This window comes from Bacillus sp. LNXM12-1, assembly GCF_003004375.1.
Taxonomy (GTDB): Bacteria; Bacillota; Bacilli; order Bacillales; family Bacillaceae; genus Bacillus.
In genome coordinates this window covers 749,729-865,071 of the sequence record NZ_PVWX01000002.1, presented here as the reverse complement: position 1 = coordinate 865,071, position 115,343 = coordinate 749,729, and the positions used below count along the sequence as shown (strand labels likewise).

Annotated in this window: 118 protein-coding genes and 2 pseudogenes (2 of these 120 running past the window's edge); 41 read left to right on the top strand and 79 right to left on the bottom strand. The window is 41.7% G+C overall.

The window, feature by feature from the left end; all coding sequences use genetic code 11:
- Together C6Y07_RS11875 and C6Y07_RS11870 are read right to left on the bottom strand one after the other, a co-directional pair.
- A protein-coding gene (locus C6Y07_RS11875) for a zinc metallopeptidase (protein ID WP_060597215.1) crosses the window boundary here: on the bottom strand, positions 1-22 show its start. The gene continues 653 nt to the left of window position 1, outside the view; only the first 22 of its 675 coding nucleotides appear in the window; its start codon is at positions 20-22; the stop codon falls past the left edge of the window.
- 81 nt (positions 23-103) lie between these two features.
- Positions 104-328: a YuzI family membrane protein gene (locus tag C6Y07_RS11870; protein WP_060597199.1), complete on the bottom strand. Its 225-nt coding sequence runs from the start codon at positions 326-328 to the stop codon at positions 104-106.
- A 125-nt stretch (positions 329-453) separates the two neighbouring features.
- On the opposite strand from C6Y07_RS11870, the gene C6Y07_RS11865 reads away from it, so the two are divergent.
- Complete coding sequence (locus C6Y07_RS11865) at positions 454-1,440, top strand: potassium channel family protein (protein ID WP_060597200.1); 987 nt, start codon at positions 454-456, stop codon at positions 1,438-1,440.
- On the opposite strand, the gene C6Y07_RS11860 is transcribed toward C6Y07_RS11865, so the two are convergent.
- From C6Y07_RS11860 to C6Y07_RS11840, 5 genes are all read right to left on the bottom strand, one after another.
- Positions 1,437-1,838 carry a YugN-like family protein gene (locus tag C6Y07_RS11860; protein ID WP_012011078.1) on the bottom strand — a complete coding sequence of 134 codons (402 nt, stop codon included), beginning with the start codon at positions 1,836-1,838 and terminating at the stop codon, positions 1,437-1,439. The two genes, C6Y07_RS11865 and C6Y07_RS11860, sit on opposite strands and share 4 nt — an antisense overlap.
- A gap of 32 nt (positions 1,839-1,870) precedes the next feature.
- Complete coding sequence (locus C6Y07_RS11855) at positions 1,871-2,089, bottom strand: spore germination protein (protein ID WP_106048254.1); 219 nt, start codon at positions 2,087-2,089, stop codon at positions 1,871-1,873.
- A 110-nt stretch (positions 2,090-2,199) separates the two neighbouring features.
- The gene (locus tag C6Y07_RS11850; protein WP_106156723.1) at positions 2,200-3,555 is read right to left on the bottom strand and encodes a glucose-6-phosphate isomerase; all 1,356 of its coding nucleotides are present in this window, start codon (positions 3,553-3,555) and stop codon (positions 2,200-2,202) included.
- 126 nt (positions 3,556-3,681) lie between these two features.
- Positions 3,682-4,854 carry an iron-containing alcohol dehydrogenase gene (locus tag C6Y07_RS11845; protein ID WP_034659782.1) on the bottom strand — a complete coding sequence of 391 codons (1,173 nt, stop codon included), beginning with the start codon at positions 4,852-4,854 and terminating at the stop codon, positions 3,682-3,684.
- Between the two features lie 121 nt (positions 4,855-4,975).
- Entirely contained in the window at positions 4,976-6,139 is a 1,164-nt protein-coding gene (locus tag C6Y07_RS11840) for an iron-containing alcohol dehydrogenase (protein ID WP_034659783.1), read from the bottom strand.
- Between the two features lie 144 nt (positions 6,140-6,283).
- Here C6Y07_RS11840 and C6Y07_RS11835 point away from each other — a divergent pair, with 144 nt between their 5' ends.
- Entirely contained in the window at positions 6,284-6,520 is a 237-nt protein-coding gene (locus C6Y07_RS11835) for a DUF378 domain-containing protein (RefSeq protein ID WP_003212952.1), read from the top strand.
- A gap of 67 nt (positions 6,521-6,587) precedes the next feature.
- Here C6Y07_RS11835 and yugI read toward each other — a convergent pair whose 3' ends face one another.
- The 3 genes from yugI to C6Y07_RS11820 form a co-directional block, all read right to left on the bottom strand.
- Entirely contained in the window at positions 6,588-6,980 is a 393-nt protein-coding gene (gene yugI / locus C6Y07_RS11830) for a S1 domain-containing post-transcriptional regulator GSP13 (protein ID WP_034659784.1), read from the bottom strand.
- 198 nt (positions 6,981-7,178) lie between these two features.
- Entirely contained in the window at positions 7,179-8,372 is a 1,194-nt protein-coding gene (locus C6Y07_RS11825) for an aminotransferase (RefSeq protein ID WP_066030476.1), read from the bottom strand.
- Positions 8,373-8,873 (bottom strand): Lrp/AsnC family transcriptional regulator, encoded by a 501-nt coding sequence (locus C6Y07_RS11820; RefSeq protein ID WP_003213765.1) that lies wholly within the window; start codon positions 8,871-8,873, stop codon positions 8,373-8,375.
- A 175-nt stretch (positions 8,874-9,048) separates the two neighbouring features.
- Here C6Y07_RS11820 and C6Y07_RS11815 point away from each other — a divergent pair, with 175 nt between their 5' ends.
- Entirely contained in the window at positions 9,049-9,873 is an 825-nt protein-coding gene (locus C6Y07_RS11815; protein ID WP_034659788.1) for an alpha/beta fold hydrolase, read from the top strand.
- Here the strand turns inward: C6Y07_RS11815 and C6Y07_RS11810 are convergent.
- Entirely contained in the window at positions 9,870-10,130 is a 261-nt protein-coding gene (locus C6Y07_RS11810) for a YugE family protein (RefSeq protein WP_003213422.1), read from the bottom strand. The genes C6Y07_RS11815 and C6Y07_RS11810 overlap by 4 nt on opposite strands.
- A gap of 83 nt (positions 10,131-10,213) precedes the next feature.
- Here C6Y07_RS11810 and C6Y07_RS11805 point away from each other — a divergent pair, with 83 nt between their 5' ends.
- Both C6Y07_RS11805 and C6Y07_RS11800 read left to right on the top strand, forming a co-directional pair.
- Positions 10,214-11,389: a MalY/PatB family protein gene (locus C6Y07_RS11805; protein WP_034659792.1), complete on the top strand. Its 1,176-nt coding sequence runs from the start codon at positions 10,214-10,216 to the stop codon at positions 11,387-11,389.
- 133 nt (positions 11,390-11,522) lie between these two features.
- The gene (locus tag C6Y07_RS11800; protein WP_034659793.1) at positions 11,523-12,815 is read left to right on the top strand and encodes an ATP-binding protein; all 1,293 of its coding nucleotides are present in this window, start codon (positions 11,523-11,525) and stop codon (positions 12,813-12,815) included.
- Here the strand turns inward: C6Y07_RS11800 and C6Y07_RS11795 are convergent, their stop codons facing one another.
- Positions 12,816-12,995: a hypothetical protein gene (locus C6Y07_RS11795; protein ID WP_106156721.1), complete on the bottom strand. Its 180-nt coding sequence runs from the start codon at positions 12,993-12,995 to the stop codon at positions 12,816-12,818.
- A gap of 90 nt (positions 12,996-13,085) precedes the next feature.
- Between C6Y07_RS11795 and kapB the strand changes: the two genes are divergently transcribed.
- Entirely contained in the window at positions 13,086-13,478 is a 393-nt protein-coding gene (gene kapB / locus C6Y07_RS11790) for a kinase-associated lipoprotein KapB (RefSeq protein WP_034659797.1), read from the top strand.
- Here kapB and kapD read toward each other — a convergent pair.
- Positions 13,475-14,092, bottom strand: a complete 618-nt coding sequence (kapD, locus tag C6Y07_RS11785; RefSeq protein ID WP_034659799.1) for a 3'-5' exonuclease KapD — start codon at positions 14,090-14,092, stop codon at positions 13,475-13,477. The two genes, kapB and kapD, sit on opposite strands and share 4 nt — an antisense overlap.
- Positions 14,093-14,309: 217 nt before the next feature.
- Here kapD and C6Y07_RS11780 point away from each other — a divergent pair, with 217 nt between their 5' ends.
- From C6Y07_RS11780 to C6Y07_RS11770, 3 genes are all read left to right on the top strand, one after another.
- Positions 14,310-15,488, top strand: a complete 1,179-nt coding sequence (locus tag C6Y07_RS11780; protein ID WP_249117089.1) for an MFS transporter — start codon at positions 14,310-14,312, stop codon at positions 15,486-15,488.
- 108 nt (positions 15,489-15,596) lie between these two features.
- The gene (locus tag C6Y07_RS11775) at positions 15,597-17,498 is read left to right on the top strand and encodes a transglycosylase domain-containing protein (RefSeq protein ID WP_066030475.1); all 1,902 of its coding nucleotides are present in this window, start codon (positions 15,597-15,599) and stop codon (positions 17,496-17,498) included.
- Between the two features lie 18 nt (positions 17,499-17,516).
- Complete coding sequence (locus C6Y07_RS11770) at positions 17,517-17,927, top strand: thiol-disulfide oxidoreductase DCC family protein (protein ID WP_106156719.1); 411 nt, start codon at positions 17,517-17,519, stop codon at positions 17,925-17,927.
- A gap of 275 nt (positions 17,928-18,202) precedes the next feature.
- Here C6Y07_RS11770 and C6Y07_RS11760 read toward each other — a convergent pair whose 3' ends face one another.
- Positions 18,203-18,760 carry a YufK family protein gene (locus C6Y07_RS11760; RefSeq protein WP_034659805.1) on the bottom strand — a complete coding sequence of 186 codons (558 nt, stop codon included), beginning with the start codon at positions 18,758-18,760 and terminating at the stop codon, positions 18,203-18,205.
- 185 nt (positions 18,761-18,945) lie between these two features.
- On the opposite strand from C6Y07_RS11760, the gene malK reads away from it, so the two are divergent.
- The 7 genes from malK (at position 18,946) to C6Y07_RS11725 (ending at position 27,931) form a co-directional block, all read left to right on the top strand.
- The gene (malK, locus tag C6Y07_RS11755) at positions 18,946-20,547 is read left to right on the top strand and encodes a malate sensor histidine kinase MalK (RefSeq protein ID WP_106156717.1); all 1,602 of its coding nucleotides are present in this window, start codon (positions 18,946-18,948) and stop codon (positions 20,545-20,547) included.
- Complete coding sequence (locus tag C6Y07_RS11750; protein WP_034659808.1) at positions 20,540-21,247, top strand: response regulator; 708 nt, start codon at positions 20,540-20,542, stop codon at positions 21,245-21,247. Before malK ends, C6Y07_RS11750 begins: the two co-directional genes overlap by 8 nt.
- Positions 21,248-21,641: 394 nt before the next feature.
- Entirely contained in the window at positions 21,642-22,724 is a 1,083-nt protein-coding gene (locus C6Y07_RS11745) for a BMP family lipoprotein (protein WP_034659810.1), read from the top strand.
- A gap of 159 nt (positions 22,725-22,883) precedes the next feature.
- Positions 22,884-24,419 carry an ABC transporter ATP-binding protein gene (locus C6Y07_RS11740; RefSeq protein ID WP_060597206.1) on the top strand — a complete coding sequence of 512 codons (1,536 nt, stop codon included), beginning with the start codon at positions 22,884-22,886 and terminating at the stop codon, positions 24,417-24,419.
- On the top strand, positions 24,412-25,458 hold the full coding sequence (locus C6Y07_RS11735) for an ABC transporter permease (protein ID WP_106156715.1): 1,047 nt from the start codon (positions 24,412-24,414) through the stop codon (positions 25,456-25,458). Before C6Y07_RS11740 ends, C6Y07_RS11735 begins: the two co-directional genes overlap by 8 nt.
- Positions 25,459-26,418, top strand: coding sequence for an ABC transporter permease (locus tag C6Y07_RS11730; protein ID WP_060597207.1), 960 nt, complete (start codon positions 25,459-25,461; stop codon positions 26,416-26,418). It abuts the gene before it with no gap.
- Between the two features lie 175 nt (positions 26,419-26,593).
- On the top strand, positions 26,594-27,931 hold the full coding sequence (locus C6Y07_RS11725) for a 2-hydroxycarboxylate transporter family protein (protein ID WP_003213451.1): 1,338 nt from the start codon (positions 26,594-26,596) through the stop codon (positions 27,929-27,931).
- Positions 27,932-28,003: 72 nt separating this feature from the next.
- On the opposite strand, the gene C6Y07_RS11720 is transcribed toward C6Y07_RS11725, so the two are convergent.
- Complete coding sequence (locus C6Y07_RS11720; protein ID WP_012011099.1) at positions 28,004-28,213, bottom strand: hypothetical protein; 210 nt, start codon at positions 28,211-28,213, stop codon at positions 28,004-28,006.
- A gap of 219 nt (positions 28,214-28,432) precedes the next feature.
- Between C6Y07_RS11720 and C6Y07_RS11715 the strand changes: the two genes are divergently transcribed.
- From C6Y07_RS11715 to mnhG, 7 genes are read left to right on the top strand one after another with little or no spacing between them, the layout of a single operon-like run.
- Positions 28,433-30,838: a Na+/H+ antiporter subunit A gene (locus tag C6Y07_RS11715; protein WP_106156713.1), complete on the top strand. Its 2,406-nt coding sequence runs from the start codon at positions 28,433-28,435 to the stop codon at positions 30,836-30,838.
- On the top strand, positions 30,835-31,266 hold the full coding sequence (locus C6Y07_RS11710; RefSeq protein WP_106043633.1) for a Na(+)/H(+) antiporter subunit B: 432 nt from the start codon (positions 30,835-30,837) through the stop codon (positions 31,264-31,266). Before C6Y07_RS11715 ends, C6Y07_RS11710 begins: the two co-directional genes overlap by 4 nt.
- Positions 31,266-31,607 carry a Na(+)/H(+) antiporter subunit C gene (locus tag C6Y07_RS11705; RefSeq protein ID WP_106156711.1) on the top strand — a complete coding sequence of 114 codons (342 nt, stop codon included), beginning with the start codon at positions 31,266-31,268 and terminating at the stop codon, positions 31,605-31,607. The genes C6Y07_RS11710 and C6Y07_RS11705 overlap by 1 nt, the downstream gene beginning before the upstream one ends.
- Positions 31,600-33,078 carry a Na+/H+ antiporter subunit D gene (locus C6Y07_RS11700; RefSeq protein WP_106156709.1) on the top strand — a complete coding sequence of 493 codons (1,479 nt, stop codon included), beginning with the start codon at positions 31,600-31,602 and terminating at the stop codon, positions 33,076-33,078. Before C6Y07_RS11705 ends, C6Y07_RS11700 begins: the two co-directional genes overlap by 8 nt.
- Before the next feature lie 6 nt (positions 33,079-33,084).
- The gene (locus C6Y07_RS11695; RefSeq protein ID WP_066030467.1) at positions 33,085-33,564 is read left to right on the top strand and encodes a Na+/H+ antiporter subunit E; all 480 of its coding nucleotides are present in this window, start codon (positions 33,085-33,087) and stop codon (positions 33,562-33,564) included.
- The gene (locus C6Y07_RS11690; RefSeq protein WP_012011105.1) at positions 33,564-33,845 is read left to right on the top strand and encodes a Na(+)/H(+) antiporter subunit F1; all 282 of its coding nucleotides are present in this window, start codon (positions 33,564-33,566) and stop codon (positions 33,843-33,845) included. Before C6Y07_RS11695 ends, C6Y07_RS11690 begins: the two co-directional genes overlap by 1 nt.
- Entirely contained in the window at positions 33,829-34,203 is a 375-nt protein-coding gene (gene mnhG / locus C6Y07_RS11685) for a monovalent cation/H(+) antiporter subunit G (RefSeq protein WP_003213369.1), read from the top strand. Before C6Y07_RS11690 ends, mnhG begins: the two co-directional genes overlap by 17 nt.
- 107 nt (positions 34,204-34,310) lie before the next feature.
- Here mnhG and C6Y07_RS11680 read toward each other — a convergent pair whose 3' ends face one another.
- The 6 genes from C6Y07_RS11680 to degQ form a co-directional block, all read right to left on the bottom strand.
- Positions 34,311-34,700, bottom strand: a complete 390-nt coding sequence (locus C6Y07_RS11680; RefSeq protein ID WP_003213775.1) for a hotdog fold thioesterase — start codon at positions 34,698-34,700, stop codon at positions 34,311-34,313.
- Between the two features lie 23 nt (positions 34,701-34,723).
- The gene (gene comA / locus C6Y07_RS11675) at positions 34,724-35,365 is read right to left on the bottom strand and encodes a two-component system response regulator ComA (RefSeq protein WP_058013793.1); all 642 of its coding nucleotides are present in this window, start codon (positions 35,363-35,365) and stop codon (positions 34,724-34,726) included.
- 80 nt (positions 35,366-35,445) lie between these two features.
- The gene (locus C6Y07_RS11670; RefSeq protein WP_066030466.1) at positions 35,446-37,758 is read right to left on the bottom strand and encodes an ATP-binding protein; all 2,313 of its coding nucleotides are present in this window, start codon (positions 37,756-37,758) and stop codon (positions 35,446-35,448) included.
- A 56-nt stretch (positions 37,759-37,814) separates the two neighbouring features.
- Positions 37,815-37,982 (bottom strand): competence pheromone ComX, encoded by a 168-nt coding sequence (gene comX / locus C6Y07_RS11665; protein ID WP_081311380.1) that lies wholly within the window; start codon positions 37,980-37,982, stop codon positions 37,815-37,817.
- Positions 37,979-38,893, bottom strand: a complete 915-nt coding sequence (locus tag C6Y07_RS11660; protein ID WP_081311379.1) for a polyprenyl synthetase family protein — start codon at positions 38,891-38,893, stop codon at positions 37,979-37,981. The genes comX and C6Y07_RS11660 overlap by 4 nt, the downstream gene beginning before the upstream one ends.
- A 151-nt stretch (positions 38,894-39,044) precedes the next feature.
- Positions 39,045-39,185 carry a degradation enzyme regulation protein DegQ gene (gene degQ / locus C6Y07_RS11655; protein WP_003213123.1) on the bottom strand — a complete coding sequence of 47 codons (141 nt, stop codon included), beginning with the start codon at positions 39,183-39,185 and terminating at the stop codon, positions 39,045-39,047.
- Between the two features lie 505 nt (positions 39,186-39,690).
- On the opposite strand from degQ, the gene C6Y07_RS11650 reads away from it, so the two are divergent.
- The gene (locus C6Y07_RS11650) at positions 39,691-40,044 is read left to right on the top strand and encodes a YuzC family spore coat inner layer protein (protein WP_060597216.1); all 354 of its coding nucleotides are present in this window, start codon (positions 39,691-39,693) and stop codon (positions 40,042-40,044) included.
- Positions 40,045-40,077: 33 nt separating this feature from the next.
- On the opposite strand, the gene C6Y07_RS11645 is transcribed toward C6Y07_RS11650, so the two are convergent.
- From C6Y07_RS11645 to C6Y07_RS11605, 9 genes are all read right to left on the bottom strand, one after another.
- Complete coding sequence (locus tag C6Y07_RS11645) at positions 40,078-41,304, bottom strand: EAL and HDOD domain-containing protein (protein WP_060597217.1); 1,227 nt, start codon at positions 41,302-41,304, stop codon at positions 40,078-40,080.
- A 138-nt stretch (positions 41,305-41,442) separates the two neighbouring features.
- Positions 41,443-42,912: a nicotinate phosphoribosyltransferase gene (locus C6Y07_RS11640; protein ID WP_034659831.1), complete on the bottom strand. Its 1,470-nt coding sequence runs from the start codon at positions 42,910-42,912 to the stop codon at positions 41,443-41,445.
- A gap of 17 nt (positions 42,913-42,929) precedes the next feature.
- Complete coding sequence (locus C6Y07_RS11635; RefSeq protein ID WP_060597218.1) at positions 42,930-43,481, bottom strand: cysteine hydrolase family protein; 552 nt, start codon at positions 43,479-43,481, stop codon at positions 42,930-42,932.
- A 60-nt stretch (positions 43,482-43,541) separates the two neighbouring features.
- Positions 43,542-43,949: a YueI family protein gene (locus C6Y07_RS11630; RefSeq protein WP_060597219.1), complete on the bottom strand. Its 408-nt coding sequence runs from the start codon at positions 43,947-43,949 to the stop codon at positions 43,542-43,544.
- Positions 43,950-43,976: 27 nt separating this feature from the next.
- A complete protein-coding gene (locus tag C6Y07_RS11625) occupies positions 43,977-44,225 on the bottom strand; it encodes a YueH family protein (RefSeq protein WP_034660684.1) in 249 nt (82 codons plus the stop codon).
- A gap of 96 nt (positions 44,226-44,321) precedes the next feature.
- Complete coding sequence (locus C6Y07_RS11620; protein WP_106072926.1) at positions 44,322-44,543, bottom strand: spore germination protein; 222 nt, start codon at positions 44,541-44,543, stop codon at positions 44,322-44,324.
- 99 nt (positions 44,544-44,642) lie between these two features.
- Positions 44,643-44,864 carry a spore germination protein gene (locus C6Y07_RS11615; RefSeq protein ID WP_034659837.1) on the bottom strand — a complete coding sequence of 74 codons (222 nt, stop codon included), beginning with the start codon at positions 44,862-44,864 and terminating at the stop codon, positions 44,643-44,645.
- Between the two features lie 66 nt (positions 44,865-44,930).
- Positions 44,931-46,034 carry an AI-2E family transporter gene (locus tag C6Y07_RS11610; RefSeq protein WP_034659839.1) on the bottom strand — a complete coding sequence of 368 codons (1,104 nt, stop codon included), beginning with the start codon at positions 46,032-46,034 and terminating at the stop codon, positions 44,931-44,933.
- Positions 46,035-46,219: 185 nt separating this feature from the next.
- Positions 46,220-46,456 (bottom strand): YuzF family protein, encoded by a 237-nt coding sequence (locus tag C6Y07_RS11605; RefSeq protein ID WP_003213721.1) that lies wholly within the window; start codon positions 46,454-46,456, stop codon positions 46,220-46,222.
- A gap of 182 nt (positions 46,457-46,638) precedes the next feature.
- Here C6Y07_RS11605 and C6Y07_RS11600 point away from each other — a divergent pair, with 182 nt between their 5' ends.
- Entirely contained in the window at positions 46,639-48,123 is a 1,485-nt protein-coding gene (locus C6Y07_RS11600; RefSeq protein WP_060597221.1) for an esterase/lipase family protein, read from the top strand.
- Here C6Y07_RS11600 and C6Y07_RS11595 read toward each other — a convergent pair.
- The 8 genes from C6Y07_RS11595 to C6Y07_RS11560 form a co-directional block, all read right to left on the bottom strand.
- On the bottom strand, positions 48,120-48,653 hold the full coding sequence (locus C6Y07_RS11595) for an HD domain-containing protein (RefSeq protein ID WP_106156707.1): 534 nt from the start codon (positions 48,651-48,653) through the stop codon (positions 48,120-48,122). The genes C6Y07_RS11600 and C6Y07_RS11595 overlap by 4 nt on opposite strands.
- A gap of 105 nt (positions 48,654-48,758) precedes the next feature.
- Positions 48,759-49,541, bottom strand: coding sequence for a (S)-benzoin forming benzil reductase (locus C6Y07_RS11590; RefSeq protein WP_223254148.1), 783 nt, complete (start codon positions 49,539-49,541; stop codon positions 48,759-48,761).
- 101 nt (positions 49,542-49,642) lie between these two features.
- Positions 49,643-50,128 carry a type VII secretion protein EssA gene (gene essA / locus C6Y07_RS11585; protein WP_034659843.1) on the bottom strand — a complete coding sequence of 162 codons (486 nt, stop codon included), beginning with the start codon at positions 50,126-50,128 and terminating at the stop codon, positions 49,643-49,645.
- Positions 50,118-53,015 carry a type VII secretion protein EsaA gene (esaA, locus tag C6Y07_RS11580; RefSeq protein ID WP_106156704.1) on the bottom strand — a complete coding sequence of 966 codons (2,898 nt, stop codon included), beginning with the start codon at positions 53,013-53,015 and terminating at the stop codon, positions 50,118-50,120. Before esaA ends, essA begins: the two co-directional genes overlap by 11 nt.
- Positions 53,012-57,487 carry a type VII secretion protein EssC gene (essC, locus tag C6Y07_RS11575; RefSeq protein ID WP_106156702.1) on the bottom strand — a complete coding sequence of 1,492 codons (4,476 nt, stop codon included), beginning with the start codon at positions 57,485-57,487 and terminating at the stop codon, positions 53,012-53,014. Before essC ends, esaA begins: the two co-directional genes overlap by 4 nt.
- Positions 57,488-57,538: 51 nt before the next feature.
- Positions 57,539-58,852, bottom strand: coding sequence for a type VII secretion protein EssB (essB, locus tag C6Y07_RS11570; RefSeq protein WP_106156701.1), 1,314 nt, complete (start codon positions 58,850-58,852; stop codon positions 57,539-57,541).
- A 14-nt stretch (positions 58,853-58,866) separates the two neighbouring features.
- Positions 58,867-59,106, bottom strand: a complete 240-nt coding sequence (gene yukD / locus C6Y07_RS11565; protein WP_003213579.1) for an ESX secretion system protein YukD — start codon at positions 59,104-59,106, stop codon at positions 58,867-58,869.
- A gap of 95 nt (positions 59,107-59,201) precedes the next feature.
- Positions 59,202-59,495, bottom strand: coding sequence for a WXG100 family type VII secretion target (locus C6Y07_RS11560; protein ID WP_003213769.1), 294 nt, complete (start codon positions 59,493-59,495; stop codon positions 59,202-59,204).
- Between the two features lie 405 nt (positions 59,496-59,900).
- Here C6Y07_RS11560 and adeR point away from each other — a divergent pair, with 405 nt between their 5' ends.
- The 3 genes from adeR (at position 59,901) to C6Y07_RS11545 (ending at position 63,089) form a co-directional block, all read left to right on the top strand.
- On the top strand, positions 59,901-61,130 hold the full coding sequence (adeR, locus tag C6Y07_RS11555) for a sporulation transcriptional activator AdeR (protein WP_034659848.1): 1,230 nt from the start codon (positions 59,901-59,903) through the stop codon (positions 61,128-61,130).
- 110 nt (positions 61,131-61,240) lie between these two features.
- The gene (gene ald, locus C6Y07_RS11550; protein ID WP_060597226.1) at positions 61,241-62,377 is read left to right on the top strand and encodes an alanine dehydrogenase; all 1,137 of its coding nucleotides are present in this window, start codon (positions 61,241-61,243) and stop codon (positions 62,375-62,377) included.
- 115 nt (positions 62,378-62,492) lie between these two features.
- On the top strand, positions 62,493-63,089 hold the full coding sequence (locus C6Y07_RS11545; RefSeq protein WP_106156699.1) for a biotin transporter BioY: 597 nt from the start codon (positions 62,493-62,495) through the stop codon (positions 63,087-63,089).
- Positions 63,090-63,155: 66 nt separating this feature from the next.
- On the opposite strand, the gene C6Y07_RS11540 is transcribed toward C6Y07_RS11545, so the two are convergent.
- The 3 genes from C6Y07_RS11540 to C6Y07_RS11530 all read right to left on the bottom strand — a co-directional run bounded on the left by C6Y07_RS11540 (position 63,156) and on the right by C6Y07_RS11530 (position 67,070).
- Positions 63,156-63,932 carry a sporulation protein gene (locus C6Y07_RS11540; protein ID WP_066030458.1) on the bottom strand — a complete coding sequence of 259 codons (777 nt, stop codon included), beginning with the start codon at positions 63,930-63,932 and terminating at the stop codon, positions 63,156-63,158.
- Positions 63,933-64,109: 177 nt separating this feature from the next.
- Positions 64,110-65,438: a Na+/H+ antiporter family protein gene (locus C6Y07_RS11535; RefSeq protein ID WP_066030457.1), complete on the bottom strand. Its 1,329-nt coding sequence runs from the start codon at positions 65,436-65,438 to the stop codon at positions 64,110-64,112.
- A gap of 141 nt (positions 65,439-65,579) precedes the next feature.
- Positions 65,580-67,070 carry a leucyl aminopeptidase gene (locus C6Y07_RS11530; protein WP_066030456.1) on the bottom strand — a complete coding sequence of 497 codons (1,491 nt, stop codon included), beginning with the start codon at positions 67,068-67,070 and terminating at the stop codon, positions 65,580-65,582.
- Between the two features lie 327 nt (positions 67,071-67,397).
- Here C6Y07_RS11530 and C6Y07_RS11525 point away from each other — a divergent pair, with 327 nt between their 5' ends.
- The gene (locus C6Y07_RS11525) at positions 67,398-67,874 is read left to right on the top strand and encodes a divergent PAP2 family protein (RefSeq protein ID WP_034659857.1); all 477 of its coding nucleotides are present in this window, start codon (positions 67,398-67,400) and stop codon (positions 67,872-67,874) included.
- Positions 67,875-67,916: 42 nt separating this feature from the next.
- Here the strand turns inward: C6Y07_RS11525 and C6Y07_RS11520 are convergent, their stop codons facing one another.
- The 4 genes from C6Y07_RS11520 to C6Y07_RS11510 form a co-directional block, all read right to left on the bottom strand.
- Positions 67,917-68,561, bottom strand: coding sequence for a 3D domain-containing protein (locus C6Y07_RS11520; RefSeq protein ID WP_106036546.1), 645 nt, complete (start codon positions 68,559-68,561; stop codon positions 67,917-67,919).
- A 99-nt stretch (positions 68,562-68,660) separates the two neighbouring features.
- On the bottom strand, positions 68,661-68,981 hold the full coding sequence (locus C6Y07_RS11515) for a YuiB family protein (RefSeq protein ID WP_034659859.1): 321 nt from the start codon (positions 68,979-68,981) through the stop codon (positions 68,661-68,663).
- An 81-nt stretch (positions 68,982-69,062) separates the two neighbouring features.
- A complete protein-coding gene (locus C6Y07_RS18950) occupies positions 69,063-69,188 on the bottom strand; it encodes a YuiA family protein (RefSeq protein ID WP_181185437.1) in 126 nt (41 codons plus the stop codon).
- Positions 69,189-69,317: 129 nt separating this feature from the next.
- Positions 69,318-70,535, bottom strand: a complete 1,218-nt coding sequence (locus tag C6Y07_RS11510) for an NAD(P)/FAD-dependent oxidoreductase (RefSeq protein ID WP_161937191.1) — start codon at positions 70,533-70,535, stop codon at positions 69,318-69,320.
- A gap of 391 nt (positions 70,536-70,926) precedes the next feature.
- On the opposite strand from C6Y07_RS11510, the gene yumC reads away from it, so the two are divergent.
- Positions 70,927-71,925 carry a ferredoxin--NADP reductase 2 gene (gene yumC, locus C6Y07_RS11505; RefSeq protein WP_106156697.1) on the top strand — a complete coding sequence of 333 codons (999 nt, stop codon included), beginning with the start codon at positions 70,927-70,929 and terminating at the stop codon, positions 71,923-71,925.
- A 46-nt stretch (positions 71,926-71,971) separates the two neighbouring features.
- Here yumC and C6Y07_RS11500 read toward each other — a convergent pair whose 3' ends face one another.
- Positions 71,972-72,178 (bottom strand): hypothetical protein, encoded by a 207-nt coding sequence (locus C6Y07_RS11500; RefSeq protein WP_012011136.1) that lies wholly within the window; start codon positions 72,176-72,178, stop codon positions 71,972-71,974.
- A gap of 188 nt (positions 72,179-72,366) precedes the next feature.
- Here C6Y07_RS11500 and C6Y07_RS11495 point away from each other — a divergent pair, with 188 nt between their 5' ends.
- Positions 72,367-72,783 carry a hypothetical protein gene (locus C6Y07_RS11495; RefSeq protein ID WP_106156696.1) on the top strand — a complete coding sequence of 139 codons (417 nt, stop codon included), beginning with the start codon at positions 72,367-72,369 and terminating at the stop codon, positions 72,781-72,783.
- 123 nt (positions 72,784-72,906) lie between these two features.
- Here C6Y07_RS11495 and erpA read toward each other — a convergent pair whose 3' ends face one another.
- The 3 genes from erpA to C6Y07_RS11480 all read right to left on the bottom strand — a co-directional run bounded on the left by erpA (position 72,907) and on the right by C6Y07_RS11480 (position 74,704).
- Positions 72,907-73,269, bottom strand: a complete 363-nt coding sequence (erpA, locus tag C6Y07_RS11490) for an iron-sulfur cluster insertion protein ErpA (RefSeq protein WP_012011138.1) — start codon at positions 73,267-73,269, stop codon at positions 72,907-72,909.
- Positions 73,270-73,342: 73 nt separating this feature from the next.
- Complete coding sequence (gene dapF / locus C6Y07_RS11485) at positions 73,343-74,197, bottom strand: diaminopimelate epimerase (RefSeq protein ID WP_060597233.1); 855 nt, start codon at positions 74,195-74,197, stop codon at positions 73,343-73,345.
- Positions 74,198-74,467: 270 nt separating this feature from the next.
- A complete protein-coding gene (locus tag C6Y07_RS11480; protein WP_003213414.1) occupies positions 74,468-74,704 on the bottom strand; it encodes a YuzB family protein in 237 nt (78 codons plus the stop codon).
- Positions 74,705-74,959: 255 nt separating this feature from the next.
- Here C6Y07_RS11480 and C6Y07_RS11475 point away from each other — a divergent pair, with 255 nt between their 5' ends.
- Positions 74,960-76,027 (top strand): NAD(P)/FAD-dependent oxidoreductase, encoded by a 1,068-nt coding sequence (locus C6Y07_RS11475; RefSeq protein ID WP_060597234.1) that lies wholly within the window; start codon positions 74,960-74,962, stop codon positions 76,025-76,027.
- Between the two features lie 51 nt (positions 76,028-76,078).
- Here the strand turns inward: C6Y07_RS11475 and C6Y07_RS11470 are convergent, their stop codons facing one another.
- The gene (locus tag C6Y07_RS11470) at positions 76,079-76,309 is read right to left on the bottom strand and encodes a hypothetical protein (protein ID WP_058013767.1); all 231 of its coding nucleotides are present in this window, start codon (positions 76,307-76,309) and stop codon (positions 76,079-76,081) included.
- Between the two features lie 99 nt (positions 76,310-76,408).
- Complete coding sequence (locus tag C6Y07_RS11465; RefSeq protein WP_003212989.1) at positions 76,409-76,738, bottom strand: YuzD family protein; 330 nt, start codon at positions 76,736-76,738, stop codon at positions 76,409-76,411.
- 121 nt (positions 76,739-76,859) lie between these two features.
- Between C6Y07_RS11465 and C6Y07_RS11460 the strand changes: the two are divergent.
- Positions 76,860-77,159 (top strand): annotated as a pseudogene (locus C6Y07_RS11460) (NifU family protein).
- Between the two features lie 49 nt (positions 77,160-77,208).
- Here the strand turns inward: C6Y07_RS11460 and C6Y07_RS11455 are convergent.
- The 6 genes from C6Y07_RS11455 to yutH form a co-directional block, all read right to left on the bottom strand.
- Positions 77,209-79,179: an alpha/beta hydrolase family protein gene (locus C6Y07_RS11455; RefSeq protein ID WP_066030451.1), complete on the bottom strand. Its 1,971-nt coding sequence runs from the start codon at positions 79,177-79,179 to the stop codon at positions 77,209-77,211.
- 304 nt (positions 79,180-79,483) lie between these two features.
- On the bottom strand, positions 79,484-80,416 hold the full coding sequence (gene thrB, locus C6Y07_RS11450) for a homoserine kinase (RefSeq protein ID WP_066030450.1): 933 nt from the start codon (positions 80,414-80,416) through the stop codon (positions 79,484-79,486).
- A complete protein-coding gene (gene thrC, locus C6Y07_RS11445; RefSeq protein WP_066030449.1) occupies positions 80,413-81,474 on the bottom strand; it encodes a threonine synthase in 1,062 nt (353 codons plus the stop codon). Before thrC ends, thrB begins: the two co-directional genes overlap by 4 nt.
- Positions 81,474-82,775: a homoserine dehydrogenase gene (locus C6Y07_RS11440; protein ID WP_034659873.1), complete on the bottom strand. Its 1,302-nt coding sequence runs from the start codon at positions 82,773-82,775 to the stop codon at positions 81,474-81,476. The genes thrC and C6Y07_RS11440 overlap by 1 nt, the downstream gene beginning before the upstream one ends.
- Positions 82,776-82,983: 208 nt before the next feature.
- Complete coding sequence (locus tag C6Y07_RS11430) at positions 82,984-83,967, bottom strand: 2-hydroxyacid dehydrogenase (RefSeq protein ID WP_106048239.1); 984 nt, start codon at positions 83,965-83,967, stop codon at positions 82,984-82,986.
- Between the two features lie 85 nt (positions 83,968-84,052).
- Entirely contained in the window at positions 84,053-85,081 is a 1,029-nt protein-coding gene (gene yutH, locus C6Y07_RS11425) for a spore coat putative kinase YutH (RefSeq protein ID WP_106072113.1), read from the bottom strand.
- A 115-nt stretch (positions 85,082-85,196) separates the two neighbouring features.
- On the opposite strand from yutH, the gene C6Y07_RS11420 reads away from it, so the two are divergent.
- Positions 85,197-85,697, top strand: a complete 501-nt coding sequence (locus tag C6Y07_RS11420; protein ID WP_060597240.1) for a phosphatidylglycerophosphatase A family protein — start codon at positions 85,197-85,199, stop codon at positions 85,695-85,697.
- A gap of 42 nt (positions 85,698-85,739) precedes the next feature.
- Here C6Y07_RS11420 and C6Y07_RS11415 read toward each other — a convergent pair whose 3' ends face one another.
- From C6Y07_RS11415 to C6Y07_RS11405, 3 genes are read right to left on the bottom strand one after another with little or no spacing between them, the layout of a single operon-like run.
- Positions 85,740-86,513, bottom strand: coding sequence for a TIGR01457 family HAD-type hydrolase (locus tag C6Y07_RS11415; RefSeq protein ID WP_106036583.1), 774 nt, complete (start codon positions 86,511-86,513; stop codon positions 85,740-85,742).
- Positions 86,514-86,531: 18 nt separating this feature from the next.
- Positions 86,532-86,966 (bottom strand): DUF86 domain-containing protein, encoded by a 435-nt coding sequence (locus tag C6Y07_RS11410; protein ID WP_034659878.1) that lies wholly within the window; start codon positions 86,964-86,966, stop codon positions 86,532-86,534.
- Positions 86,967-86,985: 19 nt separating this feature from the next.
- Entirely contained in the window at positions 86,986-87,261 is a 276-nt protein-coding gene (locus C6Y07_RS11405) for a YutD family protein (protein ID WP_003213192.1), read from the bottom strand.
- A gap of 120 nt (positions 87,262-87,381) precedes the next feature.
- On the opposite strand from C6Y07_RS11405, the gene C6Y07_RS11400 reads away from it, so the two are divergent.
- Positions 87,382-88,017 (top strand): YhcN/YlaJ family sporulation lipoprotein, encoded by a 636-nt coding sequence (locus C6Y07_RS11400; protein ID WP_106156694.1) that lies wholly within the window; start codon positions 87,382-87,384, stop codon positions 88,015-88,017.
- 39 nt (positions 88,018-88,056) lie between these two features.
- On the opposite strand, the gene lipA is transcribed toward C6Y07_RS11400, so the two are convergent.
- Positions 88,057-88,953, bottom strand: a complete 897-nt coding sequence (gene lipA / locus C6Y07_RS11395) for a lipoyl synthase (RefSeq protein ID WP_034660686.1) — start codon at positions 88,951-88,953, stop codon at positions 88,057-88,059.
- A 327-nt stretch (positions 88,954-89,280) separates the two neighbouring features.
- Here lipA and C6Y07_RS11390 point away from each other — a divergent pair, with 327 nt between their 5' ends.
- Positions 89,281-90,225 carry a M23 family metallopeptidase gene (locus C6Y07_RS11390; RefSeq protein WP_223250433.1) on the top strand — a complete coding sequence of 315 codons (945 nt, stop codon included), beginning with the start codon at positions 89,281-89,283 and terminating at the stop codon, positions 90,223-90,225.
- A 35-nt stretch (positions 90,226-90,260) separates the two neighbouring features.
- Here C6Y07_RS11390 and yunB read toward each other — a convergent pair whose 3' ends face one another.
- The 4 genes from yunB to C6Y07_RS11370 form a co-directional block, all read right to left on the bottom strand.
- A complete protein-coding gene (gene yunB, locus C6Y07_RS11385) occupies positions 90,261-91,025 on the bottom strand; it encodes a sporulation protein YunB (RefSeq protein WP_034282711.1) in 765 nt (254 codons plus the stop codon).
- A 76-nt stretch (positions 91,026-91,101) separates the two neighbouring features.
- The gene (locus C6Y07_RS11380; RefSeq protein WP_066030445.1) at positions 91,102-91,407 is read right to left on the bottom strand and encodes a YunC family protein; all 306 of its coding nucleotides are present in this window, start codon (positions 91,405-91,407) and stop codon (positions 91,102-91,104) included.
- Positions 91,408-91,474: 67 nt separating this feature from the next.
- Positions 91,475-92,848, bottom strand: coding sequence for a bifunctional metallophosphatase/5'-nucleotidase (locus C6Y07_RS11375; RefSeq protein ID WP_106036540.1), 1,374 nt, complete (start codon positions 92,846-92,848; stop codon positions 91,475-91,477).
- Positions 92,849-92,909: 61 nt separating this feature from the next.
- Positions 92,910-93,761 (bottom strand): DUF72 domain-containing protein, encoded by an 852-nt coding sequence (locus C6Y07_RS11370; protein ID WP_034659883.1) that lies wholly within the window; start codon positions 93,759-93,761, stop codon positions 92,910-92,912.
- 321 nt (positions 93,762-94,082) lie between these two features.
- Here C6Y07_RS11370 and C6Y07_RS11365 point away from each other — a divergent pair, with 321 nt between their 5' ends.
- Positions 94,083-95,243, top strand: coding sequence for a PucR family transcriptional regulator (locus C6Y07_RS11365; protein ID WP_060597245.1), 1,161 nt, complete (start codon positions 94,083-94,085; stop codon positions 95,241-95,243).
- A 60-nt stretch (positions 95,244-95,303) separates the two neighbouring features.
- Positions 95,304-95,444 (top strand): annotated as a pseudogene (locus tag C6Y07_RS19095) (oxalate decarboxylase); the annotation flags it as partial.
- Between the two features lie 57 nt (positions 95,445-95,501).
- On the opposite strand, the gene C6Y07_RS11355 reads toward C6Y07_RS19095, so the two are convergent.
- Complete coding sequence (locus C6Y07_RS11355; protein ID WP_060597247.1) at positions 95,502-96,692, bottom strand: MFS transporter; 1,191 nt, start codon at positions 96,690-96,692, stop codon at positions 95,502-95,504.
- 157 nt (positions 96,693-96,849) lie between these two features.
- Entirely contained in the window at positions 96,850-98,085 is a 1,236-nt protein-coding gene (locus C6Y07_RS11350; protein ID WP_066031736.1) for a pyridoxal-phosphate-dependent aminotransferase family protein, read from the bottom strand.
- Positions 98,086-98,254: 169 nt separating this feature from the next.
- Here C6Y07_RS11350 and C6Y07_RS11345 point away from each other — a divergent pair, with 169 nt between their 5' ends.
- Positions 98,255-99,133 (top strand): endonuclease I family protein, encoded by an 879-nt coding sequence (locus tag C6Y07_RS11345; protein WP_106071448.1) that lies wholly within the window; start codon positions 98,255-98,257, stop codon positions 99,131-99,133.
- 15 nt (positions 99,134-99,148) lie between these two features.
- Here the strand turns inward: C6Y07_RS11345 and C6Y07_RS11340 are convergent, their stop codons facing one another.
- From C6Y07_RS11340 to C6Y07_RS11305, 8 genes are all read right to left on the bottom strand, one after another.
- Positions 99,149-99,892 (bottom strand): IucA/IucC family C-terminal-domain containing protein, encoded by a 744-nt coding sequence (locus C6Y07_RS11340; protein WP_066030439.1) that lies wholly within the window; start codon positions 99,890-99,892, stop codon positions 99,149-99,151.
- Positions 99,893-99,913: 21 nt separating this feature from the next.
- The gene (locus C6Y07_RS11335; RefSeq protein WP_066030438.1) at positions 99,914-100,951 is read right to left on the bottom strand and encodes a FecCD family ABC transporter permease; all 1,038 of its coding nucleotides are present in this window, start codon (positions 100,949-100,951) and stop codon (positions 99,914-99,916) included.
- Positions 100,944-101,960 carry a FecCD family ABC transporter permease gene (locus C6Y07_RS11330; RefSeq protein WP_034659893.1) on the bottom strand — a complete coding sequence of 339 codons (1,017 nt, stop codon included), beginning with the start codon at positions 101,958-101,960 and terminating at the stop codon, positions 100,944-100,946. The genes C6Y07_RS11335 and C6Y07_RS11330 overlap by 8 nt, the downstream gene beginning before the upstream one ends.
- A gap of 70 nt (positions 101,961-102,030) precedes the next feature.
- Positions 102,031-102,984, bottom strand: coding sequence for an ABC transporter substrate-binding protein (locus tag C6Y07_RS11325; RefSeq protein WP_106030461.1), 954 nt, complete (start codon positions 102,982-102,984; stop codon positions 102,031-102,033).
- Positions 102,985-103,123: 139 nt separating this feature from the next.
- On the bottom strand, positions 103,124-104,032 hold the full coding sequence (locus C6Y07_RS11320; protein WP_223250423.1) for an alpha/beta fold hydrolase: 909 nt from the start codon (positions 104,030-104,032) through the stop codon (positions 103,124-103,126).
- A 443-nt stretch (positions 104,033-104,475) separates the two neighbouring features.
- A complete protein-coding gene (psiE, locus tag C6Y07_RS11315; protein ID WP_034659895.1) occupies positions 104,476-104,904 on the bottom strand; it encodes a phosphate-starvation-inducible protein PsiE in 429 nt (142 codons plus the stop codon).
- 37 nt (positions 104,905-104,941) lie between these two features.
- On the bottom strand, positions 104,942-106,249 hold the full coding sequence (locus C6Y07_RS11310; RefSeq protein WP_106156692.1) for a HAMP domain-containing sensor histidine kinase: 1,308 nt from the start codon (positions 106,247-106,249) through the stop codon (positions 104,942-104,944).
- Positions 106,236-106,931: a response regulator transcription factor gene (locus tag C6Y07_RS11305; protein ID WP_060597255.1), complete on the bottom strand. Its 696-nt coding sequence runs from the start codon at positions 106,929-106,931 to the stop codon at positions 106,236-106,238. Before C6Y07_RS11305 ends, C6Y07_RS11310 begins: the two co-directional genes overlap by 14 nt.
- A 252-nt stretch (positions 106,932-107,183) precedes the next feature.
- Between C6Y07_RS11305 and C6Y07_RS11300 the strand changes: the two genes are divergently transcribed.
- Positions 107,184-108,383, top strand: a complete 1,200-nt coding sequence (locus tag C6Y07_RS11300) for a DUF418 domain-containing protein (protein WP_060597256.1) — start codon at positions 107,184-107,186, stop codon at positions 108,381-108,383.
- 71 nt (positions 108,384-108,454) lie between these two features.
- Here the strand turns inward: C6Y07_RS11300 and C6Y07_RS11295 are convergent, their stop codons facing one another.
- Positions 108,455-109,387, bottom strand: coding sequence for a helix-turn-helix transcriptional regulator (locus C6Y07_RS11295; RefSeq protein WP_060597257.1), 933 nt, complete (start codon positions 109,385-109,387; stop codon positions 108,455-108,457).
- A gap of 83 nt (positions 109,388-109,470) precedes the next feature.
- Between C6Y07_RS11295 and C6Y07_RS11290 the strand changes: the two genes are divergently transcribed.
- Complete coding sequence (locus C6Y07_RS11290; RefSeq protein ID WP_106156691.1) at positions 109,471-110,121, top strand: FMN-dependent NADH-azoreductase; 651 nt, start codon at positions 109,471-109,473, stop codon at positions 110,119-110,121.
- A 168-nt stretch (positions 110,122-110,289) separates the two neighbouring features.
- Here the strand turns inward: C6Y07_RS11290 and C6Y07_RS11285 are convergent, their stop codons facing one another.
- The 3 genes in view from C6Y07_RS11285 to C6Y07_RS11275 are tightly spaced (at most 42 nt apart) and all read right to left on the bottom strand, a layout consistent with a single transcriptional unit that may run on beyond the window.
- A complete protein-coding gene (locus C6Y07_RS11285) occupies positions 110,290-111,906 on the bottom strand; it encodes a type I restriction-modification system subunit M (RefSeq protein ID WP_106156689.1) in 1,617 nt (538 codons plus the stop codon).
- Between the two features lie 18 nt (positions 111,907-111,924).
- Complete coding sequence (locus C6Y07_RS18945) at positions 111,925-113,142, bottom strand: restriction endonuclease subunit S (protein WP_106359368.1); 1,218 nt, start codon at positions 113,140-113,142, stop codon at positions 111,925-111,927.
- A 42-nt stretch (positions 113,143-113,184) separates the two neighbouring features.
- A protein-coding gene (locus C6Y07_RS11275; RefSeq protein WP_106156687.1) for a type I restriction endonuclease subunit R crosses the window boundary here: on the bottom strand, positions 113,185-115,343 show its 3' portion. It continues 898 nt past the right edge of the window; only the last 2,159 of its 3,057 coding nucleotides appear in the window; its start codon lies off the right edge, out of view; its stop codon occupies positions 113,185-113,187.

The following is a 115,343-nucleotide window of genomic DNA, read 5'->3' as shown; positions in this document are numbered from 1 at the left end:
ATGTTAAAAAATAAAAAAACAGCATGCTCATCAGCTTCCTTTTTATTTTATATATTTATTTACAATTTTAATGACTTTTATGTAACGTGTACAGAAAAAAGCACTAGGTCTTTTTAAGGGGAATAACCGCACCAATGAAAAAGAAGAACACACCTAAGCATGCTGTATAAAAGGTCACTGTTCCGTATAGGTCTTGAAAAAAGTGCAGCCATGAAAAATCACTCATAAAATGATTCACAGCATTTAAGTCAAACACGAGCAAGATCACAGCTGATGATAAAAAGTGCGCACCGATAAAAAGAAGTACGGTCTTTTGAACGAACGACATTCGCATTCCCTCCTTCTTCTCTCTTATTTTAAGATATGGGATCTGTTTCAATACATGACGAAGATGAAAAAATGTTCCTCAATCGGGCATACTGACATTAGCAGTCTCCTGAAAGGAAGAGTCCGATGAAATCAAATCGTATCTTTATCGCTTGGCTAAGGTGGCCACTCTATCTTCGAATTGCCATCATCATCTGTTTCTTGCTTCTTTTTTTTGGACAATTAATCGTTTTGCTTGAACCGAAGCAGTATCATACGATCTTTGATGGGATCTGGTGGGCGCTCATTACAGTCTCTACGGTAGGCTATGGTGATTTTGTGCCGCAAACCATGCCTGGACAAGTAGCGGGTATGGCTCTGATTTTGATCGGCGCAAGCTTTGTCACAGCTTATTTCGCCACGCTTGCCGCCGCTGTGTTCAGCAAGCAGCACCATTATGTAGAAGGAAAGGTCGCCTTTAAAGGGAAAGGACATCTCATTATCGTCGGCTGGAATGAGAAAACGAACAAACTGCTTCAGTCGTTTCAAACGATTGATCCAGCTATGCCGATTGTGCTGATTGATGACTCCTTGAAGGAAGGGCCACTTTTAGAGAATGTTCATTTTATTAAAGGGCATGGCACCGAAGATGTCACACTTCGCAAAGCCAATATTACCAGTGCAGATGCACTGATGATTACCGCAGATCAGCACGAAAATGAAGTGACAGCTGATATGCAGAGTGTTTTAACATTACTTGCAGCAAAAGGATTAAATCCTTCGCTATACTGTTTAATTGAAATCTTAACAGATCGTTACGTGAAAAATGCCGAGCGTGCTGGTGCCAATCAAGTCATTCATACCTCTGATGCAGTCAATCATTTAATGGTCGAACATTTTCTTCTAAAGGAACAGTTCAAAGCGTTAAAGAAAAAAAGACATATGACCTTGCATAAACACGTCACCATCATACCGGTTCCAGCTTCGTTAGCCGGAGAAACATTCTTAACAGTGCTCCATCACTTTTTAGAGCATCATGTGATCATTGTCGGTGTACAAAAAAAAGAAGGACCCATGATGAATCCTCCCTTTGGATATGAGCTTCATCCAGAGGATGAACTGATCAGCCTTTAAAGCAGTGCGTCTTCTAATTCCTTGACGAGTGAAAAGCCAATCTCAGTATAAGCTTTTGATACATCTCCATCTTTCTCTTTTGGTTCTTGGAATTGGTTAAAGGATGCTCCCACATTTCCAACCATCGCATGATCATCTAACTTATCTTGATATACATGCTTTAAGAGAAATGGATCTCCCAGTTTCACCACAACGCCTGGCTGATCCAGCTGGCCTTTTTCGGCTGTAAAAGGAACTCTGAGAAAAGTATAGCCATCACGGTTATCAATTTTATAATCAAAGTACCCGTGATCATAATCCCAGTTGCCATTAATGACATAACCGAGCGGCTTCATGGTCTCTTCTAAATGGTAAAGTGAAAAGCTTTCACCAGGCAGCCTGGATGGTACATGAATCATACGAAACCCTCCTTTTTGTATAATAGGGTTCGTTAAAGAGAGGAATTCATACATCTACCTCTCGTGATTTGTACATTGTTTGTAAAAGCAGCATCAAATAAGCTTTGATTGGATAATTGATTCGTCTCGATCACACTGCCAGCACCTTCAGTATCCTTGACAGCACTCATAGGACAAATACGTCCGACATTGCCAAAGTTGACGATTGCCTGGTCAGAAATATCGTGAATATAAATATGATTCGTTCTCATGTTTCACCCTCCTCTACTCATTATTCTATGTACAGAGCATGAGGAAGCTTGCACAGAAACCGTGAGAAAACAAAAAAGGCACACCTTTCAAAGGTGTGCCTTTTTTACTCTTACGATTGTTTCAAGCGGCTTTCAAGCTCGGCTTTTTTCTCTTCGAAGCCTGGTTTTCCTAATAAAGCAAACATATTCACTTTATAAGCTTCTACTCCAGGCTGGTCGAATGGATTGACGCCTAGTAGATATCCAGACATCGCACATGCTTTCTCAAAGAAGTAAACGAGGTATCCGAATGTATAAGCATCCATCTCAGGAATTGTGACGATAAGATTCGGTACTTTTCCATCTGTATGAGCAAGCATCGTTCCTTCAAATGCTTTTTTATTAACGAAATCAACCGTTTTTCCTGCTAGATAGTTCAAGCCATCAAGGTCTTGTTCTTCTGCTTCAATGACAAGCTCATGGCGAGGTTTGTCTATATTGACGATTGTTTCAAACAAGTCTCTTCTTCCTTCTTGAACATATTGACCAAGTGAATGAAGATCTGTTGAGAAGTTCGCAGATGAAGGATAAATTCCTTTTTCATCTTTTCCTTCACTTTCACCGAATAATTGCTTCCACCATTCTGCAAAGTATTGCAGGCCTGGCTCATAGTTAATCAGCATTTCAATCGTTCTGCCTTTATTGTAAAGGACATTACGGACGACAGCATATTGGTATGCCGCATTCTCAGAAAGCTCAGATGAAGCGAAGTCTTCGCTTGCTTTTGCCGCGCCTTCCATCATCTGATCAATGTCTGCACCGCTCACAGCGATTGGCAATAGACCAACTGCTGTTAATACAGAATAGCGTCCACCTACATCATCAGGGATGATAAATGATTCGTAGCCTTCTTCCGTTGCTAATGTTTTCAGTGCACCGCGTGCCTTGTCAGTTGTCGCATAAATACGTTTTTTCGCTTCTTCAGCACCGTATTTTTCAATGAGGAGCTTTTTAAAGATGCGGAACGCAATCGCTGGCTCTGTTGTTGTTCCAGATTTTGAAATGACGTTAATAGAGAAATCTGCATCTTCCAATAGATCCATCACATCTGTTAAATAAGAAGAACTGATGTTGTTTCCAATAAAGATGATTTGCGGCGTCTTGCGTTTGCCTTTTGGCAGCGTGTTATAGAAAGAGTGGTTCAAAAATTCAATCGCCGCACGTGCGCCGAGATAAGAGCCGCCGATTCCGACAACAAGCAAGACATCAGAGTCAGACTTAATTTTATCTGCACTTTTTTTAATGCGGGCAAATTCTTCGCGATCATATTGCTTCGGTAAGTCAACCCAGCCTAAATAATCACTGCCTGCACCCGTTTGTTCATGAATATTATGATGGGCCACCTTCACAAAATCTTTTAAATATGTAAGCTCATGTTCTTGAAAGAAAGGTAACGCTTTCGAGTAGTCAAATTGAATATGTGTCATCGCTTGTAAGCCCTCCATTACGTTAGTTCTGTCCCTTTCACTTTAGCGGAACTAGCTATTGAAATCAAGTGATCGTCACTGGCATAGCAAAAAGCCGTTTCTCTCTATGAGAAACGGCAAGCAGGATTATAAAGAAGCTTTCAAAATAGAAAGAATGTCATCACGACCAAGTTTCATAAAGTTACCAAAACCACCGTATTCCATTTCTTTCGCCGCAATGTCGGCAATTTTGTCCAGCTGATCTTCACCAATGTCGTAATCCGCTAAACGACTTGGTGCACCGAGGCTTGTCCAGAAGGCTGACAGCTTGTCGATTCCTTCTAATGCGATATCACGATCTGATTTTCCTTCTGTCTCGATGTCAAACATGTTCAGCATGAGGTTTTTAAAGCGTTCCACATTGTGATCGAGTGTATGACGCATCCAATTTGGGAAGAGGATGGCAAGTCCGCCTGCATGCGGAATGTCATAGACAGCCGATACCGCATGCTCAATTGTATGGGACGCCCAGTCTCCAAAGTAGCCCATTTGCAGCGTGCCATTTAAAGCGATCGTTCCTGCATAAAGGATCGTTTCACGGTGCTCATAGTTTTGTAAGTCTTCAAGCAGTTTTGGTGCTGTCTCGATGACTGTTTGAAGAACAGCAAAACACATTCGATCCTGTAGCGGCGTGTTTTTTACATTATGGAAGTATTGCTCGAAGACGTGGCTCATCATATCGACCATGCCGTACACCGTCTGGTTTTCTGGCACAGAATATGTATGCTCAGGGTCTAGAATGGAAAAAGCAGGATGAGTGACTGAACTGCCCCACACATATTTTTCATTCGTTTCCCAGTTTGTGATGACAGAGTCTGGATTCATTTCTGAACCAGTTGCCGCAAGTGTCAGCACTGTGCCAAATGGCAATGCTTTTTGAGCGGTTGTTTTCTTTGAGATAATGTCCCACACATCTCCGTCATACTCTGCTCCGGCTGCAATCGCTTTTGTACAGTCAATCACACTGCCGCCGCCAACAGCTAATAAGAAATCAATTTTTTCATTTTGGCAGATGTCGATTCCCTTTTCCACTGTGGTAAGGCGCGGGTTTGGTTCAACACCTGACAGCTCAAATACTTCAGCTTCTGCTTCATTTAACGCGCTGATCACATTGTCATAAAGACCATTTTTCTTAATGCTGCCTCCGCCATATACAAGTAACACTCGTTTTCCATAACGAGCGAGTTCGCTTTTTAGTCCTTCTAGTTGTCCTTTTCCAAACATTAATTTCGTTGGATTATAGTAAATAAAATTTTCCATCTGTTGATACATCTCCTTACAGCGTATATATCCAAAAACATGAAAGACTACTTTAACATATGTACACGTCGAACTCAAAAAAAGATAACTGCTCGAAAGCAGCTATCTTTTGGTTGGTCGATTATAAAGAAGCATTCAAAATGGCTAGAACATCTTCTTTGTTTAGCTTTTTAAATTGACCAAATTCACCGCGTGCCATTGCACGGTCTGCAATTAAATCAATTTTCTCATCGTTGATATCATAGTCCGCTAAACGGCTTGGTGCACCAAGACTTGTCCAGAAAGCTGACAATTTGTCGATTCCTTCTAAGCCCACTTCTTCGTCTGTTTTGCCCGCAGGGTCCACATCGAATACACGTACCGCTAATTGTTTAAAGCGGCCTGGGTTTTCCTGAATGACATGCTTCATCCAGTTCGGGAACAAGATCGCAAGTCCGCCGGCATGAGGGATATCATAAACAGCAGATACCGCATGCTCAATGTTATGAGAAGCCCAATCACCGCGTGCCCCCATTGACAGCATTCCATTAAGGGCAATGGTGCCAGTGAATAAGATGGTTTCACGCAGCTCATAGTTCTCTAGATCGTTGATCAGCTTCGGTGCTGTTTCAATGACCGTACGAAGAAGCCCTTCACACATACGGTCTTGATAAGGTGTATTTTCCGTGTGATGGAAATATTGCTCGAACACATGTGACATCATGTCAACCATGCCATAAATCGTATGGTTTTTTGGCACAGTGAATGTGTTCACTGGATCAAGAATAGAGAATTTAGGGAAGACTGCTGGACTTCCCCAGCCATATTTCTCATTTGTTTCCCAGTTTGTGATCACTGATCCAGAGTTCATTTCAGAACCTGTTGCAGCAAGTGTTAACACAGTACCGAACGGAATAGCTTCCATTGGGACATGCTTACGCGTCACGATATCCCAAGCATCTCCATCGTACTTCGCTCCAGCTGCGATCGCTTTCGTTGCATCAATGACACTGCCGCCGCCGACTGCCAAAATAAAATCAACGTTGTTCTCTTTGCAAAGCTCAACCCCTTTTCTTACTGTTGTTAAGCGCGGGTTTGGCTCAACACCAGCAAGTTCAGTGATTGCAGCTCCTGATTCTTTTAGGATGCTGACAACTTGGTCATAAAGGCCGTTTCGTTTAATACTGCCTCCACCATATACAAGTAATACGTTTTTTCCGTAGTGTTTGAGTTCATCTGAAAGGGCTGATACTTCTCCCTTTCCAAACATTAATTTCGTTGGGTTCCAATAAGTAAATCGATCCATTTGATCTCCTCCTCGCGCTACATTATGCGCCTCAATCATTCCAAAAGTAAAGTAATTTGCTTTAATCCATTTTCTTACGCATAGTTTGGCTAAAAATCTGCAAAATATAAATGTATTGATGCTGTAGCGAAAGGAGGAATCACGATGAGTGCTATTCAGCGTATTGCCCTCGTGCTCACGATTATCGGTGCTATTAACTGGGGACTAATCGGCTTTTTTCAATTTGACTTAGTAGCAGCGATCTTTGGCGGACAAGGCTCTGCATTATCACGTATTATTTATGGTCTTGTTGGAATTGCAGGTCTTGTTAACCTTGGTCTATTGTTCAAGCCAAGCGAAGAAGCTGTTCGCCGTGACGAGCCGAATCCAGAGGTTCGCTAAACAAAAAGACATAAAAAAGGCCGCCTATACGAGGCAGCCTAAGGCACCGTTTGAAGCGGTGCTTTTTTTATTTCTTGATAAGATCTTTACGGTTAGATTGCTCAATCCACTCTTCAAGTTTATCTTTAAGTGTATTGAAACCTTGTGGTGCAGCAGCTTCTTCTTTCACTTGCTGTGGTCTTTGTTTCTTTGGTTTGCTTTCTTTTCTTTCAGGTGCATCTTGTGTAGCACGGATAGAAAGGCTGATTTTACCTGCTTTTTCATCAACAGAAAGAACTTTTACTTGTACTTCGTCACCAATTGAAAGGTGCTCGTTGATGTCTTTTACAAAGCCATGTGTTACTTCAGAAATATGCACAAGTCCTTGAGTTTCTTCATCTAATGCAACAAACGCACCATACGCTTGTAATCCTGTTACTTTACCAGTGTAAACACTGCCTACTTCAAACTTTGTCGCCATGATAACAACTCCTAAATAAATGTTTTAATATTCGTTTATACGCAATTAAAAACTATATCATAGAACGGTCAGTTACGCAAAATATTTTTTAATTGGGTTTAGATCAGTTCAAAAGGGGGAATACCTGAAAACAAGAATGCTTTCTAGTATTCCCCCCTAATTTGAGAGGCATGAGTCCTAATGGATTGATGCCTTTTTTTATTTTATGATGACAGGTGCTTCTTCTTTCACTTGTCGTTCCTGCAAAAAGCGCTGGATTCTTGAAAGTGATTCCTGAAGATGGTCAAGAGACGAAGCATATGAACAGCGAATATGACCTTCACCACTCGGCCCGAAGACATTACCAGGGACAACAGCTACTTTTTCACTCAGGAGCAGCTCCTCGGCAAATTGTTCTGACGTCATGCCCGTCGTTTTAATGGACGGGAAAGCGTAAAATGCGCCGTTTGGCTGGTGGCATGTCAGCCCCAGTTCATTCAAAGAGCCGACAAACAAATTACGGCGCCTTCTGTAGCTTTTCTTCATTTTCTCTACATCTTCAAGCCCATTTTTCAAAGCTTCTTCTGCTGCATATTGTGCCATAGCGGGCGCACACATCATAGAATATTGGTGTATTTTCAGCATAGCATCGCGCAGTACAGGTGGTGCTGCCACATATCCTAAGCGCCAGCCTGTCATGGCAAACCCTTTTGAAAAGCCTGAAATCAGGATCGTTCTTTCCTTCATATCTTGAATTGCCGCTACGCTTGTAAAAGCTTCATCATACGTCAGCTCTGCGTAAATCTCATCCGTGATAATGAGAAGGTCATGCTCTTTTGCAAAATGAGCAATATCTTCAAGCTCTTCCTTTGAATAGACAGAGCCAGTTGGATTTGATGGTGAGCAAAGCAGGATCGCTTTTGTCTTAGGCGTCAGCTTCGTGCGTAGATCCGCCGAGTCTGCTTTGAAATCTTTTTCAGCCGAGGTACTTAAATAAACAGGTACTCCGCCTGCAAGTGTCGTAAGGGCCCCATATGCTACGAAACAAGGCTCTGGAATGATCACTTCATCCCCGCTGTTTAAAATCGCACGAAAGGCCAAATCAAGTGCCTGGCTTCCGCCAACTGTGATAATAAGTTCTTCTTCAGGACTGTAGTCAATGTGAAACCGCTTATATAAATAGTGGCTCAGTTCTTTTCGCAAAGATAACAACCCTGCGTTCGCCGTATAAGAGGTAAGCCCTTGTTCTAATGACATAATACTTGCTTCTCTGACATTCCAAGCTGTCACGAAATCTGGCTCGCCGACACCGAGGGAAATGACCCCTTCCATTGTGGCTGCCAAATCAAAGAATTTCCGAATACCTGACGGCTGAATGCTTTGTACCGTTTCAGATAAATAAGACTTTTTCATTTAAGGAGACACCACGATTCTTTTGTCATCGTCTCCTGTTTCAAACACTTTCCCATCATGTTTATATCTCTTCAAAATAAAGTGGGTAGTTGTTGAAACCACGGAATCAAGTGTCGATAATTTTTCAGATACGAAGCGGGCAATATCAGACATAGATCTTCCGCGGATCACAACAGATAGATCATAAACACCTGACATGAGATAGACAGACTCCACTTCCTGAAAGCGATAAATACGTTCAGCAATTTCATCAAATCCGACGCCTCTTTTTGGTGTCACTTTTACATCAATCATTGCTGTGACGCCTTCATGACCATCCACTTTACGCCAGTCAATCATGGTTGAATAATCAATAATGACTTTTTGATCTTCTAGTTTTTGAATAATGGCTTCTGCTTCTTCTGTTGTCACGCCTGCCATTTTTGCAATTGTATTTAAATCGGCGCGGCTGTTTTCATCTAAAATCTCTAATATTTCAGTTTCTTTTTCTGTTAGTTTCATTTGATTTCACACCTCAGATTGTAAAAGCTAGTTTTAAAAAATCTTCTGAACATTATAGCACGTTTTTCCCATTATGCTAAGCAGGGAAAAGATGCTAACCATAGCTTAAAATCCACTTTTTAGGGTACAATACAGTCACCTAACAGAGAGAGTATCAAGTATCGGAGTGATGAGTGTGGACTTTGTTCAGCCAGCTTATATGAAAAGTAAATTCGGTTTAGATATCTATTATGAGCACTATCCAAATAAGGGGAAGAAAACATTGATCTTAATTCACGGACTCTTCTCTTCTACCTTCAGCTATCGAAAGCTCATCCCGCTTCTGAAACAAGACTTCAATTTAATTGCAATCGATCTGCCGCCGTTTGGACAGTCCGAGAAGTCGAATACGTTTATTTACAGCTATCGCAACATGGGAAAGATCATTATTGAGCTAGCTGGTTACTTGCAGATTCAGCATGCGATCCTAGTGGGTCATTCGATGGGCGGCCAAATTGCTTTATACGCTGCATCTGAACGGCCAGACCTATTTGAAAAGGCGGTACTTTTGTGCAGCTCAGGGTATTTAAATAAATCAAAGAGATCGCTTGTTTACAGCACATATATTCCTTATTTTTATCTCTATCTTAAAAGAAAGCTCTTGAAGCAAGGCATAATGAAAAATTTAACCGCTGTTGTACATGATCATTCCATCATTGATCAAGAGATGGTGGACGGATATTTAAAGCCTTTTTCTGATGATCAAATTTTCCGAGGAATTTTCCGCTTGATTCGGCACCGGGAAGGCGATTTGACCTCGGATGTCCTAAAGAAAATGGAGACACCAGTGCTGCTCATTTGGGGTGAGGAAGATCGGATCGTTCCCATTCAAATAGGAGAAAGACTGCACAAGGATCTGCCAAACTCGACCTTGCATGCATTAAAAAAAACCGGGCACCTCGTTCCTGAGGAAAATCCGGTCTTTGTGTCTGATCAAATCGGACATTTCAGCCTGTCTTAGCGTGTGCAGGAGCTGCTGTCTCGTATGACGAAAAGCTGATTCGCTATATGTTGACAGCTTTCGAAAGGCAGGAGCTGCTCAAATGAGTGATGATAAATGGCTTGAATGTCTTTTGCTAAAGATAAAGAGTCTTCTGCGTCGTATAATGCACTGATGACGTCAGCAGGCTCCGTTTCATAAAAGTCCTCTCCATATTGAAAAGGGTCCCATGCCTTAATAAGTTGAATCATCTCTTCTACAGCTTGACTATCTTTCATCGGTATCACCGCTTATAATAAATTTTGTGATGTTTATTTTAGCACAACCAACAATGGTTGAAAAACGGCTAGAGGTGGGTTTCATGAATTTCGACGAACAGATCATACGTAAAGGTTCAAAATCAGTGAAATGGGACCAAGCAGAGTCTTTGTTCCTGACAACAGATGCGCTGCCGATGTGGGTGGCAGATATGGATTTTAAAGCGCCGCAGGTCGTCCTTGATGCATTGAAAGAGCGATTGGATCATGGCGTATTTGGCTATGCCTTTCAAGACCAGGATACGCAGCAGGCAGTAGCCGAATGGCTCAAAAGAAGACACGGGTGGTCGATTCAGACAGAAGCCGTCACCTTCACACCAGGGATCGTCACGGCACTTAGTTTTGCTGTCCAAGCCTTTACAGCACCGAATGACGAAGTGGTCATACAGTCACCAGTGTATACGCCTTTTTATCAAATGATTGAGCGAAATGGACGTACAGTCTCAACCAACCCTTTAAAAATAGAAAACAACCGCTATCTTATGGATTTTGATGATTTAGAGAAAAAACTGAGCAGACCAGAAGCGAAGCTCATGTTCCTATGTCATCCGCATAATCCGTCCGGAAGAGCGTGGACAAAAGAAGAATTAAAGCGAGTAGGAGACTTATGTGTCAAGCATGGTGTCACAGTCGTTTCAGATGAGATTCATTCTGATTTGATGCTATACGGAAAGCCGCATGTGCCATTTGCTAGTCTTTCTGACGACATAGCACATATCACAGTGACGTGTATTGCACCAAGTAAAACATTTAATTTAGCTGGCCTCCAAGCATCTGCCATTATCATTTCCGATGAAGAAAAAAGAACCCTTTTCACCAATGAATTGCAAAGAAACGGACTAGCCAAACTGAATGCATTTGCGATTCCTGCGATGGAAGCAGCATACCGCCACGGGGATGAGTGGCTCGATGCACTTGTTCTTTATCTCGAAAGCAATATGAAAATGGCGATGGACTATATTGACGAACACCTTCCAAATATGCGTTATATGAAACCAGATGCTTCTTATTTATTGTGGCTGGACATTCGGGATTATCAATTCAGTCAAGCGGAATTGAAACGGAATCTGCTGAAAAAGGGCAAAGTGATCCTAGAGCTTGGTCACGTGTATGGACACGAAGGAGACGGCTTTATTCGGATGAATCTCGGCTGTCCTGCTTCAACAGTCAAAGAAGGATTGAAACGCCTTCATCAAGCGTTCACGCGATCATCTGAATAAGCCCTATACGATCGAAAGAACATCCTAACGGGTGTTCTTTTTAAAGAAAAAAACCCTCCTTTTATCATATCTACTTTGTACATGAGATGATATAATGAGAGGAATTACAATTATTTACGAGGAGAGCATTTAAATGGAAATGTTCAAGGATTTTCTGCTCCATGTATCTTTTATTCTATTTCCAATCTTTTTATATCATGCGCTATGGCTAAGCCGGACCCCTGCTCATTTCCCAAAAACGAATAAACTGCTCATCACAGTATTCGCATCCATCTCTTCAGCACTATGTATTATATATCCAGTTGGTTCGATTTTAGATTTGCAGACTGGGCTTCAATCCATCCCTCTTGTACTTGCCATTTTATACGGAGGGTACACTGCTGGGATCGTCGCCATCTTGATAAGTTCCATGGTCAAATTCGTGATGTATGGCTCCTTCTTATGGGTTGGAATCATTGTTGTTCCGATTTACTTTTTCATCCCATTTCTGTTCTACCGGAAATGGCGTCAATATTCGAAGCTGAAAAAGCTGATGTATGGAGTGCTTATCGGTTTATCCAAAGGATTCTTTATTTACATTGGACTGTTTGCGGTCAGCTTAATGGAATACAGCCCAGCCTTTATTATGCAGCAAAAGTTACTTGAGTTATTTTTCTCAACCCTTTACTACATATTCTTTCTTGTGCTAAGTATCTATTCCATTGAATTCGTCAAAGAAAATGCGCAAATGAGAACACAGCTCGTCCAGTCAGAAAAGCTGACCATTGTAAGTGAACTCGCTGCAAGCGTTGCCCATGAAGTACGCAATCCGCTGACAGTGGTGAGAGGCTTTATCCAATTGCTCTTTTCTAGTGACAATACAAAAGAGCCGTCAACCAATAAAGATTATAAAAATCTCGTTCTGTCAGAGTTAGACCGGGCGCAGGATATTATCACGAGTTATCTTGACATTGCGAAACAAAATTATTATCAAATTGAATCTCTCAATCTATCTAAATTACTAGAGGAATGTGCATCACTGATGACATCCTATGCGAATTTCAAATCGGTCACGATTCATCAATCCATTGAACCAGACTTATACATTCAAGGGGATGAAACGAAGATCAAGCAAGTCATGATTAATTTAATCAAAAATGCGATTGAAGCAGCCCCAGAACACGAAGGGGAAATTGAACTTTTTGCTTCAAAAGAAAATCATAAAATATGCCTTTATTTCGTGGATAACGGTGTAGGAATGACAGAAAGCCAAATGAAAAAGCTTGGCGAACCATATTACACCCTGAAAAATAAAGGGACTGGACTTGGGCTGACAGTGACATTTTCTATCATTGAAAATCACCATGGAACCATTCGTTTCAAAAGCTCGCTGCAGTCTGGTACAACCGTCACCGTGAAGTTTCCTGAAGATACAAGAAGAAAATGATCAATCCATTTTTTTTGTCCTTTTTTCATCTATCCGCTCCTGCTTCTTAGACGCACGAACGATCAGACGAAAGCAAATAAATGCAGCAATAAAGAAAATCACCGTGGTGATTGCCGCTGGGATGTACTCCCTTTTTTCTTCAGGAAAATACAGTAGAAAGAGTGCGATGAACGACAGCATTCGCCATTCCCCCTTTTGCTCGTTTACTTCACTATATTGGCTAAAAGAAATGAAATACCTTCCTGCGAGAAGGAAATGGAGGAATTTCACATGACAGACATTCAAATTGGACAAGTTGTGAAAGGATTTTACAAAACAGGTGTTTACGTTGGGGAAGTGACAGCAGTGAAACCATCGACCTATCTCGTTCAAGTAAAAGCCGTTCTGACACATCCCACTCAAGGCGACCTGCATCACCCAAAAGAAGCAGACGTGCCTTTTTTCCAAGAGAGACGGGCTTTGGCCTATCGTGAACAGACGAATATCCCTCATCATATGGTGAAGCCTTATGATGGCGGTATACCAGATTATCAAGTATCACTAAAAGAAGCTGTAGATAAATTAAAACAAACGCTCCATGCGGATGATTCCAAATGGGCTGAAAAATCAAGAGCATGCCTATCTTCTCTCGAAAAAGATTATTTTCCAGAAGACGCCCGCTAATCAGCCGAATCAAAAAAGTGTGAGAAATCGATCAGCTCACCAATTTTGGTTGTTTGCGGATTTTCCACATAGGCTCTGTCTTTTTCAAAAAGGGTTAACAGCTGATAAGTCGTCATGGCATCATCAAGTGCTTTATGATGCTTACCAGCTTCTTCACTGCCGTATTCCTTTGCCGCTTTGCGAAGCCCTGTCAGTGTACGATCACCAAAAAAGGTTTTATACTCAAAGGCGAGGTCCCTCAGCTTTCCCTTAAAAGGAAAGGCGATGTGATTGAGCATACAGTTTTGCTTCAGCACCTTCATGTCCATATTGCCCCATGTAATAATCTCACAATCCTCTCCCTCATCAAGCGACACGAGCTTCTCGATAAACGCCTCAAAGGAAATTCCGCTCTCTACATCCTGCTGCGTAATGCCGAGGAACGATTTACAGCGTTTCGTCAGCTTCGGAAACTTTTTCGGTTTGACGTAGCTAGAGAAAGTGTCTATAATCGTTTCACTTGCCGCTTTCACTACCCCAGCTTCAATAATTTCAGGAAAAAAATTTTGTGGATGATACTTTCCATCAGGCATCGTAAATTCAAAATCGACCACAAGCACCGCCTTCTGTTCCACCAGTCTCACCTCACTTTCTCGTCAGTTTTTCATCCTGATATCATTATATTAAGACGGACCTTGAAATCACTTCATTTTCTTGAAAATAATGCAGATTCACTATGCCCAACCTATCATCAGATGAAAGATCGTTTATTTTCCTTTATAATTATTAAGGAACACGAAATAAATAAAGAAGGTGGTCTCTATCACAAACAGGAAGAAAAACTTGTACATCATGTGGTTTGTGAACTTTTTTGTATCTGCCAGCATTACAATGATCGTCCCTTTTTTATCACTTTACATAGAATCTCTTGATAGCAGCTATTCAAATGAATTTGTCCAAAGGTGGAGCGGCTATGTCTTTGGGGTCACGTTTTTAACGGCCTTTCTGATTTCTCCGATTTGGGGACGGATTGGTGACCGTCATGGCTATAAAAAGATTTTGCTCATTAACGGAATTGGGATTGCAACAAGTATTCTATTAATGGGGCTTGTGCAAACCGTTTATCAGCTATTCGCACTGCGGCTCTTCATGGGGCTTGTCACAGGCTTTATCTCGACTTCAATGGCACTGATCTCTGCACAGACGGAAAAGGCAACTGCAGGTAAAACCCTTGGAACGATGCAGATGAGTAATGTTGCCGGGGGGTTGTTTGGTCCATTAATGGGCGGCTTCATGGCAGACAGCGTCGGATTTATTTATACGTTTTTCCTCACAGCGACTGTCATTTATGTGTCAGCTATTGTGATTATTTTCGGAGTGAAAGAACAGCCCATCCGTTCAAAAGAAGCAAAGCGCGTTTCTTACTCACGGAAGGATGTACTCGTTCATATTTTCAAACAGCCTTTGCTTGTGGTCACGATGCTTTTAACGTTTATTACACAAGTAGGGAACTTTAGCATTCAGCCACTTTTGGCTTTATACATTCATGATTTACACGGTCCTGTTAATCTCGCATTTTATGCGGGTCTTGCGTTCTCTGCAACTGGACTTGGCAATCTGCTCTTTACACGAAAATGGGGAGATCTCGGAGATCGAATTGGTCACGACAAGGTGCTGCTTGCCCTTCTCATCCTCTCCTCTATTTTATTCATCCCGCAAGCGATGGCGGATTCCTATGTGATGTTAGTACTTTTCCGTTTTCTATACGGAATGGCACTTGGCGGGATTATTCCGTGTACGACAGCGTATATTCGGATCAAAGCACCTGCCTCTATGCAAGGGGAAGTGCTTGGATACAATGTCAGCTTCCGATTTCTTGGGAATGTCGTCGGTCCGGTGATTGGAGGCATTGTGGCGAGTCATTACGGGATTCCAGCTGTCTTTTATGTCACCGCCGGAATTTTTCTGTTTGGCGCGTTATTTTTATGGGCGGTCCGCTCGCATGGGAAGACAAAAGAAAGGAGTGTCTGATCCAGCATCAGGTACTCTTTTTTCATGTGTAGAAGCCTTATTCACTAGTCTTCAAGCCCATTCTTTTCTAAAAATAACCTTCTCGTATTCGCAAAAGAATGGTACGATATGGCTAGAAAATTGAAGAAAGTGAGTGACCTCATGTTTCGTGCAATCATTGGTTGGTTATTACTTGCTGCCCTCATTCCATTATTTGTTCTGACTTTTTATCTATCAAAGGAAGAAGCTGCAAGTGTCAAGCCTGTTAACGAAGTGCTTGATCAAAAAATCAAGCTGGAAAAGATAGATTTTTCCCAAAACAGTTATATGTATGATCGGGATGGTTCTCTCATCTCTGAGATCGTATCAAACGATGAAAACCGAGTGTTCGTGACGTATGATAAAATTCCTGATTCTGTGAAGGAGCTGTTCCTCCGCTCAGAGGACCGGAACTTTTATGACCATAAAGGCATTGACTTTATGGGGGTTGTTCGTGCCCTTGCCTCAAATGTCAAAAACCATGGCATCAGCCAAGGAGCGAGTACGATCACACAGCAGTTATCCCGCAACTTATATTTAAGCCATGAACGTTCGTTCACCCGAAAGTTTACAGAGCTTCTCTATTCCTATGAATTAGAGCGGAAATTCTCGAAAGATGAAATTCTCGAAAGCTATTTAAATACGATTTATTTCAGTAATGGTGTTTACGGTGTCGGTTCTGCGGCTAATTACTATTTTGATAAGCCGCTTAGTTCTTTAACGCTTGCACAGATGGCATTTATCTCTGCGATTCCAAACAACCCAACACTGTATGACCCATTGAAACAATTCAAGCACACGAAGAAACGCCAAGAACGACTGCTTGGTATTTTAAAGAAAGACGGCGTCATCACCAAAAAGCAATACAAAAAAGCCGTCAAAGAAAAAATCAGCCTGTCCTTAAGTGAAAAGAAAAACCTTTATCCTGACTATGTGACATATACCAATGAGGAATTTACCGATCTTGTGTCAGATCAGGAAGGCTTTACAAAACGATTGAAGAAAGCCAAAACAGATGGAGCAAAAAAAGCCATTCAAAAAGAATTATCTGAAAAAGTTAGTGCCCTGCTTCAGGATGGTGTCAAAATTTATACGGCACTTGATCCTTCCTTACAGCAACGAGCCGTCTATCAGCTCAATGCGCAACTCCCTTACCAAGGTGTAGAAGGCGGATCAGCGGTCATTAATCATGAAACGCATCAAGTTGTCGCACTTGCTGGCGGAAAAAACTACAAGAAGTTTGATTTCAACTACGCCTATCAAGCGCAAAGACAGCCTGGTTCTGCAATTAAGCCGCTTTTAGACTATGGTCCTTACATCGACCAAACCGGTGCAACAGCTTCAAGCAAAATCAGTGCCGGCAAGTTTTGCAGCAGCGGATACTGTCCGCAGAACTATAATCATAAAACGTATGGAACTGTCACACTTGAAACAGCCTTTAAGAACTCTTACAATACACCTGCGATCCGAATGCTGGATACAGTCGGTGTCAAAAAAGGCTTCAGCTATTTAGAGAAATTCTCATTCGAGCATATCGTAGCGGATGATTATCGCCTTCCTTCTGCACTTGGCGGATTTACGAAGGGCTTCTCACCGCTAGAAATAACAGATGCGTATACCGTCTTTGGTAATCAAGGAGCTTACACGCAAAGTCATTCGATCACAAAGGTAACAGACTTAAACGGTAAGACCCTTTACAAGTGGAAAGAGTCACCGAAGCAAGTGTATTCTCAGCGGACAAATGACACCATGCGTAAACTGCTTGCCTCCGTTGTAAAAAGCGGAACAGGGAAAAAAGCGAATTTCAGTTCCCCTTACATTGGTGGTAAAACAGGGACATCCAATGACTACAAAGACATTTGGTTTGTTGGACTGACAGATCAATATACAATGGGTGTATGGGTTGGAAGAGATAGAGGAACGGTTGAATCAATTTACAGCTCCAGCCCGCACTTACGTATTTGGAAAAATACGATGCAATACGCCAGATAAACAGGAGGTTTGATTGCAATGCATTCAACACATCCACCCCATTTAATTTTATTTGACGGTGTCTGCAACGTGTGCAGCGGCGCTGTTCAGTTTGTGATTAAGCGTGATCCAGATGAGCGAATGATGTTTGCTTCATTACAATCAGATACAGGGCAGCGCATTTTAAAAGAAAATGGTTTGCCTTTAGATGAGTTCAATTCATTCATTTATATTGAAAAAGGCACCCTTTATACGAAGTCGACAGGCATCTTAAAAACCACGCGGCATTTAAAAGGGATCTACAAATGGAGTTATTTACTCATTGCCATTCCCCGCCCTATCCGTGATTGGTTTTATGAGCGGATGGCGAAAAATCGCTACAAATGGTTCGGTCAAAAAACATCTTGTATGATGCCTACACCCGATATTCAAAAACGGTTTCTTTCATAAAAAAGCATCCTCCGATGGTGGAGGATGCTCACATTGTTGACAAAGGGCTAAAATGATTTTTATTTTAGCCCTTTGTCTTCTTTTCAGCGTGACCTGAAAACCTTTGCAGTCTAGGAAGGACGAGTACCGGAGCGGAGCGAATTGAACATTCGTGAGCACCGGAACGCAGCGAATTGAACATTCGTGAGCACCGGAACGCAGCCCTGACACCGAATGCGAGGGTTTGTCTACACGCTGAGCATCCTCCGATGGTGGAGGATGCTTTCTTTGTCTGTTTAAGAAGGCAGACTCGCCATAACACTGTTATAAAGCTTAATAAATAAGTACAAAATGCCGATTAAAAACGTTGCCCAAAACAGAAGAATAAACATCATAAATCCAATTAAATTCAGCATGGAAAGCGATTGATAAATGCGAACCACAACCCAGATAAAATAGACAAGACTTGCTAAAACAAACAGTCCGACAAGCAGAATCAGCTGCTGCGTCAACAGAAATGCAAGCAAGCTGGCAAATAAATAAACAACGGATGCAATCCGAATTTTCTTTAAGTTCTCCCCTTCAGGATCTTTCGCGAAAAAGAGTAGTGCCAGCTCTAACACCGTATCTGCAATCAGTTTCAAGGCAGATAAAATCATAAAATAAACAAGTGCAAAAGCAGCAAAAAGAGCAAGTCTGATGCCCTGTTCCGAGAAAAATTCCAGCATTCCTTTTAAAATACCTGCTTGAGTCAAGAAATCAGTCGTGATCCCTACTGTGAAAATCGAAAAAGCAGAGCTGAATAGTAAAATCGAAATCAGCGGAAAATATCCAGTCAAATATGTATTTTTCATAAATAGATCCTTTCTCATAAGCTCACATTTATTATGGCTCACTTAAAACGGATTGACAAGATGCTTTCAAAGTAAACTGGCAGCAAAATCAAATTTGTGATTTTGCACGTACATTCCTTCACAAACTTACATTTTCCCGTTAAAGTATTACTATTACGAAAAAATCGTGCGTTAGGGGTATACTCGTGAAAAAAACATTAAGACTGCAAACACGGCTGACGATTTTTGTTTGTATCGTTGTCCTGATCTCCCTTTGTATCACATTCTTTACGATCTGGTCGGAAACAGCTAAGAACATTCATCAGCAGGAACGTGACATCGCCCTCTCCACTGCCAAAATGGTCGCAGAGGCTCCGATCACAGCGAAATCATTAGAAGAAAATCGATCATATTCAGTACTTCGTCAATATACAACAAGTGTTCAGCGAATCACCAAAACTGAATTCGTTGTCGTGATGGATATGAACGGTATTCGCAAAACCCATCCAAATCCGCAGAAGATCGGGAAGCGGTTTGCTGGCGGTGATGAAAAACCAGCATTACAGGGTAAAGAACATATTAGTACGGCTTCTGGAACACTTGGCAGATCCATGCGTGCTTTTGTTCCTGTTTATGCTCAAGATGGAAAGCAGCTCGGGGCTGTGGCAGTAGGGATTACGTTAAAGGAAATTGACTTGATTATTCATCAAAGCTTACTTCCGCTCTACTTCGTCATATCGCTCAGCCTTCTTTCTGGTATCATCGGAGCACTCATTGTGGCACGAAAAGTGAAGAAAATTATGTTTGGACTAGAGCCAGATGAGATCGCTACATTATTAAAAGAACGAAGCGCCATGCTAGAATCAACAAAAGAAGGGATTCTTGCGGTCGATCAGCACGGTAAAATCAAGCTGGCCAACGCTGAAGCCAAACGGCTCTTTCATAATATGGGCATTATGGTTGATCCTAGAGAACAAGATGTTCAGGTGCTCCTCCCTTCAAGCGGCTTAAAGCAAGTCATTGAAACACGCAAGCCGCTGCTTGACCGCGACGTGAGAATGAACGGACTGGAGCTCGTCTTTAACGAGGTCCCGATTACGGTTAAAGGCGAGATTGTTGGGGCAATCGCCACCTTCCGTGACAAAACAGAAGTCAAACACTTGGCTGAGCAGCTGAGCGGAGTCAAAATGTATGCAAATGCCCTCCGTGCCCAGTCACATGAATTTATGAACAAGCTTCATGTTATTTTAGGACTGGTTCAGCTCAAAAACTACGATGACCTTGGCACCTATATCAAAGATATTGCGATATATCAGCAAACGGAAACAAATGAAATCATCAACCATGTGAAAAACTCTGTTTTAGCAGGATTTTTACTAGGAAAACAAAGCTACATCAGGGAACAAGGCGCGACCTTAGAAGTCATATGCAGCACACAAGTCCCAAATTCAGAGGACCCAGCAGTGACGCATGATCTTATTACCGTGATTGGCAACCTGTTAAATAACGCACTCGATGCTGTTTCTCATACTGAGACGAAAAACATCTCAATCTCATTCCGATACGTCCAGGAGCAGCTTCATATTGAGATTACGGACACAGGTGTTGGTCTCACAAAAGACGAACAAGACATCATGTTTGATCAAGGCTTTTCAACTAAAGGAGAAGACAGAGGATTTGGTCTCTACTTTGTTGACCAAAGCATCAAAAAATTGAACGGACACCTGATTGTCACGAGTGAAAAAGGAGAAGGAACGACCTTTAGTCTCCGCATTCCGTATAAACAAAAGGAGGATCCACATGATTAATGTGTTAATAGTAGAAGACGACCCAATGGTTGGGGAGCTGAACAAACGCTACCTGACCCAAATCGACGGTTTTGAATTAAAAGGGATTGCCACCTCTTTTCAGCAGGCACTGGACATCTTAAAAACAGAAGCCATTCACCTTGTACTGCTCGATATTTATATGCCTGGACAAAATGGACTGGTCCTATTATCAGAAATACGCAAACAAAATCATTCTGTTGATGTCATTGTCATTTCAGCTGCCAATGAAGTCGACGTGATCCAGCAAACGATGCGAAACGGGGCCGTTGATTATTTAATCAAGCCATTTGAGTTTGAACGTTTCCAATCAGCGCTCTCAGAGTATAAACGTAAACACGCCTTGTACCAAACGATGAACAGCATCTCGCAAAATGATTTAGATGCGAAGCTCTTTCATAAAAAAGCAGAGACAGAAAAAGTCCTTCTGCCAAAAGGCCTGACCAAAAGCACACTCAAACTCATCTGGACAAGTATTCAATCATTCGGTCATCAAGCTTTCACGACCGAAGACCTAGCAAATCATACAGAAATCTCTCAAGTCTCCATTAGAAAATACTTGAAATTCCTTGAGGACATCGAAGTAGTTGATGTCGAAATGGCATACGGGACAATTGGACGTCCTGTTTTCCAATATAAACTCAGTACAACAAATATGAATTTGATTCAGCAATATCTATAATTTGACACATCTGACCTTTTACAGAGGCCAGATGTTTTTTTATGGCACACGATGTCACAAACCCCTTGATATCAGCGGTTCCACTGTAGTAGAGCACATCACAAAAGCGGCATTATATCATATTTCAGCAGATAAAAAGACATCGAATTTAGCCTTTTAACATTTTTTTTAAAATAAAACAAATTTCTATTTATTTATTCGATTGGAAATGATAAATTATGATTGATTAGTTCAACGAGATATAAGTCTGATGTCTTACATCTTCTCTCCTGCCCTCCACAAGTTTCAGGAGAAAGCAGGATAAAATACCCTATTCAGAAGGGTAAGAAGAGGTAGAACGGTCTTTTTTCGCGAGACTTTTCTGAAACTTTTAAATTTTATAGGGGGTTATGTTTTGAAGAAGCGCAAAATTGGACTAGCATTGTCCTTAGTCGTAGCAGCAGGAACCATCCTTGGAGCATGCGGCAACTCTGGCTCAAACAGCGGTGAAAGCAAAAAAGATAAAGATCAATTCACTGTTGCAATGGTAACTGATGTCGGTGGTGTCGATGACAAATCATTTAACCAATCAGCTTGGGAAGGTTTACAAGCTTTTGGGAAAGACAACAATTTAAAAAAAGGTAAAAACGGCTTTGATTACTTACAATCTAAATCAGACGCTGACTATACAACGAACTTAAACACACTTGCTCGTGAGAAATTCGACCTGATTTATGGAATTGGTTTCTTAATGCAAGATTCTATTAGTGAAATCGCAGATCAACGTAAAAATAATCACTTTGGTATTGTTGATGCAGTTGTGAAAAAAGACAACGTAGCCAGCATTATGTTTAACGAAAATGAAGGATCATTCCTTGTAGGTGTTGCGGCTGCTCTTTCTACAAAATCGAACAAAATCGGTTTTGTTGGCGGCGTTGACTCTGAATTAATCAGAAAATTCGAAGTTGGATTCCGTGCAGGCGTTGAAGCAGCTAACCCGAAAGCAAAAGTGGAAGTGAAATATGCTGGTGCATTCGATAAAGCAGACATCGGTAAAGCAACAGCTGAAAGCATGTACAAATCTGGCGTCGACATCATTTATCACGCAGCTGGCGGTACTGGAACTGGTGTCTTCACAGAAGCGAAAAACCTGAAAAAAGCTGATCCTAACCGTAAAGTTTGGGTTATTGGTGTAGATAAAGACCAGTATGACGAAGGAAAAGTACCTGGAACAAAACAAAGTGTCACTCTTACTTCTATGATTAAGAAAGTAGACACAGCGGTACAAGACTTAACGACGAAAGCAAAAGAAGGTAAATTCCCTGGCGGCGAAGTGATCACTTACGGTCTGAAAGAAGGCGCTGTTGACATTTCTCCATCTCAGGACAACCTTGATAAAGATGTATTGAAGAAAGTAGAAGAATGGAAACAAAAAATCATCAAGGGTGAAGTCAAAATCCCTGCAACACGTGATGAACTAAAAGATTTTAAAGCTTAATTTGAGCATCGGGATAAGCGCGCCTTATCCCCTTGCCTCTCCTTTACCTCCTCTTTATTCGTAAAAGGTGGTAAAAGAAAAGCTGCAGCCTCGCTTTGCAGCTTTTCTTTTGCTAGTTTTTATCTTTATCAGCACCCTAAAAAAGGAGCGGTTAAACCTGTGGATTATGTCATTGAAATGTTGAATATACGCAAAGAGTTCCCTGGCATTGTAGCAAACGACAACATTACGCTGCAGCTAAAAAAGGGCGAAATTCATGCGCTGCTTGGTGAAAACGGCGCTGGAAAATCAACGCTTATGAACGTGCTTTTCGGACTGTATCAGCCTGAAAAAGGTGAAATCAAGGTACACGGAAAACCTGTGACCATCTCTAGTCCAAATGATGCTAGTGATTTAGGCATCGGTATGGTGCATCAACACTTTATGCTTGTCGATACATTCACCGTCGCTGAAAACATCATCTTAGGAAAAGAGCCTAAGAAGTTTGGAAAGATCGACAAAGAACAAGCCATACAGCAAGTACAAGAGCTTTCTGACCGCTATGGTTTAAAAATAGACCCTGCCGCAAAAGTATCTGACATCTCTGTCGGCATGCAGCAGCGTGCAGAAATCTTAAAAACACTTTACCGCGGCGCTGACATTTTGATCTTCGACGAACCAACAGCCGTCTTAACACCTCAAGAAATCAAAGAACTCATACAAATTATGAAAAACTTAATCAATGAAGGCAAATCCATTATTTTAATTACCCATAAGCTGAAAGAAATTATGGATGCCTGTCACCGTGTGACCATTATCCGAAAAGGCCAAGGCATTCGTACACTTGATGTGGAAAGCACAAATAAAGATGAACTTGCGAGCCTCATGGTCGGTCGTGAAGTTTCATTTAAAACAGACAAAAAAGACGCCTCCCCTGCTGAGGAAGTGCTTCAAATTCAAGACCTTACGGTAAAAGACGCGCGAGGAATTGAGGCAGTCAAACATCTCAACCTCTCAGTGAAGGCTGGCGAAATTGTCGGAATTGCTGGAGTAGATGGCAATGGTCAATCTGAATTAATTGAAGCCATTACTGGTCTAAAAAAATCAGAGTCTGGCACGATCAAGCTAAACGGGAAAGCCATTCAAAACCTTCCGCCTCGGAAGGTGACCGAATCTGGAATTGGACATATTCCTCAAGACCGTCATAAACACGGACTTGTGCTTGATTTTTCAATTGGAGAAAATATTTCCTTACAAACGTATTATCAGCGCCCATACTCAAAATTTGGCTTGATGAATATGAAAAATATTTACCAAAAAGCAAAACGAATCATTGCGGAGTATGACGTAAGAACACCGAGTGAATATACAGAGGCACGCGCCCTGTCAGGCGGGAACCAGCAAAAAGCCATTATTGGCCGAGAAGTTGACCGCAATCCTGATTTATTAATTGCCGCTCAGCCGACACGAGGACTTGATGTTGGTGCAATTGAATTTGTTCATAAGCGTCTGATTGAGCAAAGGGACTCAGGGAAAGCCGTCCTGCTCATCTCCTTTGAGCTTGATGAAATTATCAATGTCAGTGATAAGATCGCTGTTATTTTCGAAGGCAGCATTATTGCCATCGTTGATCCAAAAGAAACAACAGAGCAAGAGCTTGGTCTATTAATGGCTGGAAGTACGCAACAGGAAGTGGGGAACGAAGCAAATGTCTAATCGCTTAACAAATCTGCTAATTCCGCTTATAGCCATTGTACTTGGTCTTTTTGTTGGGGCCATTATTATGCTGGCAAGCGGTTATAGTGTCATCGAAGGCTATGGCGCCCTTTGGAATGGCGTCTTCGGTGAAACCTATTATATGGGAGAAACCATCAGACAAGTCACACCTTACATTTTATCAGGACTTGCTGTTGCTTTTGCATTTCGAACAGGTCTCTTTAATATCGGTGTAGAAGGTCAAATGCTGATTGGCTGGGTAGCTGCTGTATGGATCGGTACAACTGTCCATGCACCTATGTATATCCATCTGCCGCTTGCACTCATCACCGCAGCTGCTGCTGGTGCATTATGGGGCTTTATTCCTGGGTTTTTAAAGGCTCGTTTTTATGTTCATGAAGTGATTGTCACGATCATGATGAACTACATTGCCCTTCATGTTACAAACTATTTGATCTCAAATGTCTTAACAAATAATAAAGATAAAACAGAAAAAATCGATGCCTCTGCCTCGCTTCGCTCTGGATTTTTTGAACAAATTACCGATTTCTCCCGGATGCACAATGGTATTTTTGTTGCCATTATAGCTGCGGTCGTGATGTGGGTCATTATTCAAAAAACCTCTAAAGGCTTTGAATTGCGGGCTGTTGGAATGAACCAGCAGGCATCCCATTATGCTGGTATGAACGTTCGTCGCAATATCATTTATGCGATGCTGATTTCAGGTGCTTTTGCAGGTCTTGCAGGCGCAATGGAAGGTCTTGGCACATTTGAATATGCCTCAATTAAAGGCTCGTTTACCGGTGTAGGTTTTGATGGAATCGCCGTCGCTTTATTAGGTGGAAATACTGCTGTTGGTGTTGTTCTTGCTGCGCTGCTGCTTGGTGGATTGAAGGTCGGTGCTTTAAATATGCCGCTTGAATCTGGCGTACCGACTGAGGTCGTTGATATTGTTATTGCGATCATTATTCTTTTCGTCGCCTCAAGCTATATTATCCGTCTTGTGATGAACCAAATGAAGAAAAAGGGGGGAAAATAAGTGGGATTTCTGCAAATTCTTGAAATCATCGTCCCAGCTACACTTGTCTATGCTGCACCACTTATTTTAACCGCTCTTGGAGGCGTCTTTTCAGAAAGATCAGGTGTTGTGAATATCGGTCTTGAAGGTTTGATGGTCGTCGGAGCATTTTCTAGTATTATCTTTAACTTATTTTATGCTGATACGTTTGGGGCGTTGACCCCGTGGCTTGGGCTCCTCGTCGGAATGGCAATCGGCGGATTGTTCTCTTTGATTCATGCAGTTGCAACCATTACATTCCGGGCAGATCAAACGGTCAGTGGTGTTGCCATTAACATGCTGGCACTTGGCGCTACGCTTTTTGTCGTGAAACTCATTTACGGGAAAGCACAAACAGATAAAATTACAGAGCCTTTCTATAAAGGTGATATTCCCCTTTTAAGTGACATTCCGATAATTGGCGATATATTCTTTAAAGATGTTTATTATACATCCATACTCGCATTAGCGCTTGCGGTTGTTGCTTGGTTTGTTTTATTTAAAATGCCGTTTGGTCTTCGTCTTCGTGCAGTCGGAGAACATCCAATGGCTGCTGATACAATGGGAATCAAAGTGTACCGGATGCGCTATATCGGCGTCTTTATTAGTGGACTGTTTGGTGGTCTTGGCGGAGCTGTTTATGCGTCGACCATCGCACTTGATTTCTCACATGCTACCATTACTGGACAAGGCTTCATCGCACTAGCTGCGCTTGTCTTCGGTAAATGGCACCCATTCGGCGCAATGGGCGCTGCTTTATTCTTTGGATTTGCTCAAAGTTTAAGCATCATTGGCTCTCTCCTGCCGCTATTCCAAGATATACCGAACGTGTATATGCTCATTGCACCATATGTGCTTACCATCCTAGCACTCACTGGCTTCATCGGCCGGGCAGATGCACCGAAAGCACTTGGGACCCCTTATTTAAAAGGAAAACGATAAATACGATGTATGATCAATCCCCTGAAGGATAAACTACCTTCAGGGGATTTTTGTATGATAAAAACATAAAAACTCCTGTTTATTTTACTTTTATTACACTTAATTTAGTTTAATAAATAGATGAGTGTCACAGAATCTTCTACAATTGAGACAAATAGCATTTGGGGGTGTTTATGTGGCTAATACACAACAATTGAAATCGATTACAGACGATTCTGACAATAATAAAAGCGTTTTCCGTAAGATCATGTCTTGGAAAATTGGTGTTATTGACTTACCTGTGTATTTAGTACTTGCAGCGATTATTTTAACTGCCGCTTATTTTAATAAAATTCCAGCAAATATGCTTGGTGGTTTCGCTGTTATTATGATTTTGGGGATTTTCCTTGGAGATATAGGACAACGTATTCCGATCTTAAAAGATATTGGTGGACCGGCGATTCTTTCTTTATTCGTACCATCGTTCCTGGTCTTTTTTCATGTTCTGAATCCGAACTCGTTGGAAGCGGTTACGTCTCTTATGAAAACGTCGAACTTCCTTTACTTCTATATTTCTGCTCTTGTAGTAGGTAGTATTCTTGGGATGCAGCGAACTGTTTTAGTACAAGGCCTTATTCGTATGTTTGTTCCTCTTGTTGCAGGTACAATTGCAGCTGTGACTGCTGGAATTCTTGTTGGTCTTTTAGTTGGTTACACACCGCATCATTCGTTCTTCTTTATTATTGTTCCGATTATTGCCGGTGGTGTTGGTGAAGGAATTTTGCCATTATCTATTGCTTATTCACAAATTCTTGGTGTATCAGCAGAGTCATTAATTTCTCAATTAATTCCTGCTGCCGTCATTGGGAACGTCATTGCCATTATCTGTGCTGGCGCAATGAAGAAGCTTGGTGAAAAACGTCCTGAACTAAACGGGAATGGCCGTCTTGTAAAATCAAAAGAGGCAAATGAAATTTTTGAACAGCCTGATATGGATCCAAAAGTTGATTTCGGGTTAATGGGTGCTGGTGTACTCGTTGCTTGTACAACGTTCATTTTTGGTGGTTTGTTAGAAAGCTTTGTTCATATTCCAGGTCCAATCTTAATGATTGTACTTGCCGCTTTAATCAAATACTTAAACGTGATGCCTCAGCATCTGCAAGATGGCTCACAGCAGTTCTACAAGTTTGTATCAAGAAGCTTTACATGGCCGCTTATGGTCGGTCTCGGAATTCTATACATTCCACTTGATGATGTAGCAACAGTGATTTCTATTCCATTTGTTTGTGTATGTATCGCTGTCGTTCTTGGAATGGTTGGTTCAGGTTACTTCGTTGGGAAATTGATGAACATGTACCCAGTAGAATCTGCGATTGTGACAGGCTGTCACAGCGGACTTGGCGGTACTGGTGACGTTGCGATCCTTTCAGCTTCTGGAAGAATGGGTCTGATGCCTTTCGCACAAGTATCTACACGTCTTGGCGGAGCAGCAACTGTGATCTGCGCAACAATCTTACTTAGAATGTTTACTTAATCAAACAATAAAAAGCATGGGCTCTATTACGGGCACATGCTTTTTTTATATTTCTTTTCTCCTATAAGGGTTTTATTCTTCGGCAGAGACCACGCGTATATATTCTCTTGGCTGGAATGGATATTGTCTTGCCTCTTGATAGGTCATATAGAGAAGATGTTCTGAAAACAACGGCCATTCACTTTCCGCCTGCCACCTTTTTTGATCATTTCGTTCTATGAAGAATGCTCCTCCTAAAATCGTGCAGAATATGCTTAAGCTGATGCCCGCTTTTAGTTTCATGTAATCAGCTCCTTTAAGAAAAGCATGTACGAAATACAAAACAATATACAATGAGTTTCATTTTTGATAAAATATTTTTTGTGGTCAAAAGAACTCAAAACAAATACAGTTTTCTGTAAATCAGTTCAAACCAATGCACTATGTCTGTATTTACGCTATAATTTTATTTACCAGTTCTTTAGAACGTGAATTTATATTGATTGAAGGAGGTTTATTTTCTTGCAGCTTATTCACTTCGCCATCCTATCGCCTTTTTTGCTTGCGTTTGTTGTGCCTTTTCTTTTTAAATACGTAAAGCGTATACATACAGGGTGGTTTGTTCTTATCTTGCCTATTCTATTATTTAGCTATTTTGTCCAGATGATTACGATGACATCAAATGGACGAACGTTATTTTCACAGGTCGAATGGATTCCTTCTCTAGGAATGAATTTCACTGTGTATGTAGACGGTCTTAGTTTGTTATTTGCGCTATTGATTACAGGTATTGGCGCACTTGTCGTCTTGTACAGTATTTTCTACTTATCGAAGGAAAAAGAACAACTCGGCTCTTTTTATACGTATTTGTTAATGTTTATGACCGCTATGCTCGGTGTCGTTCTATCTGACAACATGGTGGTTCTTTACTTGTTTTGGGAGCTAACGAGTATTTCTTCCTTCCTCTTAATTGGGTATTGGTATAAGCGGGAACGCTCTAGATATGGAGCAACCAAATCACTGCTTATTACTGTTTTTGGCGGATTAGCTATGCTTGGTGGCTTCATCCTCATCTACCTGATAACTGATTCATTCAGTATTCGTGAAGCAGTCAATCAGCTTCAGCTCATTATGGCATCACCTTACTTTATCCCTGCCATGATTCTGATCTTACTTGGTGCCTTTACGAAATCAGCGCAGTTCCCATTTTATATCTGGCTGCCTGATGCAATGGAAGCACCTACCCCTGTGAGCAGTTATCTGCATTCTGCTACGATGGTGAAAGCTGGTATTTATCTTGTTGCCCGCTTCAGTCCAATCTTTGCTATTTCAGAGGTGTGGTTTTGGACCATATCCATCGTTGGACTTGTGACATTATTTTGGGGATCATTCCACGCCGTTCGTCAAAACGATTTAAAAGCCATTCTTGCCTTTTCTACCGTTAGTCAGCTCGGGATGATTATGCTTATGCTGGGTGTAGGAGCAGCTGCGATTCATGAAAACAATCCTGCCTTTTTTGGCGCAGCCGTTCTTGCTGCTATTTTTCACCTCATTAACCATGCTACGTTTAAAGGCAGTCTCTTTATGGCAGCAGGTATTATCGATCACGAAACAGGCACTCGTGACATTCGGAAATTAGGCGGTTTAATGACCATCATGCCGATTACCTTTACGATTACGTTAATCGGTACATTCTCAATGGCTGGTCTTCCGCCATTTAACGGTTTCTTAAGTAAAGAGCTGTTTTTCACAAGTATGCTGCGTATTTCTGAGATTAACTTTACAGATATTTCGACATGGGGCGCTATTTTCCCAGCGATTGCTTGGCTCGCTAGTGTCTTTACGTTCATTTACAGTATGATGCTTCTCTTTAAAACATTTAGAGGCAATCTTCAGTTAGATCAATTAGAAAAAGAGCCGCATGAAGCACCGATTGGTATGCTCATCCCGCCAATTATCCTTGCTGCACTTGTGGTCACCTTTTTCTTCTTCCCAAATATTCTAGCTTATTCTGTCATTGAACCTGCGATTGCAGCCATTATTCCCGATGCGATTGATCCAGGAAAACGGTTTGTTGTCAAAATTGAAGCATGGCACGGCTTTCAGCCAGAGCTTTATATGACAATAGGTGTTGCAGCTTTAGGGATTATCGGATATTTGACGTTGTCGAAATGGCGTCCAATGTACAACATATTTAAGGAGAAATGGTCATTTAACACTTTATACGATCGTTCTCTAATCGGTTTAGAAAAAGGTTCATATCGCCTGACAAACAGTTATATGACCGGTTTCCTTCGTGATTACCTTGTCTATGTGTTTGGGTTCATGATTATCGTGCTTGGGAGTGTCATGTTTTATCAGAATGCCTTCTCATTTAATATGGAGCATGCTGCTCCAATCGGCACGTACGAGGTCATTCTGTCATTAGTGATGATAGCAGCAACCCTCACGACTGTGTTTGCTCGTTCTCGCTTAACAGCCATTATCGGGCTAGGTGTCATGGGGTATACGCTGTCACTATTTTTTGTTATTTTCAGGGCACCTGACCTTGCCCTCACCCAGTTAATTATTGAAACAATTTCTGTGGCACTGTTTTTACTTTGCTTCTATCACTTGCCAAAGCTGAGCATGAAGCAAAAAACAAGGAAATTTAAAATGACCAATCTCATTATTTCAGTAGGTGTTGGTGTCATTGTGACATGCCTTGCTTTCGCTTCAACAAGCAATCAGTCACTTGATACGATTGCGTCTTACTTTATTGAAAACAGCTACAAGCTTGCAGGCGGAGACAACATTGTCAATGTCATCCTTGTTGATTTCAGGGGCTTTGATACACTGTTTGAAATTACCGTGCTGGCGATTGCGGCACTTGGTATCTATGGATTATTAAAGACACAAGGAAAACGGAAGAGAGGAGTGCGCCGATGAGAAAAATTGATACGAATGATATGCTTTTACAAGTCACAACCAAAATCACTGCATTTATCATCCTGCTCTTCTCCCTTCACCTATTTCTTGCGGGACATAACAATCCAGGCGGAGGATTTATTGGCGGATTAATGAGTGCCAGCGCTGTCGTCCTTCTGCTCTTAGCCTACGATCTGAAGACAGTAAGACGCATTCTGCCGTTCAACTTTATCTATGTTGCAGGTGTGGGGCTGCTCATTGCGCTATTGACTGGTATGGGATCTTTCCTGTTCGGCGCACCTTTCCTATCCCATACCTTTGGTTATTTTCAATTACCGATTTTAGGGAAAACAGAGCTGGCAACAGCCGTCCTGTTTGATATCGGTGTGTATTTGGTTGTTGTCGGTGTCACCATGACCATTATTCAAACGATTGGAGAGAAGGAATAATGGAATTTCTAATGTCTATTCTCGTCGGAATTATCTTTATGACGGCGACCTATTTACTGCTTTCAAAAAGCCTTTTGCGGGTCATCGTCGGTACTGCTGTTTTGAGCCACGGCGTCCATTTACTTCTATTAACAATGGGCGGCTTAAAAAAAGGAGCTCCTCCCATTTTAACTGGGGGGATTACATCCTATGTAGATCCATTGCCACAAGCATTAATTTTAACGGCTATTGTCATTTCGTTTGGTGTGACATCATTTCTACTCGTCATGGCCTTCCGAGCCTTCCAAGAGCTGCGAACAGATGACATGGATCAAATGAGAGGAAATGATCAGCATGAATAATCTCGTTATATTACCTATTTTGATACCAGTTCTATCCGCTACATTGCTGATTTTTATGAATAAAAATATCATGCTGTCTAGAGGTTTTAGCGTTTTTGCGTCTCTTACAGCGATCGCGTGCAATCTATTTTTGGTCCAAACGATTTTCACAAATGGGATTCAAACACTTTATATGGGCGGCTGGAAAGCACCATTTGGCATTGCGCTTGTGGCCGATCAGTTTGCTGCACTGCTCGTACTGACCGCTTCCATTGTTGGGCTTGTCACAGTGCTTTTTTCCTTTCAAACAATTGGAAAGGAAAGAGAGCGGCTGTTCTATTATTCTGGCGTACAGTTCTTGTTAGCTGGCGTGAGCGGTGCCTTTTTAACAGGAGATATCTTCAACCTGTTTGTATTCTTTGAATTGCTGCTGATGGCGTCATACATGCTCATTGTGCTGGGTGGATCAAAACCGCAGCTTCGTGAATCACTCAAATACATTGTGTTTAACATCATCTCATCAGCTTTATTTATCGTCGGTGTCGCTTGTTTATATGCCGTCACTGGTACATTGAATATGGCTGATTTAAGTGTGAAGATCGCTGAATCAGGGCAAACAGGATTAATCACTGTCATTTCCATTCTGTTCATGATTGTATTTGGCTTAAAAGCTGGGATCTTCCCGCTTTATTTCTGGCTTCCAGGGTCGTATCATGCACCGCCTGCAGCGATTTCCGCTCTATTTGGCGCTTTGCTGACAAAGGTTGGCTTGTATGCGATTGCCAGAGTCTTTACGTTAATTTTTATACACGATACAGGGTTCACTCATACATTTATGGCGTGGCTGGCCGCACTGACGGTGATATTTGGTGTGATTGGCTCAATTGCCTATTCCGATGTGCAAAAGATCGTGATTTATAACATTGTGACAGCGGTCGGGGTCATTTTATTTGGAATTGCAGCCAATACTCCTGCATCACTCCAAGGGGCCATTTATTATCTCATTCACGATATGGTCATCAAAGGGGCTTTATTTATGCTGGCAGGTGCACTCTTTGTGTACGCTGGCACAAACAATCTGAAAAAGATGGGCGGGCTGATTCAATCACAGCCACTTCTTGGCTGGATGTTTTTCATATCAGCATTATCCCTTGCAGGAATTCCGCCGCTTAGCGGGTTTGTAGGAAAACTGAAAATTGTGGAAGGCGGCTTTTCAGCTGGGCTTATGACTTTTTCTATCCTTGTCTTACTATCCAGCCTTCTTGTCCTTTATAGTGTCATGAGGATTTTTATGCTCGCATTTTGGGGCGAGGAACAGGATCTGCCAAGAAGAAAACCGTCAATTAAAGGAATGGTGTACCCTGGCGTACTGCTTGTCGTCTTATCGCTTGCGATTGGATTAGGAACAGAGTTCATTGCTCCTTACATCAATCAAGCAGCGGAAATGCTCTCAACACCAGAAAAATATATTCAAGCTGTGCTGAAGGAGTAGATGAACATGGCCTTTCAAATATTATTAAACGCTCTCCTCGCCTTTACATGGATGTTTATGAATGATACATACACGGCCTCAGGCTTTGTATCAGGGTTTATACTTGGGATGGTCGCCATTTTTATGCTGCGCCGTTTCTTCCCGCAACGTTTTTATGGCTTTGCACTTTATGCCATTTTCAAGCTCGTTTTGATTTTTATTCGGGAGCTGCTTCTTGCCAATTTAAGTGTACTAAAGACCGTATTATCTCCAAAGCTCACAATTAAGCCCGGTATTTTCGCCTTTCGTACGGACTTGAAAATGGATTGGGAAATTACCATACTTTCTAACATGATTACTTTGACACCAGGTACACTAGTCATTGATATTTCTGATGATCGTTCGATTTTATACATTCATGCGATGGATATTGAAGATGCGGAAAAAGCCATTCACGATATCCGGGTTTCATTTGAAAAAGCGATTCAGGAGGTGAGTGGTAAGTAATGGAGATCATATTACAAATTTCACTTGGCATTCTTGCACTGTCCACCCTTCTTTTTGTTATACGAGTTATCAAAGGTCCCTCTATTCCTGATCGTGTAAGTGCGCTTGATGCGATAGGAATCAATTTAATTGGGATGACAGCCATCGTTTCCATTTTGCTGAAAACGACAACGTTCTTTGAAATTATTTTACTGCTCGGTATCCTTGCTTTTATCGGCACTGTCGCTTTTTCCAAATTCCTTGAGAAAGGGGAAGTGATTGAAAATGATCGTCATCGCTAAAGCTATTGTCATTTTCTTCATCCTGCTTGGCGCCATCCTTTGTCTTATTTCAGCCATTGGCGTCCTTCGCCTGCCGGATGTTTATACACGTATGCATGCTGCATCAAAAGCATCGACACTTGGTGTTGTCCTCATATTAGTTGGGGTATTCTTTCACGAATGGTTTCTTGCAGGCATTATTTCTGCGAAGATTCTACTTGGGATTGTCTTTATCTTTTTAACAGCTCCGGTCGGCGCACACTTGATCGGAAGAGCTGCCTACAATACCGGAGTCAAGATGGACAAACGAAGTGTACAAGATGATTATGGTGGTTTTCGTAACTTCGTGATTAAACGAAAAGAAGACTCGTACTTATAAACCGAAAGAAGGGCCTCACATGTGAGGTCCTTCTTTTATTTCTATAAAAAAACCATTTTATGGATCAATCCAACCTAAAAAAAGCTTCCGCTGCACCGGGAGCTTTTTTATATGCGATCAATGACAGCAAGTGTGCATCTTGACGTACAGATGTGCCGGTCCCGATCATCTTTAATATCAATTTGAAATACCATTGTACGGCGCCCTACATGTACAGGAACAGCCGTCGCTGTCACTACTCCATCACGTACAGATTTTAAATGATTGGCATTGATTTCAATCCCTGAGCAAACTTGCTGAGTTAAGTCTAAATGAGCCGCAGCCCCCATGCTTGCCACTGTTTCTGCTAGAGCAGCAGATGCTCCTCCGTGCAGCAGTCCAAATGGCTGTTTTGTTCTGTGATCGACTGGCATTGTCGCTACGCATCGTGACTCATTACACTCTACAATCTCAATCCCCAGTGCCTCAAGCAGTGTATTTGATCCACTCACTTCCATCAGGGTTCTCTCCCTTCACACGTTTACAGCACACTTTCAGATTTTGCAATTAACACCGCTTCGGTTCGAGAGCCAACATTCAGCTTATTAAAGATGGACGTCAAGCTGTATTCAATCGAGCGTTTGCTCAAATGAAGCACATCGGCAATCTCTTGGTTCGTGTATCCTTTTTCCACTTCTCTGAGGATCAAACACTCTCGCTCTGTTAACAGCTCGTGATCGGTCTGCTGCGCCTGTTCTGGCTTTTCTTGCTGCTGTGAAATTAATTTCTTTAAATAGGATAGCTGAATGACAACTTCTCCTTGCAATGTGCGGTGTATGTATTCAATAATTTTGTCTTTTGTCTCTGTTTTACTAATTGCACCGTGCAATCCAGCCCGAATGGCCTCTTCAAAATAATCATCTACTTCATACCCTGTATAAATGATAATTTTCACTTGTTGGTTGGTTTCTAGAATTTGTTTCGCAATGTCCATTCCATTGATATCCCCGAGATTTAAATCCATCAAAATCACATCATAGATGGAAAAGTCATGCGTCTTTAAAAAGGCGGCTTCTGCATCAGGACTTAAACAATCGACTGATAGCTGCTGATCTGATTCTAATATGCTTTTTGTCCCTTCCATGACAGCCGGATGATCATCAATGACCAATATCTTCTTCATGTCTTCCTCCCTTTAAATCACTCACTTCCATTTTATATAAAAGACTTGGCAGATGCCAAGTCTTATTCCTTAATAAATCGTTACAATTCCATTTCAATTTTCACCTTCAGCCCTTTTTCTGGGGCTGTGTGAATGTGAAGCTTCCCATTTAACGCCTTGACTCGTTCTCTGATTCCCGAGAGGCCCATGCTCATGGTGTGCTGATCAAGATGGCTTGCATCAAAACCGACTCCATCATCCTCGTAGTGAAGAACAACCTGATCTTTAATACAAATCAGCATCACAAGCACTTGGCTGGCTTGAGAATGTTTCAAGGCATTGGATAACAGCTCCTGAACAATCCGGTAAATATTGAGCTGGGAGTCAATATCAATGTCCAGCTCCTTATCAAAGCGAGTCGTATTCAGCCGGATATGAAACGGTGCTTCCTCCTGGATTTGAGAAGTCAGCTTCGACATCGCCTTGACTAAACCTAAATCGTACAGCAGCTGCGGCCGAAGTTCATGACATGTTTCTCTCGTGGTTTGAATCACCTTAGACATTTGTTCATTCCATGAGATAAGCGATTGTTCAATAGACGTTGGGCATTGATCGTTTTGGAAATTCGTTAAAAACATCTCTGACTGTCTTTTCAGCGATATCAAATCCTGCAGCACGGAATCATGAAGATCCCTCGCTAAATCGGAGCGCTGCTTTTCTTCCATCGCAAACATGACTTTTTTCAGCCAAGCAGGGTTCGCTTCACGCTGCTTCAAATCTTCAAGATGCTCCATCAATTCTTCGATCTTGACGACATTTTCTAAACTGACACTTGTGTAAAAAGCCAATGTTTTCAGCCAAGAAATCTCATCACGCGTCAATTTCGGTGTCTGTAAATTGGATAAACAGCAAATCATAAACGAGTGACCGCCCCGCTCGCCAATTTTCATCATAAACCCTTTATCAAGCTCAATGATTTTCCCGACTTCCCCTAAAATATCCTGAAATTGATCCACATACTCTTTCCATAGATTGCTATCACCTGAAGATTCATCAATCTCTTCAATCTGCCCATCTGGCTTCACTTCAAGCACAAAGGCTTTATTAACAACAAGCACTTCTAAAATGGTGTATTTCAAATGATACAGCACTTGATGAAGTGATGACGCCTCACGAATGAGCTGCGTAAATTTAAACACGCTGTCCTGGTAATTATGCTTCTCTGAAAAACGCTTCAGACGAAAACGGAAATCTAGAATTTCTTTGAAATAGAAAACAGCCAGCATGAGCGCGTAGGTGATTAATGCGAGCTTCAGTGTGTACTTCAAATCTTCTGGTTTTTGCAGAATATAAAACGTGACAACAACAAAAATGGTCGGTGTGATGGCTAGAAAGCCATAGTACCTCAGTCTGCTAATCAAAAAATCCATATTGTAAAGTTTGTTCGTCATGAATTGGTAGACGAGAGAAAAAGGAATTAACAAAACGATTGATGTCAGAATAAAAGGATCAATCAAATACTTATCAAAAAACACATAGGGAATAACAAAAAAGAGAATGAATGGACTGAACGACAAAACATTCATAATGGCAAAAAACTTTAAAACTGAACCATGTGCTGTTTTTTTATATTTCTTCATTCCTCTGACTATTAAATAAAGAGCTACTAAAACTGTTCCGAAAAAAAACAGCAAACTGATACTAGGAACATATTTTCTCAATTCAGATGACACCGAAACCCCGCTATGTACGGCAAGGTTAAAAATAGGGATCAAATATAAGTACCTGATGAGCTTTGGATTCGTTAAATGCACATCAAATTCCTTGAAATATTGATAGATAAAATGAATATATAAGATAGACACACTTGATAAACACAATAAGAGAACATAATGGCTAAATCTATCACCAATTCCTGACGTACCTGCACTCAGATACCCAATACAAATTGACAATAAGAATAAAATTAATAAAAATGCAGATTTTCGTTGCGGTTCTTTGTTAATTTTAATAATAAAAAAGATACAGAATAAGCATATTGAATATAGAAGAAGAGGGATTAAATAGACAAATAAGCTTTCGCGACCAATCAACGTCTTATTTTTAAGTGATATGATTTGGTTGCCTCTTTGTATATCAATTCTTTGTACATTTCTAAGCTTACCATTGATCATGTGGTCTTGAATTAAATTAGATTGTCCGTTTATCTTTAGTATAATATCTCCTTCTTTTAACCCCGACGAATAAGCTAAAGAAAGATATTCAACGTCAACAACTTCCGTTTGACCGTTTTCATTCTTTTCTACACGTGCACCATTAAAAATATCAAATACATAGATATATGAAATATAGATCACAAATAAAAAAGATAAAAATACAAGAAACCTGGACAATTTTGTATAGGTAAGCTTCATTTTTAAAACATCCTTAAGAAAGATCATTAAATCATCATACAGGTTTGAACTTTAAATTAATACTCCCAGATGTATTTTGCATTCATGTATTCTTTTTTTACCCCCTGTATAATGGCTGCAGTTGTTTGTGCGTCAGCATGAATTAAGCTTGCATTTCCAGATATCAATTCATCGACCACACCTGGGTTTTTTATTAGATATGCAATGATATTTTGAATGTTCAATCATTGCCCTCCTTTGTCATAAATGCATACAATTGTTCCTTATTTGTTTTAGGTAAATCAAGTTGTTCAATCCCTTGCCTCATTTTTAACAGCATAATCTCTCTCATTGATACCATGTACTGAGTCAAACCAGCTTCAAGTAATTTCTGCTTCAGCTGAAATGACTTTTGTTCTGACTCATCTAAACGACCGGAAAAGAACGTAAGAAGCTCTTGACTGGCATCGTTAAAACCTCTTTGTAAATAGCTAAATGCCAGCGTTTGTTTTTTTAGAAAATCTCCGTTTGTTTTCGAAAATAACGCAAAAAAATCGTTACTGATCTGTTCAGCAACACCATAACATATTGAATATGATTCCACAGTTGAGTTGATTTTTCTCGTCGCTAAATAAACACCCAGTACACTAGAAAGAGCTGTTAATGATCCTGATTTTTTCCTTAACACCTCTACACACTCTTCTTCTGTTCCATGCATATGACGCAAATCCTCATGTTGTCCTTCCATTGACATTTTGATGAAATGGAACAGTTTCTCTATTAGTTGAGAATCATTTTCACCTATTGATGTAATGAATTGGATACTCAGCGTATACAAATACGTAGAAGCATTGATGGCCACTCCTTGGTCGACGTTCATCCAAGGATACGAATCATTGTCCTGATCTTCAATATCATCTAATATATCGGCTGATAAGATGAGAAGTTCAATCCCTGCTGACAATTGTGTAATCGCTTGCTTGTCTTGTCCGCCAAATGCCTCATAATGCTTGTAAGCCAATTGCCCAAAGGGAAATTCATTCTTTCTATCTGTAAATTCTAGAAGCAGTTGTTGTAAATCCTTCTGCCTGACTGCATGTTGAATAAAATCAGACATATTCTGCTTGATTTTTGTATTCTCTAGATAGTTTAGCATACTCGCTCTTGTACCTCACCCTTCCGCCTTTTATTTTACTAAAAAGACATGAGCAAATGTCCACTGACATCACTATTTAACAATTATATAATAATATATCCTTTTTTTGTATGTATTTGGATAAAAAAAAGACTTGATGATTATCAAGTCTTTAAGAAATTTTCACATATTCATATTTGTCGTATTGATCAATGCTTTTGTTAATGTTATGAAGAGAAGCCGTTGTTTCTCTAATTTCGTTTTCAAGTTTCCATAATAATTGTTTAAGTTCTTCGATTTCATACTTTTCCATCGATTCCACTCTCCTTTTTTGGAAGATCAATGTATTTGTGTATGGTGATTGGGTCATAAGTATTTGATCTGTTACTAACAGTGTAAATGTAATTGAGTATTTTTTCACCGAAAAGTATGCACAAAATGTGTGCGTGATACCGCAAAATTCAATAGGTCTTTTTTCATCATTTTCTGACTTTTCAAATCGTACTTTTATCTCAATTTCAAAGGAACTGCGTCATTTTTGCGACAAGAATAGGCATCATTCGTCACACTTTTCTCACATCAGAACGTATGATCCCTTCCATATCCTCGGTTTTGCGTGTTATAGGTCAGACGACAGACCCTATTGTGGACACCGCAATTTTTTGGCGACATTCACCGAAATTGACCGCAAAAGTACCTATTTTTATGTTGGATTTATAAAGATAGAAAGATCATTTTGATTCTTTATTCTGATTTTCTACATACATTTAGAACAGATATCCGTCCAATTTCACGTCAATGAGAGAAGAGGTGACCATATGTTTTACTATGTTCCTTATCCTGCTTTGCAGGTCCCCGCAATGAGCCATGCATACCCGCGCACACCTATGACTTTTCCTCCAGTAGATGCCCACTCGTTTCAACGAGCCGCAAAAGAATCAGCCCGACTTGTTGCTGATGCTTCACTCATTACACAGCAGATTTCCAGCTCGCTTTCATTTGCACAGCGCATCATGGAGGCTGCTGAGCGCTCTGATTCGACAAGTGTCATCCGGATGCTGAAGCAAATCGGTGTGAAAAGTGGCATTGACATCCGCTTTAGTCCAGAAGGCATTCGTATCTACTTGTCTCTCGCCTCTAGCAGACTTTTTCTTCTTTTACAGTGGGCATAACAAAAAAAGCCGCTCTGACGTGAGCGGCTTTTCTTAAGATTCAAACATTTTATGACACCATTCAATGGCTTCTATATAACAGCCGTAGGCTTCTTGCTTCGGGAGTTCCCCATTTAACATCTCATCATCCCATTCATTTCGTTCAATCCGTTTGGCTACATCTAGCACAAATGAATAATCATTTTCATAGCCAAGCAGTGCCTCACCAACTTCATCAGAAAGCGGCAGCTCTTTCACAAGTTCTGTAATATCTGCCCTGACAAGCGTATCAATGAGAGAAAACATACCTGTCAGCATATAAGAGGCTGGGTGCTCTCGTTCAGTACGACTCGCAATCAGTTCACACGTTTTCGCCCGAATGAATGACATTTTGATAATTTCTTTTTGGCTTGAGTTGGCTTGGACATTCAGTTCTTTAAATGAAAGAATAAAGATCCAGCGCCGAATTTCATTAAACCCAAGCAGGATAATCGCCTGCCGGATACTTTTGATTTGATAAAGACGTCTCATGCCGCCTGAATTCAGCATTTTTAATAATTGATATGACAGCGAAAGGTCACTTTCAATAAAATGGGTCACGACCTGGATATTCGGCTGTTCCTTGCTCAGCTCATTTAAGAGCTGGTGGTACGCATGGAAGCTGGTCGATAATGCTCGTCCTGATATGACACGAGGCTCGCTAAAGAAATACCCTTGAAACAAATGGAAGCCGGCTTCTAGCGCTTCTTCATACTCTCTTCGCGTTTCCACCTTTTCTGCAAGGAAGCGAAGTCGATATTTTTTATACGTATGTAGAATATTTCTTCGTTCTTCCGAATTGGTCTTCAGAAAGTCAATTTTTAAAATATCAATGCAATAGAGGAGTTCGTCAAGCAACTTGTCACTAAAATGTGTTCCGTTTAGAAAAAAATCATCAAGTGCAATCGTATATCCCCATTTTTTTAACTGCTTACATCTCATAATAAGTGCCGGGGTAATCGGTACATTTTCTAATATCTCGATCACAAGCTGATGCGGATCAAAATAGGTGAGCAGATCAGACGAAAGTAAGCTTTCGGTGAAATTAATGTAGCATCGTTTGCCTTCTGTCAATGTTTCGATACCTATATTTAAAAAGCTATTTATAATGAGGTCCGTTGTCGCTTGGTCACCGTCTTCAGCGCTATATGTATTGGTTTCACTATCTCTATAAAGCAGCTCATATGATACGACTTGTTCTTTTCTGTTAAAAATAGGCTGTCTCGCAACAAACACCCTCAACTGCTCCAATCCTCCTTTATGCAATGACAAACAAGATGTGCTTTCAGTATACCAAATGATTGTGCTTATGGTTCACTTTGAATCGGTCAAAAAATAAAAAAAGAGATCACCCGGCTTGATGATCTCCTTTTCTTCCAATTAGCTTTCATAAAGCTCTTTTTTAATTTTATTTTTCACGTCATGGATAAACTGCATCTTGTTATCCCAGCATTTTTGACTCAAATCGACTGGGTATTCTTCTGGTTTGCTGATTCGTTTATATTCCTCCCAGAAAAGTCCGAGGCTATCCTGCACATAGGCTTGAATCGTTTGAATATCCGGATTGTCATATACAAGTTTTCCTTGTTCGAAAATAGGGACATGAAGATCCTTAGCCACAAAGTTTGTGACAAATTTGCTGATAAATGTATGCACAGGGTGGAACATTTTCAGTTTATCCTCACTATGAACATCTTCCTCTTCAAGGGCAATGTAGTCACCCTCAGAATGATGATTCAATTGATTGATGATGCGGTACACACGTTTACGTCCTGGTGTTGTCACTTTTTCTGGGTTGGATGAAATTTTGATGGTATCATTCATTTTGCCGTTTTCTTCAATGGACACAAGCTTATACACTGCACCGAGGGCTGGCTGATCAAATGCTGTGATCAGCTTTGTCCCAACACCCCACACATCAATTTTGGCACCCTGTGCTTTTAAATTCATGATGGTATGTTCATCAAGATCGCTCGATGCAATGACTTTTGCATCATGGAATCCTGCATCATCCAGCATCGTTCTAGCTTTTTTAGACAAGTATGCAAGGTCACCGCTATCAAGTCTGACACCAATAAAGTTGATTTTGTCTCCGAATTCTTTCGCTACCTTAATGGCATTCGGAATACCGGATCTCACGGTATCATACGTATCGACTAAAAAGACACAGTCTGTATGGGTTTCAGCGTATTTTTTAAATGCCGTATATTCATCGCGGTATGCTTGTACAAGCGCATGGGCATGAGTTCCTGACACTGGAATGTTGAAGCGCTTCCCAGCACGAACATTACTTGTCGCCTGGAAGCCGCCGATGAGTGCCGCTCTTGCTCCCCACATCGCTGCATCCATTTCATGCGCACGTCTTGTTCCGAATTCTAGTGCTGTCTCATCTTCAATGATTCCTTTAATCCGAGCCGCCTTTGTTGCGATCAGTGTTTGGAAATTCACGATATTCAGCAAGGCTGTTTCGATTAGCTGCGCTTCTACAAGCGTTGCCTCGATGCGCATGATCGGTTCATTTGCAAAGACAATTTCGCCTTCACGCATTGAATGAAGTGTTCCTGTAAAGGACAACCCGCTTAAATAATCAATGAAATCGCTTTTATAACCGAGTTCATCTTTTAAATACGCTAGATCACTTTCGGTGAAGGAGAAGTCCGATAAATATTCAATCGCTTTCTCTAAACCAGCAAATACAGCGAAGCCATTGTCAAATGGAAGCTTTCTGAAGAAGAGTTCAAAAACTGCCTTCTTCTCATGAATGCCGTCTCTCCAATACGTTTCTGCCATGTTAATTTGATAAAGATCTGTATGTAGTGATAAACTGTCGTCAATAAACCGATGCTCCAACTTCCATTCTCCTTCCCTTACTTAACCACTTTCGCACCAAGCGACTGCTCAAAGTGAGAAAGTGCCCACTCGTGCCCCGCTTCATTAAAACTCGCTACAGCATTCTGGTGAATCACAAGTTCGAAGCCTTTATTGTACGCATCAACAGCTGTATGAAGTACACAAATATCGGTACATACGCCGGCTAAATGAAGTTCAGTGATGCCGCGTTCGCGCAGTTTCATTTCTAATTGAGTGCCTGCAAAAGCAGAGTATCTTGTTTTTTCCATATAGTAGACATGCTTTAAATGTTTTGACGTGTGAAATAGTGAACTTAGTTTGCCATAAAGTTCAATTCCCTTTGTCCCGCGAATATTATGGGGCGGAAATAACTTTGTCTCTGGATGAAAAGGGTCTTGCTCTTCATGATGATCGACTGCAAAGACGACAAAGTGTCCTTCATCAATAAACGAAGAAGTGATCTCTGTGATCTTAGGCTCAATCGCCTGTCCAGGCTTTCCGCATGTCAATTTTCCATCGTCTGCAACAAAATCAACGGTATAATCAATACAAATCAATGCTTTGCCCATCGGCATCTCTCCCATATGCTCTTTTGACTCATTATAGCCTATTCATTTCACTAGGGAAACCTATTCAACAGATTCGTGAGAAAAAGCCTTTTGAAGCAGCTCATCTTCTATATAGATGTGCTCTTGATTAACCGCATTCGGCAGCTCTATCACAAGACCAAAAGGAGAATGCGCCTCATAATGATTCACCACTTTAAAGGAACAACCAGCGGCATTAGCCATTTTCACATATTGAGAATATGAAGCATAGGACAACTCACCATTTAAAAGAACAGTGGCCTGACGGTTGGACTTTAATACTTGTTCGACCTCTTGATACGGTTTATTTCGTAATACCTGTCCCTTTGTCAGGGCGAGAAGCGCTCGTTCCCTTAATGAACCGAGAAACATTCTTCGTTCATCGGGCTTTGTTTCAGCATGTCCAAATATTCCTTGCTGCAAATAAAAGTCTACGGATTCTTCTTTCATCGCTGTTTTCACTCCTGGTTTTAAAATTTACATTTCTGTGACCCAGTGCACAATCTTTAGTGCAAGCTCACGGGCTTCGTCTGTTTCTGCTCTTTCCATTAAGGATTGCTCGAGCGTATGGATCAGCTGCTCTTTTTCGTCCTCGTACGCAATGGATATACTCCATTCAATGTCAGGTACGGCAACAAGCGTTTTATATTCTTTTTTATTTTCATGTAAATATACATTGTAGGTCTTTGGTTGCCGGCTTGTGATGTGTGCTTTTCTAATTTTCATTTGACTCTGTTCACACCTCTTTTTTCTTCTTACATCCATATCCATTGTACCATAAAAAAAGACAGCTTCTGAAAAGGAAATCCCTTTCAAAGCTGGCTACGCATTGAAGCTCTTTTGCTGACTAATAAGATTTAAATCCCAAACAAATGTGACGTTTGGACTGTTAAAAAATTGGACGAGGTCCCCTGCATTATAGATACCTGAACCACCGGCGGAGTAATCAACACTTTTTGGCGAAATGGGAAAAACACCGCCGAAATGTGCCGCCCCATTTCCGTACACACGATCTATATGAATAGGTCCAACAATCGCTGGCATTGCGCCACCACCTTTTCTATCCACATCATTTGCCCAGCTCAACAATACGTGTATCACAAATAAAAAAAGACAGCTGATATTTGATCACCAGCTGTCTTTCTATGCATTAAATGATTGAGGCTGGTCAAACAATGTGAAGTCCCAAAGCATCGTCGCATTAGGATCACTTGTAAGAGACATATAATCACCTGAATTAAAGGCTCCCGCCCCGCCAGTGGAGTGGTTTACAGCCAAAGGGGCAATGGCCAGTACATCACCGAAAGTAGCTGCACCGTTTCCTCCTAATGACTCGATATGAATAGGTCCAACGATTGCAGGCATCAGAATCTCCCCCTATCTGCTTATGTCAACCATCTTATGCAAAAAGGGAAAAGTTGTGCATCTGCCCTATACGTTTAAATGCTGTTCTTTACGAGACCGCTGACGCAGCTGAACCAATCTGACAATATTCAAGGTGATCGCTTTGAGCAGTGCATAGACAGGGACTGCAAAGATCATGCCAAGGATGCCCCCAAAGCTTCCTGCCCCAATTAACAGCAGGATAATGGTCAAAGGGTGTGTGTTAAGGCGTTTCCCAATGATCAATGGAGAAATGACATTTCCGTCAATTTGCTGAACGACAAGAATCACAATCACTGTCACCACTGCTTTTCCAGGCGAATCAAGAAAGGCAATCAGCACAGCTGGTGCCGCGCCAAGATATGGTCCAAGGTACGGGATCACATTTGTGACCGCAATGATAATACCGAGAATAAGCGCATATTTCACACCAATTAATAAGTATCCGATAAAACAAGCCACTCCAACAAATAAACAGACAACAATCTGCCCCTGTATGTAAGCCGCAAGTGTGTCGTTTAATTCTTTAAAAATTTTCAACCCTTCCTTACGGTAAGGCATTGGCAAAAATTGAACGAGCTTGTCGGGAAACTTATGTCCGTCTTTCAGCATATAAAACAAAATGAACGGAACTGTGATGACGGCTAAAGCAATATTGGCAATCACGCCAAACACCGCAGACATACTTGAAGCGATATTTTCCGGCAAATCTTTTAATGTCGAAACGATCGTCTGTTCAAATTTTGAGACAGACACATAATCTTGGTTCATCATCCAAGTAAATGTTTTAGAATGCGAAAAGTCATTGATAAACTTCTGCATGTCCGTCACATAACCAGGGAAGCTTTTGACAAGTCCACCGACCTGCGAGACAATCACCGGTCCAGCAGCATTGACGATGAACGTGATGAGTCCAATGAACAAGAGATAAATGATCAGGATAGCGAGTGTCCTAGGAATTTTCTTGGACAAAAATCGAACAATTGGATTAAAGATGAAAAAGAGAATACCCGCCAGTAAGATGGGGACAAACAGTGTTGATGCAAATAAAATAATCGGCTGAAATAAAAACGAAACCTTAGTTGATACATAGACAATGAGTAAAACAAGTAATATTTGGAATGTCCAAAAATGAACTTTAGATTTTAACAAAGATGCTCCTCCTGTTACGTATTGATCTTATTAAAAAACTACTATTCAACCCACCTTCTGTCAACTGCTTCTTGTTTTAGAACCTCATTTTTTGAAAAAAAAAGAACAATTGGTATATCATGCACTTTTTCCAGATATACATTCTATAAGCATGAAAAAAAAGCAGACATCTATGCGTCTGCTTGTTACACTCTTTCACTGTGATCAGGCATCACCGACACGATTTGCTGGATCCGCACATAAAAAACTGATTTCGCCCCCGCTTCAATCACAATATGATCCGGCATAACTTCCTTCAATTTCCCACGCACCGTATCTTTCACTGTTTGCACAATTAATCTCATACCGACCACTTTCTGCAATGTTTGATAAACATATGGATCAACTAATGAAACAAGCTGTGGACTTCCTTGTTGTGCCATCCTACCTGCCCCTTTACTTGTGTATTTACCCACAGCGTATGCATGAACCCATGTGAATGTCACTCAGGGCAAACCCACAACATTAATACCATATTTTTACAAATAGTACGTTTTTACATTTTTAAGAAGTATAATAGATTGGTGCTGCCAACAATTTAAATCATTCGAAGAGGTGAATTGTCTTGAAAAAACTCATCTGTATTGTTGCTGTCATGCTCTTTCTATCCTCTGCAAGTTATACGTATGCAGGCACAATTGGAGATCCACCTGGGACGCCGGGGAAGTGGTTTAAAGGAGAAGAGCCCGTTCAAAAAGACGAGTCAAAACCACCACTTGTTTTTGTTCATGGCATTAACAGCTCCTCCTCCACTTGGTCCGATCGAAACGATATGGCAAAGCAGGCTGTTCTGAACGGATACGAAAGCGCATTCATAGATTTGCATCCAGATCAGGACATGAAAAAGAACGGCAAACTATTAGCAGAAAAGCTCAAAGAAATCTATGATGCGTTTGGTAGAAAACTCATCGTGATTGGTCATAGTAAAGGCGGGGTCGATACACAGTCCGCACTGGTGTATTTCAAAGCACATCCCTATGTGGAAAAGGTCATTACTCTCGGCTCTCCTCATAACGGGACACCGCTTGCGGATCTAGCGTATAGCAAGGGCGGAAGCTGGCTCGCGCAAATTCTTGGACAAAAAAGCGACGCGCTTTATTCTTTGCAAACCGGTCTGATGGCGGCTTTTCGAAGTGAAACCGACCAGCTGGAGGCGTTTCCCAATAAATATGTCACCTACTCTGGCTCGGAATGGGGAACATTTGGCGGTGTGCTGTATTTAGGCGGCATGTATTTAAAGAGCTTTGGTGCAAATGATGGCGCCGTCACAGTAAACAGCACAAGACTATCGTATGCAAACAATATTTTAACAGGAAAATGGGATCATCATTCAATCAAAAACGGCACAAGTATGTTTCCTGTGTTCCAGCATCAGCTTCTGGCAAATGTCGCAAGCGCTGAAAATGAAAATAAAGAGGAACAAGAGCCCGTTTCTGCTGAGCTGAATACAGATGTTTATGTGAAAGGTGGAGAAAGTGAAAAGGATAAAACAGAAGCGTTCTATGTAGAGGAAGGAACGAATGGCTTATCGATTCAGTGGTTAAATGAAAGGCAGGAGACGCGGCCAGAAATCATCGCCCCAAATGGAGACGTCTTAACAAACCTTAAGACATCGGAAGCATCTTTCCCATATGAAGGCGCATATTCACACCATGTGCAAATCAATAAGCCCGTTCCTGGAAAATGGACGATTCGATCGAATTCAGGCAAAAAGGCTCCTTATCTGCTGCTTGTATCCTTTGATTCACCATTAAATGAAGAAATTAAAGCAGCTGCATCGAAGTCAGGGGATGCATCGACCCATTCAAGCGGTCTGATTAAACGGTTAAGCAAATCAGTGGAAACCAATTACTTTAAAGATGCACAAAAGGACCATCCACTGAAAACAAGTACCTCATCAGCCATTCAATTGAAAAAAGAAGGTGCTTATTCCGTCACGGTGCATTACACCGGACTCACTACGTCAGGAACATCTGCGTTTAACCGTACCGTTATTCGCACGTTGTATGTCGATCAGCACGGAACGATTCATGGAGACATTCCATACTAAACAGAGCGTTTCATGGGCTGGAGTGCCTGCTGCACTTTCTGATCCAAATCAGCAATCTTTTTCATTGCCAATGATTCGTCTATTTGTCTGTAATGGTGGTGTCCGCCAGGCTCTTCATCCATTTCATCTGCTTTCTTCACAATTTGCTGGAGTGTGTCCTTATGGAGGTCGCCCTCTGGCAAATATGAATCCGTATGAAGCAGAATCGCAAGTGCAATATCTTTGGCTGCTTTTGGTTCCTCCCCGAGCCGTATGAGCAGTTTGTGTGCCCGCTCTGCACCTTTAATGGCATGAATATCATTTCTTCTATATGTCTCGTAATCCCATTCTCCGCCGGCTGTATACCATTCATAGTGGCCGATATCATGCAAGAGTGCTGCTTTCACAACCAGATCTGGGTTAATTCCCGCCTGCATCGCCAGCTTGAATGCGTGATAAGCACAAGCAATCGCATGGGCTTTTCCTGAACGATTTAAATACTTTTGAGCAACTGGATGGGTGTAAACATCCATTAATGTAACCTTTCTCATGGAAACCCCTCCTTATCTATATTTTTAGCATCCTAACATATTCTGAAAAGAAACTCAAATGTTCTGTTATATTTTCTATGAGTCTCAAGATTAGCTTATGTCAAATCAGCTGGTTTTGCTTGTACAAGACGAAAAAAGCAGTCGTGATGACTGCTTTTTCACATACTCACGTGCATCGTATACGCATCCGCCAGCTGGATCATCCGCTAAAAGATCGATCAAAATACCTGCGACTTCATCTGGACTCTTCAGCGTGCCTGTTTCATATAATTGCTGAAAACGGTCAATTTGTTCGAAGTCCTGTTTTGATGACTTCCGAATCTCCCCCTGCATATCTGTATCAATGGTGCCGGGGGAAAATGAAAACGTGTTGATTGGATACGCCTCGTCCTGCTGTTCCTCATGCAAAGTCCTCATAAACATATCAAGTCCTGCCTTTGAGCTGCAATACGCACTCCAGCCTTTATAAGGGTTTTTCGCCGCTCCAGAAGAAAGGTGAACGATCGTTTTCTTTCCGCTATATGATTGAGTCTGCTTGGTAAAAACATGGCTCAGCAAAACAGGGATGACAAGATTCAACGTATAATGCTGATGAAGCGTATCCTGTCCGACTTGCCCCACACGTTTGATAGGTGTCACCATGCCTGCATTATTGACGAATAAGATGTCATCAGCAGCTGCCAGTGTTTGCGGCGTGAGACTATCTTGAAGCCATTTGGCTGCTGCTTTCTCATCTGTCAGGTCGACCTGTGTATGTGTGAGCTCCGGATGGTAAATCGGCGATGCACTTCTTGCTGCCGTATACACATGGTCCCCGCGTGAAAGCAGCCGGTTCACAAGTGCTAGACCAAATCCTTTTGATCCGCCTGTAACGATTGAAATTCGAATGACAATCTCCTCCCTTGATAACACTATTTTACGTAGTGGTGGAACGGTATGACATCAAGCAATCTGCATAAGAAAAGCCTGCCTCTTTTCAAAGAGACAGGCTATTTCTTTTCAGCCTTCACATTCACCTTAGGAATCAGAATGAACATCACGACAATGCCAAAGACGATTAAGAAACCAAAGATGATGGGAAGCAGTGCTGATGTCTGCTTCTTGTGATCATCGCCAGAAGGTGCTGATACAGCGGCATCACGAAAAGAGATATTCATCTCTTCCATCATGTGAGCTGATGTTTTGGGCGGGTTCTCTTTTAGATCACTGAAAAGCTGCGGAGAAAGAGACCCTCCCGGAGTTTTAGGCGGTTCAGCAAAATGAATGTCTGTTTTGACTGTTGATGTCTTTTTGCTTTGTTCGTATTTCGTTTGATCCCTCAATATACTTGAGTTAATATTGAGTTCTTTTTCCTGATATTCATTCGGCTTGACATTTGTATCCGTATCTTCACCAGCAGCGAAAGCAGCAGGAATGAGGAGAAAAAGGGACATGACACCAAGTGCCACCCCTTTCACGAACAGATTAAGCCTCATGAGTCACATCACGTTCCTCCGTTTTATCTTTCCATAGCTTTGTCACAAGCGGGATGGCCATGAAGAGGACAGTTAAAATCACTAATCCTATAACACCCATTCCAAAGTGATCTCCATTTCCATATTGGATGGATAGGTACACGTCTGTCACTGGATTTGTGAAATAGAAATTCGGCATCACCAAATCAATTAATGGTGCGACAAAGAAGAAAATAAGCGCCGTTGCTGCCATCCATCCGGCAATAGAGCCGAAAAGGAACGCCGTGCGAATAAAGGCGGAACAAGCCACTAATAGTAAAATCGTGAAAATGGACCACTGAATCGCTTGATCATCTGCAAGCTTGTAAATGTTCAGTCCAAACAAGCTGATCATGAGTCCGACTAATAGATTTAAGATGCCAAACAGTGCACCTTTAACCAGCATCGGAGCTGCCGCATAATACGAGCTGAAAAAGCCAATTAACAAACTACTGATCATCACAATGACCAAAATGACCACTGGCGGTACCGTCTGCGTTTTTTCTTCTGGCACATCACCGCTGATTTTCAGCGGATTGGCTAAGTGGTTATACACATAGTTGCTGTTGCCTTGATCACTCAATGTGTTTCCTAAAATACCTTTCAAATCTTGCTGAACAAGCTTCGTAGAGTTGACATTCTTGCTCCAGTTTTCATTCAGCGTATCCGCTTTTTCTTGAACTGTTGTCACACTCTCTTCAATGTTATTCGTATAATCCGCCACCCCTTTTTGGCGGTCGGTTAACGAACTCATATTTTCAGAAAGACGAAGCACTTCCTGACCAATTGAATCCTGTGCACTGACAACAATTGAACTGCCTGCAAGGTCTGCCGTATACACTGCATCTCCTTGATCAGCCATTTGCTCCGCAACATTGTCCGCACTTTCAGAGATTGTATTTAATTCCTGTTCCATGCTTGCCTGCTGAGTCGAAATGTATTCTGCATAGCCATCTGAAAACTTCTGCATCTCATCAATAAAAGTAGACACATCATCGTTTGACGTCAGCATCTGGTTTTTGAGCGTATCCCAGTTTTCTGTTTCCTCTTTTTTGATGGAGAGGATGGACTGGATTTTCTCTTCTTTTGTGTCTAGTAGAGAAGAGTTATTAGATGGTTGATAGACATTTGCAATCATCAGCTCTAGCTGGGAGAGTTGATTGGAATAGTCCATTAATTTTTTAGTGTCTGTTGATTTTGTATCAAACTTTTCCTCAAAAAGATCATCAGCAAAGGCTCCACCAATTGGTGAGTTTCTGCGCTTCAGCTCTTTTACTTTACTTACAATGGATGATTCTTGATTTTGGATTTCATTCGGAATGACGTTATATCGATCTTGTAACCATAGAAACTTTTTTTCAAGTTTACCTATTTTATCAGAAAGATCCTTAAGCTCCTTACTCATCTGACTCACTTTGTCTTTCAATTCGTCATTATGAGCGGCAGCTTTTTCTTGAATCTTCTTTTTCACTTCTTCTAAACGAGTAGAGAGTGCTTTAAGGTCATCCTGAGATGAATTCGTGCTGCCGGTATCTGGCTGAGCAGGATTTTCATCGCCTTCACCTTCTTTGCCATCTTCAGTAGAAGGCGGCGTCTCCTGTTCTCCTAATTCATCTGCAAGGTTGTTCATTTCTGTTGAAATTTGCGAGAGCTCATTTGTTTCTTCATCTAGGTTAATCCCAATCTCTTCTGGTTTTTCATTATCTTGATCTGATGGCCCGTCATCATCAGAGTCAACTGGACGCTCAGGCTCATCCATCAACTCTTGCCGTTTAGCCAATAGCTTCGTTTGCAAGGCTGATATCTTATTTCGATAGTCTTTTAAGTAACGATCTTCATACTTTTTAATCAGTTCTTCTTGAGACGCCATCACAAGATCCGTTAATCCCGTTGCTTGCTTAGGAATGGCGTCCTCTCTTGACTTTTGAACAGATTGAATGGCGCTGTCAGTTGTGTTCAGCTGACTTTGTACCCCGTTGATGTCTGTTTTTAGTCCGCCCATTTGATCACTAAAGCTGCGGGCATTTTGGTTTTGAATATCAGCAAGCTGTTTGAGCCCTTGCTGGATTTGTTTTTGACTTGTCGATTGCGCTTTGATCAAGAGGTCCTTTTGTTTGTCTTGATACTGCTGGTATTGATCGACTGCTTTCACAAAGTCCTTTAACTGGTTCTTTGCTTCTTCTGTTGTACTCAAACCGTCTTTATACTGTTTCTGTGAATCGGTCATCGCATTTTTTAATTCTTCTATTTGTTTCTTCTGCTGCTGAACGGCATCTGATAATTTGTTTGAGTTCGGCTTATAGAAGTTATACATCGTGTTTTGGAATTCGACTTCTTTGCCGACAATATGCTCAAACTCTTCTCTGACATTGCCGATTTCCTGTGATACAAAACTCCAGTATAACGTCGACATCTGTTCATTCATTTTCTTTTGCGCATTTTCCAGCTCTCTTTGCACTTTCTCTTTATTGACTGAATTGAGCTGGTCTTGAATAGAAAATTGAATGGATGCCTTTTCAGGGTGGTCTTTATCATAGCTGAGCACATTTTTAGAGAAATCAGACGGAATATAGAGGACAGCGTCATACTTTCTGTTTTTCAGTCCATTTTCCGCCGCACTGCGATTCACTACGGTCCATGTATAATCTGGACGCTCTGATAATGCTGCCACGACATCCTGTCCGAAACGAGCGGTGTTTTCACTTTCGCTCGCTCCCATATCTTCATTGACCACAGCAATATTACGTGTGGCATTCTTTTTCTGTTTTGCCGGGTCATCTCCAATGAGGTGGAAAAATAAAACCGGCAGAACAAGAATCAATATCATGGTCGATACGATTTTGATGGAGCTTTTTTGCTGCTCTGTCATTGAACACTCTTCCTTTCTACCGCACATAAAGGAACCTGGATTTTCTTCTCTTTCCCGTTTTCAACCAAATACCCGAACCCTGGCTGAATATCTGGTTCTTGTCTTGCATATGGAAGCGGTATGATGTTTTGCTCTGATTTTTTCATGAGTAACATGGCATGACGAACTTGTTTGATTTCGTTTGTGAGTGCATCATAGCCTTTACTGAATTCGGTATGATTCCCTGATGCGATCAGGCTAAAGCCTAGGTGTGCATATGACTTCATGAAATCAGCCAATTGATCTTGAAGACGCGGATCGATCGTCTGCTGAAAACGCGTAATGCCATCAATCACAAGCACAATTTGAGGGAACGACAACTGATCGGTCTCTCCCCTGCGTACAGCTTCGACGTACATCTCTTCCCGCACCTTGAATAAACGGTCTATTTCCTCTGCCCATTCGGTAATATCATCCTTTGTTTCAAGGTAATCGATATTCTCTTCCTTTGCATAATGGGAAAGACCCCGATCAATCGAATCAAACACGGCCAGTTTCTCAGGTTTTGCTGCTAAAAGCTGATCAAGCATCAGTTTTGTCACATTTGTTTTCCCTCGCTGCGTTTGACCGATGATGAGGCAGTGTTTATTCTTTTTCAAGTCAAAGTAAACAGGTGCAACAGATTCCTCATCTAGTCCGACTGGAATGTCATACGGCTGTTTTTGTTCTTCTAAACGACTCTCTAGCTCCCAAATGGTCAGTTTATCAGGAAGCATTGGCACAGGCTTTGGTTTTTCAGCTGTTTCAAAGCGATCATGAAGAAGCTGTATCTCTTCTTTCAAATGCTCAAACAGTTCGAGATCGTTCTCTCCTTCAACTGGCAGGAACATTTGCGCAAAGTAAAGCTCTTCTTTGTTGATAATGACTCGTCCTGGAATCGGTTCTAAGCTGAATTTCGGTCTGCCAATAATCGAATACGCCTCTCCTTGATCCATTAAGTAATGGACGACCTTTGTTTTCAAGTTGTTCATAAGAGATTGGCGGACTGCGTTTACCCGAGTCGCTGTAATCAAGAAGTAAATTCCTAATGATTGTCCATCACGGCTCAGCTGGATAAATTCAGATTCAAGTTCATGCATTTCGTCTTTGACAATGTCAAAGTTGTCGATCACGATGAAAATGAACGGGAGCTTTTTCTCATTTAAGGCGTTGTACATTTTGATATGACTCATTTCTTGCTGCCTGAACAACCGTTTGCGGTATTCAACCTCTTCCCGCAAACGCGTCATCGACTTTTGAATCTTTCTCATTTGATCCATTAAGAAATAATCCGCCGTGTGCGGCAGCTTGGCTAACGGAAGCAATGTCCCGTTTCCGAAGTCATAAATATACGCATGCCATTCTTCAGGTGAATATCTCTCCGCAAAACTCATGAGCAGTGTTGTCGCAGCAAGTGATTTGCCGTAGCCGGAGGAACCGAAGATTCCAATGTTCCCATCTTCCATCATTTGATAAGAAAGTGGATGCTGGCTTTGCTGATCTGGCTCATCGACAAGCGCAAAATGGAAGACATGCTCTTCACTCGACGCATAACGTGATTTTGGAATCCGTTCTTCAAGCGGTGGAAGCCATGGACTTGGGAGCTTCTCAATCCCAAGCTCCTGCTGCATACGTTCAATTTCATCCACAACAGCAGAAATCTCCGATACTGTCTCTTTCTTCACTGCCGGCTCTGTGCTTACCCCTGATAACGGAATGAGTCCAGTATCTGTCACAATGGCAATGTCATCTTCTGATCCGTAGCCATCTTCCATATAAGGCGCACCGCTCCAAGCTGATTGGAACAATTCATAAATTTCATTGTTCCCCACTTGTAAGTAGCCGCGGCCTGTAACGGTAATGGACGCCGCATCACTATTTTTCAAAATTTCCTTACTGTCTGACGCATCTTGTACTTTTAGTGCCACCTTAAAGCGGGAGTTACTCCAAATTTGATCATCGATGACTCCGCCTGGCTTTTGTGTAGCCAAAATGAGATGGACCCCGAGGCTTCGGCCGATACGTGCAGCACTGACAAGCTCCCTGATAAAGTCCGGCTCTTCACTTTTTAATTCAGCAAACTCATCAGAGATTAAGAATAAATGAGGCATTGCCTGTTCAGCCTTTTTCTCCTTATAGAGCTTCGTATAATCATTGATGTGATTCACATGATATTGATCAAACAACCGTTGTCTTTTCTTCAATTCACTTTTAATTGAGGCAAGCGCTCTTTCACTAAAGTTTTTGCTGCCTTCAATATTGGTGATGGTGCCAAGTAAATGAGGAATATTTCGGAACGGCTGCGCCATTCCGCCTCCTTTATAGTCAATCAATAGGAAAGCGACTTCATGTGGATGAAAGTGTACAGCGAGCGATAAAATGTACGTCTGTAAAAATTCACTTTTCCCTGATCCTGTTGTTCCCGCCAACAGGCCGTGCGGACCGTGTGCTTTTTCATGCAGATTCAGATCCACAATGTCATTTTTCCCTTTATAACCGATTGGCACAGATAGTGATTTGGCCGTTTCCGATGTGAGCCATTTTTCACGAATGCCAATGTCGTCTACCTGTTTGGCATGAAAAAGATCAAGGAAGGAGACCGTTTCAGGAATCGAGTTGGTCATTCCAACTTGATGATCTAATGTTCTCAGTGTTCTGGCAAACAGCTCATTGTCCCCGCGCTCATGTGTATCAAGCTGAAATGGAATTCGGACGGCTTTCTTGTGCTGAATGAGAATATCTCCTTCTTCTTCGTTAATATAACGGACAAGCGTCGAGATATTTTCAGCTAAGCTTTCCTTTGTTTCAGCAGCAAAGATAATTGAGATGCCAAGGTCAGTCCGGCTGCCTTCTAAATATTCTAAAATCACATGTTCAGCAATAAGCTCGTGATTTGTCACGATAAACACAAAGTGAGGCGTAAAGATTTTTTTCTCTTTTTCTTCTTCTAAATCACGCTCACGTAAAATTTCATAAATCGAGGACAACAGCTGATCGCGTGTTTGTTCGTTGTAAATAAACCCTTTGCCGTATGTATGAGGCAGCTGGAAATGCGGAAGCCATTTCATCCATTCCCAATTCTCATACTCCTGCTCATGAAAAATAAAGACAAATCTCAAATCGTGATAGCTGTGCGAGAAAGCAAGCTGTCCGACAAGTTGATGAAGCTCCTTTTTCACAATGGCTGGCTTTCCAATCAAGCCTGTTGGGCCATCTGCAAGACCAAATGTAATGGGTACATCCTTCACTTCACGATAGACCTGTTGCATGTGCTGCGTTTGTTCCATTAAGTCATCCATGTCACGATTGGCCATATCGCCACCGCTCATCGATAATTCATAGCTTGATGGGACTGCACCCGTCCCAAGACGCAGCTGCAAGAAATCGTCACTCACAAGTGTTTTTTCCCAAATCCGGCCGCTAATTTCTGACGTTAAGTACTTCATTTGTTCAAATGACGGATAATGATACGTCAAAATATATTGCTGGCGGTCGTAGAGCTCTTGCAGCTCTTTTCGTTTATTTTCTAAGTATAGAGAATAGACTCGCTGCCGTTTCTCTTCCCGTCTTTTGCGTTGTGATTTCTCTTTAAAGTATTGAACGGACGATGTGATTAAGGTCATGATAAACATCGCCATCGACACGACAATAAAGATCCCGCGCGGCTGGACAAGAGCGACAATTCCCATCACAAGGAGCATCACAAGCGGCGGAAGGACAACAAGCCAAAGCCCTCTGCTGTTATTTTCACTCTCCTGCGAAGGAAAGCTAAAGGATACCCGGTCATCTGGCAGGTCATAAATTAAACGAGGTGTTCGTCTATATAAAGGATATTTTTGTTTTGTTTCTGTGCTTGGTGCTTTTGTTTTTTCCAAACGTGTTTGAAATGGTTCATATGCAGTCACCTGCAATAAATCATCATCTTTCAATGTCACCGTTAGAAAGTTCCAGAACAGTTCATCTCCAGTATAAACCTTCTCTGGACCATGGATTTTTTTCCCGTTCACATAAATCGTCTCGTCCTGAGGCATGACATACCAAGTTCCTTCGATTTTCTCCAAAGTAAACTGGCTCGCATCTTGAAACATGGAATGCGCTTGTTCTTTCCACACATCAATACCATCTTTTTCCTCACGTGAAAAAGACAGCTCGACTCTATTTCCTAGGTAATAAATGTGTTGGTCATGATGTGCTTCCATTAACATAAGTGTAAGTGATCCAAGTTTATATGGTTCATGTAGAAGTAATGTGCCTTTCTTCCCTTCACCCTGATAAATGGAAAAGCCATCATTCGGTTCATCGGGAGATAAACGGATGACCCCTTCATCAAACGAAAGTGTAGGGATTGTCACCGTATGCTCTATTTCAGGTCCAATCACAGCTTCTCGATTGAACTGCTCGTCTAAACGGACGGTTTGATAATCCTCCTCATAAAAAACCCAAAGAAGACTCAAACGCTCCACCTCCTCATGGGACAGCAGCAACTGTCAGTTGTATCGAAAGAATTATTTTTTCTCATCTTTTTTCGTCTGAGAGGTTTTCTTTTTCGCTTCAGATTCTTTCTCTTTTTTCTCTTGATCGGCTTTTGACTGCTCTTTTTGTTCAGCTGTTTCATCTGTTTGGCTTGCGCCCGAGGAGTCGTTGGTGCTTGTCTCCGTTGTTTCTTTTTCTTCATATTTCGCCATTTCCTTAATAATCGGGTCTAGCTGTTTTTGTTTTTCTTCTGCAGTAAGACTGTCATCGTTTTGAATGTCATTGCGGTAGGCGACGAGTGCCGTGAATATGTACCGGTCATCTCCAAGTACACGTGCAATATCAAGTGCTTCCTTGCTATTGCCTTGTCCAATATGAATCCAGAAAAGGAAATATTGCGGATCAGTCTGTAATGTGTATGTATCTGTGATTTCTTTTTTATGCTGATCGAGTAACAGGTTGCCTTGATTCGTTTGTACATACGAAATGGCCAGTTCATATTGAAGAGAGACCGGCATTTGATTGGCTGAATATTTTTCTAACGTATCCACCACTTGGCTGTACTGTTTGTTGAGATAATATTTGTTTGCCTCGACATACGCTTCTTGTTTCGGCATCGCAAAAAAGAAGGTGTAAATGGTGTACACCAATGCCGGGATTAATAGGACAAGCAGACCTAGTCCGATATATCGTTCGATCTTCCATTTCTTTTTCGGAATGGTTAATAGCGTTTTCTCTTTCGTTTCAATCGCTTCGATTTTTTGCTGAGTGAGGGCAGACAATTCTTCCAGCGACTGCGTTTCAACGATTTCTTTTGCCAGTTCAGATAGTTTCAGCGTCTCACTGTATGCCACATATTCCTGAAACTGATATTCATGGTCCACCACTCGAAGAATGACGGCTTTGACTTCTTTTAATAAACGATGTTCATCCGTTTCATATGGCGGGATGCTTTCTTTGACGCCGTAATGCAAAAATGCAGGAGCTAAGCCTTGATGAAAAACAATGTTTTCAGGAGAAACAATAGGATGCAGCCGCTTCACGTCGTGTTTGCACACTGCATCGACAAGCTGGTATGAAAAAATCCATTTGCTTTTTTCATCCTTTGCATGGATGAAACGAAATTCCTGATAGGCAGGAGGCGGTTGAATAGAAATGATGACCTCATCTTCAGTTAATTGAATCTCTTTTTTGAATGAAGGATTGATGTCTTTGGTCGGTGCCGCTTCTAAACCGTCTAAGAGTTTAATTGTCTCTCTTTGAAAAATGAAGCTGTAGGTGCCACCCTCTTTTTTCATCACTGCTTCTAATTGTTCTTCTAAATAGGAACTCTTTTTATCTGCCATTTACAAAAGTCCTTTCATAGTATTTCCAGCCTGTCTCCTGTGGTGATTCCACAGTCTGACAGCTTATATTCGCCTGAAAACACAGCTTTCTTATTGACTACTCGCACCCAGCCGCCTTCTCGCTTAGGAAGTGAGATTTGTTTTGCCTGCCAGGCGATATGGATGACTTGTTTAATATGTAAATAATTTGATAGTCTCAAATCAAACACACTGCCATCATAATTTTTTAAGTCGATGGTAATATCGATATACACAAATTTCCACCTCACAAAATAGAAAGAGCGCCGGCATCCATTGACACACTCGGCGCTTTTTCTGCTTTTCACACTTAGAAAGGAAATCCCTTTGATTAGCCGCGGATTTGGCTTGCGATGTCTTGGTCAGTGCTTTCAAGTGTATTTGCCGTTTGATCAAGCTGATTGCTGACATCTGTTAATAGATCAGACATTTTGATGAATGAAGGCTTTAACTGCTCGTATTGATCAGCAAATGCTTCACTAGAAGCACCTTCCCACATTCCTTTTAAATCAGAGATCATTCTATTTAGACGATCAACTTGGTTTAACACTTCTTGACTTTCAACACCATATTGCTTAGCGGTCGCTCTTAGTTCTTCTGGGGTTACGCGAATAATTCCTGACATATTCCTCATTACCTCCCGTGCATAGCCGCCATATAATGGGCTAATCCACTTATTTTTTGACGTTATTATTATAAAAACAGAAATGATACACAGTCAAACAAATCTGTTTTTATTTTACAAAATGAGTCTATGGAATTACTGTTTTTTCGCTTTTTATCTAGTATTTAACATTTTTTTGGTCATATATTCTTAATAAGTGTAGACACACTTCACTGAATCTTTCCGCCTATTGATTTATTACTACGTTATTATTGTACTATTTCTTTTTCGCCTACTTTTAGCATCGATGCGCTCGCTTCTCAGAGCGATCTCTTTTTTAAATTTATGGCATTTTGTTATTGATTTACGTACCTCTTTCTCTTCATAATGTAAGTACGTGAAATATTCGAAAAAGCAGGGATTTTTATGACAAAAAAGACAGATCCATTTAAGTACAGCCTTGATCGTTTAGAGGATGTGGCAGACCAAATTAGTGATGTGCTCAATTGCCCTATTACTATAGAAGATACGCATCATCGATTGTTGGCTTATAGCACACATAATGATTTTACTGATCCCGCCAGAACTTCAACCATTATCTCCCGCCGGGTACCGGAAAAAGTCATTAATCGGCTTTGGAAGGACGGCATCATTCCTACACTCCTTAAAACAGACGAACCGCTTCGTGTCCCTCAAATTGCAGAGGTGGGTTTATCTAGCAGGGTTGCCATTTCAATCTGGAAGGACAAAGAAGTACTCGGTTTTATCTGGGCGATTGAGTCCACACAGCCTTTTTCAGAAGAAGAAATGGACCTTCTGAAGATGGCAGCACATGCTGTTAAAAACAAATTACTTAACTTACAAATTCGCAAAACGAAAACAGAAGAACGCAATCAGGAGCTTTTCTGGAAGATGCTCACAGGTCATATTCATGAAAAGGATGAGATGCTAGACCTATTTTTAAGACTTGGCATCAGATGTCCAGACACGTATGCCATCATCATTTTCCGCCTTCGTGACGAACTCACAGAAGACACAGAAAAAAAGCTATCTTACCTGCTTGAAACAACGCAGCAAGTCCAAGTGCTATTAACAACTGTTGATTTTCACGAATTCATTATTCTTGTCTCACCCAAAACGGAACACCCGCTGCACGATATTAAACAATTCACAAGCGGCATGCTGCAGCAGCTGTCTGACCGTTATCATATCCATCACGTTCAAGCAGCGATTGGTGGAATTTACGATAACATCTCTTATATTCAGCCTTCCTATAAAGAAGCACTGGCTGTATTAAAAACAAAAGAGCGCTTTCCTGTTGAAACCGAACGTTTACACAGTTTTTCTGAACTTGGTATTTATCAATATTTAGATGTCCTCGCTGAAAAACGAAGGGGCTCATCTTACTCCAGTTACTCTTTATCAAAGCTGGAAGATTACGACCTGAGGCATCATTCCAACCTAGTCGAAACCCTTGAACGATTTATTGACTGTGACAGCAATGCCAATATTGCCGCAAAGCAATTAAACATCCACATCAATACCTTGAATTACAGATTAAAACGTATTACAGACATTGCAGAAATAGATTTAAAAAACATGAATGAGAAAATGACCATATACCTTGATATGAAGCTTAAAAACGTCCATTTGTGAAATTTCACAAAGAGGCGTTTTTTTATTTTTTATTTCAACCGAAGCATTTTTTAAACATTCAGGATACACTAGACATACAATATGAATAGATAAGCATGGGAGGAATAAACATGATCATCGGCATTCCGAAAGAGATTAAGAACAATGAAAACCGAGTGGCATTAACACCAGGAGCAGCTTCTCAATTACTTTCAGCTGGACATCAGATTTTGATTGAAACAAACGCTGGTTTTGGAAGCGGATTCACTGATGACGATTATGTATCTGTTGGTGCAGAAATTCTTGATCAAGCGAAAGATGTGTGGGCATCTTCTGATATGATCATGAAGGTAAAAGAACCATTACCTGAGGAATATTCATATTTCAGAGAAGGACTCATCTTATTTACGTACCTGCATCTTGCCGCAGAGCCCTCCTTGGCTGAAGCTTTAAAACAAAAAGGCGTCACAGCTATTGCTTATGAAACAGTAACGGACGGAACATCACTCCCTCTCTTAACACCTATGTCTGAAGTGGCAGGCAGAATGGCCGCCCAAATCGGTGCACAATTTTTAGAAAAGCCAAAAGGCGGTAAAGGCATCTTGCTTGCAGGCGTACCGGGGGTATCAAGAGGAAAGGTCACGATTATAGGCGGCGGTGTTGTTGGAACAAACGCAGCGAAAATGGCGATTGGGCTTGGCGCAGATGTCACTCTTATTGACGTAAACGCAGAACGCTTACGTCAGCTGGACGATCAATTTGGTCATCAAATGAAAACGTTAATGTCTAACCCTGTCAACATCGCCGATTCAGTCAGTGAGGCAGACCTTCTCATTTGTGCGGTGCTGATCCCAGGTGCCAAAGCACCAACGCTTGTGACGGAAGAAATGGTGAAGCAAATGAAGCCCGGTTCCGTCATCGTAGACGTAGCCATTGACCAAGGCGGAATTGTTGAAACAATCGATCATATCACAACACATGATCAGCCTACTTATGAAAAACACGGTATTTTACATTATGCTGTCGCCAATATGCCTGGAGCCGTTCCACGGACATCGACTGTTGCTTTAACGAATGTCACCGTTCCATATGCGCTGCAAATTGCTAATAAAGGCGCTGCAAAAGCCATTCAAGAAAACAAAGCCATCGCAGAAGGTGTCAATGTCATGAACGGACATATCACATATGAAGCCGTCGCTCGTGATCTCGGCTATGATTATGTGCCAGTTCATCAAGCGATCGATGCGTCTTCTATGACAGAAGCTTAATACAGACCCGCCCATTTGATGGGCGGGTTTTATTGTTAACCCATAACAAAAACAGGTTGACAAATAACACTCATCCCCTTAATCTATTTGTACAGATAAGACAGGGGGAAACATCATGCAACAGAAAACAAGAACCGCTGATTTTGTGTTAGTCGGAATGTTTGCTGCACTCATGGCGATTGGTGCGAATATCACATCCATTGTACCGTTTTTACAGGTCGGCGGAATTCCAATTACGATGCAGCCGTTTTTTTGTGTACTTGCTGGTCTTTTGCTTGGCAGACGGCTTGGCGCATTAGCGATGATTGTGTATGCCTTGGTTGGAATTGCTGGCGCACCTGTATTCGCACAGTTTTCAGCAGGCTTTGGGGTGATTTTAGGCAAAAGCGGTGGTTTTATCTTATCGTATATTCCTGCTGCCTGGCTAGCTGGATTCATTTTAGAAAAAAGAAAAAACCCTGGCTTTGGCCGCTTTTTGCTTGCAGCTATTGCAGGTACGACCGTCATGTATCTGATCGGAACGACTTATACGTACCTCGCATTAAATGTGTGGCTAAATGCCCCAATTTCTTATCAAACCACGTGGTTTTTTATGATCTGGTTTATGGTGAAAGATTACACATTGACGATATTACTTGCGATGCTGGCACCTAAAATTTATCGCTCTGTTTCAAAAGCTACGTCCTTTCGAAAACAACAAGCCGCATCATAAGGGCAGACATCATCTACAAGTCGCATAGAAAAGAGCCTGTCTCCATTCAGGCTCTTTTTCCATCATTTATTCAGCGTATTGATCGATGATTCCTTCTAGCATTCCCTCAAGCACTTCTACATCTTCAAGATCTGCTGGACTGAAGCGGTAGCGTACCAGCTGTTCTCCATCGTTATACATCTCCTCAAGCCACCCTCTGAGGCCTCTTGCTCTGCGGTCGACTTCAAACACAATGTCTAAGCCGCCTTCATCTATCAGAAAAATCAACTCTAGCTCATCAAGCATATAGCGATAGTCGTCTGATGTCGGAATAAACTCAAATTCTTGAACAAATGGCAGACGGCGCTGGAAGTAAGGCGCTTGTTCACAGTCTGCTTCGTTCAGGTGGAAGCCAAGATTTCTAGTGGCCTCCAGTACATTTCTCACCCAAGGATGTGCTTCAACGAAAATGCGGTCATAGTCAGATTTATCGATTCCTCCTTGGATATCAAGGTCTGTCATTACTGCAATTTCTACTTTTCCGATCGTCATCGGGGTATCGATAGGAAGAATAAATGAAAACGGAAATTCATGCTTTTCTCCAGGCTGGATGGTAAAAGAATCCGTCACCCGTAAAGTAAAGATATTCACATATTTTCTATGCTCTTCATCATCTTTCACAATCACATACTGTGTTTGAATCTTGACATTGATATAGCGGATGTCCTGAGAGATTTTCCCGCCCTTTACATGGACGGTTCCCCTTACCTCTTGTCCTGGATAATAGGCGTTTTTCTCCAAAATAGTATCTACTTTCGCTGCACCAATCCCAGCACTTGCCGCTAGCTTTTTAAAAAATGACATCTCTCATCTTCCCCTTTTCATTTTTATCAGCATATATACGTAAGAAAGAGAAAGAAAGATTCATTTAATTCATACTTTAGACCTAATTATTTTTCACCTTCAGAAAGTGAACAAATGGATAAAACATCACAAAAAAAGCTTATAGAAAAAACAACGTTTTCTCTACAAGCTTTCATGTTAAAGAATAATTGCCGCAAGCCAGCCGAACAGGACAAGCGGAACATTATAAAATACGAAGGTTGGAACACAAGTACCCCAAATGTGGTGATGCTGTCCATCCATATTCAACCCAGATGTCGGTCCAAGCGTACTGTCACTTGCAGGTGAACCTGCATCCCCAACAGCCGCAGCTGAACCAATAATGGCAATGGTGGCTAGTGGGCTAAATCCTAAGTGCATACATAACGGAACAAAAATGGTTGTAATGATTGGAATCGTCGCAAAGGATGAACCGATCCCCATTGTCACAAGTAAACCAACTAATAGCATTAAAATGGCCGCTACGCTTTGATTGTTTCCAATGAACTGAGAAGATGCTTTCACTAGTTGTTCAATATCTCCTGTTTTCGTTAATACGTTGGCAAATCCAGCCGCTACAAGCATGACAAAGCCGATAAATGCCATCATATTCATACCGGAAGTAATCAGCGCATCCGCTTCATCTCGTTTCATCATGCCTGTGGCAAACAGAACAAGAAGGCCTGCCAGTGCACCGAAGATCATTCCTTCCACGCCAAGGCTTTGAGATAAATAAAGCTGGACAATGAGTGATACTAAAATAGCCAGCACTGCGAACAATAAGCTCTTTTTTGTATAAGCTGATTTTTCTACGTCCGTGATATCTCGATCCTCATATACTCTTGGCTTCCGATACACAAAAAGGGAAACAAGCAGCCCGAGCATCATGCCCCCTACAGGGATAAGCATGGCCAATGGAACATCTGTTAATTGAACAGTCAATCCTGCTTCTTTCATGTTATCACGGAGCATTCCGTGGAAAATCTGTCCAAAACCGACTGGAAGTAAAATATATGGTGCAGTGAGTCCGAAGGTCATGACACACGCTAGCAGTCTGCGGTCAATTTGAAGCTCGTTAAACACTTTTAATAATGGCGGAATTAAGACCGGAATAAAGGCAATGTGAACAGGAACGACGTTTTGTGAAAAACAAGATACGATCAAAATCACAAGAATGATCAGTACTTTTGATAATGTTTTTCTTCTTGAGTCTCCTTCTTTTCCTAGAAGCTTCACTGCTCCTTCAACCATGGCATCTGGAAGACCCGTTTTTGTCAGCGCCGCAGCAAATGCCCCTAAAAGTGCATAGCTAATGGCAACTGTCGCATTTCCTCCGAGCCCGTCAGTAAAGGCTTTCACTGTTCCTCCCAAGCCTAATCCACCTGCAAGTCCGCCAGCTAAAGCACCGAGTGCCAGCGCAATCACGACATTGACCCGCAGCAAGCTTAATATCAACATTAAAACAACCGCTAAAACAACTGCATTCATGGTGAAACCCCCGAAATCCTTTAGTTTACTAATGTAGTAGATAATTAAAGTACCAACGTATGTTACCATAGAAAATTTTCTTCGTCAAATGGCGTATGTCCTACATAAAAAAAGCTCCGCCATTTGGCAGAGCCTGATCCTTTATTTCTTTCCTTCAAATCGTTCCACAAATGTGGCCAATGACCGTACCATCACACCTGTCGCCCCTGTTGGCCCAAAGCATGAAGGCTTTTCTGTTGTTGCTGTTCCTGCAATATCTAAGTGAACCCAAGGCGTATCCTCAGCGAATTCACCAATGAATGCTCCTGCCATGATCGCATGACCATCGCGGCCTGGTGAGTTATTGAGATCCGCCATTTTGCTGTTTCGTACGCGCTTTTTATCTTTTTCAGTGATTGGCAGCTGCCAAATCATTTCACCGCATTCTTCTGATGCCTCTTTAAACTGAGCATATAGTTCATCGTTATTCGTCATGACGCCTGTTGTCTCATTTCCAAGTGCCACAATGACTCCGCCTGTTAATGTCGCCACGTCTATAAGAACCGAGGCACCGTGCTGCTTCGCATATGTCACCCCATCTGCTAAAACAAGACGACCCTCTGCATCCGTATTCAGTACTTCGATTGTTTTACCGCTAAGCGACACAATGACGTCATCTGGTTTCATGGCATCAGCCGAGATCATATTATCGGTTGAGGCAATGACAGCAATGACATTTTGCTCTGGGCGCAGTTCACCGATGATTTCCATGGCACCTAAAACAGAGGCTGAGCCGCCCATATCCGTTTTCATTCCAACCATACTGGCTCTTGGCTTTAAAGAATAGCCACCAGTATCATACGTGATACCTTTACCGACAAGCCCGATGACGTCTGTCCATTCTTCCTTGCCTTGATATTTCAGAACGATCAGCTTTGGTGGTTCTGTTGAGCCTCTATTGACAGCTAGAATTCCGCCCATCCCGAGCTCTTCCATCTGTTCTTTATCTAAAATTTCAATCTCAAATTCGTATTTATACGCAAGCTCTGCCGCGTACGAAGCCAGATCAGAGGATGTGAGCATGTTCGGCGGCATATTCACAAGGGTACGGGCCGAATTGACGGACTGTCCGTAGACCTCGCCCACTTTCAGACTTGCCTGAATTTCAGCTGTATCATGATCCGTCGTTGCATAAACAAACTCGATGAAGCGATCCGGTTCATTTGTTTTATGTTTAAAATCTTGTAATTCATATGTAGCTAAAAGGCAGCTTTCAGAAAGGGCATGGGCTGCATCTTGGGCAGGCAGATCCTTTCCAATAAACGTATCCAGCAAGACCGAAACCGCTTGCTTTTTATCTTGATGGAGCTTTTTAAATAAATGGGCAAACCCTTCTTTTGCCTCTTCAAACGTGTAATCTGATTCCTTCCCAAGTCCGACAAAATAAATGCGTTTGATGCCTGTCTCAGGGGATGGGAAAAACTTCGAAAGCTGATTTCGTTTAGATGAAATATCGCCTTCTTTTAATAATTCAGTGATTCTTCCTTCAAGTAATTCATCCATTTCTTTTGCTTTTCCTGATAATTGGCTCTTTTGAAAAAGTCCGATCACCAGTGTATCTTTATGTTGCAATTCATTTGTCGAGAAAAACATATTTATCACACGCTCCTTCAATGAACTCCATTTTTCACATTGGAACTTCTATTATATCAAAATTTACGTGCCTATACGATCATTGCCAGTCTGTCTTTACTTGATGAACATTTATATTTTCACACGCGGAAGGGCATCATGAAAAAAGCGATGAAAACTTGAGCAGCCCGCCTGCATTCTCCTCGTTCCACATCTACTTTCTTTAATGTTATAATTGAACATGGACTTGGCAGCATTTGATACTGCTATCATTTTTTCATCTTACTAGGGTATACAGTCCATCATTTCGCACCATATTTTTTCTTACAGAGAGGATGTTTCTTGTTCATGAGCGTACTGATGAATTTTCCGCTGCTTGCCAGCCTTGCAGCCATCTTTTTTGCTCAATTTGTAAAAGTACCGATTCAATTTATCATTTCTAGACGACTAGATTGGTCGCTCATTACAAGCACAGGCGGAATGCCAAGTTCACACTCCGCAGCCGTAACAGCACTCTCAACAGCAGTGGCTTTAGAGCACGGGCTAGATACATCTATCTTTGCCATTTCCGCCATCTTTGCCATTATTACCATGTTCGATGCGACAGGTGTGCGCAGACAGGCAGGAGAACAGGCGACTGTACTTAACAAGCTGGTAACAGATTTTAACCGATTTGTTTCTGAAGCAAAGAATTTCCCGAGTGCAGAAGAAAAAGAAAAGCAAAAGAAATTAAAAGAGCTTCTTGGTCATAAGCCGATTGAAGTCTTCTTTGGCGGCTTAACAGGGATCTTACTGACACTCATCTTAGATTATTACTTCATGTAGAAGCGAAAAAAGCTTTGGACCTAAAACTTGTCCAAAGCTTTTTTATTCTTTATTGGCTTGAAACTGCTGACGGAACACTTGCATTGATTCTGCTTCATTGAGCTGGTTTAAGTCTTTTTCCGTTAACGTCCCTTCGCCCTTTTTGATGATATACACATCAAGCACTTTTTTACCCCATTCTCTATACACATCATCTACGGTTTCATAGTATAAATCAAGCTTATGACCTTTAATGGCTTTTCCCGTATCTGCGACCACTCCGTAGCCATAGTTTGGGATAAACAGCACGGTTCCAATCGGAAAGACTGATGGGTCTGCTGCCACAGTTGAATATAAGTCACGTTTCACTTTGACGCCTGAATATGTAATGCCATATGCATGGTGTTCCTTCGTTTTACCTGTTGATTCCACACCTGCTGTATAACCTGTGGCGACAACCTTTTGCTTCGGGTAATCGTTCCAATTAAACGCTTCTTCGAGAGAAACAGCCCGCAAGTCATCACTTTTGAGTGCCATCGTTTCCCTTTTTTGCTGTTGGAAAAAAGAAGATACTTGCTTGCCAGGGTCAGTCTCTTTCACCCAGACAGCTAAATCACTTGGTTCAACTCCAGATATGCCCGTAAAGCTTGTCAAGAGAGCAAGCATGAAAAGGGCTGTCATGAACAATCGTTTCATCCATGTTTTCATCTTTATTTGTCACTCCTCTACCCATCTATTTGTTTCCAAACAAAATGGAAACTATGCAAAGGAGAAACAAAAAAACCCACTTGCATGTCTACAAGTGAGTTAAAACATTTGATACCCTCTTTTTCGAAGTGCATTGATGACAAAACCTGATGCAATTGCACCAATCAGACCGCTTAACAAGATAATGATATCTGCCGCAGCGAGAGAGACAATGCGTTCTCCTATCCCTGAAAAAGCAATGCCCGGTTCTCTGACATAAGCGATCATCTTTTGATTATTGATAATGAAAAGGCATACAATTGGATATAAAATAGCCATAATCCATGACATTCTCAGCAGCATATTGAGCAAAAAGCCAATACCGAAGAATAACACGAAAAATAAAATAACTGAAATGATAACGACTGGTAAACTGATCACTTCATCTCCACCCCCAAATATCCCATCATTAGTTTAACTTGGAAATAGAGATGAAGTCAATCAATGGAAAAAGCAGTTGGATTAAAGCTTCTTTCCTGTCCCTTTACATTCCTCACATGTTTCAGATCCGCCGAGCAATAGCTGAAAATATCCTTTCCCCGAACAATATAGACAGGTGGTCTTCTTCTCTTTTGTATGTGCATTCATATTGCTCACTCCCTTAATCTAAATTTTCTGATAATTTATCATACCATACTTTGCTTCCGATGACCAAGTAAGAAAATATGCCATAAAAAAACGTGTATCACGAGGATACACGTTTTTGTCTATATCGGTTTAGAAGAACTTGAATTTTCCTTTTTTCAGAACAAGTCCTGGGCCGCCAACCATGAATAAAGAACGGTTGTCGATGATTTTCTTCATTGCAGAAGCTTTTGTTCCTTGAAGTTTTTTACCAAACGCAACACCTACAGCGTCGTGTTCACCAAGAGAAGCAACTGTTCCTTTGATGTCTGGCTTAAAGCTTTCAAGAGAACCACCTTTAACTAGTGCTGCAAGGTTTTTCGCTACTGTTTCACCTTGCTGCATCGCGATTTGTGCAGTTGGTGGGTATGGACGGTTGATTTCTTCATTGATGATCAATGAACAGTCACCGATGATGAATACATCATCATTTTCTGGTACACGAAGATCTGGAGACACTTTTACGCGGCCGCGCATGTTTTCAAATCCAGCTTCTTCAACGATTGGGTTACCGCGTACACCAGCAGCCCAAACAACAGTTTCAGCTTTGATTTCTTCTGTATCATCGTCTTTTCCAACAATGATGCCTTCAGGCGTACATTCTTTGATCGCTGTACCAATTTTGAACTCAACACCTTTACCTTGAAGGTAGTTCATTGCATAGTCGATCAATTCAGGATCGAATCCTGGAAGAGCTGTTGGTGCAGCTTCTACACAGATGATACGTACGTCTTTTTGATCAATATCATACTCTTTGCAAAGCTCAGGCACACGGTTTCCAAGCTCACCAAGGAACTCAATACCTGTGAAGCCTGCACCGCCGACAACGATTGTCAAGCGCTCTGGACGTTTTTCAGCTTCCGTATTATACGTCGCAAATTGAAGCTCAATGTGCTCACGAAGCTGACGAGCAGAGTTGATATTAGAGATTGAGAATGCATATTCTTTCAGTCCTGCAATACCAAATGTTTCAGGAACAGCACCAAGTGCAACAACAAGGTAGTCGTAAGAAAGTTCGCCATCTGATGTCACAACTTTCTTTGCTTCCTTATTAATGCTTTCAACTGTTGCTTGTACAAAGTTGACACGGGAACTGTTAATCACATCTTTGATTTGATAACGACAGCGGTCATGATGAAGTGTACCTGCACTTGCTTCATGTAACCATGTTGTTTCGTAATGATAATTATGCTTGTTCACAAGAGTAATGTCCGCATCATTTGTGCCAAGCTGTTTTGTTAATCTTGTTACAGTCATTAATCCGCCATAACCTGCACCTAATACAACGATTTTCGGTTTATTCACTGGAATCACATCCACCTTTTTTAAATTTGCTGTAAAACGGATAAAGAATTACATATTGCTATTCTCAACCGCTTTCCGGCATTTTATGAAATTTAAACAAAAAAATAAGTATGTGAAAATCTGAACTTTCACCTACATAAAACGAAAGCATTTGACCGTATCCGACAAAAATTCATAAAAAATTAATATTTAGTTCCCTTAACAATAATAGCGAGTTCTGCTCCTTTTTTCAAGGCTTTAAACTGAAAATCCTTATGATAAACGGTCTTTCTCGCTTTTTCCTCTTTTTCAAAGCTTCGGCATCAAAAAACGACAAGTTTTTCAAAACAAGTCAAACGACGATATGTGGTATGATATGATATAGTGATAACAATTTTCATTTGGGAGGATTAAAGGAATGCAAGAAGATTCTAAGGTATATGACATTACCGTTATCGGGGGCGGCCCAGTAGGAATGTTTACTGCGTTTTACGGTGGCATGAGACAGGCAAGTGTGAAAATCATTGAAAGCCTTCCTCAGCTCGGCGGTCAATTATCCGCTCTTTACCCTGAAAAATACATTTATGATGTGGCTGGTTTTCCAAAAATCCGCGCACAAGAATTAGTTGATAACTTAAAGGAACAAATGGATAAATTTGATCAAACCATTTGCTTAGAGCAAGCAGTTGAAACGGTTGAAAAGCAGGCAGATGGCATTTTTAAACTTGTGACAAATCAAGAGATTCATTATTCTAAAACGATCATCATCACAGCTGGTAACGGTGCATTCCAACCGAGAAAGCTTGAGCTAGGTGCAGCAGAATCATTTGAAGGAAGCAACCTGCATTACTTCATTAATGATTTGAACCAATTTGCCGGCAGACGTGTGGCCGTTCTTGGCGGCGGAGACTCTGCAGTGGACTGGGCTCTGATGCTTGAACCTATCGCAAAAGAAGTATCCATTATTCACCGCCGTGATAAATTCCGCGCCCATGAGCACAGTGTAGAAAACCTGCACAATTCGAAAGTCAATGTAGTGACGCCATTTGTCCCAACTGAGCTCATTGGTGAAGACCGCATTGAACAGATTGTGCTCGAAGAAGTCAAAGGCGACAAAAAACAAGTGCTTGATGTGGACGACGTGATCGTCAACTTTGGTTTTGTTTCCTCCCTTGGTCCAATTAAGCAATGGGGTCTTGAAATCGAAAAGAACTCGATCGTCGTGAAATCCACAATGGAAACAAACATTGAAGGCTTCTATGCGGCAGGAGACATCTGCACGTATGAAGGAAAGGTCAAATTGATTGCCAGCGGATTTGGTGAAGCACCAACGGCTGTCAACAATGCGAAAGCCTACATGGACCCGAAAGCCCGTGTACAGCCTCTTCATTCCACAAGCTTATTTGAAAACAAATAAAAGCGGATCAAAAAAGGAGTTCCCACTAGCGGAACTCCTTTTTCGTTTATTTAAAAACCCCAATATAGGCATTCGCCATTCCAAGTACCATTGCAGCAAGCAGCACCACAACAATCCCTGCCACAACCAAAATCACCCGATCCTTCACACGTTCCTTTTTCGGAAGCGGCTTCTCAATCCCGCAAGCTGGACACGTTTTGGAACGATACGGAATCAGTTCATGACAGTTCCTGCAATTGATTTGTTCACTCAAACCTCAGCAACCTCTTTTCTCTACCTACAGTTTATGTTTGGTTATCATGATACTCTTTTTGGGTGGAAATAGCCAGTTGTGAGGGCAAGCTGTAACAAAATTGAGCGATTTATAAATTGTTGAAGAGATTTGATCTGTTCAACCGATATAGGAAATGAAGAAGTTCATAATGAAGGATAGGTGGAAAGATGTTAAAGCGTTTCATAATCAGTTTGAGCTTATTACTGATGATTGGTGGCTCAGTTGAACTGTTTACAAAAGACTATAACAAACATTATGCGCAGTTCGCAGCAGGATTGAATATTAATGTTGATCAACTAGGACCTTTTTTAAAGCGTGTGTCCACTTCAATTTTAGATTCTGGTTTGAGTGATCAAGAAATCAAACAGATACTCTCCAAAGTTCAAAAAATGAATAAAAACAATGAAACGAAAAAAATGGGCACTTATGAAGTGATGTACCATGAAAAACTCGCAAATATTAAAATTGTGATTGAAGTCCATGTGGAAGATGGCAATAAAGAAGTGGTGATCTATATGTTTAGCACCCAAGAGTTGGTGGATGTCCTGGATAAAGAACTGTTGAAAATAGAAGAAGCAATATGAGAAAGAGACACTGAATGAGTGTCTTTTTTTATGGTTCATTTTCCTCATCAAAAAAGCCTCCTCGATCGTGTTGTTTATAAAAACAAACGAACAAGAAGGCTTATCTTAATCCATGATCAGTTGTTAACACTCTTCCGGCGTACCGGTATTCGTCGCTGTTCGGAAAGAAGAACCGCATCCGCATGAAGCAATCGCATTCGGATTGTCGATGGTGAAACCGCCGCCCATTAGTGATTGTTTGAAATCAATGATGGTGCCGTTCATGATATCAAGGCTTTCGGAGTCGACAAGGACCTGGATGCCTTGCTGTTCGAACTGCGTGTCTTTCTCTGAAACTTCATGGTCAAAGCCCATGCCGTATGAAAGACCACTGCATCCGCCGCCTTTTACGCCCACTCGTAGGAACGCATTTTCTTCTTCATGTTCTTTCATCATATCTTTAATCTGCAGTGCAGCAGCTTCTGTAATGGTTACTGGTGTACTCATGATCATCCCTCCTTTTGACTGGATGTTTCTTTTCAATTATAAACGTGATGGTGCCTTTTCTCAAATAAATGGTTTACAGATAAAATGTGCCGTCACAAATCGTTTCAGCAGGCCCTGTCATGAGCACATGGTCGTTGTCTTTCCAGCGAATGATGAGATCTCCGCCTGCTAAGTGAACCGTCATGTCCGTTTCTTTTTTCGCCTGTCCATTCACAATCGTGGATACAGCCGCAGCGCAAGCTCCCGTTCCGCAGGCTTGAGTAATGCCAGACCCTCTTTCCCACACACGAAAATGCAGTTCTGTTTCACTGACCACTTCTACAAATTCTACATTGACGCCTTCTGGGAACATGTCGTGTTTTTCGATGATTGGCCCAATTGTATCAAGCGGTGCCTTTTCAATGTCCTCTAAATAAAAAACGATGTGCGGATTTCCCATTGAAACAGCCGTTCCATTTAAAGTCACAGTGCCAAAATCAAGTGCTTCATGAATCGTTGTGCTGGCCGGTTCACCAAGCATCGGCATCGCTTTTTTTTCAAAACGAGGTTTCCCCATATCTACTGTCACTAAATGAACGTGACCATCCTGCACGTGAACGGTAGCTTCAACGAGTCCTGACAATGTCTCAATCTGGAACGTTGTGTCTGTTACGATTTGATGCTCATACACATATTTTGCGACGCAGCGCAGACCGTTGCCGCAGTTTTTACCCTCTGATCCATCATTGTTGAAAATGCGCATTTTCACAGGAGCAACATCTGATGGGCAAATAAGGATCATTCCGTCTGAACCGATTCCTGTATAAACAGAAGAAACGCGGATCGCTATCTCTGATAGCTGCTCTTCTGGAAGCTGTTCCTTCATCTGATTGACGTATATATAATTATTTCCTAATCCGTGCATTTTCGTGAATTGAAATGATGTCATGAGCTTCCTCCAAAAATGTTGTTTCTTTATAGTATAAAAGGAGTCGATTCAGGAGACAATCTTATCATCCCCCGTTTTTCATACATAGAAGCTCTTTGCTGCCATGGCAAAGGGCTTTTATTATGCATATGCCTCTTTTTTTCTCGTGTGATGCTTCATTTTGATGATATTTTATTAGCATAACATATTGGATGCGCTTTCTATGCATTCTCCTTAAAAATGGAAGATTGAAGTAAGAAAAAAATGCACCTCATGACCCATGTGGTGCATTTAAAACATCTCATTTTCCTCTATAAAAGCATAAATACGCTCGACTAGCTGCTCTGCATTTTCTCCTGAAACAAATTCTCCATTCACAAGTGCAAATGGGGAGTCCATACATTTGCCGCAATAGCTTAAACAGCCGTATTCCATAACGTCTAGGTTTGGGTCTTTATCAAGCTTCTCTTTTGCTTCTTGAGACCCTTGTGCAAGATTACTTACACAAAATTCGATCAGTGGGAACACTTTGCTTCACCTCACATTGCTTTACCATCCTACCGAAATTCCTTCTATTAGTCAAAACATGAGCTTCATCTGTATCGTTACGCCTATTCCTCGTAAAATGTTTTACTATTTAGGACTAACTAATGAATATGTAGGTTATTTTGAAACAATTATTGTGGTTTCACAGTAAATTCGATATAATTTTATTTGGTATTTTAACTTAAAGTTTTTTAGTATAAGTGTTTTTCAATGTCTACGGGGAAAAGGAGAATCGTCATGAAAAATTTAGTCTTGATCGGCGGAGGTTACGGGAATATGCGGGTTCTCCACCGCTTATTGCCAAATCAATTACCTGATGATGTTACTATCACATTAGTTGATCGAAATCCTTACCACTGTTTAAAAACAGAATATTATGCACTCGCTGCTGGAACAATCTCTGATCATCACATCCGAGTATCTTTTCCAGAGCATCCGAAGCTGGATATTCAATATGGGGAAGTAGAAAAAATTGATATTGAAAACAAACAGATCTTATTCAGCGACCGTGAACCCATTCCTTATGACGACACGGTGATTGGACTCGGCTGTGAGGACAAGTATCATAATGTCCCTGGTGCGAAAGAACATACATACAGTATTCAAACCATTGATCAGTCAAGACATACGTATAACAAATTAAACAATTTGGGTGCAGGTGCAACGGTTGGTATCGTCGGTGCTGGACTTAGCGGGGTAGAGCTAGCCAGTGAATTAAGAGAAAGCCGTGCTGATTTAAACATTATTCTTTTTGACCGCGGAGAGCTGATTCTATCAAGCTTCCCAAAAAGATTAAGTTTATATGTGCAAAAGTGGTTTGAAGAAAATGACGTAAAGATCATTAACTGTGCCAATATTACGAAGGTTGAAGAAGGTGTTGTTTACAACCATGATGACGCCATTGAAGCAGAGGTCATCGTATGGACAGCAGGCATTCAGCCAAGCAAAGTGGTACGGGAGATGGATGTTGAAAAAGACGCACAAGGCCGCGTCGTATTAACACCTCATCACAATCTCCCTGGAAATGAGCATGTCTATGTCGTGGGTGATTGCGCAAGCTTGCCGCATGCCCCAAGTGCACAGCTTGCCGAGGCGCAGGCAGAACAAATTGTCCAATCTCTGCAAAAACGCTGGAAAAACGAGCCGCTTCCTGAGGCTTATCCTCAGTTTAAGCTAAAAGGTGTCTTAGGATCTTTAGGGAAAAAAGCCGGCTTTGGCTTAGTAGCAGATCGTCCACTTATTGGCCGTGTACCAAGACTTCTAAAATCCGGACTCCTTTGGATGTACAAGCATCACAATGGCTAACATCATGTGAATTTTTTCTCAAAGCTCCTTCATGACGAGGGAGCTTTTTTTCTATGAAACGGCATGTGCCGATGAACGGGTCAATTTAATCGGAGCAAGGGCAAGGATGCAGTCTTTACGAAAGGTTCTCATCGTTTTCTTCGATAAACAATACGCTTGGATGAGCTGGTCTGTTTGACGGTGGACAATGATTTTACGCTTCGTGCACTCTCCGTTTTTCTTCATATAAATCATCTCAATTGGTATTTGCTGATGAAGAGATTGTTTCAGTAAATAATTCATGATGCTCACGCTCCTTTCATTTGATTATAATCGAACAAACGTTCTTTTTCAACCCAAAAGGAACGTTTGTTCTGTTTGTTTTCTCAAAAAAAGAACAGTTTATTCACTGCTCTCCGTGTAACCGTATTTCTCCATTTCTTGATAAATGTCTTTTAATTTTGGATTGCCCTCTCCAACAATTTGATCCTCCACTAAGACAAGCGGATAAAAGAATTCATCATCAAGAATTCGTTCAGACAATTCTTTTTGGTGTTCGTTTTCTGGCGGGTGCTCAATATCAATATATGTGATACGAAACGGCTGATTCGGATATTTTCGTTTTAACGCTGCATCTAACCACTCAAATGTGTCTTTTGAAGAAGGCAGATTCACGCAGCTAGCGCACAGTACATCTCTTCCATATACATAAAGATCAACGGTTTGATTCATTTGGCAAGCCCCCTATTCTTTCTTTATTTTAGCTGAATTTTCTGTATGAAAAAAGTCAAAATCACTTTTTGTTTCAAGATGAGATTGTGCTATAATGAGAAGGAAACTTTGAAACCAATCAATAGATTTTTATCGTCCAGATGAATATAATGGTGATATGTTGTGAAAGGAGCGATTATATCTAATGACTGAAGTCGAAATGAAAGACCAAGTACAGGAAGTACTGGACAAACTTCGTCCATTTCTATTACGTGATGGTGGAGACTGTGAGCTTGTAGACATTGAAGATGGCATTGTGAAATTACGTCTTCTTGGTGCATGCGGCAGCTGCCCAAGTTCAACCATTACATTGAAAGCCGGTATTGAGCGCGCATTATTAGAAGAAGTGCCTGGCGTTGTAGAAGTTGAACAGGTTTTCTAATTCATATATGACATGAAAACGACCCGAATTCGGGTCGTTTTTTTCATTATTAACTTAACTTCTCTCTAAACCAGTCCTTCATAAAGGTCAGTCTTTGAATACGCTGCCCCGGATGGCCACTTCTGGATAAATCATGAGATGCCTTCGGGAATTTGACGAGCCTTGTGTCTTTCCCAAGCTCCTTCAGTGCTACAAAAAGTTGTTCTGCTTGATCAACTGGGCAGCGATAGTCTTCATCGCTGTGCAAGATGAGAAGCGGCGTCTTCACCTGCTTCACATACTTTAGCGGCGAACGATCCCATAGCTTATCGGCCGAATCATAAATATCCCCATCAATCTGCCATCTTGTGAAGTAATAACCGATGTCACTAATGCCATAAAAGCTAATCCAGTTTGAAATGGACCGCTGTGTGACGGCTGCGCGAAAGCGGTCGGTTTGCCCGACAATCCAGTTTGTCATAAAACCTCCATAGCTACCGCCTGTTACTCCGAGCCTCGTTTCATCAAGTAAATCATAGGCTTTGAGCACATGATCAACAGCCTGCATGACATCCTTATAATCAACGCCACCATAGCTTCCTCTCACACGGTCGCTAAACATCTGTCCGTATCCATGACTGCCATGAGGATTGATATATACGATGGCATAGCCTTCAGCAGCGAGCATTTGAAATTCATGAAAATACGTATAACCATACATCGCATGCGGTCCACCATGAATCTCTAAAATGAGAGGATATTTCTTCCCGTCTTCCATTTGGGAAGGCTTCATAAACCAGCCATGCACCTCATCACCTTCTTTTGACTGAAACGAAAATGGCTCTGGTACCGATAGGACATGCTCCTTAAGAAAGGTGTCATGCTCGAACGTGATTTGCTTTAGATCCGCCTCCCCTAATGTCAGCTCATACAGCTCACTTGGTGAAACGTGCGTAAGCCGGCTGAGCAGCAATTTGGATTCATCTGGATGAAGGCTGAAGTTTGTAATATGTTCTGCCTCTAATCGAACTGGATAGGCTAAGCCTTCAACGGAGAAATAATAAATCCCTGTACTGCCTTGATCAGAAACAAGCGCATAAAACCCCTGGCTATCCTTTGTCCACTGCGGAAGCTGATTGGCTTCGCCCATGACGCTATCTCCTGCCATACAGTTGCCCACATACATATCGAGCATTTCTGACAGCTGAACTACTTTTTCTTCCTTCAGATCATACAGCCATAATGCTGGGAAGGTAGCATTTTGAAATTCGCGCTCATGTCCGATATACACGAGGCTCTCTCCATTTGGAGAAAAAGACACGGTGGAATAAGCGCCAGCTGATTGTGTGATTTTCTTTGTCGTACTGTCCTCTAATGACAGGAGGCACACGTCACTTATGTAAGGTATCTGAGGATTTGATTGAATATAGGCAAGCCATTTCCCGCACGGAGAGACCGTGTGACTCACATGATGATGCTGCCCGCTCGTGACAGCCTCTACCTCTCCTGAGTGGGTATCCACTTGAATGATCTGCGTGAAACGCCCATCTAAATAACCTCTGCCATCTGCTTTATAGGTCAAATCATCATATACCGCAGGAGCGAAATCATCTCGCTCTTCCTTTTTTTCATCATGAACAGATTCTGATTGTTTCAGTGACACAGCCGCATAAATGAAAGCTCCATCTGGTGAAAAGACAGGATGAGATACCCCGTATGGAATCGCCGTTAAGGTGCGCACACCGCCTCCCTGACTCTGAATCAGTGCCAGCTGAGGAACTTCCTTTGGCTTTTGCAAAATAAAAGCAAGCTGCCTGCTGTCTTTTGACCACACTGGCTGATGATGCTTTCCATCCTCAAATGTCCATTGTGACAGCTCCTCTGTCTCTTCATCTCGAACCCATAAATGGATGTTGTAATCATCTTTTTTCTCATTCACCGTGACTTTTGTAAAAACCGCCTTTTTTCCATCTGGTGAATAAACCGGATGAGAAACAGAAACAATCTTCGTTAAATCTTCTGCCGTCATCAATTTCTTCATGAATGTATCTCCCCCTTTTACGCATAAAAAATAGTTCGATCCTCTAAATAATAATCCCTGCTTCTTCCTATAAAAACAAGGATAAAAAAAGAACGTGCAGATTTACAGCACGTTCTCAGATTATTGAAAAAGGGCTAAAATGATCTTTATTTTAGCTCTTTTTCTTCTTTTCAGCGTGATAGAAAACCTTTGCAGTCTAGGAAGGACGAGTACTGGCACGGAGCGAATTTGACATTCGTGAGCACCAGCACGCAGGACTGACACCGAATGCGAGGGTTTGTCTACACGCTGGTAACGTGCATTTTTACAGCACGTTCTTTACTTGATTGACAGGATCATGCTCCACGACAACACCTTCTACCGGTACCGTCAGCAAATCTACTTCGCAATGCGGGAAGTTTTGGGCAAGCTGTTCTAACAGCGCTTCTCCCTTCCCTTTTTCAACTAAGGTTAAGATCGTCGGTCCAGCACCGCTTAATGCCGTTCCATACGCTCCTTTTAGCGAAGCGACATGCTCTACCTTCGACAGCTCTGGGACGAGCATTGTGCGGTAAGGCTGATGAAATAAATCCTTATTCATCATTTCTCCAACAAGCGGCCAGTTTTGCGTCATTAATGCCGCTACAAGCACGTTGCTCACAGCACTCGCACTGACAGCATGTTTATAGGAAAGATCCTCTGGCAGGACATCACGGGCATCCTTTGTCAGCACTTCATAAAAAGGAATCACGACGACAACATCTATATCCACATGCTGCACTTTGACGGCATGTGTCTGGTCTTCTTCATGAAGACCAATCAGTAAACCGCCGAATAAAGAAGCACCCGCATTATCTGGATGACCTTCTACCTCACTTGCAAAAAAGAGCTTTTGATCATCTGTCATATTTAATTCGAGAAGCTGATTGGCCAGCTCAATGGCTGCCACAATTGCAGCAGCACTGCTTCCCAGCCCCCGTGCCAATGGAATATCACTCCACACTTTGACATAAACAGGCGGGAGTGTTTTTCCAAAGTGATCTGCGACCTTTTTGGCTGTTTGATAAATTAGGTTGTCGGTGCCTGATGGAATCCCGGACACGACATCTGTTTCTGCTTCAAACAGCCAGCTATCATGGTCATAGACCGATAGCTTTAAATAGCGGCTGAGCGCCATTCCAACTGAATCAAAGCCTGGTCCTAAATTGGCAGTGCTTCCCGGTACTGTGATTGTAAAAAGCATGGAGGCTTTACTCATACGCGCGCGGCCTTTTCTAAGTGTTCAAGAATTTGATCTTCATCTGCATCGAGTGTGACCGGCTTGATTTGTGAAATATCAATTGCCGTATTCGGATCTTTCAATCCGTTGCCTGTTAATACCGCAACAACTTTACTGCCTGGCTTGATTTCTCCGGATTTCACCTGCTTTAGCACACCTGCGATAGACGCACAAGAGCCCGGTTCTGCAAACACGCCTTCTTCACGTGCAATCAATTGATATGCATGAAGAATTTCCTCGTCAGTCACTTCATCAATCTTTCCGTTTGATTCATCTGCGGCTGCCACAGCTTGCTTCCAGCTCGCTGGATTTCCGATACGGATGGCAGTTGCCACTGTTTCTGGCTGTTCAATCACTTCATTTCGTACGATTGCTGCTGCACCTTCTGCTTCAAAGCCGCGCATGACTGGCAGTCCAGTTCCTTTTTTCTCATGGTATTCCTTGAAGCCTTTCCAGTAGGCGGTGATGTTCCCTGCATTTCCAACAGGAATCGCCAGTACGTCCGGGGCCGAGCCTAGCTGCTCACAGATTTCAAATGCCGCAGTTTTTTGTCCTTCAATTCGGTACGGATTGACAGAGTTAACAAGAGCAATCGGCGCTTTTTCACAGATGCTGCGGACGATTTTCAGCGCATCATCAAAGTTGCCGTCAATCGCAATGATCTCTGCTCCGTACATCACAGCCTGTGCAAGCTTCCCGAAGGCAATTTTCCCGTCTGGAATGATGACGATACATTTCATATCAGCACGGGCTGCATAAGCCGCTGCCGCCGCAGAGGTATTCCCTGTCGAAGCACACATGATCGTATCATTGCCTTCTTCTTTTGCCTTTGCAACAGCCATGACCATTCCACGATCCTTGAAAGAGCCTGTTGGATTGACGCCTTCTGTTTTCACATGAAGCTCAACCCCCAGCTTTTCCGAAAGTTTGGCAAGGTGGATCAGCGGTGTATTCCCTTCATTTAATGTTAGTTTTGGTGTTGATTCGTTTACTGGTAAGAATTCTTGGAATTCCTCAATAAGTCCATTCCACTTCATCAGCTTAAACCGTTCCCTTCTACTCGGTACGTGCTCTTCACTTGAACCACCACGTCGAGATCGTTTAATTTTTGCAGGATATTTGAGAAATCTTCTTCTGAGGTCCGGTGTGTAATAATCACAATTTCAGCCAGCTCATCATGCCCTTTCACAGGAAGCTGAAGGATCTTTTCAAAGCTGATGCCTCTTTCAGAAAAAATAGATGTAATGCGGGAGAATGCCCCGACTTGATCTCTGACATGAATTCTTAAGAATTGCTGAGCAAATACTTCCGATGGCGATTTGATCTTTTTCTCAAACTGCGGTGCGATAAATCCGCTTCCGTTCACGCCAAGGCGCATGTTTTTCATCACTGCGACTAAGTCTGATACAACAGCGGTTGCCGTTGGCAGGCTTCCAGCTCCAGGTCCGTAAAACATCGTTTCCCCTACAGCACTCCCATAGACATACACCGCATTGAATTCATTGTTGACCGATGATAACGGATGGTGATCAGGGAGTAAAGTTGGCTGGACACTGACTTCTACCTTTTCTCCGTCCCGCTGGGCAATTCCGATCAGCTTCATTGTGTAGCCAAATCGTTTACTGAAATTAATGTCTTCATCAGACACGTCAGAGATGCCTCTGACCTTTACATCCTCTAATTCCACATTCATGGAAAAGCCGAGTCTTGCAAGAATCGCCATTTTCCTTGCTGCATCAAGTCCTTCTACATCAGCTGTCGGGTCTGCTTCTGCAAAGCCAAGATCCTGCGCTTCTTTTAAGACATCTTCATATGCGCTTTTATCGACGTTCATTTTCGTTAAAATAAAATTCGTTGTACCGTTCACAATCCCCATCATCTTCGTAATTCGGTCAGAGGCCAATCCTTCCTCCAGCGTACGCAGAATCGGAATTCCTCCGGCTACACTTGCTTCATAATAAAGATCACAGCCATTTTCTTTCGCAACATGTAAAAGCTCTGTTCCGTAAAGCGCCATTAAATCTTTATTGGCTGTAATGACATGCTTCTTCTCATTTAACGCATCTATTAAATATTGTTTTGTCTCTTCAATGCCGCCCATCACTTCAATAATGACGTCGACCTCTGGATCTCTAATCACATCGTATACTTCAGTTGTGAAGACCTCTCTTGCCACATCCACATCTCTCTTTTTATCGGGATTGCTCACAAGCACTTTTTGTATTAATACCGGACAGCCGATCTGGTGCATTAATTTATCCTGGTGATCTTGGATAATCTTGACGACACCGCTCCCCACTGTTCCTAATCCTAATAGTCCAACTCGAATTGCCTTCACCTGAAATTCCACCTTTCTCCGTCAATGTCCTCTCTAAAAAGACATTTGTTAACCTAACACAGACATTCAATGTACACACATTATAAAGGGGTATCCTCATTTTGACAAGGTAATAAAATAAGAGATTGTCAGAATGAAACCGCTTAACAGCTATTTATATCAAGATTCTATATTTTCAAAATATTTTTGTCAGAAAAGCTCCCGAAACTCAGGGAGCCTTATATGATGAACGAACCGGCGTTTTGGCTTGCTGACCTTGTAAGACAAGCGCAATATTTTCAGCACACAAACGCATCATTGTTTTTCTCGTTTCGACACTTGCACTTCCAATATGAGGGAGAACCGTGACGTTAGGTAATGTTGTTAACGGATGAGACGGGCTGACAGGTTCCTGTCTAAATACATCCAGACCGGCTCCGGCAATTTTTCCTGTCGTGACCGCCTCATATAAAGCATCCTCATCCACAGTCTGTCCTCTTGATACATTAATAAAATAGGCTGAGTTCTTCATCAGATCAAATGCTTTTTCATTAAACATGTCTTTTGTTTCCGGGGTTAAAGGGGTAAGACAGACGATGAAATCAGACTGCGTAAGCAGTTCCTCAAATGGCGCATAAGTCACGCCGAGCTGCGCTTCTGCCTCTGGCTTTCTTGACCGGTTATGGTACAGCACCTTCATGTCAAAGCCTGCTGCCCGCTTGGCAAGCGCTGTTCCGATGCTGCCCATGCCAACAATTCCAAGGGTTTTGTGATGAATATCAGCGCCGGCAAGAAGAAGAGGCCCCCAGCCTGTCCAATTTCCTTCCTTAATCCAATCACTCGCCTCGACAATCCGTCTGGCTGACGCCATCAGAAGGGCAAAGGCTAAATCAGCCGTGGATTCTGTTAATACATCCGGTGTATGACAAATAGTGATATTGCGCTTTTCAGCGGCCTCAAGATCAATATTGTCATAGCCAACAGCAAGGTTTGCGATCACCTTAACATTTGGAGTTTTTGATAAAAGGGCTTCATCTACTTGATCTGACAGCATGGTGAGAAGCGCATCCGCTTGAGCTGCTTGTTTTTCTAATTCTTCTCTTGGACATGGCTCATCCTCGCTCGGCCACATCTCAATATGAGCGACTTCTTTTAATGGTGTAAGTGATGCTTCATCCAGCTTTCTTGTGATATAGACATAAGGTTTCGGCAAGAAGAACACTCCTTTGATTGATTTCTTTAAGCATAACGAAAAACGCCTCAAGAGAAAAGAGACGTTTCATCTGTTCACTGAAACTTCAAATCCCTGGACCTGTGATCCAGCCAACTGACGGTATCGGGCTCTCGCCGCTTCGCATGGCACTCATTTCTTGAAAGACCTTCAGAAAGTATTCATAGCGATTGGCATCATTTAGGATGTAATCTAACCGCTCTTCATAATATGATTTTTCATTTTCTCCTGACATGTAGTAGCCTTCCACAATTTCAAAATAATGAAGCGGGAACAACAAGCGGCTGTATAACAAACGCTTAGAAAAGGAAGAAAGAGGTGTCACCTGCTCATATTGCTGAAGAAAGGAGAAGCCTTCTTCAATTAAATCTTCCTTATGCTGGACAAAGGTTTCTCTTAAGTATTCGGCAATATCCCGGGTTGGATGATCAAAGACCCAATCTACAGGTAAACGAAGCGGCTGCTCATGCGGCCAAGTCCTCCGCGAAAAACGCTGGTGGCAGACAGTGCCTGAGTCACATTCCTTCGGTTCATCATCAAGCTCAGTATCCACTAAATATTGAATGGCATTTTCCGTTAATCCAAGATAATACGGAAAGGATTCGATGAATTTTTTTTCAAACTGTTCCAGTGGTTTTTGGTGCATTTGCTGCATCCAAAAGCCTTCAAGCTGATCTAACCGTTTTGCCCACAATTCCTTCCAGGCTCCCACACGTTTTGTTTCAGATACCTCATATGGAAACCCTCTTCCCCTGACATGAAAGGCCGCCAGCTCTGACGCCTGCTGGAACGAGCGGCTTGAGATCGGCGGTGCTGCCTTTAATAAAGCATACAGTTCCTTTCCATGAGTAAAGGTGGGCTTCTCTTCATTTGTTAATTCAAACACAGCGACGTATGGGTCTCCGGCATTCAGTAAATACTGACTGATATGATACAGCTCTGTGAGTTCTTCTTCTCGCAAATGAGACACAGGAACAATGATGAAGAGAGTCTCCGACGTTTGAAAGCTCTGATAACTGCCATATGGCATAAATTGACGCACATCAATACCAAATGTGTGATAAATGGTTTCTTTCATGTTTTCACCTGCGTTCATATGATCGATCTCTTATCATATCGTAGTCGCAGGTTGAGGGATTTATGAATACTATTTACTATCCGAAGCTTTTTACACGTTGTGGACCAAATTACGAGGATTGGGTGAGGAATATATGCCGCATCATCATGAGATGAACGAAGTAGAAAAAACAGCAAGACGCCGTTTACAAGAACGAGGCGTATCCATTCAAGATATAGCAGACCTTGTCTACTTTTTACAGGAAAAATATCATCCTGGCTTAGACATGACAGAATGCATCCACAATGTGGAGCGTGTCATCGCAAAACGAGAAGTCCAAAATGCGATATTAACAGGCGTCGAACTAGACGTACTAGCCGAGCAAAAAAAGCTAACCGAGCCGCTTCAGTCCATTTTAGAAACAGACGAAAGCCTGTATGGTGTTGATGAAATTCTATCCTTTGCTATCGTCAATATTTATGGTTCGATCGGCTTTACGAATTACGGATATATCGATAAAGAAAAACCAGGGATTCTCGGGAAACTCAATGATAAATCCACAGGCGAGTGCCACACCTTTTTAGATGACATTGTCGGCGCCATTGCTGCTGCAGCATCAAGCAGGCTTGCACATAGTACGAGAAATGCGGAATAAAGCAAAAAAGAGGACGCGCGCGTAACGCTTGTCCTCTTTTTTTTATGATAATCGCTCAATCCACTCGGATAATGAATCAATGACATAGGTTGGCTGTTTGTCATACTTCTGAAGCAGCTCTTTTGTTGTCACGCCTGTATGAACGAGTAATGTGTCCATTCCTGCATTCATCCCTGCCATAATATCCGTATCATAGTTATCACCCACCATAAGCGTCTCAGACAGATCGGTCCCGAGCACCCTCATCGCTTGTTCCATGATGATGGATTCTGGCTTCCCGATAAATGTTGGCTTGACCGTAGTAGTGACAGTCAATACAGATGTTAAAGAGCCGTTGCCTGGCAGAAGTCCTCTTTCTGTTGGAATGGCAATATCACCATTTGTTGAGACAAATTGTGCGCCTTGACGAATGGCAATCGCACCTACTGCGAATTTTTCATATGTAATGTCTCGGTCAATTCCAACAACAACGAAATCAGCGTCTTCCTGACCGAACATTAGCCCTTTTTCTTCAATGGCCTGCTTGATTCCTTCTTCACCGATAACGTAAACAGACGCGTCTTTCTTTTGCTCGGCAATATAATTGGCTGTCGCCATACTTGTTGTAAAGACTTGTTCTTCAGTTGCTGGAATATCGAATGAAACAAGCTTGTCTGCTACCTGCTTCGGCGTGCGTGACGAGTTATTCGTGACAAACAAGTAAGGAATGTTTAGCTCATTTAACTTTTGAACAAATTGACCTGCTTCTTCGATCTTTTCTGTTCCTTTATACATTGTTCCGTCTAAATCAATTAAGTAGCCTTTGTATTTCATGATGCTCACAACTCCAATGGATTATTTAAACGCTGATACTGGGCCAAGCTCCTGCTCCAAGTAGGTACGGATGCGGCTTGGGAAAACCTCTAGCGCATGCTCAACCTCGCTGATCACCTGCAGCAAGTCGTGATGAACCACTTCCTGGTATTGCTGCACAAGTGTTTTACGACACGAGACAAGCTTTTTCAGCTGACTGCCTTCCTCTTCGGGTACAACCTTTTCATCAACAAGAATATCCATGATGTCATCATAGCTTCCTGGATCACGCATAATAAAGCCATCAATCATATCATTTCCCGTATCAAGAATACATTCGACGAGCAAATGAACAATTCGTTCCAGCGCTTTTTTCTCTAGTGGACTTGTCCATGTTTGATGACTGCGCATCAACTCATATTGCTCCTCGAAAAAACGTAATGTCTCTTCAATTTTTTTTCTGTCTACGAAATACATCATGACGCTCCCCTTTGCGTTATTTTCTGATTCGTTTTAAGACAAAATAGGCACAGCCAAAATTACAGTATTCATAAATGTATTCATCGAGTGTGCTGATTTTTGTATCAAATGTGGCCTTTTGGTTTTGGTCATCAAAGAACCCCTTCAGTCTCAGCTGATTGTAGCCCCAGTCCCCCACAATATAATCGTACTTATTTAAAATATCTGAGTACCTTGCTTTAAACGCTTCTTCATCAAAACCGTCTTTGATATCTCTTACAAGATCAAAAGTAGCATTCTGAATGACGATCATCTTCTCACCTCTTTTTAAACGATCCATCTTTAATGATAATTCATTGGAAGAACTCCATCAATTGCTAAAGCATGTTTTTTCCGATTTAGCCGAAGCTAAAGAAAAAAGGAGGTCACATTTATGAAGAAACAACTGACAGCCGCGATTCTCCTCAGCATGCTTTTAGGCGGGTGCGGCTTTCAATCAGGTATGAACCGGCAAGTGGATGAAGATTCTTCAAGTAAAACCATCCGTCTATCGGATCGTCATGAAGGAAATAATTCCAACATGCCAGAAGCAGACACAAACAGAGCAGGATATGTTCGTTATCAGCGCCAGCAAGTAACGGATCAGAAAGAAAGAACACCTGCTTTAAATCGCGAGCATCTTGCCCACGTGATTACAAGTTTAACTGTGCAGCTCCCAAACATCAAAGATGCAGCCACACTTGTGACAGATGAGGATGCACTGATTGTATATCGAACAGGAAACAAAAACCGGGATGAATCTGCCGATCAAGTAAAGAAAACGGCGGTTTCTGTTCTCCCTCGTTATTATCATGTATACGTCTCTGATTATCCAGAGCACTTTCAATCCATTGCCAATTTTTCACGTCTTCAAACCAATTCACGTGATTTTGATCAAATTTTAACCAAAACGATTCAACAAATGAAATATTCCCCTCAAGGTGGAGATATTTCTACGAAAGAAGATGCAAATGGTATGACGAATTCTGACCGTACCATGAGAAGAAACGCCCCTTACGGCCAAAATTAATATGAGAAAAAACGCCAGAGATCTCTGGCGTTTTCTTTGTTATGCTTGCGCCTGACGCTTTTTAGACGCTTCGTTTACTTGTTCATCTGCATGGTAGGAAGAGCGCACAAGCGGTCCAGCTTCACAATGGCTAAAGCCTTTTGACATCGCAATTTCTTTCAGCTCTGCAAACTCATCCGGATGGTAGTATTTTTGAACTTTCAAATGCTTTTTCGAAGGTTGTAAATACTGACCAATCGCCATAATATCCACGTTGCTCGCAAGAAGATCATCCATGACTTCAATGATTTCTTCCTTCGTTTCACCTAGTCCAATCATAATGCTTGATTTCGTTGGAATGTCGGGCTGCATTTCTTTTGCGCGGCGCAAGAATTCTAATGAACGATCATATGTAGCACGTGCACGAACCCTTGGCGTTAATCTGCGAACTGTTTCAATATTGTGATTTAAAATATCAGGACGTGTGTCCATTAACGTCTTCAAATTATCGTAATTGCCGCCCATGTCTGAAGGGAGAACTTCAATTGTCGTGAATGGGCTTTTTCTTCTAATGGCACGAACGGTTTCAGCAAACACACCTGCTCCGCCATCCTTTTGATCATCCCTTGCAACCGCTGTTATGACAGCGTGCTTTAAGTTCATTAAGGCTACTGAATCTGCCACGCGTTCTGGCTCTTGCAGGTCAAGCTCAGTTGGAAGTCCTGTTTTCACCGCACAGAAACGGCATGCGCGCGTACAAACAGATCCAAGGATCATAAATGTAGCGGTTCTTCTCACCGCCCAGCATTCATGGATATTCGGACATTTTGCTTCCTCACAAACGGTATTCAGGTTGTTTTCCCGCATCATTTTTTTCAAACCGGTATAGTTTTCATTCGTATTCAGCTTAATTTTAAGCCAGTCCGGTTTTCTTACGTGCTCTTCCTTCTTTGCCAATTCCATCATCTCCATATGAATTCGTTAAAGGTGCATCTACAAAAATCTTCCTGCTATATACGATGGATGCAGCTAAGAAGCTGCAAAAAATTGAATCTTCGGCCTAAAGCCTTTTCTTTAGACACTTTAACATAGTACAGATTGAACAACAAGGGAATGAGCTGCAAAAATACCCAAAAGCCTCCTAAAAAAATCAGAAGAAAATTACTAACATTTTCTTCTTATGAAATAGGATGATCTAACCACACTAAACGGTAGAAGACGATGCTTGATGAAAGGAGATGGACGTTTGTGAAAGTGGTTTTAGCCATCATGATCGCTCTTTCAATGCTTCCTTTACCTGTTCATGCACAAGGGGAAGGCAAGCAGCCAGATGTACTGAAGCAGCGAATGGCACTATACGAAAAAGTCGCCATCACGACACAAGTTCCATGGTATGTACTTGCTGCGGTTGATCAGTATGAGCACAATATTCGAAAAAGCAGAAGAGATTTACCGAAACAAAAAGGCATCATTGGTATCTACATTCCCCGGGAAATGTGGATCGGCCCTGAAAACCCGAATAAGCAGGATACCTCTCCTTTAAGCATTAAAGTGTTTGATGGAATTGGACTTGATGGAAACGGGGATGGAAAAGCGAACAGCGATGACGATGAGGATGTATTATTCACGTTTGCTCAATACTTGCTTCATTACGGCAGCAGCATTGATCAATTAAAAATTGCTTTATGGGACTATTATGGCCGAGATCAAACCGTTGGAATCATTTCATCTTTTATGAAGCTATATCAGCACTATGGCCATCTTGACCTCGGAAAGCATGCTTTCCCTCTTCCGGTTGGAGCTGACTACAGCTACCGGAGCACATGGGGAGATGCAAGAGGATTTGGAGGCAGAAGAATTCACGAGGGCACGGATTTATTTGCCCATTATGGACTTCCCGTTCGTGCGACATCGTATGGCGTGATTGAAATGAAAGGCTGGAACCGCTTTGGCGGCTGGCGGATTGGTATTCGAGATATTCATAATCATTATCATTACTTCGCTCATTTAAATGGCTTTGCAAAAGGACTCAAAACAGGTCAAATTGTTGAACCCGGACAGGTCATTGGATCTGTCGGAAGCTCCGGTTATGGCCCCCCAGGCACAGCAGGAAAATTTCCGCCGCATCTTCACTATGGCATGTATAAAGACAACGGCAGAACTGAATGGTCATTTGATCCATACCCTCATTTAAGGGCGTGGGAAAGAGCTGAGCGGAAACGCAAATAAAAAAACAGCCCAATCATTCCTTGGGCTGTTTTTCATTATTCTTTCTTCTCCTTTTTCTCTGGGAGAACAATCGATGGAGCGCCTGAGTTTGTTCCACTGCCGTTATAATAATCTGGTACGTCCCCTTGAACGGCTTGTATGGAGACGGGAACTGAGTTCTTGACCACGATTGTTTCAGATGCAAACGGGATGATGACTCTCACCTTGACCTCGATCAGAACACTAATATCAATCAAGGCATTGTTGATGCCATAGGGCTTAATATTTTTTTCAACGTCCGTATGCGGGTCACCAATGACACTAAAGCGTACAGGCACTTTTGGCCCTAGATTGGCGATGAGTGCATTTCCGGACGCTTGCCCAAGCGGAATGTTATATATAATGCCGTCATGTCCATCTGTTTGATCCTTTAACGCTTCTTTTGCCTCTTTTTGAAAGTTCCCCTTTTCAATGTCCTCTAAATTTTTTTGAAGATGACGTGACAGATCAGCCATTGCTTTCGATGTTGCCTGCGCATTAAAATCGATGGTCGTTACTTTTCCGTTCTCACTTGTATTCATGACCACCATATCCTTCATATTCTCCTGATCGTCTGCAAAGTCTTGAACAGAATATTGAATCAGATGATTGGCGATACGCTCTGTTTCTAGTTCAGCAATGTGAATAAGGGTTGGTTTAATTGAACGGTTAATAAAAAATAGACTAATGACGGTTGAGAGTACAAAGAATAAGATTGCAAGCAGCATGACGTATCGAAATGGCAAAGGGCCCTTTTTATAGGGGCGATAACGGCGGTTCATTCTCAATAAAAAATCCCCCCTTCTCCACTACAAGTGTATGCAGACAGGCGGGGGGATAGGAATCATCTATCCATTTTTATTTCACCATTTTTAATAATGCGTCTCTTCCATTGGTTCCAGCTGTAATGCCTAGCGCTTCTGCGGCGTATGTCACAGATTCTAAAGGGGCATCAAGCAATTGCTCAATGGTCCTCACACCAACTGCTCTCCCTGCGATAATTCCTCTATCTGCAAGTTTTTCATTTAAGAGCCCGACATCCAGTGCACCGCACATAATATACCCATGTTCATTTGTCACCGCCATAAAATTCGTCTTCGGTAGTTTGACGGTGACGGCTGTAAAGGAATGTTCATCAATTTTAATAGGTGTTAAATTCACCAAATCCCTTCACTCCTCTCATCACAATCTATGTGACAAGAGGGCGAGTGTTGTTAGGCTAAAGCGGATTTCATGTGGTTTCCTTCAGGCGCCAAGTAAGCACATCACGTAAAAATTCCGGCATGAAATATTCAATGTGTTCATGGTCACGGATATGAGGAAATAGAGAGCCTAATGTATACATATCGACTGTGCCAACCGTATAGGAAGCGTCCTTTTTGATCAATTGATCATGTACAAAGACATCCTTTACCCGTTTGGTTTCGCCTTCTTCTACTGTAAAGGTGAGGCCGCTATACAGCATTTTCCCCATCAGCTCACCTCTAAAGCCGAAGCCCTTGATGCGCAGCTGTTCCATTTTTTCTTCACAGGCACGCCGAACGGTTTCGATGAGCTGTTGACCGGTAAGCGTCACCCGAATGGGATTAATGGGATGCGGGCAGATTCGGTGGACTTCTTCTCTTGTCACGATTCCTGCCTCTAATGAATCAAGCACCATACCTGCATTCATCATGCCGATATCTGCCCCGCACCAATCTTTAATGGCATCTGTTAAGAGCTGCGGAAGCGGGGATTCATCAAACCACTTCGTTTCTAACCTTGACTCAATCGCTGTTACTTTTTCCTGCATGAGGGCTTTGGCTCTTCTTTCTGCTTGCTGTAAGGTAGTGATGGCTTCATCTGATTCACTGATCAGCTGATCCACTGACTGCACCGTTGCTTTTTTCTCGATCAGCTCTTTGCGCGCTATGTCAATTGTCAGCTCGACACAGCCAATATAATGCCCATACTTTTCAGCGCATGCAAGCAGCACCCCATTGTTCATTTCACCCTGTTCTAACAAATGATGCGTGTGCGAGCCTAGGATGATGTCGATGTCAGGGAAATCACGGGCGACCTCCCGATCATGGATGATACCAAGATGGGATAAGAGCACAATGACATCCGCCTGTCCCTTCACTTCCTGCAGCATGACCCGTATGCTGTCAAACGGATCTGTAATGTCCCAGCCCAGCTTTTCATAGACGGGTGTATACGCAATGGTCACGCCTAAGAGACATATTTTCAGTCCGTTTTCCATTTGGATCATATGATAGGGCTTTGCCCACGATGGCCTTTTGCCTTTCTCAAATAAATTAGACAGGACCACTGGAAATTGTGCATGCTCGTACAATTGATCCAGCTGATCATGAGGCAGCGTAATGCCTTCATTATTCCCAATCGTGACCCCGTTATAGCCAAGCTGATTGAGGAGCTTGACGTTTACCTTTCCATAATCAGCTTCTGACACAAGGTTCACTCGGTCCATATGGTCGCCAATATCAAACAAGAGCATCTGATCGTGAACTTGACGCTTTTCTTCAATATAAGCTGCGATTTTTGGCCAGTTCTCAAAGTGGCTGTGCAAGTCGTTTGTATGATATAACCATAGCTTCTGCAGCATGTTGATCTCTCCCTCAAGTTGTCACTGAACCGTCATTCAGGTTGAAAGCCGCAGCTCTCAATTAACTAAATAAATCTAACTGCTTCGGAGAAAGGCTTGAATACGTAATATCCAGCAAATCAATCATCTGCTGGCCATTCGCCGCTGCATCTCCGCCGGAGTTATTATTAAACACGACATAGACATCTTTTGATTGCTGATGCAGAATGTCGAGATTCTTTTTCCACTCTTTTAATTCAGCTTCATTATATAAATATAAGTATCGCACTTCACGCCAATTCTCATGGTCTGCTGGGTGAAGCCAGCCCTGTTTATTTCTTCCGTGAAAACGGACCAATGTTTTATCACGGTGCGTAGCTTGTATGACTGGCGGAATGGAGCCTTCTCCAACTTGCGGCTCATCACAAACAGAATGAATCCATCCTTCTTTTTCCATAAAGGACAAGGTCTGCTCATAAAATTCATCTGAGAACCATGTGCGGTTACGGAATTCGAGGGCACATGGAATGTCACCCATCTTCTCTTTACACCATCTTAAATAGTGGACGTGCTCTTTTTTGCAATCAAACCATGGTGGAAATTGAAACAGAACCATGGCTAGTTTCCCTTCACGAATGAGCGGAGTCAATGAAAGAATAAATGCGTCAAACATCTCTTCCTTCGAAGCAAACGGAATTTCGCCCCTCTGATGCCCGGTCATTCCTTGATATGCTTTCACGACAAATTGAAAGGTATCTGGCGTATCCTTGATCCACTTTTCATGATTACGCTCAGGCTGAACCGCATAAAAGCTGGCATCCAGCTCCACAATGGGAAACGTTGATGAATAGTGAAACAGCTTTTGAGCGCTGCCGATTTTCGGCGGATAAAGACTGTCATGGTCTCCCCAGCCAGTTAATCCGATATAAATCATGTTTCTCACCTCTTGCCACTCTCATGTATAGACGGCTTCCTCACATGAAAGCCTTTTTCTCTTGTGATACCCATATTTCTGAAAGAAATTCTTCTGTCTACAACATATCATATTTGCCCGTAATTCTGAATGAAGATGACTGACGGTACGTGATTTTGTCCTGACGCTCTGTTTGTTTGTGATATTAGTTGACAACTTTCTATCTAAAATGATTTGAGCTGATAACATAAATTGCATATCAGAGAAGTTACCAGTGATTGTCCATTTATTTATTCATCTTCACCAAGAGCTTTAGTTCTCAATAAAGGAGACTTAGTGGATATGAACATAGACGATAACCAGTTTGAAGCATTGCAAAAAATCGCCGAAAGGATTCTCAAGCCTGTCTATTTGTGTAACCAGCATGGACGTATTCTCTGCAACTCGCACACCATGATCACGAGCCCAGATTGGATTCGCATTCTCCCCTTTTTCCAAAGAAGGACACCCCATTATTTTTCGATGATATATGCGAAGCAAACCTTTTCCGTCTTTCCGATTGATCTAACCGAACAAACATGTGAGTATGTGGTCATCCCTTCCTTCATTCCTCCGCTGGATGAAACACTGCAAGTCTTCATTGCACAAGCAGTAAACGAAATCTCAATTGCGCGAATGAGACAATATACTGCCCAGCAAACGGCCAAGCGTGCCAGAAATGAAGGGTTTCGCAGATGGATAGAGGGTGCATCGTATTCTCAGCAAGACGCTGCATACATTGCGAAGACGTTTGGATTAAACGTAGAAAACAGCTATCTATGTATGATCTGTCAGCTTGATCATTGTCATGAAACCACTCATTTTTTGAACCAGCAACTGATGTTAGATCAAGTCGTTGATCTACTTGACAGCGCACTTCCAAGCTCTCCTTTTCCTTCCTTTCTGTTTGTCAAAGGTGATATGGGCATTGTATTAATGGAAGAGACAGGAAGTTGGTCAGAGATGAGTGGCAGACTCCTCTCTTTTTTGAAACAGTTGCAGATGCTCGTTAGCATACAAGCGAATCACACCATTTCCTTTGGCGTGAGCTTGACTAGTTGTCGCATCACCCATCTGTCTGAGGGCTACAGTGAAGCATTAGAGGCTCTTCAAGCCGGACATCTCTCGTCGCAGGCGGAATATATTCAGTTCTATCAGGCAAAGGATGTGCCAGATTTATTGAAGCTTATTCCAAGAAAGGATTTAGTCACGTTTCACCAGATGCACCTTCACCCGTTATATGAAGCTGGTCAAAACCTCCTCCACACCTTATCTGTCTATTTAGAAACGCATTGCCACATTTCAGAAACAGCGAAACGTTTGTCTATTCATCGCAACACGGTCATTTATCGATTGGAGAAGTGTGAGGAGCTGCTTCGGATCAGCTTAAAAGACCCTGAAGCCACATTAAGGCTGCGCTTAGCATTACGTATTCAGATGCTTCTCTCACACCATCCTGATTGAATGTTTTCTGCCGAAGCTTCATATAGTTTGGAGGAGAAAAGTGATACACGAGGAGGCAAAAATCGCTTTGCAGATATTTCGTTGAATCAGTGGATGGCCTTAACCCCTCCTCAATTAGTGAAAGAGCATTTACATGTAGATGATGCCATGATTCGTGCGCTTCATAAAGAAAAATCACCTGTCGTTACATATAAAAGGTGATGACCATTATAATAAAACCGATCAATCTGTGCTGATCGGTTTTTTTATAAACAAATTTTAAGAAATTGCAGAAGTATGCTGCACTTTTTTCCCCCACACGATGGATGCAATGAAGCTTATGCAAAGCACTAGTGTTCCGAGCATAAAAGGAAACTCAATATTCACATCAAATAGTATGCCCGCAAGGCTCGGCCCGACGATATTGGCAAGGCTCATAAAGGATGTATTGAGACCGCCCGCTACTCCTTGCTGATTACCTGCCATTTTGGACAGCAATGTATTGAGAGCTGGACGAACAAATGAAGTAGCCGACAAAAATAAAATAGAGCCTGTAAAGATCAGCCAAAAGGACGGCGCAAAACGGCAGACGATGAGCATCAAAGCCGCTCCTAGCAGTGCATAACGCACGACGCGCATTTCACCAAATCGTTTCACACAGGCATTCACCAACGCACCTTGGACAAGCACGCCAGCAAGACCCGCAACCGTAATCACAAACGCAATATCCTTCGGTGTAAATCCATGTTTTTGGTCTACATATAAGCCGAAAATCGATTCAAAGTGAATAATGCCAAAATTGAGGACAAACGCCAATATAAACAAAAAACCGTAGGATGTCTTTAAAGCTTGCATCATTTGCACAAAAGGGTTGAAATGAATGTCTTTGTTTAACCGCGCTTCTTCCTGCTTTTCCTTTGTTAAAGTTTCAGGTAAAAACAGGATGGATAATAGGGTAGAAAGAGCTGCAAAGGAACCTGCGATGAGAAAAGGAAAAGCGATCCCATACTCGACCAAATAGCCGCCTACGCCTGGTCCAATAACAAAGCCTAACGTCATTGCTGCACTAAATAGCCCCATTCCTTTCCCTCGGTCCTTCTCACTTGTGATATCAGCAATGTATGCAAACATGGCTGGCATGAGTAAAGCTCCGGCCGCACCGCCTAAAAAACGTGATACAAACAGCATCCACAGCTGATCAGCAAATGCAAAAATAAACTGGGCAATGGTAAAGCCGGCAATCCCGGCAATGATCAATTTTCTACGTCCAAATCGATCGGTCAGTGCGCCTGCAACCGGCGATAAAGCAAATTGTGTAAGACCTGTTGCAGCGACAAGAAAACCGAGTGTTTTTCCTGTTGCGCCAAAGGCTTCAATATAACTTGGCATGACAGGGACAATGAGGCCAAAGCCAAGCATGGCAATAAAAATATTGAGCATCAAAATGTATAATCTGCCCATTTTCTTCATATCAAAAAACCTCTTTCTCCAAAATAAATGAAAATGATGTCAAAAACTCAGAACTTCTTCAGTATAGCGATATCACTGTCTATAAGTCTAGTTTTTCAAAAATTAGTTTTATTTTCCAATTAAAAAATACCCGCAAATAGCGAGTATCCGTATGACTTTATTCACCTTGTTCATAGATAGAAAGAGCCGCCTGAAGCCCTGCTCCGCAATGGATGGATGCACCGTGTTTGATTAGAATCGCTTCCAGCCCTGCTAACACAAACAGCACGTTTTCTTTTCTGCAGCTATAGCCCATTGTGCCAATTCTCCATATACGTCCGGCTAGCGGTCCAAAGGAGCTTGCGATTTCAATGCCAAAATGCTTAAGCAGATCGGCACGTACCGCTTCTCCATCAATACCACTTGGAATCTCAATACATGTCACAACTGGCATTTTACAATGTGGATCACCGAACAATTCAAGTCCCATCGCTTCAAGACCTTTCATCAAGGCTTTCTCGTGATATGCGTGCCTTTGAAAACGCTCAGACAGTCCTTCTTCCAGCACAACACGAACCCCTTCACGAAGTGCATAGAGCATCGTTGTCGCTTCTGTATGATGATTTAATCGTCTAGGGCTCCAATAATCCTGGAGCTGGCTGAGATCAAAGTAATTGCTTTTAATTGGAGAAATATCCATTTGCTCCTGCAATTCATCCTGTGTCGCAATTCCCTTTTCCACTTTCTTTCTCGATTCAACGACAGCTGCCACCCGGTCATTATACGTGATAGGTGACATGCCTGATGGAACAGACAAGCACTTCTGCGTACCGCCAATCGCCGCATCAATCTTCCATTCGTCCACTTTCACCTGGGCCCCGCCAATGGTTGCTACAGCGTCTACAATGAACAGTGCATCGAGTTCTCGGCACGCTTCACCAATTTGCTCAAGCGGCTGCAACCGCCCCGTGGATGTTTCACCATGGACCATCGCAACGATTCTAGGCTTGACCTGCTTCATTTCCTGAATGATATCGCTAGGATCAAAAACCGTTCCCCATCCACATTCCATTGTATGTACCTCAGCACCATAGCGCTGTCCTATTTCAATGAGCAGATGACCGAAGCGGCCAAAGACAGGCACAAGCATTGAATCACCCGGCTCAATGACACTGGCAAGCACAGCTTCAAGCCCTGAACGAGACGTGCCGTCAATCGGAAAAGCCCATTCATTTTCTGTTTGGAAAAGCGACCGCAATAAGGTCATCGTTTCATTCATGATATGTGTAAATGCTGGATCAAATTGACCGAGAATTGGGGTACTCATCACACGGAGCACTCTCGGGTCTACTTCAACAGGTCCTGGTGTCATAATCGTTCTTGAAGGTATTTGCAGTTCTTTCACGTTATCCATCCTCTCCCTCGCTGTCGTCCTATATGCCCACTTATACAGCAATGCTGTTAAAATAGCAATCTCATTTCCTACGAATTCATTACATAACATTTACGATAAATCCATTTATTTCTTTCTGACAATATGATAGAAATAAAGAGAATACATTCCCTATTAAGGAGGAAATCGAATGAAGAGAACCTTATTTGGAACTGTGGCTGCCGGAATCATGATATTCGGCACGTTAGCCGCCCCGCTGCCTCCAGCTGCGAAAGCTCAAAGCTTTACTCTGAATAAACCGAGCCAAACCATCACATTTTCCCCGTTACAGCTTCAAAACGAAACATCTGCACAACAAGCGAAAACAGCCGCTACAAGTCAAATCGATTCCTATTATCAATCTGCTAATGGCAAATCAGGACCCGCTCTAAAGAAAGCTTTACACGATATTATTGATGATCATAAGCAGCTATCCTACAGCCAAGTTTGGGATGCCTTAAAGAAAACAGATGAAGATCCAAAGAATCCAAGCAATGTGCTCTTGCTCTATAGCGGTGTCTCTCGCTCAAAGCAAGCGAATGGCGGAAATGTTGGCCAGTGGAACCGGGAGCATGTCTGGGCTAAGTCACACGGCAACTTTGGGACAAGCCAGGGCCCCGGTACAGATCTCCATCATCTGCGGGCAACAGACGTGCAAACGAATAGCACACGTGGAAATTTAGATTTTGATCTGGGCGGAAATGAATACAAGGGGGCACCGGGTAATTTCTACGACAGCGACTCATTCGAACCTCATAGCCGGGTGAAAGGGGATGTGGCAAGAATGCTCTTTTATATGGCAGTGCGGTACGAGGGCGATGACCGCTTTCCAGATTTAGAATTAAACGACAAAGTGAATAATGGAAGCGCCCCTCTCCATGGCAAAATGTCCGTACTTCTCAAGTGGCACAAACAAGATCCAGTCGATCAAATCGAACGGAACCGCAACGAGATCATTTATGAAACGTATCAGAACAACCGCAATCCCTTTATCGATCACCCAGAATGGGCAGGCGCGATTTGGGAATAAAAAAGAAGGGCACTGCTATGAGCAAGCAGTGCCTTTCTTTTTTTCAAGCGGACAGACAAGACAATAATCGAGACTCTCCGATTTTTTCTCGAGCTTATAATACATACAGCAGGTCTTTCGGTCGGATGTTTCTAGTAAACTGTCATCTAAGTTTAAGCTGTGATGAAATGGATTTTGTTTTGCTCCGAATACATCACCAGCCGCTTGCTTCAGATACAGATAATCCTCCCGCACGCGCTGCTTCACCGCAGGCTCTTCGGCTTCCCGCATCATGCTGCGATAAAGAGAATTGATACGAACCGCTATATTCTCCCACAAAATGGTATACGGAAGTCTTGAAGTGCGCTTCAGCACGTCTAAAAGAGGGGTAACACACTCCGTAAACAGCGCATGCACAGCCTGCTCTCTCCATTCATGCCGATCTCCTTCTAGTGGAACAAACGAACACAAAGACTCATCAATTTCAATTTTCCGATCCTCTCTAAAGGCACATGCCTCCGGTGAAAACTGATAGACACCGTCATACAGCGTCATCATGTACAAAGAGGAACTGACGGCTAAGTAGGCATAACGCTTTGAAAACATCGACGCTGCTACCGCCACATTCGGTGCATGCATGGCTTCCTTTTCAGCCTCTAATAAACGCAGGACAGATGCTTCTGAAAAAAGCGCAGCAAGTGTGCGGTCAGATGTCATTGGTCCATTTGTGATGTGTACCCCGAAATCAAGTAATTCTCTCTCAACCCACTCTGGCCTCATATCAAAACCTCCATCTTTCGTTTATCGATTTCGCTGCTGGTATAACAAATAAATAAAGAACGGTGCACCAATTGCAGCCGTGAATACACCTGCTGGTACATCTAACGGTAGAAAAGCCGTTCTAGCTACTAAATCTGCCAGCATCACGAGAATACTCCCAACAAGCGCAGATGCCGGCACCAGCGCAATGAAGGAGCGGCCGATGATCATCCGTGCGACATGCGGCGCCATCAGTCCAACAAATTCAATGCCGCCTGCAAAGGCAACAGCAATCCCCGCCAATGTCACACTCATCAGCAGAAAGAATAACCGTTTTGCCTGCACTTTTACCCCGAGACCTGTTGCGAGATCATCTCCAAGCTCCTTCACATTCATCGTTCTTGCTAACACCATGACAATTGGTAAAATGATCATGACCCAAGGAAGCATCGACATGACGTCCTTCATCGTAGAACCATATAAACTGCCCGTCAGCCAAATATATGACTTTGTCGTCGTCATCGTATCACTAAGAACAAGAGTAAACGTCACACACGCCTTCATAATGGCAGAAATCCCGATGCCCATTAGGACAAGTGTGATCGGCTTCACCCCTTTTTTCCATGAAAGCAAATAAATCAGACACGAAACAGCAAAAGCCCCTGCAATCGCCCATAAGGATTGATACGCAATAGGCACAGTGCCCATCCAAAAGACAATAAACATAATCGCACCGAACGAAGCACCACTCGTAATCCCAATGATGTCAGGCGATGCAAGCGGATTGCGGATTAACCCTTGCAAAATAAGTCCTGATACCGCAAGCGCGGCCCCCACTAAGACAGCCAGCAATGTTCTTGGAATTCTCAGTGTATTGAGCACAAAGGTGTTTCCCTCTCCCTGACCGATTAAATGAAGCAGCACATCCATCGGCTGAATAAACCGGCTGCCCATACAGAGACTGAGAATAAATAATCCAAAAGCAACGGCCGTCAATAAAAGTAAAATCAAAAACGTCCGCTTTGAAAATTGAAATGAAATGCGCCCGCCCTTTGAACGCACTGTATATGTTTTAGCCACCTGTCTTCAACCCCTTGCGCACGAGATAAACAAATAGAGGCGCTCCTGCTACCGCCGTCATGACACCAATCGGTACTTCCTGCGGCATGATCAGAAAACGAGCCGCAAGGTCTGCGACAAGTAAAAGAGACGCCCCCACTACTGCACAATACGGAAGTACCCAGCGGTGGTCAGGTCCGACAAGCTTTTTCACAATATGCGGCACTAGAAAACCAACAAACCCAATCGATCCTGCGACAGCAACGGAACCACCCGCTAAAAAGACGACGAGAACTCCCATCGTGATTTTCAGCACCAGCGTACGCTGGCCAAGTCCCTTTGCAATATCATCTCCTGACAAAAGGACATTGATGGAGCGTCCAAGAAGCAGCGCCACAACTGTTGCACCTAAAATATAAGGCAAAACAGGCAGCAGCATATCAATGCTTCTTCCAGACACTGAACCCGCCATCCAGAACAGGATGCTTTGAATCGACTGTTCATTCACGATTAAAAGACCTTGTGTAAAGGACGCAAACAGTGCAGATATCGCCGCACCTGCAAGGACAATTTTGACCGGTGTCAATCCATCTCTTCCAATGGAGCCCAAGAGAAAAACGAGCATCCCTGCAATCGCAGCACCTAAAAAGGCTGTCCACATATAGCCTGTTAATGACTCTGTTGAAAAGAAAACAATCGAAATGACGATAAAAAATAGTCCACCTGCATTAATGCCTAACAAATCTGGCGCCGCAAGCGGATTTCTCGTTAATGCCTGCATCAGTGCACCTGAAATGGCTAGACTTGATCCAACAACCGCTGCAATTAAAGCTCTTGATAATCTGGATGTCATGACAATGACACTGTTTGGATCCGATTCATCAAAATGAAGAAACGCATGGATGGTGGCTTTGAGGGAAATCGAGGTTTGCCCAAGAGATATGCTCAGCATAAAAAAGACCAACATCAATACAACGAATCCAGCAAAAAGCAGCGCCTTGCTCGAATCCTTTTTTAATAAACTTCTCATCTGATTCCCGCTTTCAATCTGTTATGGAAAAAGGAGAAAATGGTTTTTCACATTTTCTCCTCTGCTATCCTTATTTATCAATTCCGAGACGATCATAAATATCATCAAGCATCATGTTTGCAGCAGTGATACCGCCTGCCATGTTCCAAGTGATTTCATCGACTTTATGCACTTGTTTCGCTTTCACTGCGTCAAGCTGCTTCCATAAAGGATGACTCGTCCACTCTTTATATGCTTTTTCAACCGCTTTATCCTGATCATCCATGAAGTAATAGATCACATCTGCATCCATTTGCGGAATGCTCTCTTTGTCTGTCAGTGTAATGATGTCTTGCTTTTTATCTTTGACATTCTTAGGTCCTTCAAAGCCTAGCTCTGTTAAAATGGACCCTGCGAATCCAGTTTGATAGATTCTAGCATGATCTGCCCGGAAGTTCACCACAGACACACTCATTGGCCAGTTTTTGATGTCTTTTTTCGCTTTTTCTTTGAAATCAGCGACACGATCATCCCACTTCGTTAGCAATTCTTTTGATTTGTCTTGCTGATTTAACGCTTCACCCATTAATTTCACTGTATCTTTAAAAGTGAATACTGTTTCTGTTGCTACAGTTGGAGCGATTTCTTTCAGCTGATCAAAAATTTGCTCGTGGCGGATTTTTGATGCAATGATTAAATCTGGGTTAAGCTTTTCAATTTCCTCTAAGTTTGGCTGAGTTTCCTGCCCAACAATTTTGACATCTTTTAAGTCATCTCTTAAATATTTATACGTAGGTGCTTCAAGCCATGATTCAACAACACCCACTGGTTTAATGCCCATAGCGACTGCTGCATCTGTTGCTCCTTGGTACAGCGTCACCACACGTTTAGGCGATCCTTTTATTTCAGTTGAACCGATAGCGCTTTCAACGGTTCTTGTTTTTTCTTTACTAGCTGACTTGCCTTCACTGTTATTGCTGCCGCAAGCTGCAAGTAAAACGATGGAGAGCACAACTATTAGCGACCAAAAAGATTTTTTGAACATGTACCTCACCTATCCATTCTATATGTAGTCATATCGTTTGATAACGATTCTCATTATCACACTATGATTTTATCATAGAAAAGGATGGTGTCAATGTAAATTTTTAAGAAAAAGGGAGAGTGTTGACTAGTTGTTCATACTAAATAGAACGATTCCACATTTGGATGGTCTTTCCAATATGTTTTCCTGCTTCTAGTAACACCGACAAATGGGTATGTCCATCCAGCACTTCATAGACTGATTGTTGTTTGATCTCTTCATGTGGTAGCTCATGATAGGCAGGAAATTTTTCTATATCATACAGCTCATCCTCGCTGCCTACTAACATCGCATAGGGCCGATCCATCATCGCAAATTGTTTTTTAGGTGCAGACGGGGTTAAAGCAAGTGATAGATTGACGGTGATGGCTGTCAATAGAAGCGGATCCTGCTCGACTGCCCATGCTGGATAATGAAAACGCACGGCTTCAGAATGACTCATCAGCAACCCTTTTGTCATGGCAGACAAAACGAATTTCCATACTTGAACGGTCGCAAAAGGAATTTGATCAGGTCTTGCAGTGTCTGATTGATAGCCAAATTCAGGTGCAATAAAAAAGTAGCCATCAACTTCTCTTTTTTTCGGCCAAGATATGTAGTTTAGCAGTAATCCTGCTCCAGATGAATGCCCGCAAAGATAAACAGCTCCCTTATGCTGCTGTTTGACCGCATCCACAAACTGCGAAATATCTTGCCACACATCTGTGATACTAGGTGTATCACCCTTTTTTCCATCAGAATGGCCGTGACCTCTTAAATCGATTAAAAACGTATTCACTTGAAAATTATGCTGAAGCGTATAGGCGATATGCTCGTAACCAGCCAAACTATGAGCACCACCGCCATGAATCAAGATCACATTGGCCTGCGTCTTCTCTTCTGATAAAAATGGATAATACGCAAGGCTTGTGCCGTCGTGTGATGAAATGAATTGTCTTTCTGGAATATGGACAGGGGCTGCCTGCTGCATACTTGTCAATGAGAATGGTTCGTTCTTGATGTCTGTCAATTTCTCCGCTCCTTCAAACAGAAACGAGAATGGCCAGCCGCGCTAGTCATCTTCATTCCTATATCCTAGTGAGTGATATTTCGAAATAAGAATAATTTACTTTCAGTGAAAATAAGAATCGTACTCATATACTGACGGTTCGGTGCTTTGGAAATGGGCACAATTCTCGTCAGAACGAGCAGTTGTTCAACTAGAATATTTCGTAAAAAAACAACCTGATCGAACCATGTTCATAGAATGATGAATATGAATGGAAAGAAAAGGCTTCTAAAGCATACCATAAGAATCCGTCCATCAGGTAAACCACTTTTGAATATCCCTGTTTCTTCTTGCGATCACTCATCACTACAACATCTTAATGTACTACTTTAAAGATGGAATGTTCACCTCCTCAATACCAATACATGAAAAAAAGACGAACGGTCATCGTTCGTCTTCTTCCCTCACTTCACTTCTTCATGCTCCTGCGCGGTATGTCGTTTATTGGCGATAAAGAGTGCACAAGTCATCGCAAGAATGGCCAGCGCCCACCAGAACGTCGATACAGCCTCTTCATGATCGATGATAATCAATCGGATGACAGCTGTGATACCAATATAAATAAAATAGCGAAGCGGAAAATGAAAGTTTGATTTAAAGTATTTAATAATTAAGGCTATAAACTCAAAATACATAAAGAAGATCAGCAGTTCTCCAAGCATCCCATAATAGCTTTCTCCTTTGTTAAACAAAGTCTTGTAGACGAATTGGACAATATACCAAGTTTCACTAATTAAGAGGACGCTTAAAGCAATGGCTAGAAAGAACAGACAGATATTCAGAAGGCCTTGCAAGAGATCGGGTACCTTTTGGAAGTTGTTGAATCGTTTCATTGGGTAGTCTCTCCATTCCATATTATTCATTTGTGGTCTATATTTTGATGTGCCAGAATCGCAGCACGATGTAGTAAATATCGTTCTTTTCCATCCTTTCAAACTGCCCGTGCATGCGGGACATCATTCGTTTTATGCTTCGTTCACCAAGTCCAGTGCTTTCCTGCGTGTCATCTGTCTCTTTTATCGCATTGCTGACGTGAATCTCAAAGATTTCTTGATCGGATAAAAACGTGAGATTGATGTCTTTTTTGGGATCGGCGTATTTAAGTAAGTTGGACATCAAATTATCAAACACTCGGCCAAGCTCCTCGACATTCACGTTGATATAGCTGTCGGGCAGCTCTCCTAACAGGTGTACTTTGAATTTCTCTTGATGCAAGATCGCCACCTGATCTGATAAGAGATCGTAAATGACCTCTTTGACTGCAACGGTCTCAAGCTCAGGTTCATGTTCTTTATCAAGTAGACAATAGGCAAACAGATTATCAGACAGATTTTTCAATTGCAGTGCTTTTTCATAAGCACTTGCTATATATTGATCTTTACGGGGGTCCGCTCCAGCCTCCTCTTTTTTCGCAAACTCCAGGTTCATCATGAGCGACGTCAGCGGTGTCCTCATATCGTGTGACATTTCAGTAACCAAGCTGCGGCTCTCTTCTTGCAGCTCGTCGATGGCTTGAAGCTTGTCCAGAAAAGCTTTACGAAGATCCTCAATACTTTTGGCAATCATCGCTAATTCGTCATGACCTTTCACCGTCATCTCATAGTCCAGCTCGCCGCCTTCAAGAATATGAATGTCTTGGTGAATCGTTTGCAGGTAGCGTAAACTTTTGCGAATACCGAGAAGAACAATAAGGAGAAAAATAAGTGTCGCTCCGAGCAGCTCAAGTGTAAAGGCAAGATCGTGGTAACGAGATGAATAGAAACCATCCACCATGACGCGGCCTTCACCGTCGCTAAACTGAACCGGAAACGAATGATGCTCGGCGTACTGGGTCACCTTTTCTTTTCCATACGCCGATTCATCCGCAGCCGAATAGATGGAGTCATATTGTAGCACTTCATCCTTGAAGATGGTCAAATTAATGTAATTCTCTTTTTTCACCCACTCACCAAACGCTTGTCGATCTGTTGAAGACAGCTTATTCTCAGAAACATAACGACTGAATTTTTGAATATATTTAGCTGACTCCTCCTCGTAATACTCGTCCGAACTCAAGTATCCGTCAATGAGCTCATTGGTGATCTTTTGCAGCGTCATAAAAACAAGACCGCTCACAATGGCAGCCGCCAAAATCAGCAATGCCAGCTTTTTAGCTAGCGTATATTTACGATGTGCCAAATCGGTATCCTCTTCCCCATTCCGTTTTAATATATACAGGGCGAGCTGGATCATCTTCAATTTTGGCACGCAGCTTTCGAATATGCACCATCACCGTATTGTTAGAACAATAGAAATAAGGCTGTCCCCACACGCTCTCATAAATATTTTGGGCTGAAAAGATTTTGTTTCGCCTGCTCATCAGCAGCTTGAGCACACGATATTCTAAATCAGACAGCTTGATTTGTTGATTTCCTTTCCACACTTCATTAAATTCTTCGCTCACCCTCAGCTTGCCCCCAACAAGAAAAGTTTCTTCTTGTTCCTTCTTTTCCTGATAGACGGTGTACCTGCGTAATTGTGCAATCACTCTAGCATGAAGCTCCTCTTGTGAAAAAGGTTTTGTCATATAATCATCCCCGCCGGCGAGTAAGCCTTCGGTTTTATCGAATGTACTTGATTTGGCTGTCAGAAATAGAATCGGAACGTTAGAGGAGGCTCTCATCTGCTGGCACGTTTCGATGCCTGAAATGCCTGGCATCATCACATCCAAAATCACCAAATCGAGCGAATCGTTCACAAGCTTCAATGCTTGCTCGCCATTCATCGCTCTCAGCACCTCATATCCAGCACGTGTAAGGGATTCCTGCAAAAGGTCTCCAATATCTTGATCATCTTCTACGATTAATATTCGATGCGTCATGTCTCTCTCACCTCATGATACGTGATGTACTTTCTTTTATGTCTTTACTATATATCATCTAGCTATGTGAAAAGATACAGCATAAATCTTAACAGTTTATGAATATGACCATCTGCCATCAATTTGTCACATTCATTTTCAAAAAATTGGATCTTCATAAATTGTTAAGAATTGGGTCGTATATTGATTCATTGTAAGGATCGATGTGTTGATCCGAATGACATTTATCATAACAAGAAAAGGAGCATGGATATGAATGCAAACAAAGTAGCACACGCGATGAATTTGAAGGATCGAGTTCATTTCTTAGACATCGTAAGAGGATTCGCCTTAATGGGAATTATTCTGGTCAATTACTTTTTAATCGTGGATTCGGCGAAGGGGTTCGATATGGAATCAAATGATGTCTTTCACAACTTGGTGAATTGGTTTGCCTCAGGGAAATTCATTACGTTGTTCTCCTTCCTATTCGGGGTTGGTTTTATGATTTTTATGGATCGCGCTGCCCAAAAGGTGGACAGTCCGAACAAGCTGTTTGCCCGCAGGTTAACCATTCTCTTAGGGTTTGGCCTTCTGCATTTAACTTTTGTTTGGATTGGTGATATTTTGGCCTATTATGCAGTCACTGGCTTTTTATTGCTTTTCTTTTACAAACGCACAGCCAAAACCATCCGAAACTGGCTGATCACACTCTTTGTGATTCAATTGCTCACACCCTTTTTCACGATGCTGCTCAATTCCATCAGTACAGGATCATCAGGCAAGCCCGATTTTGCTGATTTCGAGCTGAACAGCCACAACAGTCTGAATTATTTAGCATCCATCGGAGACAGGTGGGCTGATATGGTGACGATGGCTTCCAGTTCATTTTTCACTGTCTATTCTATGTTCTTCATGTTTTTACTTGGTGTGTATTTTGTGAAAATGGAGTTTTTCAAAAACATGGAGGCGAAAAAAGCAATTTGGAATCGCATTTGGATCATTTGTACAATCGCTTTTCTCATCACCCAAGGCAGTACGATCATTACGGCGGTCAATCCTTTTGAAAATGCACTCTGGGTGAACATTGCCACTGCCCTGGAACAAAACGGGGGATTAACTGGCAGTATGTTTTATATGAGTACACTTGCGATGCTATTTCTACACGTTCCTCAGCTGCGAGGTGCTTTAATGGTCTTTACCAAAGTCGGACGGATGTCCCTAACCTGTTATTTGCTTCACTCGATCATTGGAACCATGCTATTTCTAAAGTATGGAGCGGGGCTTGTCGATCATCTTCAGCCGGCTGGTACGTTTTTCATAGCTATTGGCGTGTATGTCTTCCTTGTGCTTTTCAGTACGTTATGGTTAAAACGGTTTAAGTACGGACCGATGGAATTTATTTGGCGTCAGCTGACGTATGGAAAGGTACATGATAAACCGAAAACCAATACATTCACTGCGGCGAAGTAACTCACCGTGATAAAAACAGATAAGAAAAAGGCGAACTGTAGTGGTTCGCCTTTTCTGAAGTCTTTTATGGTTCAATACTGGTCGACCATTTCTTGCAATTGATTCAGATAACTTTCTTTTAATTCATCAGGGTATTCAATTTTCACATGTTTCCCAAATGAGATCAAATAGTGGGTCATATACGATAATTCTTCTTGGTTGTACCCACCCATAATATAAGGAGTATCATCAACGATCTCCAATCTCATATTCGGATAATGATTCTTCAAAAACTTTTCTTTTCCTTGTTCCGTTAATCGACATTTAAATGAGATATCATGATAAGTTTTTTCGTACTCGAGCTGCAGTTCTTTTAATTCTTCCTTCGTAAAGGTGTCTCTGATTTCTTCTTCAATCATCACGTCCTTCATAAAGTCACATCTATAGATGCCCCACTTTTTATTTCGAACATCATATGCTTTCGTGAACCAAATCCCATTTCGATAAAACAACTCAAGAAATTGCAGCCTGATCCTTTTATTTTCATTTTGAGTATAAGTCATCTTCACGATTTGATCTTCCATCATCGCCTGTAAAATCAATTCCAATTGATTTTGTTCACTGACTGGTGCGACATTATAGTAATGAATCACATCCAAAGTCTCCGTGATCATTTGTTTTCTCTCATCAGACATTGTGGCAAACAGCTTTTGCCGAATTTGTGAGTAGGATTTTTTAAATGGTGTTGCTGACACCAAGTCTAAAGCTTTAAGCGCGAAAAAAATAGCTTGAACTTCATCGATATTGAAATAAATAGGGACCATTGGAGATTGTTTCACCAGTCGATATCCTCCATGTCTGCCATTTTCAACGTAAAAGGCTAAGCCCATTGACTCTAGCTCTTCCATATCTCTCAGAGCCGTACGTTTAGATATGCCAAATTCGGATTCTAAATCCTTTAACTGAAAAGAGTATTTATCACTTAAAAAAATAAGTTCTTGGTTTAATCGTTCTGATTTTTTCATTTGATTTTCCTTCTGAAAAAGGTGACATGTTTTGTCACCCTTATATTTTATACTCAGTTTATCAAAAGAAAAGGAGCATGTATATGCAAACATTAATCATTAACGCGCACCCTGATTTCACTCATCGAGAAAGTTATTCAAACAAACTGCAAACACTATTTTTAGAACAGTTTAAAGAAAGATTCCCTCATGATGAACCTACAATTTTACATTTACATGAAACTGAAATTCCTCGTATCGAAAAAGAACAGCTGCTACGTATTTGGGATAAGCAAGCATCCGAACAAACATTAACAGCTACGGAAGAAAAAATCGCTGCTGCTTCATCAGCTTTATTGGCTCAATTCAAAGCACATCATCGAATTGTGATTGTGTCACCTGTTCATAATTTCAATGTGACTTCACGAATGAAAGATTATATAGATAATATCTTTATTGCTAGAGAAACGTTCAAATATACAGAAGATGGTTCAGTTGGTCTGATGACTGACGATTATCGTGTACTTTTGCTTCAAGCAAGCGGCTCGATTTTCACAAATAACGATCGATACACACCTCTGGAATTTTCACATTACTACCTAAAAGAAATATTCCAAAACTTGATGGGCTTTCAACAATTTCATATTGTCCGAGCACAAGGAACTGCCATTTTAGGTCAAGAAACGATTTTGACATCTGCAGCTGACGATTTGTCTAAAGCCTTTGATGAGTTTTATTCGCCTAGCGGGATGTGAATTGATTTTTTCAAAAACAAAAAGACCAAAAACGTTTGATATCACGTTTTTGGTCTTTTTTTATTAACCGATTGAACCATCCATTTCGAACTTGATTAATACGGAAATAAAGAAATTTTCAAGCCAAAAAGAGCCACGAACTAAATCCTTTGCTCTTTTTTAAGACTATTATTTACCTAAAAGACGGATAAATTTACTCAGTTCTTCTTTGGCTTCATCTGTTGTCCCTTCCAGCTCATTCATTAACCCAAACAAATTATCATATGAACTCGCAATTTCTGCTTTAACTTCTGCCAACTCTTGAGCCACTTGTGAAAGTGGAATTACTTCTTCTTCTTCAAACGTATCGACATAACGTGGAATGTTTAAATTGTAATCATTTTCTTTGATTTCATCCAAAGATGCCACATGAGCATATTTTTCAACGTCTTTACGGTTACTGTATGTTTCAATAATTTTGTCGATGTTTTCAGGAGAGAGTTTGTTTTGGTTCTTTCCTTTTACAAACTCATTTGAAGCATCGATAAACAAAATATCTTTATTCTTACGAGCTTCACGACCTTTGAATACCAAGACACAGGTTGGGATGCTTGTGCCATAAAACAAGTTAGCGGGCAATCCAATAACAGTATCTAATAGATTATTGTCGATGATATTTTTGCGGATTTTACCTTCAGAAGCACCTCGAAATAGTACCCCGTGCGGCAATACGATAGCCATTGTTCCAGTTTTATCTAAATGGTAAAGTCCATGCAGTACAAAAGCATAATCTGCCTTAGATGCAGGTGCTACACCGTAACCCTTGAAACGTGTATCCTTTTCTCGATCAACGTCTTTTGTATCCCATTTATGAGAATATGGTGGGTTTGATACGACGGCGTCGAACTTCAAAGGAATTTGTGTTCCATCTTTTTCGGCAAATGGCCAGTCAGCATCCAGTGTGTCTGCACGTTTCAACTCCATATTGCGATAATTTACCCCATGCATCATCAAGTTCATGCGAGCTAAGTTATAAGTCGTCGTATTCAACTCTTGCCCGTAAAACTCAACACTTCCTTCTTCATTACCATTTGGTAACTCTTTTTGGACTGTTAAAAGAAGTGAACCTGATCCCATTGTAGGGTCATAAACACGGAATTGATCGCCAGTACCATCTGCATCATTCGTGACAATTTTCGCTAGGATTTTACTAACTTCATGAGGTGTATAAAATTCTCCTCCTTTTTTACCAGCATTTGCAGCAAATTGTCCAATCAAGTATTCATAAACGTCACCTAAAATGTCGTGCCCTGAATCGTCTTTGAAAGTGAACTCGTTAATTATCAACACGATATCATTCAAAGCCTTTGCACGTTCGTTTGTACTTGAACCTAGACGTGTGTCACCAAGGTTAACATCTGAAAATACATTAGCAAAATCCGCTTCGGCAATCGCGTTACGTTTTGCATTTGTATTGAATGAGTCAAACATATCTTGGAAGTCACTAGCTTTGATTTTATGATTTTCAATTTTTGATACGATTTTGTCCCAAGTGTAGGCAGGATCAATCGCATATCCGATACCTTTACTAATTTCCTCAAGATAATCTTCTTTTTCAGTTTCATCTGTCACTTCGTAGAACTCTTCCAAACCATTGATTTTTAAGTATTCATCTTGATTTTCTGATAAGTATCGATAGAACATAAACGGCAAAATATAGTTCTTGTACTCACTTGCATCCATTGTCCCACGCAATTTGTTAGCCATTCCCCATAACTTTGATGTAATATCTGCTGCATTACTCATTTGTGTCATCTCCTTTTCTTATATAAACATTTGTTGAAGTAGTGATTTTTTCAAATTTTTAATCAGATTTAGCTCACGCCGATGAAGGGTGATTAGGTTGTCTAGTTGATTGAAGAAGCTACCAATCTTCTGTTGTTCTGCTAATAATGGAATAGAAATTTCTTGTTTTATAACAGCATCCCGAGCAATCCCAGCTATTAAGCCTCTGGCATCTTTTTTGATATTTTCTATTACTGAATTCAATAGGTAGAAATTGAAAACCTTATCCAAATTAGGTAGGTTTTTCAAAGCCATAAATTGCCTAGCAATATGTGCTTTATCTTGTGTCATTACAGCGATTGCTCCATAACCAGATCCCTTGCAGACAAGCAAAACGTCACCCTTTTCTGCTAAACATCTAGGAACTGTTGTCCAACGGTTAACGATAGTCTCTTTCCCAACTATACAACTAGCTCCTGTCATATAGGGTATACCGTTACCCGTATCGTTATATTCTGAAGGCGCAAAGTCTTGCCCCGACAATAAATCTATAACCTCGCCATACTTCCGCTGTTCCCAAGGATCAGTAAATCCTGCAAAGCGAATTTCGGGAAAATTGGCTCCATCTTTCGGAAACATTTTTTCGAGCATTGATTTTTTCATGATTACCAACTTGTCATACTTACGCTGATTAAGGGTGATAATGTTGTCTAGTTGATTGAAGATTTTACCTATTTTGCTCTGTTCACCTTTGTTTTTTGGTAATTGTATTTGGAAGTTCTTCACTTTTTCAGCGTTTAGATTCGATTGTGTCCCAGTAGATATTAATTCTCTCCACTCTTCATTAATATTGGCTTTTACTAATCTTTGATAAATAAAGTCTCTAATAGTTTTGTCATTAAAAACCATATTATAAAAAGCTTGAGACGTTGCAACATCAACATTTAGAATGGCAACCTTGCCAACAGATGCATACATCGCCAGAGTAATTGCCCCTTTTGGAACAATCCAGGCAGAAGAATTATTTAGCCCCTCTTCACTAATGTGTTTTTGTGTATAATAAATATATCCATTAGAATTTGAGATATCAGATATCCCCAAAAATGGAATTTCCCCTTTATAATAATCTTTGTTCGTTGAGCGTGGCGTACCACCGGAACCACCTTTTACAAACAGTTCCTTTAACTTTCGCTGTTCCCAAGCATCTGTAAATTCTTCGAATCTGATTTGAGGTAACTTTGTTATTTTATCGCTCATTTCCGTTCTCCTTTTTCTAGTTTACATAATGTGATTGATTGACTACTCTCCCTTCTTAATTTCGTCGGCCATTTCGTAAAAAGCTTTACGGAATTCAATGCGATATCGTACCCAGCTCAATGCTGCAATCTCTTCAACTGCAATTTCTTTATAATCAGCTCTTGCGTCATTCATAATAGCGGTTAATTCCCCTTGTTTATCCATATCCTCTTGACCTAATCGGTGTTTTTTAATCATGTTTTCAAGTTCCTTAGGCTTAGTACTGTTATCTAGTCCCCAAGTGCGGATGAAGTTCGTTACAAGTTGGATATTCGTATCCTTTTGTGCTTGATCCATTGCTTGGTTCATTTTTTCAACACTTCGAGGTGCTGGATAATGATCAAATTCAAACTCTTTGGTGAAAATCTTAGATACAAAATGACTCACCTTAGATTTTTCTTTTTCATTGTCAGACTTGGCGATTTCAACTTGGATTTCATCACGTGTACTTTCCGCTTTTGACATTTCGTTCGCGTGAACTTCGTCAGCCATCTGGGCGATCAACTCAATCAAATAATCATAGTTGATGGTCACATCGTGAATATGAACCATCGAGAGATTGACTTGCGAAATATCAATGTCTTCTCGCTTTGCACGTCGTTCTTTCAACTCACCAGCAATGACAGTTGTTAAAATAACTTCCTGCTCTTCAGTAATACCTAGACGTTCATAGAACTCTTCAGGATTATCATAGGCGGATATAGGATTTTTGTCATCGTCTTCGGTATATTGTTTCAACTGACTTAACAAGCGATTATACTCTTTCAGATTCTCAAAAACCTCATCCTGTGCTTTTTCACTTGGTGGTAATTGTATAAAATCGTCTGTGAGTGTGGAAAGCTTCTTGATGACTTCTTGCATCTCAGCTTGGACCTTGCTAAATGGTTTGGAAGTGATACCAGACTCTTCGTTGCCTTTCTTCAATTCTTCAAGTGGAAGCTGTTCGTCGGCAGATGCACGATTTGAATAAACAGCAAAAGCCTTATTCATTTCATACTCGTTTTGCTCCGGCCAACGATAATTCACGACATTTCCCCATGGCTTTTCGACAGCGTTATGTATTCTATTTGTACGTGAGTATGCTTGAATCAAGTTCCCACCCTTAAGCGTTCGATCAATATAGAGCGTATTCATCTCAGGCGCATCAAAACCGGTCAAAAATTGATCCACAACAATGACTAAATCTAAATAGTTGCCATCATCAGTTGTCTTGTTCAAACGTCTTGCTAAGTCTTCTGTGTAGGCTTTCACTGTCGTCATATCAAAAGCTGTGCCAAACGTTGCGTTATAGGCTTTGATAGCTCTGTGCAAGTTCTCGTTAGTTTTCAGTTGATGAATACTATTGGATGTATCTGCCGAGAAACTCACCGCAACTTTTAATCGTTGATCTGCTGGACGATTCGCATTCTCTTCAGCAAACTTATCGAAATATTCCATCGCTCTTGGTGTACTTGGTTTATTACCACCAACGTGAACTGTAAACAATGCATTATATTGACGCTCATTTGAACGTTTCTTCCAGTTATCGAAGATGTCTTTCACTACTAAGTTCACATGTTCTGGACTATAGTCGTAAACACTACCACGAACATTATCATCAATATCATCTTCGGTGGGATCTTCGGGAGCTTCGATTGTTTCCTTAAATTCAACGTTAAACCCTAACACATTTTTATCCGCAATCGCTTCTTTAATAGTATATGCATGTAATAGTTCTCCAAAGATTTCTCGTGTTTCTGGGAATTTTGGTGTACCAGTATAACCAACCCAAGCAGAATTAGAAATTGCTTTTCGAATCGTTTCAAGCATCCCTTCATTTTCAGTACCACTGCCCGTTGATCTGTGGGCTTCATCCACAATAAAAAGAATATTTTCATTAAGTGGCTTGAAGCTGTCCCGCGCTACATAACGCGACATTTTTTGGATACTTGTTACAATGATGTTCTTATCGCTTTTCTTCGTTAGTTTGCGATGAAGGTCTGAGATATTGGCTGTGTCACCCACCACACCAGTTTTCCCTTCAAAACCAGCAACAGGATCATAGGCTTTATAAGCATCGGCTGTTTGGTTGGTAAGCGCGATCCGGTCAACCAAGAAGATCACTTTATCTACATTAGATAGACGGCTTGCAAGCCACGCTGTCTTAAAACTTGTGATTGTTT

Excerpts from the sequence above, each read along its gene's own strand:
- C6Y07_RS11855 (WP_106048254.1), bottom strand. The coding sequence starts at position 2,089 with ATGAGAACGAATCATATTTATATTCACGATATTTCTGACCAGGCAATC.
- C6Y07_RS11680 (WP_003213775.1), bottom strand. The coding sequence starts at position 34,700 with ATGGAAGTGAGTGGATCAAATACACTGCTTGAGGCACTGGGGATTGAG.
- C6Y07_RS11850 (WP_106156723.1), bottom strand. The coding sequence starts at position 3,555 with ATGACACATATTCAATTTGACTACTCGAAAGCGTTACCTTTCTTTCAA.
- C6Y07_RS11635 (WP_060597218.1), bottom strand. The coding sequence starts at position 43,481 with ATGGGCAAAGCATTGATTTGTATTGATTATACCGTTGATTTTGTTGCA.
- yutH (WP_106072113.1), bottom strand. The coding sequence starts at position 85,081 with ATGAACGCAGGTGAAAACATGAAAGAAACCATTTATCACACATTTGGT.
- C6Y07_RS11805 (WP_034659792.1), top strand. The coding sequence starts at position 10,214 with ATGAATTTCGACGAACAGATCATACGTAAAGGTTCAAAATCAGTGAAA.
- C6Y07_RS11375 (WP_106036540.1), bottom strand. The coding sequence starts at position 92,848 with ATGCTGCAGAAGCTATGGTTATATCATACAAACGACTTGCACAGCCAC.
- dapF (WP_060597233.1), bottom strand. The coding sequence starts at position 74,197 with ATGACATCATTTCAATTCACGAAAATGCACGGATTAGGAAATAATTAT.
- C6Y07_RS11695 (WP_066030467.1), top strand. The coding sequence starts at position 33,085 with ATGGCCTTTCAAATATTATTAAACGCTCTCCTCGCCTTTACATGGATG.
- ald (WP_060597226.1), top strand. The coding sequence starts at position 61,241 with ATGATCATCGGCATTCCGAAAGAGATTAAGAACAATGAAAACCGAGTG.
- psiE (WP_034659895.1), bottom strand. The coding sequence starts at position 104,904 with ATGAAACGATTCAACAACTTCCAAAAGGTACCCGATCTCTTGCAAGGC.
- C6Y07_RS11700 (WP_106156709.1), top strand. The coding sequence starts at position 31,600 with ATGAATAATCTCGTTATATTACCTATTTTGATACCAGTTCTATCCGCT.
- C6Y07_RS11295 (WP_060597257.1), bottom strand. The coding sequence starts at position 109,387 with ATGAAAAAATCAGAACGATTAAACCAAGAACTTATTTTTTTAAGTGAT.
- C6Y07_RS11630 (WP_060597219.1), bottom strand. The coding sequence starts at position 43,949 with ATGAAAGAAGAATCCGTAGACTTTTATTTGCAGCAAGGAATATTTGGA.
- C6Y07_RS11540 (WP_066030458.1), bottom strand. The coding sequence starts at position 63,932 with ATGTCATTTTTTAAAAAGCTAGCGGCAAGTGCTGGGATTGGTGCAGCG.
- C6Y07_RS11595 (WP_106156707.1), bottom strand. The coding sequence starts at position 48,653 with ATGAGAAAGGTTACATTAATGGATGTTTACACCCATCCAGTTGCTCAA.
- C6Y07_RS11525 (WP_034659857.1), top strand. The coding sequence starts at position 67,398 with ATGAGCGTACTGATGAATTTTCCGCTGCTTGCCAGCCTTGCAGCCATC.
- C6Y07_RS11290 (WP_106156691.1), top strand. The coding sequence starts at position 109,471 with ATGCAAACATTAATCATTAACGCGCACCCTGATTTCACTCATCGAGAA.
- C6Y07_RS11350 (WP_066031736.1), bottom strand. The coding sequence starts at position 98,085 with ATGGATAACGTGAAAGAACTGCAAATACCTTCAAGAACGATTATGACA.
- C6Y07_RS11780 (WP_249117089.1), top strand. The coding sequence starts at position 14,310 with ATGTGGTTTGTGAACTTTTTTGTATCTGCCAGCATTACAATGATCGTC.
- C6Y07_RS11760 (WP_034659805.1), bottom strand. The coding sequence starts at position 18,760 with ATGAAAAATACATATTTGACTGGATATTTTCCGCTGATTTCGATTTTA.
- C6Y07_RS11860 (WP_012011078.1), bottom strand. The coding sequence starts at position 1,838 with ATGATTCATGTACCATCCAGGCTGCCTGGTGAAAGCTTTTCACTTTAC.
- C6Y07_RS11465 (WP_003212989.1), bottom strand. The coding sequence starts at position 76,738 with ATGAATCAAACCGTTGATCTTTATGTATATGGAAGAGATGTACTGTGC.
- C6Y07_RS18950 (WP_181185437.1), bottom strand. The coding sequence starts at position 69,188 with ATGAATGCACATACAAAAGAGAAGAAGACCACCTGTCTATATTGTTCG.
- C6Y07_RS11340 (WP_066030439.1), bottom strand. The coding sequence starts at position 99,892 with ATGAGGCCAGAGTGGGTTGAGAGAGAATTACTTGATTTCGGGGTACAC.
- C6Y07_RS11810 (WP_003213422.1), bottom strand. The coding sequence starts at position 10,130 with ATGAAAGATAGTCAAGCTGTAGAAGAGATGATTCAACTTATTAAGGCA.
- C6Y07_RS11325 (WP_106030461.1), bottom strand. The coding sequence starts at position 102,984 with ATGTTCAAAAAATCTTTTTGGTCGCTAATAGTTGTGCTCTCCATCGTT.
- C6Y07_RS11475 (WP_060597234.1), top strand. The coding sequence starts at position 74,960 with ATGAAAAATTTAGTCTTGATCGGCGGAGGTTACGGGAATATGCGGGTT.
- mnhG (WP_003213369.1), top strand. The coding sequence starts at position 33,829 with ATGATCGTCATCGCTAAAGCTATTGTCATTTTCTTCATCCTGCTTGGC.
- C6Y07_RS11330 (WP_034659893.1), bottom strand. The coding sequence starts at position 101,960 with ATGAGAAGTTTATTAAAAAAGGATTCGAGCAAGGCGCTGCTTTTTGCT.
- C6Y07_RS11305 (WP_060597255.1), bottom strand. The coding sequence starts at position 106,931 with ATGACGCATCGAATATTAATCGTAGAAGATGATCAAGATATTGGAGAC.
- C6Y07_RS11535 (WP_066030457.1), bottom strand. The coding sequence starts at position 65,438 with ATGAATGCAGTTGTTTTAGCGGTTGTTTTAATGTTGATATTAAGCTTG.
- C6Y07_RS11690 (WP_012011105.1), top strand. The coding sequence starts at position 33,564 with ATGGAGATCATATTACAAATTTCACTTGGCATTCTTGCACTGTCCACC.
- erpA (WP_012011138.1), bottom strand. The coding sequence starts at position 73,269 with ATGAGTACACCAGTAACCATTACAGAAGCTGCTGCACTGCAGATTAAA.
- degQ (WP_003213123.1), bottom strand. The coding sequence starts at position 39,185 with ATGGAAAAGTATGAAATCGAAGAACTTAAACAATTATTATGGAAACTT.
- C6Y07_RS11405 (WP_003213192.1), bottom strand. The coding sequence starts at position 87,261 with ATGATCGTCATTCAGAATGCTACTTTTGATCTTGTAAGAGATATCAAA.
- kapB (WP_034659797.1), top strand. The coding sequence starts at position 13,086 with ATGACAGACATTCAAATTGGACAAGTTGTGAAAGGATTTTACAAAACA.
- C6Y07_RS11705 (WP_106156711.1), top strand. The coding sequence starts at position 31,266 with ATGGAATTTCTAATGTCTATTCTCGTCGGAATTATCTTTATGACGGCG.
- C6Y07_RS11670 (WP_066030466.1), bottom strand. The coding sequence starts at position 37,758 with ATGAAGCTTACCTATACAAAATTGTCCAGGTTTCTTGTATTTTTATCT.
- C6Y07_RS11605 (WP_003213721.1), bottom strand. The coding sequence starts at position 46,456 with ATGGCACAACAAGGAAGTCCACAGCTTGTTTCATTAGTTGATCCATAT.
- thrC (WP_066030449.1), bottom strand. The coding sequence starts at position 81,474 with ATGAAGTGGAATGGACTTATTGAGGAATTCCAAGAATTCTTACCAGTA.
- C6Y07_RS11300 (WP_060597256.1), top strand. The coding sequence starts at position 107,184 with ATGAATGCAAACAAAGTAGCACACGCGATGAATTTGAAGGATCGAGTT.
- C6Y07_RS11470 (WP_058013767.1), bottom strand. The coding sequence starts at position 76,309 with ATGAATTATTTACTGAAACAATCTCTTCATCAGCAAATACCAATTGAG.
- C6Y07_RS11520 (WP_106036546.1), bottom strand. The coding sequence starts at position 68,561 with ATGAAAACATGGATGAAACGATTGTTCATGACAGCCCTTTTCATGCTT.
- C6Y07_RS11770 (WP_106156719.1), top strand. The coding sequence starts at position 17,517 with ATGCATTCAACACATCCACCCCATTTAATTTTATTTGACGGTGTCTGC.
- C6Y07_RS11650 (WP_060597216.1), top strand. The coding sequence starts at position 39,691 with ATGTTTTACTATGTTCCTTATCCTGCTTTGCAGGTCCCCGCAATGAGC.
- C6Y07_RS11530 (WP_066030456.1), bottom strand. The coding sequence starts at position 67,070 with ATGTTTTTCTCGACAAATGAATTGCAACATAAAGATACACTGGTGATC.
- C6Y07_RS11370 (WP_034659883.1), bottom strand. The coding sequence starts at position 93,761 with ATGATTTATATCGGATTAACTGGCTGGGGAGACCATGACAGTCTTTAT.
- C6Y07_RS11560 (WP_003213769.1), bottom strand. The coding sequence starts at position 59,495 with ATGTCAGGAATTATTCGCGTAACCCCAGAAGAACTAAGAGCGACCGCT.
- C6Y07_RS11820 (WP_003213765.1), bottom strand. The coding sequence starts at position 8,873 with ATGAAACTAACAGAAAAAGAAACTGAAATATTAGAGATTTTAGATGAA.
- yunB (WP_034282711.1), bottom strand. The coding sequence starts at position 91,025 with ATGAACCGCCGTTATCGCCCCTATAAAAAGGGCCCTTTGCCATTTCGA.
- C6Y07_RS11625 (WP_034660684.1), bottom strand. The coding sequence starts at position 44,225 with ATGAAAATTAGAAAAGCACACATCACAAGCCGGCAACCAAAGACCTAC.
- adeR (WP_034659848.1), top strand. The coding sequence starts at position 59,901 with ATGACAAAAAAGACAGATCCATTTAAGTACAGCCTTGATCGTTTAGAG.
- comA (WP_058013793.1), bottom strand. The coding sequence starts at position 35,365 with ATGAAGAAGATATTGGTCATTGATGATCATCCGGCTGTCATGGAAGGG.
- C6Y07_RS11735 (WP_106156715.1), top strand. The coding sequence starts at position 24,412 with ATGTCTAATCGCTTAACAAATCTGCTAATTCCGCTTATAGCCATTGTA.
- yumC (WP_106156697.1), top strand. The coding sequence starts at position 70,927 with ATGCAAGAAGATTCTAAGGTATATGACATTACCGTTATCGGGGGCGGC.
- C6Y07_RS11840 (WP_034659783.1), bottom strand. The coding sequence starts at position 6,139 with ATGGATCGATTTACTTATTGGAACCCAACGAAATTAATGTTTGGAAAG.
- C6Y07_RS11365 (WP_060597245.1), top strand. The coding sequence starts at position 94,083 with ATGAACATAGACGATAACCAGTTTGAAGCATTGCAAAAAATCGCCGAA.
- C6Y07_RS11455 (WP_066030451.1), bottom strand. The coding sequence starts at position 79,179 with ATGAAGAAATTGATGACGGCAGAAGATTTAACGAAGATTGTTTCTGTT.
- C6Y07_RS11355 (WP_060597247.1), bottom strand. The coding sequence starts at position 96,692 with ATGAAGAAAATGGGCAGATTATACATTTTGATGCTCAATATTTTTATT.
- C6Y07_RS11410 (WP_034659878.1), bottom strand. The coding sequence starts at position 86,966 with ATGTATTTCGTAGACAGAAAAAAAATTGAAGAGACATTACGTTTTTTC.
- C6Y07_RS11390 (WP_223250433.1), top strand. The coding sequence starts at position 89,281 with ATGCTTCCTTTACCTGTTCATGCACAAGGGGAAGGCAAGCAGCCAGAT.
- C6Y07_RS11795 (WP_106156721.1), bottom strand. The coding sequence starts at position 12,995 with ATGCTGTCGTTCATCGCACTCTTTCTACTGTATTTTCCTGAAGAAAAA.
- C6Y07_RS11775 (WP_066030475.1), top strand. The coding sequence starts at position 15,597 with ATGGCTAGAAAATTGAAGAAAGTGAGTGACCTCATGTTTCGTGCAATC.
- C6Y07_RS11720 (WP_012011099.1), bottom strand. The coding sequence starts at position 28,213 with ATGAAACTAAAAGCGGGCATCAGCTTAAGCATATTCTGCACGATTTTA.
- C6Y07_RS11865 (WP_060597200.1), top strand. The coding sequence starts at position 454 with ATGAAATCAAATCGTATCTTTATCGCTTGGCTAAGGTGGCCACTCTAT.
- C6Y07_RS11710 (WP_106043633.1), top strand. The coding sequence starts at position 30,835 with ATGAGAAAAATTGATACGAATGATATGCTTTTACAAGTCACAACCAAA.
- C6Y07_RS11660 (WP_081311379.1), bottom strand. The coding sequence starts at position 38,893 with ATGCTAAACTATCTAGAGAATACAAAAATCAAGCAGAATATGTCTGAT.
- yugI (WP_034659784.1), bottom strand. The coding sequence starts at position 6,980 with ATGGCGACAAAGTTTGAAGTAGGCAGTGTTTACACTGGTAAAGTAACA.
- C6Y07_RS11825 (WP_066030476.1), bottom strand. The coding sequence starts at position 8,372 with ATGAAAAAGTCTTATTTATCTGAAACGGTACAAAGCATTCAGCCGTCA.
- C6Y07_RS11835 (WP_003212952.1), top strand. The coding sequence starts at position 6,284 with ATGAGTGCTATTCAGCGTATTGCCCTCGTGCTCACGATTATCGGTGCT.
- C6Y07_RS11400 (WP_106156694.1), top strand. The coding sequence starts at position 87,382 with ATGAAGAAACAACTGACAGCCGCGATTCTCCTCAGCATGCTTTTAGGC.
- C6Y07_RS18945 (WP_106359368.1), bottom strand. The coding sequence starts at position 113,142 with ATGAGCGATAAAATAACAAAGTTACCTCAAATCAGATTCGAAGAATTT.
- C6Y07_RS11620 (WP_106072926.1), bottom strand. The coding sequence starts at position 44,543 with ATGCCAGCGATTGTTGGACCTATTCATATAGATCGTGTGTACGGAAAT.
- C6Y07_RS11750 (WP_034659808.1), top strand. The coding sequence starts at position 20,540 with ATGATTAATGTGTTAATAGTAGAAGACGACCCAATGGTTGGGGAGCTG.
- essB (WP_106156701.1), bottom strand. The coding sequence starts at position 58,852 with ATGGCAGATAAAAAGAGTTCCTATTTAGAAGAACAATTAGAAGCAGTG.
- C6Y07_RS11495 (WP_106156696.1), top strand. The coding sequence starts at position 72,367 with ATGTTAAAGCGTTTCATAATCAGTTTGAGCTTATTACTGATGATTGGT.
- essA (WP_034659843.1), bottom strand. The coding sequence starts at position 50,128 with ATGAGGCTTAATCTGTTCGTGAAAGGGGTGGCACTTGGTGTCATGTCC.
- C6Y07_RS11345 (WP_106071448.1), top strand. The coding sequence starts at position 98,255 with ATGAAGAGAACCTTATTTGGAACTGTGGCTGCCGGAATCATGATATTC.
- C6Y07_RS11615 (WP_034659837.1), bottom strand. The coding sequence starts at position 44,864 with ATGCCTGCAATCGTTGGACCTATTCATATCGAGTCATTAGGAGGAAAC.
- thrB (WP_066030450.1), bottom strand. The coding sequence starts at position 80,416 with ATGAGTAAAGCCTCCATGCTTTTTACAATCACAGTACCGGGAAGCACT.
- C6Y07_RS11800 (WP_034659793.1), top strand. The coding sequence starts at position 11,523 with ATGGAAATGTTCAAGGATTTTCTGCTCCATGTATCTTTTATTCTATTT.
- esaA (WP_106156704.1), bottom strand. The coding sequence starts at position 53,015 with ATGACAGAGCAGCAAAAAAGCTCCATCAAAATCGTATCGACCATGATA.
- C6Y07_RS11285 (WP_106156689.1), bottom strand. The coding sequence starts at position 111,906 with ATGAGTAATGCAGCAGATATTACATCAAAGTTATGGGGAATGGCTAAC.
- C6Y07_RS11545 (WP_106156699.1), top strand. The coding sequence starts at position 62,493 with ATGCAACAGAAAACAAGAACCGCTGATTTTGTGTTAGTCGGAATGTTT.
- C6Y07_RS11870 (WP_060597199.1), bottom strand. The coding sequence starts at position 328 with ATGTCGTTCGTTCAAAAGACCGTACTTCTTTTTATCGGTGCGCACTTT.
- C6Y07_RS11420 (WP_060597240.1), top strand. The coding sequence starts at position 85,197 with ATGCCGCATCATCATGAGATGAACGAAGTAGAAAAAACAGCAAGACGC.
- C6Y07_RS11845 (WP_034659782.1), bottom strand. The coding sequence starts at position 4,854 with ATGGAAAATTTTATTTACTATAATCCAACGAAATTAATGTTTGGAAAA.